The sequence below is a fragment of the Bacillus sp. P14.5 genome (assembly GCF_003316765.1).
Lineage (GTDB): Bacteria > Bacillota > Bacilli > Bacillales > Bacillaceae_B > Rossellomorea.
In genome coordinates this window covers 1-115,343 of record NZ_NIJF01000089.1, presented here as the reverse complement: position 1 = coordinate 115,343, position 115,343 = coordinate 1, and the positions used below count along the sequence as shown (strand labels likewise).

Below are 115,343 nucleotides of genomic sequence, written 5' to 3'. Positions count from 1 at the left end.
GTATGCCATTGTCTTTTGTTTAGTGATATCGGCTGTCTTGTCCTTGACCAGATCCAATTCCTTCCGCAGCTTTTCATCTGACACTGCCGTTAAATCTGGATGGCTCCATGAGTGGTTACCGACAATATGGCCCTCATCCACCATTCTTTTCACCAAATCCGGCGCGCTGTTCAAATAATGTCCCGTCACAAAAAAAGCTGCCGGCACCTTCTCTTGTTTCAGGACGTCCAGTATCTTTTCGGTGTACCCATTTTCATATCCATTGTCGAAAGTCAAGTATAAAACTTTTTCATCAGGAGCATCTTTATAAAAAGCGCCGTATTTCTTCAATAGTTCGTCATAAGCCTTTCCCGCTTCTGCCTGCTTGCCTTCACTGCCCTTTTTAAATCCCCAGCCGATACTTTTATTCGGGACGGCCGCTGCTTCGGCATTGCAGGTAATTATCCCAAGCGCCAGAAATGCAATAGTGATTACTGTTAAAACTTTTTTCATGATATTTGACCTTCTCTCTTTCCTAATTCAATTTCACCTCGTGTTCCTAAGCCCTGCAATGAAATTGATTATGTGCTGTACTATTTTTAGTGTTGCAAAGGAGAACGGTAACATGCGTTCTAATTGATGGAAATTGCATGAGCGCTGCATACTCAGTGTGCATGGACATAGATCATTTTTTGTCATTAAAATCAAAAAACCGCCACCTGAAAGGAAGCGGTCCAACAAGCTATATTCAGCTGAAGACCTTCTCTTCAAATTGAGAAAGTTTCTCTAGTGATGATTTATCGATATCTTTATGAAGGCTGTTTCCATGTGAATCCATTGTTACGACTGCCGTGAAGCCTTCCACTTCCAGATGCCACATGGCTTCTGGAATGCCGAATTCCATGAAGTCCACGCCTTCGACAGATTTGATGCAATCAGCATAGTACTGGGCTGCTCCGCCGATGGCATTTAAGTAAACACCGCCGTGCTCACCTAGAGCCTCGAGTGTTTTTGGTCCCATGCCGCCTTTTCCGATTACGGCACGGATGCCGAATTTCTTCATGATATCACCTTGGTAAGGTTCTTCACGAATGGAGGTGGTCGGCCCTGCTGCTTTGACATGCCAGCTTCCTCCTTCATCCTTCATCATGACCGGTCCACAGTGATAGATGACTTGGCCATCAAGGTCTACAGGTGAATCATTATCGGAGAGGTGTTTGTGGATTGCGTCACGGCCTGTGTACATTCTTCCGTCGATACGCACCACGTCACCGACCTTCAGGCTGCGGATTTTCTCTTCCGTAATAGGAGCTTTAAGTGTAATGATGTCGGACTCCCCTTGCGATGCTGCAGCTGTCTCCTGCTGAGCGGAGGTTTCGGACAAGTCGACAAGCTCACCTTCCTGATAAAGCCACTCCTGAACGGTTCCTGTTTCTGCATCAAGCTTGAAGCCCAATCTTCTGAAAGCCCAGCAGTTGTATGCAACAGATACAAAGAAGCTGGCCGGAATACGGTTCATGACACCAACCTTGCAGCCAAGCAAAGTCGTTTCACCGCCGAAGCCCATGGTGCCGATTCCAAGTTCATTGGCATTATCCATAACATAGTCTTCAAGCTTGCGAAGATCTTCATTGCTGTTAACATCTTCGACAGATCGGAAAAGCTGCTGTTTCGCAAGATCGTAGCCAGAAGAACGGTCGCCCCCGATTCCAACACCGATGAATCCTGCAGAACACCCCTGCCCTTGAGCTTGATAAACAGAATGCATGATGCACTTTCGGATGCCATCAAGGTCGCGTCCCGCGCGGCCAAGCCCATCCAGTTCGCATGGCAGGCTGTATTGGATATTCTTATTTTCACAGCCGCCTCCCTTAAGGATCAAACGGGCATCGATGTAATCTTTTTCCCACTGCTCGAATTTGATGACAGGTGTGCCCAGCCCAAGATTGTCTCCGCTGTTCGCTCCTGTCAGGGAATCCACAGAGTTCGGACGAAGCTTGCCATCCTTGGTTGCCTCTTTCATCGCGGCATAGATGGCTTCTTTGATCTGTAACTGGTTGACCCCGACAGGAGTTTTGATTTTAAATGTCGGCAATCCTGTATCCTGGCAGATCGGCGAAACTTTATCATCTGCCATTTTAATATTGTTCGAAATAGTCGCTAAACTCATTGCAGAACGCGTCCCGGCGCTCTCTCTTGCCTTCGCTGTCTTGATCGCTCTCCTAACATCTTTCGGTAAGTTCGTTGAAGTTTCAACAATCAACTGATACATGCTTTCTTGCAGCTTTTCCATGTTCATATAATTCCCCTTCTCCCATAGCTATTTCTATATATTTAATAAATAATTTAAAATTAAAATTTTCACAATTCATTATACCTCTATAATTAGCAGGAAAAAAGACCAGATTGTAACCGATTACAGTCAGGTCGAGGATTTTTTTTGAAAATGAATTCTTTCGGCTTCTCTTCTATATGGTTGATATCCATTTTTTCTGTAAAAAGAAATGGCGTCACTCCATTCTTTATTTGTCTCCAGCACTAGATGCCTGGCTCCTCGCTTATTTGCTTCCTCTTCTAAAAACATCAGCATCTTGCGCCCGAGCCCCAATCCTCTGTAGGGAGACAAAACTGACATTCTCACAATCCTTGCCTCTTCCGGTGCTTCGAAAATGATTCCGCCTGTCGCTGCAAGCTCTCCTTTATAGACTCCGACATAAAAGAATTTATCTGTTTTATAATATCCTGTTATGTCATCCAAATCAGGATTCAACCCGTCGATGATGACACCAAAACGCTCTTTAAAGCCTTGGAGGACAATATTCTTCGCAGCTTCTGTCTGTGCTTCAGTTATTAATGAAATCTTCATAACTCAACCATCTCTTTCTTCAAATAGTAACTCTAAGTGTCCCTCAGAGAGCTGATGGCGACGCCTGTTGGTATCTTTACCTCTTTTGGTATCCCACAAGATCAGCTGAAAGGCTTTTTTCTCTTTTAGTGGCACTCATGATTTACACGAAGGGTACCTGAAGGGCTTTTTCCTCTTTTAGTAGAACTCACAGCTTACACGAAGGGTACCTGAAGGGCTTTTTTCTCTTTTAGTGGCACTCACGGCTTACACGAAGGTCACCTGGAGAGCTTTTTCCTCTTTTAGTGGCACTCACGGCTTACACGAAGGGTACCTGAAGGGCCTTTTCCTCTTTTAGTGGCACTCATGATTTCCACGAAGGTCACCTGAAGGGCTTTTTCCTCTTTTACTGGCACTCACCACTTCCACGAAGGACACCTAACAGACTTTTTCCTCTCATAGTGGCACTCACAGCTTCCACGAAGGATACAAGGCTTACTCATAATAAGTGTAGTTTTTAGCACTCACTTTTGTAAAATTCTCACCAAGGACTTTTCTGATTGTCTTTTTCTGGTTAATAATCGCACACATAGTCTGAATCTTATTTGTTGTTAACTTTTCATTGGGAAACAAAAGCCTGAACTCCTCTATTGTCCGTAAAATAGCGTATGCTTTACATTCGCTTTCACCGCACATATTGCAAAACAGCGCTTTGCCCAAACCAGGTTTATAAAAGACCCCGCAATTGGGACAAAGAATCCCTTTTTGAAGATCATCAAAATGGTATTCAGAAAGTCTTGAGTAAGGGGATTCTTGAATATGAAGGAGTTGTAATTTCTCAGCTAATTTCAAGTCCCCCTTGTTCAGCTTTAGAGAACTACTTAGAAGTTTTGTTAGGAATCTATTCAGTTGCGGAGCAAAGATGATGGATGGTGTATCGGGAGGGTTATAAAGGTAAAATTCGGGGTTAATAAAAATCAAATAAGACATAACGTGACAGTTGAAACCAAGTTGTTGAGTGTATTAGCGGAGTAGAGATTCTGTTCTCTTCAATTGAAACATTGGATCTGGTTTTTCTTCACCGGCCGGGCTAATCCAAATACCATTTTTAATGCGGTAGTCTCCCTCAAAATTCTTCACCTCAAAATTGACGATTGTCTTGGAGGTTAATGCGCAGGAATCGATTTGGAATTTTGATCCTTGATGATTCAGCAGTAGATCATTGAGAAATACCATCTTATTCATCAAGGGCAGCGCCCATTCATCAAACATCAACTCTCCTTTGTATCCTTTTATTGCAGCTTTCAATTTTCTCTGTTCATTTTCAGCCAAGCTCTTTCTGGCATTCAGTGAACTCAACAGCCTTACCTCACCTGGCTCAACCCGTTTCTTTATTATCATCAGCATCTCTCCCTTCCTGTCCATTTTAAACCATATTCCTTTTTCTTCCTACCCTTTTATCTTAGAAATAAAAAAGAGCCCCAAAAGGCTCACGGTTCTATTTCTTGAACTGATCAACCTTCATTTCAAGGTCATCAATCATTCCTATTAAACGGTCGATATCTTCTAATTCAGTGTTTTCGGGATCGATTGAATCGAGCACTTCGAGGAACATGTTCAGTCTCTGTTTTAGATATAATACCTGATCGTCTTTGTTGCTTGCTGCTTTGCCCATATGTCCGCTCCTTTAAATGAATTTCCTTTCTCATCGTACCGAATTCCGCATTGAATGACAAGCAGTGATTGGTAACCCCGTGAAAATCCGTCCAATATGTAAAAAAGCTGACACTCTGGATTAAAGAGGTCAGCTTTTTTTGCACTCAGCGGGGTTTATCAGTTGCGATAAAGCCGAACGATACATGATCTTGAACAGGTATCCAGGCGCCGATTCCCTGGGAAGTAACGTTTTTAACAACTATGGAACGCTTTGATCCTTTCATGACCAGGTATACTTCTCCATAAGTCACTTTTCCTTTTTCGTTAACTGCAGGTGCATATCCATACAGGTACCCGAGCCGGCTTGGAGAAATATTATAGACATGGTCTTTCTTTGTTCCCGCTCCAACAATGGTCTGGAAGGAAAGTGGAAGTTTACTGTTTTCCATGGCCTTTAACAACATCATCTTTTGGACATCATCAGAATGCGGGACTTTGGCAGTCAATCCGCCTTTGATTGTTTTTTGGGCTTCTTGTACGTAATGGATCTGATAATTTTGATTACCGCCCCGATTATCATAGTAGTTTGTGTTGATTTTCTGAAATTCCCAGTTCGGTGCTGTCTCTGTTGATTCATAATTCAAGGGCCATTCTCCGAGGAAGATTGTTGCCCTCATCCCGATTGCGAACGGTGTTTTATTCATGCTTGACTCATTGAACATCCGAATCAGGTTAGGATTTTCAATTTTAACATCCGAGGTTTCAAGCAATTCAGCGGTCAGCTCGCTTGGCTGAAGATATGGCAGATCCTGAGTCGGATTTGGATAGGTATTTTCTTTGGCAATATTGAGTACTGATGAAGGGATTTGGGCTTTTGGCTCAGCCTGTTTCTCTTCAGTCTTCTCTTCGTCCTTTTTCTGGACTTTCTCTTGTTTTGGTTCTTGTTGTTTATCTTCCTGCTTTTCTGCAGAAGCTGCCGGCAGGATCAATGATGAGAAAAGGAACATCATAAGAACATTGCGTAAAAGTTTCATGGCGTTACTCCCTTCTTGCATTTGCTTTTTCTGTTGTTAGTTTTTCCTTTGTTTTCATTGTTATCCAAGCTATTTTAAAAAAGTTGGTCGTTATTTAAATTGAATATTTACAAAATTCAATTTTTATTGTATACTATTTTTATATCAGCCGGGACACCGGCAGCAATATTTCATTCCCTAAATTCCCTACAAAAAAAACAAGGCGTAAGCTGAAAAGCTCACGCCTTGTTTTTTTGTAAATAAGTTTTTAGCTCTGGGCTTTATATGCTTCATATGCTAAGACCATAGCCACTCCCCTGTTAATCAAATTAAAAGTCTGTTTAAAACCTCCTCCATTAACACAGATTAATATCGTACATTTAAAGGAGGTAAAAATATGTCCCTTACATTAAAAGAAAAGATTGTTGAGTTAATCTCCAACCACAAAGTAGGAACATTGGCTACTATCAGGAATAATAGACCTTATTCCCGCTTTATGATGTTCTACAACGAGGAACTCACATTATTCACTGCCACTAACCAGCATGCCCATAAGGCAGAAGACATCGCCCAGAATCCTCATGTCCATATTTTGCTTGGTTTTGACAGAGACAGCGATCATGCACACTATGTGGAAATCGAAGCAGAAGCGGAAATAGAGAAATCAGAGGAGCTCAAGGATAAATTCTGGAATGAATATCTCAAACCTTGGATCACCGCACCTGATGATCCGGAGTACATGCTTTTAAAGCTAACACCAAAGACCATCCTTTACTATGAAAGAACAGGAAAAGAGCCTCAAGAACTGAGCCTCTAACTCTGCAATACTTTAAAGCACGAAAAGGGACAGTCCCATTTCGTGCTTTAAAGCGTTAACACACAAAGAGGGACTTTCCCTCTTAGTGATGTGAAAAGGTGAAGGACAGTGGTATCAGGATTTTATTTCGAAGGTTTCTTCGACTTCTATGCTGCCAATGACCGACTGGACCATTGAGCAGTTCTTTCTTGTTAACTCCATCGCTTTTTGTATTTTCTCCTCCTTCAGGTTGTCACCTGTAATTGTAAAGTGCAGCGAAACCTTTTCAATCCTGTTAGCTTCTTCCTCATTCCTCTTTACGTCAGCTTTAATTGATATGTCTTCGAAACCTACCCTCTGTTTCTCGAGGATTTTCCTGAGCACTCCTCCGCTGCAAACCGCAATGGAAGACACCATCAATTGATAAGGACGGAACCCATATTCCTCATTGCCCGATACTTCTAATTGGCCAAATGGAAGGTCAGCAGCAAAGCCGCCTTCTTTCATGTTAAATTTCACTATACTCACTCCTTTAGATTTCTTACAAGGTTGCTGAAACTCCGTTCAAACTCAACGGGGCCTCTCAAAGGTAGAAGTCCAGTCCGCAGCAGCCGGAACATGATTTAAAGACGCCAAGAAAAAAATCCCCAGTCTGCCTAACGGAAACAACACAAACAACCCTTGCCCAAAAGTTTACTTCATAATGTTTTATCTTGCCAATATTGTGAAATGACGATACCATCGTAGAGGAAATACGTACGTCGGGAGATAGATATATGGATAAACAAATGAAATTCCGCTTCTGGGTGTTAATAAGTATAGTAGCCATTTCAGGATTCTCTCAAGGGATGCTTCTTCCTCTGATCGCCGTCATTTTTGAAGGAGACGGACTGTCCTCTTCACACAATGGGTTGAATGCTGCCGGGCTCTACATCGGGATCCTGCTCGTTTCCCCGTTTATGGAGGACCCTCTCAGGAAGTTCGGCTATAAGCCAATCATCATCGGAGGGGGACTGCTTGTCATTTTGGCCCTGGTCCTTTTTCCTCTCTGGAAATCCTTCTGGTTCTGGTTTGCCTTGAGGATGCTGGTCGGAATCGGCGACCATGCCCTCCATTTCGGAACACAGACATGGATCACTTCATTTTCTCCAGAGAGTAAGCGAGGACGGAATATATCGCTGTATGGATTATTTTTCGGTCTTGGATTTGCCGTGGGTCCGATGATGACTCCATTGGTAAAAGTAAATGAATCACTGCCTTTCATCGTCTCTTCCTTATTATGTCTGGCAGCATGGGTGTTTTTATTTATATTAAAAAATGAATACCCTGAACAGACTATGGAAGTCAGTTCATTCCGCAGCACTATGTCCAGGTTCAAAAAAGCAACAAAGTATGGCTGGGTTGCCTTTCTTCCTCCCTTGGGATATGGGTTTCTAGAGGCTTCTCTAAACGGAAGTTTTCCGGTATATGGACTAAGAAATGGCATAGATGTTACAAGCGTTTCCATTCTGCTTACTTCTTTCGCCATTGGCGGAATTGTATTTCAGCTGCCGCTTGGCATTTTAAGTGATAAATACGGAAGACGCAAAGTGCTGCTGATGATTCTTCTTCTTGGCTTCGTCAGTTTTACTGCCGCTGGTTTTCTTGAAGCCTATATTCCTGCATTGACAGCAGTTCTGTTCATAGCAGGAATGGTGGTAGGTTCAACCTTCTCACTCGGCATCAGCTATATGACCGATTTGATGCCCCGCAAGTATCTGCCGACAGGTAATCTGCTGTGCGGTGTCGCTTTCAGCATTGGAAGTCTTGCGGGTCCCTATACAGGCGGGATCTTTATCGAACTTTTTGAAAACATCAGCTTCTTCATGATTATCAGTTTTATTCTGTTATTCATTTTTCTGGTCATTCTGTTTTATGGAAAAGAAAAGGAAGCACTCAGTCCATACACTCTTAACCGCTTCACTTATTTCTTTCCAAAGCATAAGCTGTATGGTAAAATAAAAATCAATCAAATAGGAAAATTCTGTTTTCAAACGAGCACTACAGCTGTCATCTCCCAAGATGACAGCTTTCGTCGTTTTAATGGGGAAATGATGCTGATTATTGTTATCAATTAAGACCAAAAGCGCAAGCGCCTTGATCAGCCCTGACAGGCAAATGTTCTCAAGAGAAAAAAGGCGCTTTTTCCTTTTATTCTCGTGAGGTTATTTGACCCCGAGGGGCTAGGGGCTGGACGTGAATACCATAGTTAAAAGTTGTCCACAAGGATTAATTTTATAATTCCCCCTTGCTCATACAGCATTTATAAAAGAAAACGTTTAGAAGGAGAAGAGAATATGAGCTCACACGCAAAGTCGATGTCTGTAAATGCACACACTGAATCCCAGGCAATCTCTATCTTTGAAAAAATCAAGCCGCACGCTGAATTGATTGCGGCACTCGTCAGCGGAGTCTTTATCTTACTTGGCTGGCTGCTGGCAGATAACTCCTCTTCAGTATCAATCACCTTTTATCTTCTGGCCTTCGTAATCGGTGGTTTCGCCAAAGCAAAAGAAGGCATTGAAGAGACCATTGCCGAACGGGAATTAAATGTGGAGATGCTGATGATATTCGCCGCAATTGGTTCTGCGATCATCGGCTATTGGACAGAAGGTGCCATCCTGATCTTTATTTTCGCTGTAAGCGGTGCACTGGAAACTTATACACTTAATAAAAGTCAGCGGGAACTTTCCTCTCTAATGGATCTTCAGCCGGAAGAAGCTCTGCGTGTCAACGGGCAGTCTGAAGAAAGAGTGCACGTTTCGGAACTTTCCATCGGGGACAATATCCTGATTAAACCGGGTGAAAGGGTCCCTTCTGATGGATTGATCGTCAAAGGTTCCACTACCATTGATGAAGCTGCTATTTCAGGTGAATCAATGCCCGTGAGCAAATCGATTAACAGTGAGATCTTTGCTGGAACTGTAAACCTTAATGGAGCCATCACTGTTGAGATTACCAAGCCGAGCAATGAAACACTTTTCCAAAAAATCATCGACCTGGTCCATTCTGCTCAAAGTGAAAAATCTCCTTCTCAACTTTTTATTGAGAAGTTTGAAGGGACTTATGTGAAGATTGTTTTACTCGTCGTTCTGCTCATGATGTTCCTGCCTCACTTTGTCCTCGGCTGGAGTTGGACTGAAACCTTTTACAGAGCGATGGTCCTATTGGTTGTAGCCTCACCCTGCGCTCTCGTTGCTTCCATCATGCCGGCAACGCTTTCGGCCATTTCCAATGGAGCCAGAAAGGGAATCTTATTTAAAGGCGGCATGCACCTGGAAAATCTAAGTAACCTTCAAGCCATTGCATTTGATAAAACAGGCACCCTCACAAAAGGAAGGCCGCAAGTAACGGATATCATCATTAATCCAGACTTGTCCGAAAGAGAAGTTCTTGGCATAACAGCGAGTATAGAAAAACAGTCAAACCATCCGCTGGCTCAAGCAATAGTCAAACATACCGCCAGCTTATTCCCTGACCTGACATTAAGTGAAGCCCATTCACTGCAAGACGTGTCTGGCTGGGGGGTTAAGGCAATTGTGAATGGTGAGGAGTGGAAAGTCGGAAAAGCGGAGTTTGTCGGAAGCGAAGCTGCTTTGCCGTTTGCAGAAGGCAAGTCGGAACAATTGGCTGCTCAAGGAAAAACCATTGTATTTGCAGCGAATGACCACGGTATTGCAGCACTGATTGCGCTTAAAGATGTGATCCGGGAAGAGACCACGCAGGCTTTGAGATCTTTAAGAAAAGAAGGGATTTTCACCATCATGCTTACCGGAGACAGTGAAAGCACTGCGCAAGCAATCGCTCATGAAGCAGGAGTCGATGATTATATAGCCAAATGTCTCCCGGAAACCAAGGTGAACGAATTAAAGAAACTGATCAATCAATATGGTACCGTGGCCATGGTCGGAGATGGGATAAATGACGCGCCTGCCCTCGCCACAGCGAATGTTGGGATGGCTATGGGGGAAGGAACGGATGTAGCCTTGGAAACAGCGGACGTCGTACTCATGAAAAACGATTTGAAACGTATTGCCGATGCTGTGCGCCTATCGAGAAAAATGCAGCGGATCGTGAAGCAGAACATCATCTTCTCCCTGAGTGTCATCTTTGTACTGATTGCTTCCAATTTTCTGCAGGTTTTGGATCTGCCGCTCGGGGTCATCGGACATGAAGGAAGTACCATACTGGTTATTTTAAACGGTCTGCGCTTGCTGCGCTCTTAATAGTAAAAGTATTTTATTCAAAAAGGGTTTCCCGTTGAGGAAACCCTTTTTCTATATAGCTTCAAGCACTCTAGTGGTAACCGTTTTGACCGTTAGCAGATCCTGAAGTTTTGTTCTGCGGCTTCTGCTTGCTGTTTTGTTTCGTGCCGTCATCTTTTTTAGTCTTTTTTGTCAAGGTCTTTTCCTCCCTCAAGTGGTAGTGAGGCTCCTTGTAAGCCTCTTCTGCTTAGTCTGCTCCAACTGAAAAAAGAGTTTACCGGTAATAACCGGTAAACTCTTCTCAGCATTCTGATTTTTTCACATTCATGATGGCATTGATATGTCCGCCGATCATAATGATGATACCCGTCAAATAGAACCAGATCATCAGGACAATGATCCCCCCGATGCTTCCATATGTGGCAGAGTAATTTCCGAAATTGCTCACATAGTAAGAAAAAGCCAGCGAAGCACCTACCCAGCCAAGTGCTGCAAACACAGCTCCGGGAACAGCGCTTAAACATTTGATTTTCTTACTCGGGGCAATAAAGTAAAGACCGACAAATACGATGAACAAAATGATTGGGGAAATGGCCCACCTTATGGCTCCCCAAATCGTCAGGAACTGATCGGAAAATCCGAATTGAGAAAACAGGAACAGCCCGATCTGTCTGCCGAACACAGGAAGCAGCAACGCAATGACAAACACAAAAATCATCGCGATGGTCAGAACGATTGACATAAGCCTCGTCACAATAAACGACCTTGTCTCTTCGACTTCATATGCATCATTTAATGATTTTACGATAGCGTTCATACCATTGGATGCCGACCAAACCGTCGCGATAATACTGAAGGATAATAACCCTGTGTTGCGATTGGACATAACTTCATTTAATGTTGATTGAATCATGTCCATTGTTTCACCTGGTGCAAAATCCCTGATCACATTCAAAATATCTCCCTGCTCAACTGGCAGATACGGAATCAACGTCACCATGAATATCAATAATGGGAAAAGTGAAAGAAGAAAGAAGTAGGCAAGTTGTGCAGCCAGTCCTGTCACATCTCCATCTGTTATCTTCTGAAATAACTTCTTAAAAAATCCTTTTACTCCTCCAGCTTTGCTCCTCTTAGTCATCCTTTCACCTCTTATTATGCTTTATTTCTCCACACTGTTATTGGCGGAATGACCCTCCTCCTCAGTAAATACCTCTTTATAAGATTCTGAAGAAGAATGCAAGGTTTCTTTGGTGTCTTCTATCAATTCCTTTACCTGGGGAGACAGCTCTTTGATTTCCTCTACTTTAGAATTGATGAATTCCATATCTTCTCCTATTTGCTGAGCTGTTTCTCTGACCTTTTCATAAACTTCCCTAGTGGATTCCACCAGAAGCTGAGGATCACGGGCATAACGGCTGATGAATTCTCCGCCCTTCTTCGTGCTGTTCATCACATCTTCTCTGGTCTCTTTATTCAGTAATGTAATGAATCCCCCAGCCATTGCGCCAAAAACCAAACCTTTGAAAAATCTCTTTGTTCCCATAGTCATCCTCCGATACATTAATGTTGTTAGCTTGCACCTGTTTACTTTCTTTAATCATATAACGATGAAGCAAAGTGAACAAATCTTAAAGACACCAACCTCTTCTATCTTCTTCCCGCTTCTTATCAAAATCCCTTTTATCGAGACACTTTCTAAGTCTTGCAGTTGATAGAACAATAGTATTATTTATCCATTTACCCTGTCGTTCAAACATACCAACACGCTGTGGCTCCCATCCTTATTTATATTGACATCGCTCTCTAATAATGAAAAGATGTTACTAATGACCAAACCCTAAAAGGATGGATGAAAACATGGATCTTTCACAAAAATCTTCGGAAAATGTAGAATTTATGATTGAACAAATTAAGGAAAAGCTAAGAGTCGTTAATGTAGGCGCCATTAAGCCTTCCCACTTTGACGGCGAAATGTATGAAGAACTTCGCGATATTTACGAAATGGTTGAGCGTAAAAACAACTTCAGTCCCCGGGAAATGCAGGCAATCGTTGAAGAGCTTGGGAACTTAAGAAAGCAGTAAGTGTGCTGTAAAAGAACCGCTTTGAAAATTTAAGGGCACTAAAAAATCCTACAATAAGGAAAAAGGCAGAATCGCTCGCTTCAAAGAGCAATTCTGCCTTTTTTACTTCAAGTTTTACGAAAAAGTGTGGATTTCCGTTTCAGGTGCACGACTCCAATCAATCTTTAGATAAAAGGACACTACCCGCTATTAAAGCCTTACTTTATATTAGAACTATTAATAAAAGTTTGTGGTTTCCAGTGATTCAACAACAAAAAATGATGTTCAGTTTATATGAAGGGCTTTATGATATTGTCGTTCCTCAAGACTGTGTTACAGAGAATAATTGAATAATCATCTTTTCCTTGATTTTCGAGTAGCTAAAAGAAAAATTTTGTATTGATAATGGTCGGAATGCGATTGATCCAATCTTTATGTTCAAATATTTGTTTTTGAAAACCTTTCGAACTGGCTCTGGTCCAATTGGCATGTAATTACAAGATTCCATGACAATAATCATGGTGAACGATTCTATAATTTCTCGGGTACTAAAGAGCAATTATTCAAGATAAAAGATGTGTGCTAGAAATTCACAGATTTTCAGAGCCCTCGTTAATACACTGGAGAGAGTTTTGCATATAATGCTTCTTCTATAATAGATTCTATGTAGTTCTTCTCTCTCACTAAAACTCTTAGTGCATAAAGTAAGAGGGTGGGACAAAACCTTATAAAAAGCTCTTTTCAAAAGAATGTGTCTGAGTATAAAGAAAGGATTTCCGCTCCAGGTGCACGACTCCGCGGGGCGGGCGCTGAGCCTCCTCGGCTTTGCCTGCGGGGTCTCACCTGTCCCGCTAGTCCCGCAGGAGGTCGCACACCTTCCGCTCCAATCCGCCTACGATCAGGAACTGGCGGATAACCTAATCTAAAAAATAACATGTTTAAGGTAAGAGCCTAATAACAAAAATGAACCGCATGAGATCAAGTATATAACCTTGACCTCATGCGGTTTTATTTTCGATGATTTCTACTTGCATCAATTAGTTTTCTACTTTTGTCCCAGCCTCTTTTCAGTAGATCTCTATGATGCATTTTTTAATAATTTCAGTGATTCACGGACGAATGCCGGGATGTCATCTGGATTTCGGCTTGTAACAAGCTGGTCTTTGCAGACAACAACCTCTTCATCTTTGTATTCAACACCTGCATATTCCATGTCGACCTTGATGGATTTGAATCCTGTCGCTGTTCTTCCCTCGAGTGACTTGGCTGTGATAAGGAGCTGCGGGCCATGGCAGATAGCGAATACTGGCATGTCAGCATCCATAAAGCTTTTCGTGAATTGTACAAAACGATCATCTGCGCGTAATTGGTCTGGAGAAAATCCTCCCGGCAGGAATAGGGCGTCGAAGTCATCTGGGTTCACATTGTCGATGCCTTCATCAATTGAAACCTTCGCCTCTCCCTGCTTTCCTTCCACTGTCTTGCCCGATTGTTTCTCAATCGTCACGATTGTGTGTCCTTCTTCTTTAAATGCATCTGCTGGTTTGGTATACTCCACATCTTCAAACATATCTGTTACTAAACATGCGATCTTTGCCATTGTAACCTCTCCTTTTGCTTTGCATTTTTTCTACACTTCATTTATTCCCTGTGCAATTTCTTAAAAACATGCTTGGGGATATTATATTATGGAATTTTTTATTTTTTAAAAACAGCAATATACCAGCCGCCTTCTTTAATAATGGGATCAATGGAAACCATCTTAAGTCCGGATTCTTTTGCAAAACTCTTTAAATCCTTTTCTGTCGGAACTGGATACAGATTATCAAAGGTCATGAAAAAACTATTAAAGGCACTGGAAAATTCTTTTCCATGCTTGGGTTTCTGAATGGGGGTTATGATAGAAAGCACTCCATTCTTTTTAATCCATTGAGCAGCATTTTGGAAAAAACCGGTCCTGTCACCCGGCTCTATATAGTGAAGAAGGTTGTTGGCCATTACAAGCTTGTACTTACTCTCCGGCTGATACTCATTTATGTCCTTATTCAGGATTTCAATGTTCCCATGTTCTTTCACGGCGTTTCTTGCATTGTCGGCTACTTCCTCGTTCACTTCAACGCCTACCATTTTTTTATCGGGGAACTTCTTTGACAATTTCCGTAAATACCCCGCTTCTCCACAGCCGACATCAATAATGGAATCCACTTTGTACTTTTTCATTACCTTTTCAATTTTTGGATAAGCAAGCTGTTCCAATAGTGATGATGTTTTGGCAACCGTCGGTCCATGTACAGTGGAATCAAAATGCTGCTTACTTTGATTCCTGAGAAGTTCGGGATATGCCAGTAAAGAAGGTATATGAAGTTCCATCATTTCCTTTAGAATAATCCCTGAAGAAAATCGATTGGATTTTGATTTCGGCAGTTTCCATTTCTTAATGGTTTTTACTTTTTCCGCCGACATCCTTTTGAAATGCTTAAGGATGATCCCTACCTCAACCCACTGTTTTAGAAGATCATACTCAAGCTCTCTCTCCGCTGCCACTTTTTTAATTGAAGCAGGTTTATTAAATGACTTGAACAAATCCAGCTCGTATCCTACATAGGCATGCCAGCTTCTAAGAAACGGCATATTTTGTTTCATCCAGCCCCTCGCCCGCCAAACCCTTATATACTCTCTTATCATATTAGCTGCTCCTTCCGTTTCCATGGATAGTCTTGTCTATCCGTGAATAACTTTGCCTCTTTTTCTTTCTCTGTAAGGGGTGTGCTCCTTTTTGGAAGCAGGCCGCCTTGGATAAGCCGGTCTTTTATTGTGTCCTCCCACATGCCGAGCCCTGATATGTTCAGCATTTGTTTGAAGTGAAGGATGGGATCCTGCTCAATTCTCATCAAACTCCTCTTTCTCAGCTTTCCGACCGACCTGTAGGGATAAGAATAGGCCAGGGCAGAAAGATGACTCAGCTTCATTTGATTTTTAACTCTTTCCCTCCGTACATGAGGGTACCACTTAAGATTTTCTGAGTTTAATTTGTTTTGAGAATACATATCACACAGAAGCTCCCCGAGAACGTCTCCGTCCTGTATGGCCATGTTCATTCCTTCCCCAGCCATTGGGTGGACGGTATGGACAGCATCTCCAATAAGTACTTTATTCCCTTTTATATATTCTTTTGTATGATAAGCTACCGGTACCATCAGCTGAATGGTTTTCCAGTTAGGGATCTGGTTCACGTATCCCTCCATCTCAGGACATAATTCAATATATAAATCGTAAAGATGCTCTATTGGTTTTTTCCGCAACTCCTTATACTCGCCTGCCGGAATGAGGTAGACCGAACGTACTTCGTTATTAGGGAGCGGAAAAAGCCCAAGGAAACGGTCAAAGGTTGAAATGATTTTTCCCTTGGTAAAAGAGGGAGGCCTGGGAAAAGTGACAGTGAGAAAATGGTGGTTGTACTGGTTTTCCTCTTTATCAATTCCCATTTCATTCCTCGTAACCGAGGTGCGTCCTTCCGCACCTATGAAAAAGGAGCTTTCATACATCTCTTCTTTCTTGTCTTTTCTATCTTCCACTATGGCGTTGCCATTAGAGAATCCTTTGCAGCTGCTGTTTGACTTATAATGGAAAGCCTGATAGGAAAGTGCAGCATCCCTGATGATTTCTTTCAATTTTTCATGGTGAATCATCAGTGAAAAGGAATATTCACCAGGCACCACGTTGTATTTCATATTGGATTCATCCATGGAACCCGAATTTTTATCTATTTCCACAAGATTTAATTCTTCGATAACATGGCCGTTTGCTTTTATCTCCTCTAAAAGCCCTAATTCGTCAAAAATCTGAAGGCTTTTAGGCTGAAGAAGTTCGCCTTTATATACAGGTGTCGGACCAGGAAGCCTTTCGATCACTGTTACATCAACACCGCATTTTGCAAGCTTAAGTGCAAGTGTAAGTCCTCCAATGCCACCGCCTGATATAAACACATCCGTCTTCATCTTGATCACCGCCTTTTCCCGGTATTTATCCTTTTTTTCTAATTTCAAAACCAGTCGATGTGCGGATCGTTAAATGCAGAAATTGACGCAAGAAATAATTTCCTTTTAAAATATTTCCCGGAAAATAAGAGTAAGTGGCGAGCTATTGCCAATTGTGTAGAAAATAAGAATTCAGTATGCAGAAATTGCCGCTGCGTAGAACATTATGACTGTCGGGCCTGTACAGGGCGCTTCCACTTTATATATAAAAACTGGCTGATGCATCTTTACACCAGCCAGATCCTTAACCAGGTTATTTACTTCTCTCCAATATCCTTGAGGTAATATTTATCCGAAGTGAAAAACTCTTGAGTAAGCCTCTTCACTTCTTTGCTGAGAAGCAGTACCGCGATGATATTAGGTACCAGTATGGCCACAAGTGCAAGATCAAGGAATTGCCAGATTACCCTCGCAGCACCCATCGAACCCAGTATGATTGCAGCTATATAGACAAATTTGATAATTATGGCGGCTTTCAGTCCAAATAGAAACTCCGCTTGTTTCGATCCATAGAAAATAATAACTACAATAGTTGATAATACAAAGAAAATCATTGAAAATGTCACGAGGAAGCTTCCTGTGTTGCCGAGATAATTGGAAAATGCCTGAGTGGTTAATGCTGATGGATTTTCCAATGCACCCTCAGCTGTCCATACACCTGATGAAATCACTACAAAGCCGGTTGCCGTACAAACGATCAGTGTATCAATAACGATTCCTATAATAGACCATAATCCCTGTCTTACCGGATGGTCCGTCGTTGCTGCAGCATGGGCGATAGGTGCTGTTCCAAGTCCTGCTTCATTGGAGTACAGTCCTCTGGCAAATCCCCAGCGAATGGTTTCAGCCACCGCTGCACCTGCGAATCCTCCAATTGCCGACATTGGCTGAAAGGCATGTGTAAATACAAGATTCAATACATTGGGCAGCTCTTCCAAGTTCATGAACAAGATGGCCAAACACGCACCGACATAAAGGAATGCCATGAAAGGAACCAGAGTCTCAGTTACCTTTCCTATTCGCTTAATTCCTCCGAAAACGATCAGCGATACCACTGCTGCTATAGCCACACCTGTGATCCAGCCGCTCACTTCAAAGGATTCCTGCACAGTTGAAGCAACTGCGTTACCCTGAACCATGATGCTGGGGATCAATTCGATCATCAAAGCAAATGCAAACCAAACACCAAGCCACCTCATATTCAGACCATTCTTCATATAATACATCGGTCCGCCGACAAATTCGCCTTGTTCATTTTTCTCACGGTATCTTACCGCCAGTACACTTTCAGAAAATTTGAGTGCCATGCCCATTAAAGCGATGACCCACATCCAGAACAGCGCTCCAGGGCCGCCAAACATGATTGCAGCCGGAACTCCTACAATGTTCGCTGCCCCAATCGTCGCTGAAAGTGCGGAGGTCAAGGCCTGCAGTGGGGTGACCGTCCCCTCACCTTTCGGCTTCTTAAAAATACTTCCTAACGTTTGCTGAAATATGTAAATCGGATATCGAAATTGCACAAATTTCAATAATATTGTCAGGTAAATACCTGTACCTGCTAATATGATAATTACTGGCGGTCCCCACAACCATGCCGAGACTGATCCTACTGCTTCTAAAAACCCTTCCAATTTTCTAAACCCCCTGATAATTGACTAAGGATTAATTACCCCTTCGGCTGTTTGTAAAACTCACAAAAAATTCCTGCAGTAAATTACTATCTTACTTAAACAGCCTGACTTCAGCTATAAAAAATAAGAGGCTGGGACAAAACCTTATAAAAAGCTCTTTTCAAAAGAATGTGTCTGAGTATAAAGAAAGGATTTCCGCTCCAGGTGCACGACTCCGCGGGGCGGGCGCTGAGCCTCCTCGGCTTTGCCTGCGGGGTCTCACCTGTCCCGCTAGTCCCGCAGGAGGTCGCACACCTTCCGCTCCAATCCGCCTACGATCAGGAACTGGCGGAAAACCTAATCTAAAAAATAACATCTTTAAGGTAAGAGCCTAATAACAAAAATGAACCGCATGAGGTCAAGTATATAACCTTGATCTCATGCGGTTTTATTTTCGATGATTTCTACTTGCATCAATTAGTTTTCTACTTTTGTCCCAGCCTCTTTTTTTATCCAATATTTACTGAATCACTCTCGGCAGGATCAATACTTCCACTCTTCTGTTTTTGGCTCTGCCTTCTTTTGTGCTATTATCAGCCAAAGGCTTGAATTCACCAAAGCCTTTGGCACTGAACCAGCGGGGATCAAGGTTTTGGTTTCTTAAGACAATTTTCATGAAATTGACTGCCCTCATAACACTAAGCTCCCAATTGGAATCATAGTTGGCAGTGGAAATTGGGATATTGTCGGTATGCCCGCTGATGATGACACTCCGAGGTGTATCCATTTCAAGAAGACCTGATAACTCCCTTGCCACTCCCTCATCTTTTGCGGCTACGTTCGCCGACCCTGATTGAAAAAGCACATTATCCCTTATTGTCAGAAGCAGGCCTTCAGAAGTAAGTTCTGCAGCAAATTGTTTCTGCAGCTGATTAGCTGTTATATAACCGTTGACTTTCCTCTCAAGTTCTTCCAGTTCCTGTCTGTCCTTCTTTTTCGCTGCCTCAACTTCATCAACTGTCATCGGATTTTCTTCATCTGCCTTCTTGTTCTCCCCAAGATCACTCTCCGGCACAGGGGAAGGATAATCCATTACAGAGGCACCTCCAGTGAATATCTGATTAAAGGCTTGGGACATTGCATTAAACTTTTGCGCATCAACACTGCTGGAAGCAAAAAGAACAACGAATAGTGCCAGAAGCAGTGTCAAAAGATCAGCGTAAGGGATAAGCCAGGATTCATCCATATGATCATCATGCTGCTTTTTTTACGCCGCCTCATCATTACCCACTTCCTCTTCCATGATTCGTTTTCTTTCACTTGACGGCAGGTATGAGGCAAGTTTCTGTTCAATCACACGAGGAGCTTCCCCTTCGATAATAGATAGAATTCCTTCTATCATCATTGTCTTTTGTTTAACTTCCTGCTTGGACTTTCTCTTCAGCTTATTAGCAAATGGATGCCATAGTACATAACCAGTGAAAATCCCCATCAAGGTGGCAATAAAAGCAGCTGAGATGGCCTTTCCAAGGTGGTCGATGTCATTCATATCGGTGAGTGCCGCGATCAATCCGATTACTGCTCCCAGAACTCCGAGGGTCGGAGCATATGTACCTGCCTGGGAAAATATCGCAGCGCCAGCTTGGTGCCTCTCTTCCATTGCATCAATTTCCTCATTCAACACATCTCTGATGTAATCAGCACTTTGTCCATCAACAGCAAGTCCCATCCCATTTTTCAAAAATGGATCTTCAATCTCATTTGTCTTGGCTTCAAGAGCAAGCAGCCCTTCTCTTCTTGCCAGGTCAGCCCATTCCGAGAACATTCGGATGGTTTCTTGAGGCTCCTGCATCTTTGTTTCCTTAAAGATGACACCGAAAAGTTTCGGCACTTTCACTATTTCAGATGTCGGGAATGCAATCGTCACTGCAGCGATTGTACCCATAATGATAATCAAGATGGCTGCGGGGTTAAATATAGCATTAACCGGTACCCCTTTAAGAACCATTCCGACTCCAACTGCAGCAATACCTAAAATAACTCCAATAAATGATGTTTTATCCATAGAATTCACCCTATATAATTATTCTTTCTTTTTATATCGGATGGTCATGAAATTATTCAAGGACAAATTTTGCATTTCAATGTTTTACTAGTTTTCACCTCATAAATTTCCTATTGAAAACAGTCATATGTATAAAATTCATGGCTTCGGTCAGCGATTTTATAATTAAAGCATTCGAAGAAGCACATCATGCTCATTAAAAATTCCATTATATTATATAATTTTCCATTTTAACTATTGAAAAATTACGAAAATTTACGATAAAATAAGTAGAATGCATCACTAATCGACAGGAGAGACGTACCATGACCATTGATGGTTTAAAACTGCAGGATTTAAAAAAGAAGAATCTTTTGATGCTGCTTCTCTACTCAGCTTCATTGATTGCAGCAATCCTTTATACTGTTTTTAATAAAAATCCTTTGATAGAAACAATCCTTTACTCAACCCAGTTAGGAGCTATGATTGTTTTCTTTCTAATTTTCCATGTATCTATAAAGAAATATTCCTTATTCCCTCTCTTCACTTTACCTGTTGTCTACATAATAATCGGAGTCGACATCCTGGTGAATGGCGGTTCAGGAAACAATTTAATCATTTTGCTTTTTCTGGCAGTCATATCGGCACTTCACTTTAAGCTTTCTCTATTCGCAATTGGATATGGATCGGGTTTCATTCTATTTATACTCAATAAACAATTCTTTACGGGACCTGGAGAGATTGATTCTATCTTTATCCCTGGAATTCTCGTATACATAATGCTGGGGATTCTGCTGTACATTGTCGTCAAACTCAATACGAACCAATTTTCACAACTGCAGCAATTCATCATTGACGCTGAAGCTGAAAGTGTAAGAAAAGAGAATCAAAAGGCACTCTTGGAATCAGAACTGCACACCATTTTCAAGAGCATCAATAAAGTGAATGACCAGATTCAGCATCATTTGCTCTCCCATAATGAAATGAAAACTGCCCTGCAGGAAATTTCAGCCGGAAGCCAGACTCAAAGCGACCAAATCAACAGTATAGCTTCCATTTCTGAGACAACGATGAATCAAATGGAAGGCATGGCTTCCATGGCGGAAGTGCTGTTTCAACATTCGGAAGAAGCCAATACAACCGCTGTCAATGGAACAGAGAAAGCAGACGGACTTCAGCTGGATATGAATGAGTTGAACATACTCATTGACGAACTTAGTATCACGTTCGCTGAACTGACAAATAAATTCGAAGAAACAAACAGCTTCGTCGGAATCATCCAGGGGATAACAGAACAAACTAACCTGCTGGCCCTTAATGCTTCCATCGAAGCAGCAAGAGCGGGTGAGGCAGGAAGAGGCTTCTCAATAGTGGCAGATGAAATCAGAAAACTAGCTGTGATGACAAGTAACACGGCCGCTAGAATCAATGAAAACCTGACAGCTGTTAATCAGACTAATTCCACAGCTTTGCAGAAGATGAACCTGAGCAGCAGCAAGCTGTCCGAAAACATCCAGGCCGTTGGAGATGTTAGCAGTTCGTTCAAGGAACTGAGATCCAAGCTTCAGCTGCTTCAATCTGAATTCCATACAATGGCTGCTAATTCCGACTCTGTAAAAGAACAAACCGTCCATGCTGAGCTTTCTACGAAAGAACTCGCCGCCGTCATTCAAGAAGCTTCAGCCGGGCTGGAAGAGGTCAGTGCAACCATCGAGACATTGAATGAAGATACTGGCACCATTGCTTCATATATAAATGAAACAGTTAAAAGCGCAGAAAAAATCCAAGCCAACATCGATAATAAATAATTGGCCATCCTATTTACAAATATCCAGTCATGGTTCATTTAAGACATTGAAAAAGGAGTATCCCGATGCAGTTGGGATACTCCTTTTCTTTATAGCAGCTTCTTTTCTATTTTATGTTCATAGTTTTTAAAAACAGAACTATTCGTGTTGATTCTCTTCTTCGACATCAACCCGTTAAACTTCAGCATTTTTTCATTCAGGTCCCTTTTCAGGCTTTCTTTCTCGAGCTGGTCCTCGCAGTCCCTGATTAAATCCTCTATCCGAAGCATCTCTTTTCTCAAAGTGTTTTCTTCCGTTGTAAAACCTGCGTTTTTCATGATGCGGTGGGCCATACGAAGTTCTTGAGGTATATGTGAATCATCTTCCAGTTTTAAAGGCTTGCCGTAACCTGGCAGCCGGTCGAATTCTCCGTCTTCGTACGCTTTCTTGATATGCTGTTCAGAAAGGATAGTAAATAAGTCCATAAGCATCCCCCTTCAGTTTTAAACAATCTTTGAGCAAGGCTCTTTTTTCACTTTATTGCTATTGTGCAATGAGCCAACTCAAAATCCTTACTTTCATTATATCCTTTTATCGTTGCCACATGGTCTTCTATTCTGACCATTTTTTGACAATCACACCACCCAATGTGTTTGCTCTCATAAAATCTGTCTCAGTGGAAAAACTAACATCAGGAAAAAGGGAAAGAGGTGTTCATCATGAGCAGAGGAAAATCGTTTCAGCATAAAAAGAAGGGCCATCCAGGTAACAACCCTTCAGACTCACTGACAGAAAAACACACAAAAGAAAAAATTGAAGACGAAGAATATATTGTGACACAGGAAGCATTCAAAAACCGTGTGGATGGGGATTGAGTTTTTCGGGAAGAATCTGCTTTAAGCGGGTTCTTTTGTTTTGAAAGCTCAGAGACGTACTGTTAAATCTCAGTGACAGTCTCTCTTACAGTGTTCGGCCTAAAAGGCACACTATATGTTCCTCACTTCTGGCACCACTTTCACTCACTAGTCCTGTCTTGTAAACGAATCTTCGGATATAGATGTCTGTAGAAATTTTTTAGAAGGCTCTTTGTATGAAAACTCCTTTGGCCAGAAGGCAACACTAAGCTAAGCCCTCCACCTTCTCACTTTTTTGGGGGCCAAGGATCTGTTAGCTATATTACTTATTATTTAGGCAGACTTATCTTCTCTTAATTCTATGTTGTAGCCTTTCTTCTTTAGATATTGAATTATTTTAAGGTCTTTGTTTTGTTCTTTCTGCTGATAATAATCAGGGCCTAGTTCCTGATAGGGTTCTTTTGTTTTTAAAATGTTATAAGCAATTGTTAAAAGTAAATGAGCAGATGCGATACGAGATTTGGCTTTCCCTTGTCGTTTCATAATTCTTTTTCGATGTGCAGAAATGCGGTTAACCTGTCTGTCTGTAGCGAATGAACATTCTACGGCAACCGTTCGGAGAGCTTTGTTTCCATAGGTAGTTTTACTTTTTTTTAATCCCAGCACTCTCATAGTTTCCGGGACTTACACCCGCCCAAGATGCCAAACGCTTTGCTGATCCAAAGACCGACATGTCCACTCCCATTTCGGCTATGAAAATCGCGGCTGAGTCTTTATTCACGCCAGGTATCGTATCTAACAGTTCGCATTCCTCTCGATACGGAATGAGTACCTGATCAATCTGTTCGACTATTTTATCGATGGTCTGATCCAGGTAGGAGATATGTTCCCAATGAAAACGCAACATATCACAATGGTGTTTGCGGATACGTCCATTTAGCGCTTCATAAATTTCTGTTAGGGAGGCCTTTACTCTTGGGTCTACCATTTGTTGAAGGGAGTGGAGTTCAATCTTTTCTCCGTTAATGAGTGCTTCAAGAATACGACAGCCGGTAACACCAAATAAATCTGAAAACACAGAGGTTAGCTTAATATTGGCGTCTTGAAGTATTTTGTGTATTTGATTGCGCTCGGCAGTACGAGAATTAATCAGCTTTTTTCGATACCGAGTTAAATCACGCAAATCACGAATATCTACTGGTGGTACAAAACTGCTTTCGATTAATCCTGACCGCAGTAATTTTGCCAGCCATTCGGCATCTTTAACATCTGTTTTCCTTCCTGGAACATTTTTAACATGCCGGGCATTGGCAAGCACTAGCCGCACACTATGTTCAAGTACATTCCAGACTGGCTTCCAATACACACCGGTGCTTTCCATGACGGCATCTATTACGTCGTGTGAGGCTAACCAATCACTTAACGCCAGAAGACCTGATGTAGTGGTTGGAAAAGTTTGAATTTCTTTTTTAGGTCTCTTATCCAAAGGACCGAACAAAACACAAGCTACTACTGTTTCTTGATGTACATCTAGGCCTGCACACCGCTCAATCATTGCTTCCATTTCAACGTCACCTCATAATAAATTACTAACAATACAAGCGACAGGCGAATTAATGCAAAATTTTTGTATACGTACCACACACAGGCACAATAGATGGTTCTTCAAGTCTGTCACAACCAGTTTTTCGTACAGGGTATCTTCAATTAGAAGATCCACCAAAGAGTCTCCGGACTGGCAGTATTGTTAGGTTCATTATGGGCAGATAATTATAAAAGCAGACCTTATACAAGGCAACGGCTATTTTGATGATAGATGGTGGCGGCGGGAAGCGCCGTCATGGGAGTTTTTCGTAAACTTTGTTGCTATTTAATATAATTTTCGTAAGCTAATGTCATATCCCGCTGAAATTATCCCTGATAAGCTAGAAAGAAAAGAGCATCTCTCTCCGTTTAAAGAAAAAAGCCTTAGTATCCGGAGAAAAAGCCGGCTCTTGGGATTTTTCCGAAAGCAGCAATATACGCGAAAACAGCCTTTTAAAAATAAGGGAAGAAATTCCGCTTATTTAAGAAAAAACACTAAAAAGAAGTAAAATAAGCGGAATTATTCTCCTTATTTTCTTAAAATGCGCAAAAATGAGCCCTTTTTCTAGGCTTAAGCGGAAAAAATCCGCTTATATTCACCAACACCAAGCAGTTCTCACAACTTAACCGGAAAATCTCCGCTTATTTGAATTCTTACGTATAACTCAACAAAGGATTGCTGGGATACTTCACAGTCACACCAAGCTATAAGCTCTCTGGAACCAACGGCGTAGCCAAGAGTTTTCAAGTCTATAAAAGGCGCCGGGATCCATTCCCCGGGCGCCTTTCACTATTTAATCATGCTTCTTGAAATTCAAATTTCATGGCTGGTCCGAAGAACTCATAGCGGATGCGTTTTTCAGGAATTCCTACGCTCATTAAAGAAGAAATGACTGCCTTCATGAATGGAGCAGGACCGCAGACATAGCAAATGCTGTCTCTGTCCACAAGACTGTCCAATACCTCTCTATTGAGGTAACCCAGGTGATCGTAACCTGCTTCTGGATTAATAAGATTTTCATAAGCAAAGAACGCTTTTCCGTTATCCATTGTTTCAATCAGTTCTTTTACGTCTTCTTTAAATGCATGCACTTCTTCATTCCGGCTGGCATGAATGAAAACTGTCTGCCTTGATGAATTGTGCAGGGCAATGGTTTCCAGCATGCTCAGCATTGGAGTAATGCCAACTCCTCCACTGATGAGAGAGACAGGAGATTTTTCCTGTGGCTCAAGATAGAAGTCCCCTGCCGGTGCACTCACTTCAATGACGTCCCCGGCATTCAAATTATCATGAAGGTAGTTTGATACTTTTCCTTCAGGAGAATAGTCTGCTTCTCGTTTGACGGAAATGCGGAAGTACTCATTATTAGCTGCCGACGATAAGCTGTACTGTCGATTGAAAAGGTATTTTTCACCAGGAATCCCCAGCCTGACCGTAATGTATTGACCTGGCAAATATGAAGGCACCTTCTGGTCATCATTCGGTTTAAGATAAAATGAAGTAATCAAAGAACTTTCTGTTTCTTTCTTGATTACTGTGAAATTCTTAAAATCCCTCCACCCAGCATCTTTTGTTTCAGCTTCTTTATACATTTCTTCTTCCACATCGATGAATACCTGTGCTATGACTCCGTAGGCTTCTCCCCAGGCTTGCAGTATTTCATCCGTCGCTGCATCTCCCAGGACCTCCTTAATAGCAAGCAGGAGGTGCTCGCCTACGATTGGATATTGTTCCGGCTTGATTCCAAGGCTGCGGTGTTTGTGGGCGATTTGCTTTACTGCAGGCAAGAGCGTTTCAAGACGGTCAATATTTTGTGCTGCGGCATATACAGTATTGGCGAGCGCCGTTTGCTGACGCCCTTTCTTTTGGTTGACGTGATTAAAAACATTCAATAACTCGGGATGGTTCGTAAACATTTTATTATAAAATACAGTTGTAATTTCAGTACCCTTTACTTCTAACACTGGGGCAGTTGATTTAATGATATCGATGGTTTTTTGAGCTAACATTTGATCGCTCCTTAAAGATATATTTTGAATACATCTTTATGTTATCCCCTGGAAAACTTTAAAGCAATATTTTAAATACATCTTTAACTGAATAGACACATTTAGACAGCGGAAGAATCAAATTGTATAATGGAACTATCCTGGTTATCTCAAATTGAGCAGAATGACCAACTGAAGGTGAAATAATTGAAGCTTACTTTATATACAGATTATTCTTTGCGCGTACTGATCTATCTGGCAACCAAAGGAGATGGCGGGCTTGCTAATATCAAAGAGATTGCCGACTCCTACCAAATATCTAAGAATCATCTGATGAAAGTGACTCATGAGCTAGGAAAGATGGGAATTATTGAAACCATCAGGGGCAGAAATGGCGGAATCAAGCTTGCCAAGACCCCTATGGAGATCAATATCGGCGCTCTTGTCAGACAGACAGAGGAAGACTTTCACCTGGTGGAATGCTTTTCCCCCGAAAATAACACTTGCATTATAACTCCTGTCTGCGGGCTCAAACATGTACTTGCCAAAGCCTTGAATGCCTACCTCGATGTTCTTGATCAATATACGCTGCAAGATCTTGTCCAGAGGCCAGCGGAATACAGGCTGCTGTTCTCTTTAAATAATCCAAAAGACAGAGAATGATCAAAACCGGCTGTTGAAGCCGGTTTTTTTACTTTTTGATTCTCAAGAGTTCCTTTAAAGCACTTTGAAAGACTTAAACTGCTATGAAAATGAGATTAATCGGCCTAAAGAAACATATAACTAAAGTAGGAGGTGTTGAAATTAACTCAATTGAAATGAAAAAATTTGCAAAAGCCTTATTGATTGTTAAAATGAAGTTAGAAAGATTCTGAATTAAAGGAGAATACATATGGATAATTTCAAACAAAATCTTGAGAAATACGCAGATCTAGCAGTTAAAGTGGGTGTCAATGTTCAACAAGGACAAACTTTGGTTGTCAATGCTTCCCTTGATGCTGCTGAGTTTGTAAGACTTGTCGTAAAAAAAGCTTATGAAACTGGAGCAAAGCATGTCTATGTAAACTGGAACGATGACACAGTAAACCGCTACAAGTATGACTTGGCACCTGATGAGGCATTCACAGAATTCCCTGAGTGGAAGGCCAAAGAAATGGAAACGCTTGCTGAAAACGGGGCTGCTTTCATGTCCATCGTTTCTGCATCTCCTGATCTTTTAAAAGGAGTGAACCCTGAGCGAATCGCAAACTTCCAAAAAGCAGCCGGCCAGGCAATGGACAAATATCGTTCTTATATCCAATCAGATAAAGTAAGCTGGTCTGTTTTGGCAGCGCCTTCCGAAAAGTGGGCAGCTAAAGTATTTCCTGACGCCCCTGCCGAAGAGCAAGTAGACAGACTTTGGGATGCTATCTTCAAAGCAGTCCGCGCAGATCAAGCGGATCCTGTTCAAGCTTGGAAAGACCACGACAAGAACCTGCATGAAAAAGTGGATTACCTTAATAGCAAGAACTACAAGAAAATACATTACACAGCGCCTGGTACAGACCTTACAATCGAATTCCCTGAAGGCTACATGTGGGTCGGAGCAGGAAGTGTGTCTGAGCAAGATGTAAAATTCATGGCCAACATGCCGACTGAAGAAGTTTTCACTGTTCCATTGAAGACGGGTGTTAACGGTACCGTTTCAAGCACGAAGCCTCTAAGCTACGGCGGAAACGTGATCGACAACTTTAAATTAACTTTTAATGATGGACGCATTGTTGAAGTTCAAGCCGAGGAAGGCGAAGATATTCTGAAGCGCCTGGTAGAAACAGATGAAGGTTCACATTACCTTGGTGAAGTAGCATTGGTTCCACACCAGTCCCCTATCTCCCAATCCAATGTTCTTTTCTACAATACTTTGTTTGATGAAAATGCTTCAAATCACCTTGCCATCGGAAGCGCTTATGCATTCTGTGTGGAAGGCGGAAAGAAAATGTCCAAAGACGAGCTTGAAAAAGCCGGCTTGAATAACAGTATCACTCATGTTGACTTCATGATCGGATCTGCTGAAATGGATATCGACGGCATTACTGAAGACGGTACATCTGAACCTGTGTTCCGTAATGGAGATTGGGCGTTTTAATTAGAATATTGACTAAAAACCAATTCGCATTTTGCGGATTGGTTTTATTTTACTGTCAGCACTAGTGGCCGCCGGCTAAGCCAGTCTCTAATTATACCTTGGAGTTTAAATCTGCCCCTAATCATCTCTCCCCTTTTTCAGCTGTGGTGTAACTATAATTCATCTTTCTTCGCCCTTTAGGAAACCTTCTTGCCCGGCCCTTTAACTCCCGTAAATATTTACCTGTAGGCTCCCGATAGAAAAAGAAAGAGCCGCTTTCCATATTCATTTAAGAAAATAAAATATGTTTAACTGTACAACTGCAAAAAGCTTCCACAAGAATAGTGATTAGCCCGTAAACACCATATTAAACTCCAAAAAGCCTCTCCAAGTATAGTGATTAGCCCGTAAACACCATACTAAAATCCATTAAGCCTCTTCAAGTATAGTGATTAGCCGGTAAACACCATATTAAACTCCAAAAAGCCTCTCCAAGTATAGTGATTAGCCCGTAAACACCATACTAAAATCCATTAAAGCCTCTCCAAGTATAGTGATTAGCCCGTAAACACCATACTAAAATCCATTAAGCCTCTTCAAGTATAGTGATTAGCCGGTAAACACCATATTAAACTCCAAAAAGCCTCTCCAAGTATAGTGATTAGCCCGTAAACACCATACTAAATTCAAAAAATCCTCTTCAAGTATAGTGATTAGCCGGTAAACAGCATGAAAATTTCGTTCTTGATTTCCTAAAACAGTCTCTTGTAATTATCTGGATACCCCTATATGATATTAAAGGTTAAATAAGGGTGAACGAGGAGATTTATTATGAGAATCAGAGATTGGGATCGAAATTTGAAGGTGAGGCTTTTCGGGGAAGCGATGATGAACATTACGTTCTGGATGTTCTTTCCGTTTCTTACAATATATTTTGCAGAGGCATTCGGGAAGCATATGGCTGGTTTGCTGCTTATTGCCTCACAGGTTTTCGCGGTATTTGCTAACTTAATGGGCGGTTATTGTGCTGACAGATTTGGCAGGAAGACCATGATGGTGCTCTCCTCTTTCGGGCAAGGTTTGGCCTTTCTTGTTTTTGCTTTTGCCAGCTCTCCCTGGCTCGAGTCAGCAGCACTGGGGTTTGTCTGTTTCACTTTGGCCAGCGTTTTTGGATCCTTCTATTGGCCTGCCAGCCAGGCGATGGTAGCAGATGTAGTCCCTGAAAAGCATCGGAGCCATGTATTCGCTATTTTTTATACATCTATCAATATTGCGGTTGTAATAGGTCCCATCTTAGGAAGTATTTTTTATGTGCACTATCGCTTCCAACTGCTTTTAGTTTCTGCGATCATCTGCATGATCCTTGGTCTTATGCTTGCTAAAATGACAAGAGAAACGGCGCCTCTTAATCAAGAGGAAATTACTGCAGCGACCGGACAATCAAAAGCGTGGTATCACGCGTTAACAAAGCAATTTAAAGATTATAAAGTGATAATTAGGGACAGGACCTTCTTTCTGTTTATAGTAGCAGGTGTCCTGGTGGGCCAGACTTTTATGCAGCTCGACCTTCTAATTCCGGTTTATATAAAAGATTCAATGGAAACTGCTTCATTACTTTCCTTTTCATTGACAGGTGAACAGGTATTTGGACTGATCCTTTCAGAGAACGGACTTCTTGTAGCACTATTCACTGTTGTGGTCACGAAGTGGATGACCAAATTTAGAGAAAGAAATGTATTTGTTCTTTCTTCGTTGATCTATGCAGTATCCATCTTTATATTTGGTCAGACAGCCTCGATTTGGATGTTTATTCTTTCAATGGCTATTTTCACTTTTGCAGAACTTATGACAGTCGGTATTCAACAGAGCTTTATTTCCAATCTTGCCCCTGAGAATATGCGGGGCCAGTATTTTGCTGCAGCAAGCATGCGGTTCACATTAGCACGGACCATCGCACCGGTGTCCATTACGTTTTCACTGTGGGCGGGGTACCAATTGACGTTTTTCATTATTGCCCTTTTGGCAGCGCTGAGTGCCGTTTTATACTACGTGATGTTCACTCAGATTGAAAAACAAAACAGCGTTAAACAAGCAGCCTTACCACCTAAAGAAGCTTGAGGTGAAATGAATTTTATAAATTCGGCTATACCCCTTTCGTCATGAAATTATAGATGTTACAATGGGACCCGTTGAAATTTTATATTTCATTTAAGCTTTTTTCGTACACATTGCTGCTATCTTAAAGAGCAGTTATTTACAGAAAAAGCCGCTTGATTCCATTCAATAAATCGCAAAGAAAGGGTGTATTTCAATGCATATCGGAAGCAAAGGCTGGTACGTGGAAAAATTAAAGGAAAAAGGTGTTCGCCGTTATGAGGAACGCAAATTGGAATCCTACAAAAAGCACATTTTAGCTAACTTATTAGAGAAATATGAATAGTATTTTCAGCCGGGGAGGTCATCTCTCCGGCTTTTTTTATTGAGCTGTTTTTCAATATTGAAACAAGACCAGCTGCATTTAACCTAGGCCCGCACCAAATGAATATTTATTAATAAGAATATTCAAGCATGTTTGTTATATCTGATTTAGTGAATTATAGTAGAAGAACCAATATTGGAAAGGTGATTATGATGAAAGAATCCAAAAGAGTGAAAGATACGAGAACAATCAAAACAAGCCATGTGCTTCCTCCCGATACGAACCACCATGGAACATTGTTCGGCGGAAAACTTATGTCTTATATCGATGATGTCGCTTCTATCGCGGCATATAAAATGGCAAGAAACCCCGTTGTTACAGCATCTACTGATTCGGTGGATTTCCTGAAACCAATCAAGGTCGGAGATGCCGTCACACTTGAGGCTATGGTGACCTATACCGGCAGCAGCTCTATGGAGGTTTGTGTAAAAGTGACTTCAGAGAACTTGCTGACTGGGGAAACGGCAGTGGCCGCCATTTCCTTCCTCACTTTCGTAGCCTTGGATAATGAAGGTAATCCATGCCCTGTTCCAAAGATCATCCCTGAAACGGAAGAGGAAAAGTGGTTGAACGAAACAGCTGATAACCGTGCAGCACACCGGAAAGCCCGCAGGAAACACAGCCAGGAACTTGCTGAATTCTTTGCGAATAATTAAGCAATGCAACTGCCGTCCTCAACTTAATTGTGGACGGTAATTTTTGTCTGACCTTCTGATATTACCCGTACCAAATCAAGGAGATTTCAACTTGAACTTGTACCTTTTAGGGCATACTGGTCTATTTTCCCCCGCAAGTAATATAAATTAGATGAAAGGGATCAGGGAAGGAGATCAGCCTGATGGTAAAAACATATTGGGGTGTGGACTCAGCATCAAGCGTTACAAGTGATGTATATAATAGTGTGTTGAAGAGATTTGGAAAACCGCTCTTCTGGGGAAGATGCTTAACGACTGTTCAAGGTGCTTCAGAGGGCCTGTCCAGAGTGGAAATTGAATTTTTGAGAAGCCGGGGCACAAAGCTTCTTCCAATATATAATAATTTCAGTTCCGCAACAGGCTTCCGCAGCGGCATGACCTCTGCGGTGGATGCTGTATCGAGCGCAAGGAGAATGGGTATCCCAACCGGGGTCCCGATTTTTGCTAACCTGGAGCAGGCATTGGACGTCGATGCTGCATGGCTGAGGGGCTGGTATGAAGGGATTCAGTCGAAAGGCTATACAGCAGGCTTCTATCACGATCTTTCAGAAGAGACCTTTAAAAATTCTTATAGTGCCGCAGCAAAAGAGAATGACAAACTTCATTCGGATACTATCCTATGGAGTGCCGAAGCAAGATCACGACCATCTGGAGAAAGAAATGCGCCTGCCTACAACCCAAGAACACCCTCTCATTCGGCAAACGTATGGAGCTGGAAATACGGAGGCGATTCCGAAACGGGTGCGATTGATACGAATCTTGCGACAAAACCCTTGTTTGATAAACTTTGGTAGCAAATTTATTTTTACCCCATGATATGAAAGTCTTCATGAAGGTCATACTTCCATCAGCAAAAGAAAAAAGGTCAGCGGCTCAAGCCTCTGGCCAATTTTTCATTGGGGTCCCCTCTGACAGCTGATGATATTATATACTCTAACGCCCAGCTAAAGAAAAGACCTATTGCCATCAAAATATCACCACAGAGTATCCAGCCCCTCTCAAGCCAACCTCTAATAAAGACAATGCCTGCCTCCTTGTTTAGTTTTTGCACACTATAAAAAGCCGGGTCCAGCTCTTGAATACATAATTCTTTAACGCATACTTATATACACTAGTTAACTTGTTTTCCGACTTCCTCTTCATACTTCTCAACCTGCTCATTATTATCAGATGTATCATATTTTTTTCGAGATGGGGTTTCAGTTTTAACCATATAACATTCTTTTCATAAAGGTCCCTGTCGAAGTCGTGGTTAAGTTCCTCCAGGCTCAGCCCTAGTGCTTCTGCATAAGCTTGCTGCTGCGGCAGGTCACTTTTATCAGGTCCCTCTTTGATAAATTGATCGACTTCTTCATCAGTTACAGTGATTCCATATTCTTCTTCAGCAATGGATTTCCACACTTTATCTTCCACCATCGCTTGTTCTGCTAGTTCCAACACTTCATCATCTGATAGATCTTTTTCATAAAGAAGTTTTTCTTGTCCTAATGTCCGTATGATCCACTTGTTTAGCTTTTTATCATCTTCGAGCTTACCCGCTTCAGACACCACTTCATCAAAAATCTTCCTATAATCATCATAGGTATAAGTCTCGAAAATTCTCTGCTGTTCTTCTTCACTTTTCATTTCTATGTCCAGTTCCGTATCAGCCTGTGATTGGCATCCTGTCATTAAGATAATGGCCGACATCCAAAATGAAAGGTGTTTCATTCTTTTCACTGTTTACCCCTCCCCGCTTATTCGCCTGTGCTTCATTCCAATTATTAGACGGAAGACAAACAAGTTAAGTTTCTGAATTCTTTATTAGTCTGTAGAATTTTGATGGCGTTCTGTTAAATCCGCTCATCTGTAAATTTTTTTATTTGCTCAGCATTCTTCTTCCTGAATTCTTTTATTACTTCATCTTTGTATTCGTTCCACTTTGTTGTTTGTTCGTGGGGTGTTTTCATTTCAGCTGTTATATTGTCATTCAGTTTATTCTCCAATAACTTTCCCTTTATCGATTCATACGCATATTCTCTATAGTATTCTTCTATGGACATATCCATTTCATCCAGCATGCTAGTGAATTTTTCGTTATCTATTTCTTTTGCTGTCTCTATATAAAATTCTATTACCTCTTGAATTTCTTCATAGGAGACAGAGAAGCCTTGGGACTTAGCTTCATACATAAGAATATATTCATTAATCAATTGTTCCATCGCTTTGGCTCTTATCATCTCTTTATCTGTTTCTTCTAAAGGAGCAAAGTTCTCTAGTGAATAAACTCTCCTATCCATTTTTTCTTCTGTAGTAGCCTCGTCCATAGCTTCTGCCACTTCCATTCCATTTTGCCCGCCACCTGTACCGCACCCAGCCAAAAGTAAAAAGACAAACAGCATTACCATAATATTTTCTCGTATCAATAGCAGCCTCTCCTAATCGTATTAAACCTCAACTTAACTTTACCATATTCAGACAAATGTTTTTTCCTATTTTCATCCACACCAACTTGAATAAAGTAAAAGAGTTTAACAGGCAGTTTGACTCCCTTCTCCTTTTATTTTTATTTCTACCAGAAGAATCACTCTTAACAAATAGTAAAAGGATGCCGATATTACAGGTACGGACATCTTCTTATTGTCCTACAACCGATTAGGGGGAACATCAGTGAGAAAAACATTACTTACTTCTCTGATCATCGCTGTCTTATTGCTGGCGGGATGTTCAGGCGCTGCTACTTCAGAAACAGAAAAAGAATATAAGATCGGGGTGCTTCTGTCTGATACCGGTCTTGGGGATGAATCTTTTAACGATTCGGCGTTCAGAGGGCTGGAGAAGGCCCGAGACGAACTGGGAATCCTTTTTGATTACCGTGAAGCCCCGGATGGTGATTTTGAAACACCTCTTGAAGAACTTGCGAAACAAGGTAATGACCTGGTCATCGGCCTTGGCTTTTCTGTACAGGAAGCCATTGAGAAAACCGCGGCAAAACATCCTGATCAGCAATTTCTTCTCATTGATGGAGTTTCAGAACTCAACAACGTAACCTCCATCACCTTTAAGGAACATGAAGGAAGCTTCCTTGTAGGAATGGTTGCCGCGATGTCCAGCAAGAATCAGAAACTTGGAATCATCGGAGGGGCCGATGTGCCTGTCATCCATCGTTTTGAAAAAGGGTTCAGGCAAGGAGCACAATACATAAATCCGGAAATCAGCATCATCAACGAATATGCGAATAACTTTGGGGATGCACAATTAGGCAGAAAAATTGCGGAGAAACAAATTAAAGAAGGCGCAGACTTTCTTTATCCTGCAGCCGGCTTTACTGGTGTAGGTGCTATCCAAGCTTCTCAAGACAACAAAGTCTTTACAGCTGGAGTCGACTCTGACCAATATTTTGTGGCGGAAAAAGCCGTTGTTACATCCATGATGAAAAATATTGATGTGGCTGTCTTCGATGTGGCTGAAAGCCTTGTTAAAGAAGGTAAGATCGAACAGGAAATCTATGAGCTCGGCCTGGCGGAAAATGGAGTTGGATTAGCGCCAATCCGTAATCTCGTATTGTCAGATGAACAATTGGATGCAATTGAGACCGCCAAAGAGAAAATCATCTCAGGCAGCATTTCCATTAATTTAAATTAACAAGGGAGCAGGATATATGAAACTACGAAGCAGATTGATCATCTTGGGTGTACTCCCTCTCGTATTTTCAATCAGTATCATCGCCTTTATGATATTTCAGATTGTCAATATACAAAGTTCCGCAAAAGATGACGTACATGTATTAACAGGAGCAGAGTCACTCAACGGAACTCTGATTGTCACAAAACAATCACTGGGGAATTTCGCCTTCAACTCTTCAGATTCAAACAAAGCTGAAGCCCTCTCACTGTTGAAAGGTGCGAAAGAAGAAATTACCCAGTTGGACAAGCTATTGAAAAACAAAAGTGAGAAAGAAACTCTCAGTAAAATTGACACCAAGTTCGAACAGCTAAAAACGGCTTCAGAACAAGCACTTGAAAGCCAGGATACAGCTGAGGTAAAAAGGCAGTCTTTACGAATTGCCGGCGTTCTAAATGACATGCACCTATTGAATAAACAAACAGATGAGTGGTACGAAGGAATCTTGAAACAAACAGAACAAAAGATTGCTTTCATCACCCTTTCCTCCATTATCGCTTCAGCTTTGCTGATTCTAATGTCGGTCGGACTATCGTTATACTTGTCGAAAAGGATTGTGCAGCCAATAAACAGGATTGTGCAAGACGCAGAACGGGTAGCGGATGGAGATTTAACAGTACAATCACAAGCCGGACGGAAAGACAGCCGTTATGAAATTGACAAGCTGCAATCTTCCTTTTCTGATATGGTCCAAAACCTGAAACAGACGGTCCTTTCTGTTGAATCCATTGGCGGCAGGGTCAAAACGTTCACAGACGAAGTAAACGTGCATATGCAGAGCCTTACAGAAAGCAGCAGCCAGGTAGCTGTCTCTACTGAAGAACTTTCACGGGGAAGCCAATCCATCTCTGAAGATATCAGTGCTGCTGCCGAGTTGATGAATAATATGGGCGAAGAGTTTGGAAAGAATGTACATGAAAGCAATCTTTCCGTACAAACCAGCAGAGAAGCCTTGGAGATGGTCACAATAGGAAAGTCTACATTGGCTAAACAGAAAGCATTTTCTGAACAGCAATCCCACTCCTCTATGAACATTATGCAGGCGGCCGAACAGTTCGCCAAGTACACAGATGAAATTGAGCAGGCTTCCGCTTCAGTAAAAAGTATTGCGGATCAAACCAACCTGCTGGCTTTGAATGCTGCAATTGAAGCTGCCAGGGCAGGAGAGGCAGGAAAAGGCTTTGCGGTCGTGGCAGAAGAAGTCAGAAAGCTTGCTGAAGATTCATCTAAAGCTACTGGACTGATTGGAAAGATGGTTCTCAACATCAAAGAAGGGATTGGCTCCATCATAGAATTGTCGAATGACGGCAACGACCTGTCACAGGAACAGCTGTCATCCATGAACGAAACCGAAGAAACATTTGAAAACATTTCAACTAAAATCACCCTGGTATATAAGCAGCTGAGTTCCCTTGTAGAAGGAATGAACCAATCGAATGAAATGACGAGCAGAGTGATTTCAGCAGTTGAAAACATTTCCGCTGTTACAGAAGAAACAGCAGCAGGTACGGAAGAGATATCAGCTTCCACCGAGGAGCAGCTGAATTTCTTTACCCAGATGAATACTAAAATCGGTCAACTTCACGAAATGACTGAAGAAATGAACGAAGAACTAGGCAAGTTTAAACTATGAGTAAAAGCCGGTCCCTTTTATTAACTGGGACCGGCTCTTTATTAATGGCTGTTTTCGCATTAATTGTTGCTTTCGGAAAAATCCCAAGAGCCGGATTTTCCCCCGGATACGAAGGATTTCTTCTATAAACGGAGGGTGTAGCTCTTTTCTTTCTTACTTACCAGGATATTTGTGGGGAATTACGGCGTTTTCTTGCGAATTACATATTAAATAGCAACAAAGTTTACGAAAAGAGCCTTTTTAATTTATAGCGCCTCTAATCAGAGGTTATATCCATAATCGGAAATCTATATATTTAGGGGTTAAGGTTATCTGAAACCAGAACTATAGTGGATAACCACATGCATATAATGAAATCTACGATAAGCATATTCCAGAACAGCCCCCCATTCCTCCTAGATAATCTCCAAATTTTATCATTACAAGTTTACAGGAAGTTTAAGTTTTATTAACACGGCAATATAAAAACAATCTTTTATATACCTGTCATTATCCATTGATGATTGAGAAGACAGGAATATGGACGATTTTCAAAGGAAAACCCTATTGTAACAGGCTGTAACAATCATTATTTGGTAAATTTATCCGTGACAATAACCGTCAAAAATCTCCTATAATTTATGAAGGATATAAAGATAGACTTAGAAACAGTTAGTTTACTAAATTACGAAAATAAGAAGAATGTCTAAAAGTTGGAGGAATAATTATGCTTTCAAATTCAGAAATCGGGATTGATTTAGGTACTGCCAATATTCTGGTATACAGTAAAAATAAAGGAATTATATTCAATGAACCTTCCGTTGTTGCCATTGATACGGAAACAAAAACTGTGCTCGCGGTGGGTACTGAAGCAAAGAGCATGATTGGAAAAACACCAGGCAAGATTGTCGCAGTCAGACCATTGAAGGACGGGGTCATTGCTGATTTTGATGTGACAACTGAAATGCTGAAACAAATCATGAAAAAAGCAGGAAAGCAGCTTGGACTATCCATCAGAAAACCAAGTGTAGTCGTCTGTACTCCTTCAGGTGCAACGTCTGTCGAAAAAAGAGCCATCCAGGATGCGGTTAAAGGAAGCGGCGCCAAGTCCGTGACTTTGATTGAAGAACCGGTAGCAGCTGCAATCGGCGCTGACCTTCCAGTCGATGAGCCTGTAGCGAACGTAATTGTCGATATCGGCGGTGGAACAACCGAAGTCGGCATCATCTCCTATGGAGGAGTTGTATCCTGTAATACGATTCGAATCGGCGGCGACCAGATGGATGATGACATTATCCAGCATGTCCGCAAGAGATACAATCTGTTAATTGGGGAACGTACTGCCGAACAAGTCAAGATGGAAATCGGCCACGCACTGATTCCTCATGAGAGAATGACCATGGATATCCGCGGACGCGATCTTGTGACAGGACTTCCTAAAACGATCACGCTTGACTCTAATGAAATTCAGGAAGCACTGAAAGAATCTCTTCTTCATGTTCTGGAAACCATCCGGGCTACTTTGGAAAACTGCCCTCCTGAACTGAGCGGAGATATTGTGGATCGCGGTGTCATCCTGACAGGAGGAGGAGCTCTTCTTGGCGGAATGCAGGAATGGCTGTCTGAAGAAATAGTGGTACCTGTTCACCTTGCTCCAAATCCGCTGGAATCTGTAGCTATCGGAACAGGCCGTTCACTATCAGTCATCCATAAACTTCAAAAGATGGCGAAATAATGAGCAAAAAGCCTTGAAAATCGAAGTTGATTTTCAGGGCTTTTTTATATCAGAATTCTATATATAGTTGCTGCCAAATGAAAACCCGGCTGCGCAGCGTTCAGCAGCCGGGGTATGAAGATGAAAGGAGGTTCTTCATAGTACATAGTATGAAAATATTCCTTCCGTGCTTGTACTTCCACCCATTTTTTATTTTTAACAGGAATCGGGCCCCTTCCTGATGTTCATACTAGTACCAATATACGGAAAGGGTGATTGTCATGACTGAATCCCAAATGGAAGATCTATTTGATTTTTATGGATACAGCAATCTTTACAAACGCTTCAGATACCCGCTTTTCGTCACAGGGCTAATGGATGAATCAAGCACCGAAGATCTGGAAGATTTCTTTGAAAACTTCTCTTTCCATGACCACCAGCCGCTTTTTGATGAGTTCAGGTACTGGTTTCGTTACTTTCTGATTACCAGAAAAAGCTTTCATCAAGAATACCGTACTCAACTGTAAGGTTTTTCTTGATAAAAATAATTCGGTGATTTCCATTCATTATTATAGCTTTTATGGAAGATATGAGTCGCTGCCGGTGAGATGGGCGGAATCAGCCAGGTCCAGTCTCCAGTCAATTCCCTTCCGCATTGCTCCTCTTTATTTTCAAACAGCTTGAATTGCTGGGCTGCGGTATGATGGTCGACAATGCTGACTCCCGCTTTTTTAAAAGAATGAAAGACGGCAGCATTCAATTCGATCAATGCTTTATCCTTCCAAAAAGTCGAGGCTCTTGAAGTGTCGAGGCCCATACAGCTGCCTACTTTGGGCAGCATATCATAGCGGTTCTCATCGGCAAGATTTCTTGCCCCGATCTCCGTCTCCATATACCACCCATTAAAAGGAGCCGCTTTATAAGAAATTCCGCCGATTTCCAGTTTCATATCCGATATGATTGGCACTCCATACCACTTCAGCCCGAGATCTTCAAACCAGCTGTATTCAGGATGGATTACGGTTACTTCCAGAAGATGATCCTGATTCACTTGTTTCCATCGGGGTGTATTTCCCCCGATTCCAACAACCCATGGCAGTACATCAAAATGCGATCCGCTCCCCCTCCAGCCAAGTTCCTCACACTTTGCGGTAAACTCCAGAGAGTCAGGATCTCCGGCAATCCCAAATTCAGTTTTGTATCCCGCATAACGGATCAGCTGATGATTCCAAATCCTGATATCCGGTTTTCCTGGCAGCGAAGGACGAAAAATAGTGATGGTTGGCCTGATTCTCCCGCCGTTAGAGGCAAATTTAAGATGCTCTTCCAATTCTGCAAAAATCTCTTCTTCAGTAGATGCATCTCGTGCATCCCTAACATGCATAGTGTCCCAAAAAAGTCTGCCGATACAACGGTTGCTGTTTCTCCAAGCCATCTTAGCACCGTGCTCGATTTCTTCGTAAGAGTGGGTATAGGTCCCAGTGGTTTCTATTTCAGTTTGAACTTGGCCGATCCGCTGATTAATCGATTCCTCGGATTTACCCAATTCTCTATAACATATTTGTATAAATTCGATAGCTTCTTCAATTAAATTAGCCAACTTAAACTTCCTTTCGCAGCTGGTTGCTACCGTGATTATACCATGTATGAATTTATTCCCGAAAAACGAAACTCGTCCGATCATGACAACTCTATGAACTTCGATATATCAGGTGATTGAAAACTGCAGAAAAGAAGGGGGTTTGAGCATGGCGTCTGCTTATGAATCATTTCCAAAGCTCTTTTCGAAAGGCTCTTTTCTAGGAGATTGTTGCTTTTAAATGCTATTTTAACCTCCTCTTCCTTTTTCGTTGAAAGATTGGAGCGGAAGGCGCGCGACCTCCTGCGGGATTAGCGGGACAGGTGAGACCCCGCAGGCAAAGCCGAGGAGGCTCAACGCCCGCCCCGCGGAGTCGCGTGACTGGAGCGGAAATCGATTCCTGTTATACAGCCAGAATCTTTGCGAAAACAGACTTTCGAAAACCTAGTATCCGGCTCTTGGAATTTTTCTAAAAGTAACAACACATGTTATCTTTAAAAAAGATTAAATAAAAAAGAACGGCCTTTTGTCGGCCGTTCTTCCGTCCAATTAATCATGTCGTTTATGCTTATTGAGCAGTTCTTTCAGCATATTGATGATTGTCGCTCTTTCTTCCTGATTGAACGTCGCTGTCCATTCAGTGACAAGCTTGTTTTCATCGGGATGAAGCTCCCTTTGTAACCCGTCTACTAAGGTTTCATGTATCTCATCCAGGCTTTCTTCCCTGTTTCCTCCGCGGATTTCTTCCATGATGGCAAACCTCCCGTTCTTTTTATTGGTTATTCCCTCAAGGAAGAAATCTAAAACTTGCAGGAAGATCTCAGAGCACATTCATTCATTTTTGTATTGATTGGGTCTTCAGGGGCATATGATGACATAAGCTGAACGGAGTAGTCTATGAATGCCGCCATGAGACACCTTTTTCCTATTCAAGAAATTATATGGGCTTTAAAAGCTCCCTTGGTGACCTTTTCGCTCGGATACCTTTCAGTTAGGTCAGCTAGAAAGCCCATCCTTTACAGCAGCTGTTCAAGCAGGGAGTATTTATCGTCCCGTTCTTTTTCTTTTAGCTCCTTTTCAGCATAAAGCACTTGGAGAATTTCAAGGTCCGTTTCTTTCGAGAGCTGCTGGTCGATAGTTGTAATCTCAGCCTCGATGACTAGCAGTTCTTCTTCCAGGGCATCCAGTGAAACAGAAGGCTTTTCTTTTTCCTTTTTAACTTGTTTCTCCCTGCCGGTTACTTCTTTTGATATAGAAACAGGTTCTTCCTCGACAGTGATTTCACTCAGCTTTTCCTTGGCATAAGAGTAGCTTCCCGGAAAGAAATGCAGTTTATGGTTGTGAATCCAATATGTTTTTTCGAACAACTTATTTAGAAAATACCTGTCATGAGATACCGCCAGGATGGTTCCATTAAAGCTTTCCAGCGCATCTTCCAGAACTTCACGGGAATCGATATCGAGATGGTTTGTCGGTTCATCCAATACAAGAAAGTTGATATCCTGATGCATCAACTGTGCCAGACGAAGTCGCATCTTTTCACCGCCGCTCAGCTGGCCGACCTTTCTGAAGACAGCTCCCCCATAAAACAGGAACCCTGCCAGGATATGCCGTGCTTCTCCCTCTGTAACCGTCACTTCGTCCCTAAAGGCATCAATCAACCTCATATTGGGATCAGCTACCGTGAAGTGCTGCGAAAGATAGCCTGTTCGGACATTGCTTCCCAGCTTTACTTCCCCTTCATCCTGTTTCAATTCCCCCAGCAGCATCTTTATAATGGTGGATTTACCAGTTCCATTTTTCCCGACGATACTGGTGCGGTCTTTAAAATGGACATCGAGAGAAGCATTTTTAAAGAGAGGCTTGCCGCTGAACGACTTTCCAGCTTCTTTCATAGTGAAAACCACTTTTCCGCTGCGGTCACCGTTTTCAAATTCCAACCCCATTTTCTTTCTATCTAATACCGGACGTTTCAATTTTTCCATTCTTTCAAGAGCACGTTCCATATTCCTTGCTCTTCTATGAAGATCGGCATTGGGAGGGCTCGCCTGATTGGCCCATTCCCTCAGCCTCTTGATCGCTTCTCTCATTTTCTTGATTTTCTTCTGTTGCTCTTGGTATTGCTGAAATTCAAGCAGCAGTCTTTCCTCTTTTTCCTTAACAAATTGGGAATAGTTTGCGTGATAAAGGCGGACTTCTCCATCCTCAAGGTCTATTACTTTATTAATGGTTTCATCAAGGAAATATCGATCATGCGATATCACAATCACAGATCCACTGTATTCTTTCAAAAAACCCTCCAGCCATTCTACCGCTCCGATATCCAGATGGTTTGTTGGTTCATCCAGCAGCAGCAAATCAGGCTTTTTCAAAAGGATGAGCCCAAGACATACTTTGGTTTGTTCTCCGCCGCTGAGGGCATTGAATGGTTTCTGAAGCAGGCCTGTGATTTCAAGGCCATTTGCGACTTTCGCTATTTCCGATTCTATTTCATAACCGCCTCCCAGGGTGAATGCGTCCTGTAGTGGTCCATACTCTTCAAGCAGTCGTTGTAGTTTCTCAGAATCCTGCTCTGTTCCCATCTTCCCTTCCAATTCCTTCAACCGGACTTCTATTTTCAGTAGTTCACTAAACGCTGATTTCAGTACATCTTTACCGGTAACGGTGTCCTCATAATGCGGAATCTGTGATAAATAACCGATTCTTGCCCCTTTTTTAAAATGAATTTCACCTGTATCAGGCTGTTCGACACCTGCTATCAATTTGAAGACAGTCGTCTTACCGGTGCCATTTCGGCCGACAAAGCCGATTCTATCTCCTTCGTGCACTTCAAAAGATAAATTTTCAAAAACCAGATTTCCTCCGAACATTTTACTGATCTGTTGAATACTGCACATTATCATTTTCATCTATCCTTTCTTCCTCATATTTTTTAATGAGTAAGAGGATTTTGGCTATAGAGCTAAAGCGTGCGGCTCAGTCCCGACTGGCTCCGAAAGAGAAAAAGTTTTTCTTTTATTCTTTACCTTAAGGGGCTGAACATGGTTGTCTATAGTCAAAAGTTACCCACAGTGGTGGATTTTATATTTTCAATAAATATAAAAAAGCCATGTATAAGAAAGACCTTATACCATGGCTTTTGAAATTCGGGCATAAAAAAGGAAAGCGTGACGCGCTCTCCCCCCGTTTTCTATAAAAGTGTGGGTATTGAGACCTCTTACCGTTCTGTTTCATATGGAGTTGCTAAAAATGGGCATACGTATCCCGTTGAAAGCAAAACCATGAAAAATCGCACGACAAATGTAGATATATTCTAAAAATTGACCGTGCAACCCGACAGAACTTTTCATCTCAATACACACCTCCTTAAATTCCTAGTTATATTAATAGTATACAATTTTTCAAAAACTTTATTCAAGGGTTTTCTCAAATTATTTGGCTGTTTTAAAGTAATGGATTTCCACTCCAAGCGCCCGACTCCGCGGGGCGGGCGGTGAATTAAAAAGCGGAGGCGGCCGTTAAGCGACGTACAGATTTTAGGGCTCTCGTATGAGATAAAGGAATCACGAAGAGCGGAAGCGATTCGATGATGACTTATCTATATAAAGTGGAAAGGCCCCGCTCAGCGGCGTACGGACTGGACTGACTCCGCATGAGATAAAGGAAACACAACGAACACAGTGAGTTGATGTTGACTTATCTTATAAAGTGGAGAGGTCCCGCTTAGCGGCGTACAGATTGTAGGGCTCTCGTATGAGATAAAGGAATCACAACGAACAAAGTGAGTTGATGATGACTTATCGCAAGGAGAGAGACCGAAATCTGCTAGTCGCTGGCCGCTGGAGCTAGATTGGCCTCCTCGGCTGCGCCTGCGGGGTCTTACCTGTCCCGCTAGTCCCGCAGGAGGTCGCACGCCTTCCGCTTCAATCCCTCTATGTAAAAGACGAAGGAAGATAAAATAGCATTCAAAAGCAACAATCTTTTAGAAAAGAGCTAATTACTTCAAACATTTTATTAAGCAAAGAGTGAGTTCATCATCAAGCCTTACCATTTCCCCTGGTTCAACCATCCGGTAATCATAAACTACTCCCCTTCCATCAGGGATGTATCCTCTTTGCAAATACAGCCGCTGCGCTGGACCGTAATCACTGTATAACCCTACACATAAACCGATACTCTGGAAGCCCTGCTCTTTAGCATACTCCTCCTGTGCGGCCAGCAGCTTTGCACCTATCCCTCTGCCTCGTTGGTCCGGCCCCACAATCAAATCATTGATTTCCGGTATATTTTCACTCCTGAGTTCAGGATGCCTTGATGTTAATAATAAATGACTCATGCCCACAGTCTTTTCTTCCGTCTTTGCGAGAAATATGACTCGCTTTCCTTCCTCCACCTCGCGAATACAGTCCTCCAAATACTCAGCATTTCTATAAATACCATGGGATTCCAAATCCATCGATACCACTTCGATTTCGTTCTCATGCAGAAACCCTATTTTCACCTCTGACATTCAACCCGCTCCTTTTACTAGATATAATAAAAGCAATTATTGTATACATTGTTGCTTTCGGAATAATTCCAAAAGCCGGATTTCCCCCCGGGTACTATGTATTTATCCTCTAACCGGAGTGATCAGCTCTTTTCTTTTCATGTTAACTGGGTTTTTTTGGGGAATTAAGGTTTTTTTCGGGAATTAGTATTAAATAGCCAAAAAGTCTACGAAAAGAGCCTAAAAAAAGATTCGCCCTTTTAGAGCGAATCCCTTGTTTACACCAGCCGTTTAAAGTTCTGGCCGAGTATTTCATTCATATTATGCACCGTAATGAATGCTGTATTGTCCACTTCCGTAATAAAGCCTTTCAGTTTGGAGAAGTCCTTTCGACCAAGGATGGTGGTGATGACTTCTTTGCTGTCCGATGTAAAAGCTCCCTTGGCTGTATGGATTGTAGCACCCTTTCCAAGTTCTTTTACAATATAGGTGCGGATTTCATCACTTTCCTTGCTGATGATAACTACTTCTTTGTTCGTATTGAATTGCTGAAGAGTATAATCGATGACCAGGCCATTCAGGATGACTCCAAAGAATGCGTACATTCCAACCTGCGTACCAAACAGGAAAGTAGACGACAGCGCGATGGCCAAATCAGAGAAAAGGACAGCACGGCCAATTTCTATATTGAAATATTTGTTCAGGATCATGGCAATGATATCCGTTCCGCCGGTTGAGGCTTTCTGATTAAATACAAGAGCCATACCGGTTGCAGCGATGCATTGGCCGATAATCAACTGTATAAGAATGTCTTCGCTCATAGGCCCTTGCAAAGGTACAGCCGCTTCTAACAGCCAAACATAACCTGACAGAGCAAAACTGGCATAGACCGTTTTAGCTCCAAAACTGAAACCAAGGAATATTATACCGACGATGAATAGAACAATGTTAACCAGAATCATGAACATACCAATGGACATGCCCGGCATCACTGAATTTAGCAAAATAGATAAACCGCTGACTCCTCCTGTTGCCAAATTATTTGGTGAAAGAAAGAAGTGGACATTCACCGCAACAAAAAAAGCGCCAAGATTCATCAGGAAAAACGATATCAGCTTTTTTCGCATCACTGCAACCTCCTTTTATATAAAATAGTTATTTAATATTTTCATTAACAACGGGATTATATAGGTCATAAATACCTTTGTAAAGGGGTTTGAATAAGGTTTAATTATTGAAAAAATTGCAAAGGTTTACACTGGAAATTCACTGTTGTGCAGAACATTCTTTCGAACTTTGCAGGTAGGGTTAAATCGCTCGTATATATGTATATTGCGCTCACAAACCTCCACTAGGAACGCCTGGCACGTTTTATAGTTTCTTGGTCTCGATCACAATTTCCATTAAAGACATAGAATCCCCTTTTTCACCCGAATTGTCCTCATAAATCCTCATCCAAAAAATTCATCCCTTTCTTCCTAATAAAGTATCTTCCCAAATGAAATCCACACAAAAAAACCACCCAATCAGGATGGTTTCCAAGAGATTATCCAGCCAATCCGACTCCACTGTCCTTTTCCTTGCGGGCGAACCTTACAAGAAGGTAAACCAGCGGGGTATCGACTACAGCAACAACCAGCTTGAATAAATATTGTGTACCTATCAAGGCAAGAAGCGCTGTCAGCGGCATCGTGCCGAAGAATGCGATTGTAATAAAGAGAGTGGTATCCGCGAGCTGGCTCAACAAAGTTGATGAATTATTGCGCAGCCACAGTTTTTCAGTTCCATGCATGGCTTTCAGCTTGTGAAAAACCGAGACATCCAGGTTTTGACTGACAAAATATGAAATCAAGCTTGCCAGTGTGATGCGGAAACTTCCATTCAAAATGGATTCAAATTCTGTCTGCATTTCAAAGAATGGCGCCGACGGCAGATGGATGGCCGCCGCTATGAAGACAAGTGCAAAGACCTGTGTCAGCAGTCCGGCTCTTACCGTCGCACGTGCAGCGTCTTTTCCGTATACTTCACCAATAACATCCGTAATTGGATAGGTGAATACATAAACGATCACCGCTGCGGGAAGGACAGCCCAGTCACCAAGGCTGAAGAGTTTAACCGCTAATATATTGGAAAGAATCAGAAGCCCGACAAAAAGAGAGTTGAGATAGATCAGCATGGCTTAACCTAACCCCCTTAACGGTTATCGATGGTTTCCGGATACAGATCATGATTCATCATGCGGTAATCGGCCATCTTTTCAAATTTGGTACCGGGTTTTCCATAGTTGCAATATGGATCGATGGAGATGCCGCCTCTAGGGGTGAACTTGCCCCACACTTCGATATAGCGGGGATCCATCAATTCTATCAAGTCGTTCATGATAATATTCATGCAGTCTTCATGGAAGTCACCATGGTTGCGGAAGCTGAATAAGTACAGCTTTAACGATTTACTCTCCACCATTTTAATATCAGGGATATAGCTGATGTAAATGGTGGCGAAATCAGGCTGCCTTGTTTTCGGACAGAGACTTGTGAATTCAGGGCAGTTGAACTTTACAAAATAATCTCTATTTGGATGCTGATTATCAAAAGTTTCCAGAACTTGGGGTGCGTACTCAAATAAATAATCCGTTCCTTGATTTCCTAATAATGTCACATCTTGAAGTTGTTCATCTTTTCTTCCAGACATATTATAATCCTCCCTTAAATTACCTATTTTGAGGATCCACAGCCAAAAATTTATGATGAGAAGCATAAAAAAACCATATCCGGCATGGATATGGTTACAAAAGTAAGTCTCATCCATAGTTTTTTATAGAGGGTTTGGGCTATGAACCTCTCCTGCGATAGGAAACTATTTAATTAACATCTTTCTATAGTATGGCAGCATGCCCAGAATGTCAACAAACAAAACAGAAAGCGATTACAATTACAACATAATTATTTTTATTTTCAGACATCTTATCTTAGCAGGTTTCAACTTCTTATAATATGGATATATATTATTCTACGATATTATCAAATTGGAGGTAGACGCTCATGTTTAGTGGGTTAACATTCACCATTATCTCTTGTTTGTTCTTCATGGGGCTTGTTGCATGGATTTCATACATAAAGACTAAAGGTTCTGTAAATGATTCTGATGGTTATTTTCTAGCCGGACGAGGACTGACTGGTACGTTCATTGCCGGTTCTCTCCTGCTGACAAACTTGTCTGCTGAACAGCTGGTAGGGTTAAACGGACAGGCGTTCCGTACTAATCTTACCAATATGGCTTGGGAGGTAACAGCAGCTTTTGCAATTATAATAATGGCGATTTATCTTTTGCCGAAATATCTTGGAAGAAGCTTTACAACGCTGCCGGAGTTCCTGAGCCAGCGATATGATGAAGGGGTAAGGAAGTATACGGTCATCCTCTTCATGCTTGGATATGTATTTGTCACAATTCCTTCCATGCTTTACTCAGGCGCGCTTGCGGTATTAAAACTATTTGATGTTCCTGAACTTCTTGGCATCAGCTATTCACAATCCGTGTGGCTTGTTATCTGGGTGATTGGGATTATCGGAGCTGTCTATGCTATTTTTGGAGGATTAAAGGCTGTAGCCGTTTCCGATACGATAAATGGAATTGGACTGCTTATCATTGGCGTACTCGTGCCGGTCCTTGGTTTCTTTGCACTTGGTGAAGGAAACTTAATCGGCGGAATGAAGGAGATTGCCACAACCAATCCGGAAAAATTGAATTCGATTGGTTCTAGCGAGGATTCTGTTCCCTTTTCAACAATTTTTACAGGCATGATCTTTGCCAATCTGTTCTATTGGGCAACGAATCAATATGTCATCCAGCGGACATTGGGGGCAAAGAATTTGGCCGAGGGTCAGAAAGGTGTGATTTTCTCTGGATTCTATAAGCTTCTCGTTCCATTTATGATGATGATTCCAGGTGTCATAGCTTTCCATCTCTATGGTGATTCATTAAGATCCGTTGACTTGGCTTATCCTACATTGATAGCCAATATTCTTCCAAGCTACTTGACCGGGTTCTTCCTGGCAGTTCTTTTGGGAGCCGTTCTCAGTTCTTTCAACTCTCTTCTTAACAGTGCTGCAACACTGTTCGCTCTTGATATCTATAAGCCTCACTTTAATAAAGAGGCGAATGACCAGCAGTTGATTTCAGTGAGTAAGAAGTTCGGTATATTGCTGGCAATCATTTCGATGTCGATTTCACCGATGCTGATGAATGCCACAGAAGGACTATGGGACCTTATCAGACGATTCACCGGATTCTTTAATATTCCAATCGTCGTCATCCTGCTTGTAGGGGTTCTTTCAAAACGCATTCCTTCACTTGCAGCCAAAACGGTCATCATTTTCCATGTGATTACTTATTATATGCTCGTATGGGGAACCAACCAGTTATTTGGATTTGAACTTGGCATAAACTTTATTCATATCTATGGCATACTCTTTACGATTGAAGTATTGATGATGATTGTAATTGGAAGGTTGAAGCCGCTTGAAAAGGCTTATCACTACCAGGCAGACTCCAAAGTCGCTATGACTCCATGGAAATATGCCTTACCGATGTCGATCTCCCTTCTCGCTTCTGTAGCAGTTGTTTATGTGATCTTCTCGCCCATTGGCCTGGCTTACAGTGATGGAATTGTCTCAGCCGGTTTCTGGCCGATCATTATCGGCATAGTGACTGCTGCTGTACTTCTGATTGTCTACGCATTGAAACATTGGAACAAAAAATATGCAGGCTATCTGGAACGAGGGTATTCTAACAAAAAAACCAATCCTATCAAGAAAACTATCAACAAATTAAAGCCAGCACTTTCCAGTGAGAATGAAAACTAATAGAATATCAATTTAAAGAGGCTGGGACAAAAGTAGAAAACTAATTGATGCAAGTAGAAATCATCGAAAATAAAACCGCATGAGATCAAGGTTATATACTTGATCTCATGCGGTTCATTTTTGTTATTAGGCTCTTACCTTAAAGATGTTATTTTTTAGATTAGGTTATCCGCCAGTTCCTGATCGTAGGCGGATTGGAGCGGAAGGTGTGCGACCTCCTGCGGGACTAGCGGTCGTCTAGTTCCAGAGCCTAGCCCCTCGGGGTCAAACAACCCTCAGAGAATAAAAGGAAAGACCGCCTTTTTTTCTCTGAGGAACATTTGCCTGTCGGGGCTGACCAAGGCGCTTCCACTTTTGATGACAGGTGAGACCAAGGTTACGTACCCACTGGAACGTAACCCCGCAGGCAAATCTAGCTCCAGCGGCCAGCACCTAGCGGATTTCGGTCTCCTTCCTTGCGATAAGTCATCTAGTTCATTTCCTCACTAGCTTTAAAGTGGTTATAAGAAAAAGTCGGGTCCTGGACTTTTTCGGTGATTAATCTATTTTAGTTTAGAGTTTATTCTTACTCACAAGGAAATGAACATCGAATCGCTTTCGCTCTTCGTGATTCCTTTATCTCATGCAGGAGCCCTACAATCCGTACGGTGCTGAACGGCCGTTTCCGCTTTTTATGAAGCCGAGGAGGCTCAGCGCCCGCCCCACGGAGTCGTGCACCTGGAGCGGAAATCCTTTCTTTATACTCAGACACATTCTTTTGAAAAGAGCTTTTTATAAGGTTTTGTCCCAGCCTCTTTTTTATGAATTAACCATCTTCAATTTCACTACTAGTAATGTACACCAGTTATGGTCTCTTGCTTTTCTTTTACAGCATTAAGTACTAGAATAAGAGTAATAGGCAAATTCATCTAAAATATTTATGTCAAATAATAATGGAGTGTCCCCTCTTTGCAAAAACAAGTAAGAATGCTAACAGAAATGGCGATTGCCGGCGACCTCCCTGAAATCCATAAGTGGCACCAGGAAAACCGGGGATTGTCCCTTTCAACAATAGAATTTTATGAAAAGCTCTTGAAGCCTGTCATGGAAAGCGTGGGCAGTCTTTGGGAAAAAATAAAATCACCGTAGCGGAAGAACATCTCGCAACAGCAAGCATTGACTACCTCATGACACAGTTAAGATATCAGATTGTCCATCCAGGGCAGTTAAAGAAATCTCCTTCCATTCTTTTGTTCTGCCTTGAAGGCGAACAGCATTCCCTGGGTTTAAAGATGGTTTCTGACGTGTTCAGAGAAAGTAAATGGAATGTCAAATTCCTGGGTTCAAGCGTCCCAACTGAAGAAGTCATCAAAACCATCGATAAGTGGGAACCCGATGCTATCGGAATCTCTATTGCACTTTCTCCTCTTCTGCCTAAATTGAAAGATTGTTTAACTCAGATTTCAGAACTGGGAAAAAATATAGATATCCTGGTTGGAGGACGTGTTGTATCCCTTTATAATCTTAAGGATTTCGGAATAAGCAATGTTCATTTATGCCGCGATCTTAGAGATATTGAATCATTCGCCTTAAAAGGCATGAGCAAATCCCAGCCTGTCTTGTCTGAAGGTGATGCATGATGGAAGAATTATATTATATCCCTATCCCGTTTTTCATCTTGGATGCACACTTAAATATTGTGGAAGCCTCTTCCAAAGGATCAAAGCTGATGCAGGGATCAAGTTTTCTTGATATGATTGAAGAGGAAAGCGCCACAAAATTCTCTAAGTTCTTTCACCGTCATTCCGAAGGGTTGATTGAGATCAATCTTAAATCCAAGGAAAAACCAGGTATGCCAGAATTATATGATGTACATTTTCAATTCGCTGAAATGCAGCAGAAGTACTTTGTGGCCGTCATCAGCAAAGCCGCTAACTATTCTGACATTTCAAAAAAACTCGACACAATCCAAAAACAGCTGTGGAACCCCAACCAAGAACAAGCACTTCAAAAGCAGCTGCATCCGAGTTCCTTTCACCTTGATTCTGCAGCGGGCCAGATCCGCAAACAGGAAAATGATATCGAGGCGGCCATTCAACAGCTTCATCTGCTGCAAGCTCAGTTAAAAGACCTGGGTCCGGATAAAAAGCACTTGGTGAAACATTGCATGAGAATAGAAGAAACGCTTAAGAATAATAAAAAATCACATTGATTTATAGCGGAGGTAACCTATGTCTCTTTTAAACGACATTCTTTCATTCAATACCAAATTTGTTTCTGAGAAAAAGTATGAGTCTTACATCACGACAAAGTTTCCAGACAAAAGACTTGTCATCCTGACATGCATGGATACCAGACTGGTTGAACTTGTTACCAAATCAATCAATATGAAAAACGGCGATGTAAAAATCGTACGCAATGCAGGTGCGGTTGTTTCTCATCCATTCGGAAGTATCATGAGAAGTTTATTGCTGGCCGTTTACGAACTTCAAGCTGATGAAGTGCTGGTCATCGGACACCACGACTGTGGAATGGCTGGCCTAAATGCCGACAAGGTCAAATCAAGCATGCGGGAAAGAGGCATAGGTGAAGAGACCTTTGATACACTGGAATATGCCGGAATTAACCTGGATGAATGGCTTACCGGTTTTTCAAGTGTGGAAGAAAGCGTAGCACACAGCGTAAAAATGATCCGAAACCATCCTTTAATGCATGAAGAGGTTCCCGTGCATGGATTAGTCATCGATCCTTCCACAGGAAAATTGGATTTGGTCACTTCAGGATATGAACTCTCTGAATAATAAAGTGCACTTTAAAAGCATCCAATCCTGGATGCTTTTATTTATGAATTTGGAAAGATAACGCCACAATTCACCTAAGGAATCCTGGTAAGCAAACAAAGCGCTGCTCACCCCGAAAAGACAAAAAACCTGGGATCTTCCCGGAAGCAACAATCGCCTCGCCGCAACCCATTTACCCACATACTTCAACGAATTCAGGGTATATATAATGAGAAAATCAATTAATAAAGGAGTATGATTTATGGATGAAATGACGTTACGTGTAAAAGAAGCGACTGACCGTGCGACTATACAGGAATTAGAAAACTCCTTATTAAGCCTGGAGGGGATTGAAAGGGCCCTGATAGATACGGAAGACGGCGAAGTGAAAATCACTTATAATAGTGAACAAATCTCCCGTAGAGAAGTTGAGGAGATCATCCAGCAGAATGGTCTTCAAGTACAGTAAACAAATCTTTGTCCAATTAACATTAGGTATCTCTTAGCGATCAGCAGCAAAAGTATCATAAACAAGCCTAAAAAAGAATCCCGCGGGATTCTTTTTTAGGCTTCAACTGGTATATGGATGAGGAGATTCGGTTCGTCTTCATAGGGATGGTAATCAGCAGGGTATTCTTCAAGATGCTGCAGGATTTGCTGATTCAAACTATACCCCTGCTCTTCTATCCACTGATAAAGCACACCGTAGGAATTCATGACTTCAGCTCCCTTATGTTCCAGGACGGCATACGTATAAGCAGGCACTTCAATAATTTCAAGGCCATACCGGATTTCTCCGATGTCGTTTACTTCCTGGCACAAATAATAGGTGAAGCCTCCAGTGAGGTTGTGATAAGACAGCCCCTTAACAATCCCTGGCTCTGCCTTATTTTCAATTCCATCGGTTACTTCTCTCAGCTCAAGGAACAGCTTTTGGATGCCTCCTTGAGAAGCCTCTTCAAATTTGCCTTGCCATTTCAAACCAAGTGCCTTGAATCCTTCTTTCTTCATAATTCTTGGTTTCATTTTTCCGCTCCTATCTCGGGGCACTATTGAGCAAACTTGCTCTTCATCTGCCGGCTAGAGTTCATATTAAGGCTGGGTACTCTTCTTATTTACCCAGAAAAATACCTTTCATTGCACACCGATATCATTTCTTTCAAAAATTGGTTGGTCTTAATGGACCTGCGCATTCTCGACGTTCCACTTTTCCCCATTCTTAGATTTACTGCTTCATGAAAAAGCGGACTCCAGCGCGTGCTGACTAACTCACCGGCACTGAGCAGCCCTTCACTCTTTGACACAATATCTTCCCGCTCGAGGGTAACCAAAATTCGGGCGACCGTGCACACCGCAAATTCCACCCATTCATCGGTTAAAAACAGATATTGCTTGTTAAGCTTGCTCTTCCAATAGCCGTTGATGTTATATTCCATTTCTTTACGAACCTCATCCCACCCAATTTGATACTGTAAAACAGCATGTTCCCCAACAAGTGGGATTCCTTTGCATTTCAAGATAAACCAAGTGACGGCATTGATATCCCAATGCCCCCTTTTGATTTCACCTTCCTGACAGAACAGATAGGGGGCGATTTCGCTGTTTCGCTTTCCAAGATCAGATTCTGTAATATACATTCCGTCCATCTTCTTCCCCAAAGGATGATTACGAAGATCATCGTGAATTGATTGGATGGTTTTCGATTCCCCCTCCGTTACGTCCCTGGAAAGTACAGTCAGGAAATCGATATCACTTCGTCCTTCTTCATAGGCACCAAGCGCAAGGGAGCCATACAGAAAACTTCCAGCAATTAGTTCCGGTGGGAGCCATGCCTTCAGGGAATCAGTATATTGATCCAATAAGTCACTTACCTCTTTATTCATTTTCGATACACCTCTTTCCTGCTTCCGGCATATTGTAGTGTGAAGGAGGTGGTTGATTTGCTTTCGCGTATTAAATGGCTGTCTTTCTCTATAGAAGCCCTTCTTGCTCTTCCGATTTTCGGGAGTGTCGCTTCTGAACTGATGCCTTTTTATCTTTGCTTCATCGCTGTTTGGCATGCTTGTGTCTTAATGGTTTCAAAATCGGAAAATCAACCTGTTCTCGGCAGTGCTTTTGGGGTTATTGCTTCCTTTACAAATTTCTTTCCTTACGTACGGATTGCCGCACATGCTGTCACTGCATTCATTCTCTATCTGGAAATTAAAAAAGCTCCTGGAATGGAGTAAATCAAGCCGGCTCACCTGTTGACCCGGCTTTTACTTGTTCTTTTTTACCACGCAGTCCTCTATCTTGACTGTCTCATCCATAACCGCGTATAAAGATCTTCCTAAATATAACGGAATGGACAACCTCCTGAAGTCCGGCAGCCCCTTTTCGTCAAAAAGCTCATCATCACGGTAAAACGTGGTAATATCCGCTGCAAACCAGTCATGATCTCCATAAGAATTAACATCAATGGTATTGCACTCATACGCTGCATAAGCATCTTTCAAAATAGGTGCCTTTGTGGACCTTCCTCTTTCAAATTCCATTTTCCCTATATCAAACTTATTTACATCACTGCCTGAATAAACGCCAGATTGTTGAATGAACTCGGCATATTCAGCCGGAAGGAAATTGATGGCAAACTCACCTGCTGCCTTAATTAATCCATATGTATGTCTTTCTCTCCCTATAGCCACTCCGTAAATCGGCGGCTCATAGGAAATATAAGAATGCCAGCCTGCTGCCATAATATTATCTTCTCCATTATGTGACACTGTCACCATTGCTACCATTCCCGGATAACTGTGCATTACTGTCTTCTTCTGTACTGTTCTCATGTTTCCACCTCCATTATTATTATCACACACTTCGGAAATATCTGTCACTTGTTCATTAACTTTCAACCCACTGTTTTAGGTTTGTATTCGTTCAATACAGCTGCGCCCCAGTCCATTACCGGATGAATTTTCCTTATATATAAACTATCTCTTACGTGCATCCTAGGGGATGAGGATTTGTTCGAGTAATGTGGAGGAGGATATTTATGAGCAGTGCTGGATGCGGAACTGGAACTGGTACCGGAGGACAAAGCAATAGCGGCGGTTCCGGCAAAGGGGATTTAAAATGGTGGCAGCTGTCCCTGATGGGAGTGGGCTGCACAATCGGGACCGGATATTTTCTGGGGTCGAGTATCGGGATCAAGCATACAGGCCCATCAATCGTGTTTGCATTTATCTTAGCTGCCGTTGGAACTTATATCGTTTTTAACCTGCTGGCCAAAATGACAGCTGAAGACCCCCAGGAAGGATCATTCTGTTATTACGCCAATAAAGCTTATGGAAAATGGGCGGGATTCAGCTGCGGGTGGAATTATTGGTCATCCAATATCTTGATTATGGGAAGCCAGTTGATGGCCCTTTCGCTTCTCTCACAATTCTGGTTCGAGAAGGTCCCTTTATGGGTGTTTGCTGCAGGGTATGCCATCTTGTCTATTTTTGTCGTTCTTCTCGGTACGAAAGGTTTTGATAAAGTCGAAGATATACTGGCCGTCATAAAAACCGCAGCAATTATCATGTTCATCATTCTGGCAGCTGCTGTACTGTTTGGCTGGATTAATGGAGGAGGCGGCAGGCCAGCCTTCCCTTCCTCCGCTGGGAAATTGTTTCCGGAGGGATTCAAGGGATTTTGGTCTTCCCTCATCTATGCCTTCTACGCTTATGGAGGAATTGAAGTCATTGGTTTAATGGCGATGCAGCTGAAAAACAAGGAGGATGCCCCAAAAGCTGGGAAAATCATGCTTCTTCTCCTGCTTGTCATCTATGTGATTTCTCTTGGGCTTGCCGTATTATTGGTATCCTATGATAAATTCACCCCTGATGAAAGCCCGTTCGTGACGGCCTTGAATGGATCCAATCTGAAGTTCTTTCCTCATGTCTTCAACGGTGCCATCATCATTGCCGGGTTTTCGACCATGACGGCTGCTCTATTTGGGGTAACCAACCTGCTTGTTACCATGGCAAAGGACGGAGATGCCCCGAAGCTTTTCTCAAAGAAGCTGGAAAAATTCAAGAAACTCCCGCTTCCTTCTCTTGGTTTAGCTGCAGCAGGACTATTGCTTTCTGTCATCACCGCCTTGCTTGTACCAGGAAAGATCTATGAATACATCACCACAGCGGCAGGGATACTGATTCTATATAACTGGGCTTTCATCATTCTCTCAGGGCTGAAAATTCTAGAAAATAAAATGTGGAGTAAAGTTTTGGGCATCTTTGGAATGGTCCTGCTTCTGGCTGCCGTCAGCGGCACGGTCATGGAAAAAGAATACGCCTCGGCTTCTTCATCTCCCTTCTTCTCGTCGCACTGATTGCGATTGCTGCTTTCATCATGAAGAAGAAAAAATGGAACAAAGAAGAACAGAAGAGCGGGTAGACACAAAAGTGGAAGCGCCCTGGTCAACCCCGACAGGTAAAGAAATGCTTGAATCGCACCCAAAAACAATGTCTATTGGTTTCCACTCCAAGTGCGTGACTCCGCGGGGCGTGCGGTGAGCCTCCTCGGCTTCATAAAAAGCGGAAGCGGCCGTTCAGCGACGTACAGATTTTAGGGCTCTCGTATGAGATAAAGGAATCACGAAGAGCGACAGCGATTCGATGATGACTTATCTATATAAAGTGGAAAGGCCCTGCTCAGCGGCGTACGAACTGGACTGACTCCGCATGAGATAAAGGAAACACAACGAACACAGTGAGTTGATGTTGACTTATCGCAAGGAGGAGGCAGGGAAGTACGCTAGCCGTTGGGGCCTTGCAGCTAGATTAGCAAGGAGAGAGACCGAAATCTGCTAGTCGCTGGCCGCTGAAGCTAGATTCGCCTGCGGGGTCTCACCTGTCACGCTAGTCCCGCAGGAAGTCACGCACCTTCCATTCCAATCAAATTATTGCTAGATTTTTATAATCAACTACTCACCTTTAGATTTATATTGAGATTGAAAGTTTTTAGGAAATTGTTTCACAAAGGGTACATTTCGTTTAACAAACTTGACGGTTTCACCAGCAAGAATACCGTTAAATCAAGAAAAAGGAGGATCAAAATCAATGCGATTTGACAATCCTTTTGATGTGTAATTTTTAATTTTACACTCAAAAACAGAACCAGTTAATCTTTCCTTTTATTCCGGCAACCGAAAAAGGCTGACTCATCAGAATCCCTTAATTGAGTCAGCCTTCTTCTAATTTTATTCAACTAACGCATGCTTGAATGCATAAATGACCGCCTGAGTCCGATCAGCAACATTCAGTTTCCCGAGAATGTTGCTCACGTGGGTTTTGACCGTTTTTAAGGCAATAAACAACTCATCGGCAATTTCCTGATTCGTTTTTCCTTCGGCAATCAGCAGCAGGATTTCCATTTCACGGTTGGTTAACTCTTCATGGGGCTGCGAAGTGTTCCGGCCTCTCATTTTCAGCATCATTTTCCCCGTCACTTCCGGCTCAAGGACTGTCTGGCCTTGGTAGGTCGCCCGGACAGCATCCGCTATTTCACTTGCCTTGGAGGTTTTCAGCATGTAACTTGTTGCGCCTGCTTCCAATGCGGGGTACACCTTATCATCATCCAGGAAGCTGGTGACAATGATGATTTTCGCCTCCGGCCATTTGTCTATGATTTGGCGGGTTGCCTCGATGCCGTCCATTTCCTTCATCACGAGATCCATCAAGATGATATCCGGTTTGTGCTTCAGTGCAAGATCAATGGCTGTACTGCCGTCGTCCGCTTCTGCCACAACCTCGATGTCCGGTTGGGCGGTCAGATAGGACGACACCCCGATCCTTACCATTTCATGATCATCTACAAACAATACTCTAATCATTCTTCATCACCCTCTGTTTCCACCATTGGAACTTTTACTTCGAGCCTTGTTCCCTTGCTTGGCACACTGACGATCTTAAATGAACCGCCGATTTCCAAAGCGCGTTCCTGCATATTTTGCAATCCATAAGAACCTGTCTTCTCTTTCTCACTGTCAAATCCGATCCCATCATCCATTACCCTCAAGATCACGAGGGAATCTCTTTTAATCAGGAGGACTTCCAAGGAGGATGCTTTGGAATGCCGCAGAGTATTTGAAACGGATTCCTGCAGTATCCTGAAAAGGTGGTCTTCAATCCCTTTGTCCAAAGCGATTTCCTCTACCTTCCATTCCACTTCCATCGGTACCTTATTAGATAGTTCCACCAACAGTTCATGAATTCCTTCTTTCAGTGTCTTGCCTTTTAAGGCGACCGGTCGAAGGTGCAGCAATAAGGCTCTCATCTCCAGCTGCGATTGGTGAATCATTTCTTCCACAATTTTCAGCTGTTTTGTCTCTATGGGGCTCTCTTCTCCGGTTTTGGATTCATTGATGGCCGACATCATCATGGAAGCTGCGAACAACTGCTGGCTCACCGAATCGTGAAGTTCCCTGGCAAGCCGGTTTCTTTCTTGAGAAACAATTTCCTGGATGCGCTTTTCCTGTTCCTCCGCTTTTTCATTAACAAGCTTCTGCGATTGCTTTGTCCTGCGGTTGATTTGCTCCTGAACGTTTACCATGCCGCTCCATACCCCGGTCAGTTCCGTTATGTTGAACATTTTATGAGAATCCAGAAGACGGCCATGTTCAATATCCATCACCCCGGACTGGATCTCATTTAGTTTCCTTCTTAAAGGCAGGGCTGCCCAGGCACCGCCCGACATGCCGATTAGAATGGTGAGGAATGGTATATATACAATCAATGGAATATCCATGATTTCTTTTCTGATAAAAAACTGCCAATCGGGAAGAGGAAAAATAAATGTAAATATGACTATAAATACAATCAGCAGGACGAATGAAAGGATTAGGCTGTGGAGAACCTGGCGTTTAAGAATACTCATATCCTTTTCACCTCTAGATCGCCGACAGCCAGAGCAGTAATGATTTTGACTTTCTGAGGAGCTGTGTCATAATCGCTGGACTGGTAGTAAATGGACTGGTTGAATGATTTCGGTTCAACACTATCAAAAATGCTGACAGCACCCGCAAGCCCATTATGATGCACGCTGACTTCTATATCATATGGCACCATGATCACAATATTCCCAAGAATATGGCGCACCGAAATGACAGAGGTTCCTTTAGGCAATACAGTATTTCCAAGATCAATGACAGTATCGCCGATTCCACCCTGGATATTGATATCGTTCCATTCATAGACGTGTCCGGGCGTCTGCTGGCGGCCGAACCACACGTTCTGCATAGTCGACTTCTTAATATAAACAGGTGCTTCTCCATCATTAAATGTCTGTTTGATCTCCGGCTCAACCCTGTCCGGTTTTTTCTTGGACTCTGCAAATTTAAGGATCACCATCACTAAGAGTGCCAGTAAAAAGAAACGGAACGCCATGGTATTAAGGATCGTAAGCGAAAGCCCGATGATTCCAAACCAAAACAGAGCTTTTCCTGATGAACTCGGAAGTCTTTTTCTCCCTGCGTATATGCAGCCAAAAGTGATAATCAGAAAGAATACAACTCCCCCATCATAAAAGGACATTTCAAACAGGAGCATGATGATTCCTATAAGCAATATCCAGCTAAACCTGTCAGTCCTGAATTTATCCAGCATGGGGGAACCCTCCTCTCTATCGTTTCATTGTAATACGTTCTTTTCGCAATGCTGTTTTCTCATAAATTGTGGTTGTTTAAAAGTAATGGATTTCCGCTGCGGGCGGACGTCTTCCGCTCCAAAGCCTCTAAGATAAATTAAATTTAAAAGTACAGTTTTTTTGAAGAAATGCTATTATTATCGTGCTGACCATTCTTTTTAATCAGGGATTCTAATAGACTTCCAAAAAGACGCAGAATCCTGCGCCTTTTTAGAATACCATGTTTTTACTGTGAAATAGAATGAGTTTCTTCTTTTTTCATCTCTTTTTCAAGCTGAGCGATTCTTCCATCAATACTGCTGCGGTAATAGGAAGTGTTCACCCCATGCTCGAGACGTTCAAGATAGGCTTCCATTTCTTCAAATCTTGAGAATGATGCATCTGAATATCCTTCAGATGATTGAAGCACCTTGTTCATCCGGTGGTTCGCTCTGGCGATATTTTCACGCCCCATTAACTCCATTCGTTTAATGTACATGTCCTTCAGCTTATGCTTCATTTCTTCATACTTTCTCTCAAGCTCACCCAATCCATTTTCTGTTTCTTTTAAGGAGGTTTGAAGCCTCTCAGACCTGTCTGCAAAGTGCTCATGCTCACTCATTGCAAACTGGTAAAGTTCCATTTCACCGGCGTTGGAAGCGATCTCTGCCTGATGCTTCCTTTTATCCGCCAGCTGCCTTGTTTCTTCAAATTTTTTCGTGAATTCCTGCTTTAACAAATACTGGCGCTCAACCAGCTTTCTTACCTTCTCCACTTCCGTTTCACATTGGCGCAGATACTGGTTCAGCATTGAGATCGGATTTTTCTTCTCCTTTTCATCCAGCATTTCGTGAACATCAGAAGTAATTGAATTTTTTAGTCTGTTAAATAACTTTGCCATTGTAAAATCTCTCCTTGTTTTTTAAAGTAGGTTCTTCTCTTCAACTTAATTGTTTTTCAGATTTGCCCATTCTTTTTCAAAATTTGTGAAGGGGTCATCGCTTTCATTTACTTCCGGCTTTTCTTCATTCCACTTCTTGATCACGACGTATAGCAGATAAATCGCCGCCAAGCCGATGATGGCCGGGAAGTTTGAAGCTGAAGCACTAAGTGCCGCAAGCCCGATGATGGCCCAGATCACTTTGGCAAAAGTTGAATCTGTCTTCATGAACTGTTTGAATGAGTAGTAAAGAATCAAGAGGCTGATGGCAAGGCCGATCATCGGACCCATATTTGCCAGGAGCACAATAGCTCCGATTCCTCCTAACACCAATAAACCAAATTTCCTCATGTTGCTTCCTCCTTATGGCTGAGAGTTCAGCCTGATTTCGAATATTGCTTTGTTCTTCCGTTTTCTTGTTTCTATCGTACCTTTTTCCAGGGTTCTTCATAACGAGCCTGAGCTTTATTTTCCACTAAGACCTGAGGCTTAGTGAGGATAGGTCCGTGTTAGCCTTTTGAACATTTAACAATGATTCAAAAGTCAGCAAAAAGACCCGTCAATTGACGAGTCTTATCTCTAGTGAATAAATGTTCTGTATGATGGTTCAAGTGCCAGTAAGAAAAGTTGGGTTATAATAGATTCTCAGTTTCTCCCCATATGATGACTGGAGTGGAAGGTGTACGACCTCCTGCGGGAGCAGCGGGCATCTAGTTGCAGCACACCCAATTCCTGAGTTTCCACTTACCAAAGCACATCTGTATACTGGTTATCAAAAAGGTTTGTATCGATATTACATTCTTGTGCGTCCAATCCATATTGCCAGCCGATTACGACTGCTCCTTCTGGTGCCTCAGGCTGGTATTCAGGAGCATCTGCTTCTGTTGTAATTCCGGCATTTGGGGCTGCGGTCCAGAGGTAGGTGTCTTCTTTTATACCGGAATTCCCGCTGACTGCCTGGTTATAGGAGGCAGCAAGATCGGTGTCCCCTGAGAAAATACCGTAAATTCCAGGGACATACGCTGATGAAGACAATGCATCATACCACCCTCTGATGAAGTCACTGTTCACTGGATAGGTTGGCTCAATATCAGCAAAAATCGCTGTGCCTTCCGGTGCTCCCAATTCCTCGGCAAGAGATATGGCTTCTTCTCCTTCTTGAACTCCATTTTCAAACCCGGTCGCATCTGAGAAGCGGTTATGAATCAATAAAATTTCATCATTGTTGGATTTTATTAACTCAACTTCTTCCTGAGTCAACCCGGCAGAAACCCCTTCCTTATCTCCTAAATATCTTCCGACCACTTCTGGATCTCCAAAGTTATCCCGTACACACATGTTAAACTCTTCGTTAGTAGCACTGGCGGTATCAATCCCCCAGGCTAAACCCGACTCACCATCGCCATTGTTATTTCCGTCACCACCGCCATTGCCGTTGCCGCCATCGTTTCCATTTCCATTACCGTTTCCCGATCCGTTTGTCACACCGTTAGTGATAGAATTCGTGACAGAATTGACTACATCGCCGTCACCTTCCACTGTCACTTCAACATTGTTGGTGATATTGTTCGTTATATTGTTCTGAACCTCTTCGCCGCCCTGATTATCAATCGTATTTTCAACATTATTTTCTGCAGACTCCGCGCCATTGTTATCAATGTTGTTTTGAATATTATTGGTTCCATTCATCGGTGGTGAAGCATTGGTGGATTCTTTTCCTTCAAGAAAACCTGTTTTATAGATATACAGTCCCGAAAAAAGTGATAGAAGTAACAGCCCGGCAGCCAAAAGAACTCCGACATACTTACCCTGGTTCATGCTTGATTCACACCCTTCATAGCTATTCCTTACAGCTTATGAGGGGTGGATGTGGGTGTGTGGGCTTTGACGAATGGATTATTATGGAAGTAATTACAAGGGTAAATTTATTTAGGAATTTAAACTAGTGTTTTTGCTTTCATGAAAATTGGGGTTCTCCTATTTTATTCTCAGTGACACCTCAACAGCTTTTTGCCTCTCAGAACATTTCTCAAAAGCACAAAAAAGAGTCAAAGGCATCGCAGGCTGCAATTCCTCTGACTCTTCTTATGCTATGTGTCCAAGTCCTCAAACTCTCAACGATCCCCTGAATCCCCTGGCTGCATAGTAGGAATCTGCTCCATTGTGATACAGGAAGACATGGCCAAAGCGGAAGTCGCAGAAAAGGGCGCCTCCGAGCTCTCTGATATCACCAGGAGTCTGCACCCAGCTCGATGTTTTGGTATCGAATTTCCCGAGTTTTTGCAAAGCGCGATATTGCCCTTCATCCAATATTTCTATACCCATGTCAGCTGCCATATCCATCGCATTATTTTCAGGCTTAAACTTCTTTCTCGACTCTAATGCTTTCCGGTCGTAACACACACTTCTGCGGCCCTTGGGACTTTCTGCAGAGCAATCGACAAAGACATACTCGCCGCTTTCTTCATTAAAACCCACCACATCCGGTTCGCCACCAGTCTTTTCCATTTCATTGAGCGACCATAGTTTTTCAGGAACAGAATACAGCTTCTCTTGCACCTCATCCCACTGAATTCCCTCATGACGGTTCATGTTTTTCTCAAAACGGGTCTGTAATCCTTTTAGTAATTCTTCAGTTTGTTCTTTTGATAATTTTTCTTGTGAGTTTGTTCTTGCCAAAATTTCTCCCTCCTTAATATCAATTTAATTTGTCATTGTTAATTGTACAGGATGTCAGGTCTGAACTAAAGGAGGACTGGAATTTGATTTTTAACAACACACTAATCCGATTCGGCTGCCAATAATTCACCTTTAGTGAAAAATTATTGAATAATATCTAAGAAGCATCCTCGCCTGCAAAAATAGCTTTTAATGTTTTCAAATGATTTGTACTGCTGATGATCTTATAGTCATTAAGGGCATTTTCATCTAGTTTTATATCAATCACTCTAGTGAGAAAACGATCCTCGTCTGCTTGATTCTTCACTATAATTTCCACATGATATTTATAAGAATCCCGGGACATACCCTCTTCTTTTTTAAGGTCTATTTTTGAAAGATCATCGATAATGCTTTCAATCGTATCCTGATCTTCAATGGATTTACTCGCCTTTGGTTCTAAGAAGTCGTTTGAGGGGTCATACACGCGAATATTAATTGCTTCAATGACGCTTTCTTCCTTAAGGGTTTTATCATAGAGTTCTAAAAAAGTTGTATATTTAGATTGTTGAACGGTAAGAGAAGCTCCCAAAACCAATAAAGCAATCGCCATGATCAGAATTCGTTTCCTTTTTATGAATATACTCAACACAAGTGTTGTAAGTACAATCAAAACAGCAATAAGAAAAACATCAAAATATTGTAATGTGAAATCCATAAACCCTTCCACCATACAACTCTCCTTACTATAAAATCCGGTTTATTTTTAAGGCTCTTTTCGTAAACTTTGTTGCTATTATTTTATATGAACTTTGTAAGATAACGCCATTTTCAAAAGAAAATATTCTGGTAAAGTAAGTTTAAATAAATGAGCTGCTTTCCCTTTTTGAGATAAAAATCATAGTATCCAGAAAAATAATCTTTAATCAACCTTTACGTAGGAGGATTGGAGCGGAAGGCCTACGATCTCCTGCGGGACTAGCGGGACAGGTGAGACCCGGGTTCCGTACCCACTGGAACGGAACCTTCCTCTCGAGGAGGCTCACCGCCCGCCCCGCGGAGTCGTCCGCCTGGAGCGGAAATCCATTCTTCTCAATAGCAACAATCTTAGCGAAAAGAGCCATTTTGAAATTAAAATGACTTCATTTATGATTAGTCCTCCTTTTAACAAACAAGTAATAAAAAATAGCAGAACCAAACATTTTACGTTTTGGCCTGCTATTCTTTATATTATTTGAAGTGATAAAAAGGACTCTATTTGTTGGTTTTTTAAATACCAGGCTCTATGGAATGATTTATTCCGTCAAGCTTAAAAACTCTTCAACGTCATTGATGCAAAGAGAGATGCCCTTTTCCCAGAAAGCTTCTTTCGTAATGTCTTCTCCAAGATGTTTCATCGCCAGTTCCTCTACTGACATTACAGCAGTATCCCTGAGCAGCGCCATGTATTTCTCTTCATAGTTCCCATCGGACTCCAGCGCTTTTGCATAGATGCTCAATGAAAATAGATAGCCAAAGGTGTACGGGAAGTTGTAGAACGGCACACCGGAAATATAGAAATGCAGCTTCGATGCCCAGAAATGAGGGTGTGTCTCCTCAAGACCGCCTGCAAAAGCTTCTTGCTGAGCCTCTGTCATAAGCTCATTCAAGCGGTCGGCTGATACTAATCCGTTCTTGCGCTCTTCATAGAACCGTGTTTCAAACAGGAAGCGGGCATGGATGTTCATGAAAAACGCCACACTTCTTTGGAGCTTATCTTCCACCAAGGCAATTTTCTCTTCCTTGGTCTGCGCTTCCTTCACCGCGGCATCCGCCACGATCATTTCTGCAAAAGTAGAAGCTGTTTCCGCTACATTCATTGCATAGTTCCTGTTCAATGTGTGCATCGGTCTTAAGGCATAGGAATGGAAGGCGTGCCCTAGTTCGTGTGCTAGTGTTGCCACATTGGACATGCTCCCCGAATATGTCATGAAAATGCGTGACTGTTCACTTAGCGGGAAAGATGTACAGAACCCACCAGGTCTTTTTCCGGCACGGTCTTCCGCTTCAATCCATCTGTCTTCGAACGCTTTTTGGGAGAACGCCGCCATTTCATTTCCGAAGCGTCCAAAATGTTTCAGGATAAACTCTGCTCCCTCGTTGTAGGTCATCGTTGAATTGGATTCGGCAACAGGAGCGTCCATGTTATGCCAGTCAAGTTTCTCTTTGCCAAGCATTTTCGCTTTTCGATCCAAATATTTTACAAAAGGTGCTTTATGCTTCGTGATGGCTCCCCACATGGCATCAAGAGTGTCTTGCTGCATACGGTTATACTCAAGAGGTTCTTTGAGCACTTCATCCCAGCCCCGCTTTTTGTAAACATTCAAACGGAAACCTGCTAGATGATTCAAGGTCTTGGCAAATAACTCTTCCTTTTCCGTCCACGCTTCTTCAAGGCTTTCGAAGATTTCTTTTCTGACTTTCTCATCCTGATGGGAGCTGAGGTTATTCGCCTGGCCGATGGAAAGCATTTCACCATTATAAGGAATCTCCATGCTTCCCACTATCGTGTCATACATCTGGCCCCATCCATGATAACCATCAATTGAAAGAGCCTGGATAAGCGCCTCTTCCTCGCTCGATAATTTATCCTTGGCTTTTTCCCGCCATTCGTTCAGTACGAAAGTCAGCTCCGCAAGAGTGTCGGTTTCAAGAAGCTCACTCCATACATTTTCCGGCGTATCGGAAAGCTTCTGCTGAAAACTGTTGAAGGAAACCTGAAAATCAGCGCTGGCCGTTGTCAGTTCACCGCGGAGCGAATTTGCTTTCCTGTCCTTCATATCCTGTGCTTCAAGACATCCAATAAATGCACCTGCCTGGCGAAGGTAAAGCATGATTTCTTTAGCCTCTTCAATCAGGTTCGCTACGTGAAGGCTGTCTTCTTTTGATTGAGGTGCTTTAAATTCTTTTTCATTTTGAGCAAACACCGCTTTTTTCTTTTCCAAAGTATCCAGGTGTTCTCTCAACTGAGGCGAGCCGCTTCCTCCCTCAAAAAATACATCTAAGTCCCACACATCAGAGTATGCCATTAGAATTTCTCCCCTTTTAAATATGTAATCTACTTATGTATATGTACAGTTTATCATTTTCCGACTTTTCTTGCTTTTATTTTTTACCAGAAAACAACTTTTCCACACAGCCATTTAAAAACATTTCCGTGTTTCTAAAAAGGCGGGCGTGGAATAGTAGAAGTATAAAAGAAATATTGGAGGTCTAATTATGGGCAGACTTTTACTTAATATTGCTGCATACATTCTTGTCATTGTGGTGAATGCTTTAGCTGTGACACTTCCCTTGAACGGACAGACTACGGGTGAAATATCGAATAAGCTGAATGTCTTTTTCACCCCAGCCGGTTATGTTTTTTCTATTTGGAGTGTGATTTACCTGCTGCTTGGGGTCTGGGTTATCAGGCAGATACCCAAAAAGAACCGGGAATCTGAGTATTATCGGACGCTCAGTCCTTACTTCGTCGCTACCTGCCTCTTGAATTCGACCTGGATCTTCATGTGGCATTACAATTACTTCGGATTGTCGGTTATTGTAATGCTCGGACTGTTGAGTACACTGATTCTTCTTTATCGGAGGGCAGAAGCCTTATCCAGAGGTTTTTTCGATATGCTTCCGTTCTCTGTATATATAGGATGGATTTCAGTGGCGACGGTCGCAAACATCAGCTACTACCTTACCTATATTGAGTGGGGCGCATTCGGATTTGGAGAAGCCTTTTGGGCGATCTTTCTTCTGGCCTTCTCTCTTGCACTCGCCGTGTATTTCAGGATAAGTAAGCGTGATTGGATTTATCCGTTGGTATTCGTTTGGGCGACCATTGGAATCGGCGTCAATAACCAATCCGAACACCCCGTCCTCTCTTCCTTGAGCTATGCAGTTGCCGTGCTGATCTTTCTAGCTGTCATTTTCTTCAGAGGCGATAAACATAAATAATATTCAAAAGCGGAAGCGCCTTGATCAGCCCCGACAGGCAAATGTTCCATAGAGAAAAAAAGGCTGTCTTTCTTTTTTACTCTTTGGGTTATTTGACCCCGAGGTGTTAAGTCCGTTCCAGTGGGTACGGACCCTCAGGCGCTGAGCCTCAGCATGGTTATCACGTGTGAAATCTCCAAATCAGCTGTATTATTTTCTCCTGGGTGAGTACAAAATATAGAGACGGAGGTGAAGTTATGAAAAGACAAGATGGGAAAAAGTATACATCATCAGGAACGGACGTTGATGAGGTGAAGAGGCTCAATGCCCAATCCGGCTTATCCTATAACCAGGTGAAACAGCTGCTGGCTGATAGAGCACAGGAAAAAAATCAGTAATTCACGTAACTAAAACCTTTTACAGAATAAAAATGAGGTTTTTAAAAAAGGCTGTTTTCGCCTATATTGTTGCTTTCGGAAAAATCCCAAGAACCGGATTTTTCCCCGGATACTAAGAGTTTTATCTTTTATCGGGGGATAGTAGCTCTTTTCTTTTCGGTGTTCCCAGATTTACCCCTCTTAATATGGTTACTTTTTCGGAATTAGAAACAAATAGCAACAAAGTATACGAAAAGAACCTTAAAAAATCAAATTATCAACCAATTTAACACCCCTTTTAGCAGTAATGAATAAATTTATTCACTGCTGCTAAAAGGGGTGTTAATTAGTATGTCCGCTTCAATCAATAGCAGTTTAGGAAAAAAATCAGATGCTTCGTTGGTACTCCATTAAAGATAATTATATTTGGCTACTTTGATGGCAGATTATCTCGATTCTTATATTTCTTTAACATACTTGTGTTAACGAACCGGATTGAAACTACCTCCCCACAATCCAAACAGACAGTTAGTTCTTTTTCAAACTCTGGTACTTTTACAAATGAATTCCCACCACAACTTGTGCATTTTTGCATCTCATATCCCCCGCATTTTTTTAAAGTTAAATGCCTTTCATTATTTAATAAATTCCACATAAATGGGCATTTAACCTTCTTAAGACGTACTGACCATTACTTTGATACCAATCCTTCATAATTAGCCAAGTTTATAAAAGGCTCTTTTCTAAAAGAATGTTGCTTACGAATGCTAAATTTTCCTCCTCCCCATTTTTACGTAGGAGGATTGGAGCGGAAATCCACCACTATTAATAGCCACAATCTTTGCGAAAACAGCCTTATAAAAACACTTCATAAAAAGAAAAAACTTATCCTCTCCTGGATAAGTTTCAGTCAATAAAGCGGGTATGTTTTCAAATGTTTGTAACTTATCAGATCACCATTTGTGTTAATGACAACCTCATCTACTCCGTAACTCATATGTGCATCATAATAGGGGTACACTTTAAGAGTTATCTCATATACCCCCCAACCCCATACAGCTGATTAACCTTTAGGATTTCAGCATCATAAGAAGCCCACACGAGGTTTTCTGGAGCTTCTTTATCATCCTTATAAATTTCAGCTACCGCTTCATCTACTGGTTCTCTAAGACTGCTTATAAGAGCGTATTTAAATGTATCGCATAATTTAGTGTCAGCCTCATTTATTACTGCATTTGCATAATGATTAGTGTCTAAATTTGTTAATGACAGCATTAATATGAAGATGAAGTTGATTCTTCTCATAAATATCACCTCACTTTAGTTTTCCATTTACTAAAGTGAGGTATTCCGTTAATGGAACATAAACCACTCATTGATCTTGCTTACAAAAAAAAGAATAGCAGCCCCATATTTCACCATGTGGTCTGCTACTCTTTATGTTATCTGAAGAGTTAAAGGATACTTTTTCCCCCTCATCAAAACGGGTTAGGAATCTTCTGTTGTGGGCTTGCTGTTCTAATTATCTTTTTCTTTTCTTTTCTCATTCTTCTTAGCCGGTTTTTCACGCTGTTCCACCAGCTTTTCCTGAATCTTGTTGAATTCCTTGCAAGGCTGGGTCAAACTGACGACCACGTCCCCTGCTTCTGCTTTTGCTGATCCATCCGGCGTGAAGAACTCAATTTTCCCGGAAGGCTTCAAAACAAATAGAAGGATTGTAAGCTCTTCCCTTTCAGACAGGTATTCTTCAAATGGATATTTCTCCGTTATGTTGGTTTTTCTAATGATGTCCCCGCGTTCGATACGTTTGTTCAATTCATCCCATGTGGCATTTTCCTGGAAAAGTATCCTTCCCCCAATCGTATGAACGAGATCCTCAATATCATCACTTCTTTTTCCTTTCAAACTGAGCTGGAACAAATTATTGCGGCCGATGGAAGGAACAAAAGTGGTACAGACAAGAGCATTGTAAGAATCAATCTCTGTTGCCGCTACCAGGTACTCATATGGTGTTAAATCCATGTGATAATCAGTTTGTTCCGATAGAATCTCCCCTTTGTAAAAAGGGACTCCGGCTTTTCGGGCTGGGAAAAGCCTTTTCCACGATGAATCAGCAATCAAAACTGGAGTATTCAGGTCCCTGAATGTCTTCGCCAGCTCTGTATTGAAGCTGCTGCCTCCGATCAGGAGAACTCCCGGCCTGTCATTGATGGCGAGATCAAGCTTCTTCGCAAGCCACCCGATGGAAAATCCATGGACGGTTACTGTTCCAAATACAAGCGCAAACGTAACCGACGTCAGGACCGCCGCATCTTCAAACCCAGTTTCTAGGAGGATTGAAGCAAAGTAACTGGAAACAGTCAGAGCGACAATTCCCCTTGGCGCAATCCAGCCGACAAGTGTTTTTTCCTGCCAGGAAAGATCCGTTCCAATGGTTGAAAGAAAAATGGATAATGGACGGACAATGAAAAGCATCAACAGAACAAATCCAATGATCTTCCAATTGAATATTTCGATTAAAGTTTCCAGCGAGAGTGACGCAGTCAGCATCACAAAAATCGTAGAAATCAACAGTACTGATATATTTTCCTTAAAGTGGCGCATATCATCTATGGATGAAATGTGCATATTGGCAAGAGTCATCCCCATTGCCGTTACAGCAAGAAGCCCAGTCTCATGGGTGATTTCATCAGAAATTGTAAAGCAGGCGATAACCACCACAAAAACGACGGGTGATTTCAAGAATTCAGGGACATGCCCTTTTTCAAACATCCAACCGATTCCCTTGCCGCACAGCCAGCCGAATACGACCGCAAAGAAGGAAGCCAGGAAGAACATTACCAGGGCATTCCCTCCTCCTTCTGAGGTGAAAAAGAGAATGAATTCAAAAGCGAAAAGCGCCAAAAGGGCTCCAAATGGATCTACAACTATCCCTTCCCATTTTAAAATGGCTGCCGGACGCGGCTTTAATTTTGCCTGCCTTAACAACGGCAGGATGACAGTGGGTCCTGTTACGATGAACAGCCCCCCAATGACGAATGCAACCGCCCATGAAAGCCCTGCAACATAATGGGCAGCCAGGGATCCCAGAATCCAGGCAAGGAAGGCGCCTATTGTGACAATCCGGAAAACCGGTCTCCCAAGACCCTTCACTTCACGAAAATCCAAGTTTAAGCTTCCCTCAAATAAGATAATTGCAACAGCTATTGAAATGATAGGTTTAAATAAGTCCCCGAAATCCTCTTCAGGGTGGATGATTCCGAGTAACGGACCTGCCAGGAGCCCCACGATGGACATAATGACAATCGCAGGCATCCTGAACCGCCACGCGGCCCATTGTGATAATATGCCCAGCAGGCCAATAAGCATCAAGTTGAATAGAATCGAATCAAACATTTAGCCTCTCCTTATAGGATAAAAATTTAGGTTTATTTTATCTTGCCGATTATAGTATGTAAAACCATGTGTTTCCCTGATGTTCTATTTCCAGGCAGGCAGCATGAAACATAAGGGGAAATATCCTTAAACCCTAATGGAACTTTTAAACCATAGAGTAAGACCAAGACGGCTGCAAACGGTATGGTAATGAAGCAGGGTTAGCAGGACAGCACCTGCATTCATGCCGATCAGGACCCCCGCCATTCCGAACTGCGGCAGCGAACCAAGAAAGTAAATGATCGAAAACGAAACCATGGTTGCCCATATAGTATGATACAAAGCGTCCTTTATCAATCCAAACCCAATCATAAATGCCTGCAGAGGCATCACAAAAAAATGGAAGAAAAAATATGGCCACAATAATTTCAAATAATATGCGGCCGAGGTAGAATGAAAAAATAGTGCAGTCAGCTCATCTCCCCAGAAATAAAAGATCATGACAGCCGGCGCTCCGTAACTTAACGTAATCAAGACAACTTGCCTGAGTATTGAATGTATACCTTTAATATCATTCTTTGAAACCTTTTCCGAAACAATCGGAATAAGAGCAATCAGCAAGGAATGGGCGATAAACGCAGGAAAAAATCCAATCGTTAAGGCAACACCCGCCATCACCCCAAAATGTTCTGTAGCCATGACATCCGTCATCCCGGCATGAAGAAGGGCAGCCTTGATTAAAAAAGGCTGAATGGCATGAGAAACAGCGTGAAAAATCCTTAGCACAGTTGTAGGAAAGGAGACTGACAACAATGCCTTTCCGACTTCCGCTTTGTCAGCATATTTGTTTGCAGAACTTTTTACCTTCCTGAACGAAAGCACATAGGCTTGCATGAAGTAGACAAACACCACCCCTTCACTGCCTATGAACGTACAAAGGGCAATAATGATGGCCGTATTGGTGTCAAAGGAAAACAATTGATAAACTACGACCAAAAGAAGCAGCTGGGCAATCTTCCTCAAGAAATTGGCTGCTGCGATTTTCCCCATCTGATGAACTCCCATAAAATACCCTCTTGCTATTGAAGAAAAAGAAATGATCGGAATCAATAGCAGAGTCAACCACCGCACACTTGGATGATACTCGGCGAGAAACGGAAAAACAGAATATAAGATTGTAGCTGCCAGCAAAAAAACACAAGTAAAGATTATTGTCAGTCTCCACACTTGCGATAGGATATTCCGATGATAGACCACATCTTTTTCAGCAATGAATTTTGACAGTGACACCGGAAGCTCGAGACTTGCAATGATGGCGATCAGGAAGATAGAAGGAAGAATGGACATATAGATTCCCATTCCCCTTTCCCCCAGTTCCCTTGCAAGTATCATATTTACGACAAACTCCAAACACTCTCCCAGAAAGGCGGTGATTATTAAAAAGGATATTCCCCTAATGAATAATTTCATCTTTTCTACCTCCGAAATTAGTACATGCCCTATCATATGATGGAGGTAAGGGGTTTAGGATTTTTTTCATTCGTTATTCTGTTCGCCGTTTCTTATCGGCAGCCATATATATTTTAACTTCAGTATTAAATTTGCAGCTTTTATAAAGGTTCACACCAGAAACCGCTCACTCTGTCACCTGCATTTTCCATGCCAAATTCTTGCCCCGTAAGCCTCAAATCTGCTAGTAGTAAATCAAAATCACCAGTGAGAACTGGTGGTTTGCTCTGCGACTTGAAGCCTCTCTTACCAGCCTCTGCCTAAAAGGCCCACTGATTGATTTCATCAGCAATTTTTCCCTAATGAAAAAAGTTCATGAAATAAGGGAAGAAATTCCGCTTATTTTAAAAAGAGCATTAGAAACAGCTAAATTAAGCGGAGAAGTTCCGCTTATTTGCTAAAAAGATGCCAAATTGGTCAATTCAGCTTTAGCTTAAGCGGAAAAATTCCGCTTATTTACCCCATATCGAATGCAATTTCGCAGCTTAGCCGGAAAAATTCCGCTTATTTTAGGTTATTCATGTCCTTCACTAATAACCGCCGGCTTGCATGGTAAGAAGTGTTAGAGAAACCTGCTAATGAACGGAGATTTTCCATTCCTGCTATAAACTCGCTGGATCCCCCATCACAACCAGGGGTTTTCGGACCTAGAAAATAAAAACGGGTCCCCGCCTGGAGACCCGGATACCCGAAAAATCATTCACAATTCGGGCAATATCTTATTGAAATTCACCTCACTTCTGTACTAATTCTTCATTCAGAAGAGCGATGCCTTCCTTGCACACCCCGTATTCCAGCCAGGAACAGCCCGCGCAAATTTGGTCCAGATCATCCGGCTCCACCTTTTGGGCTGTTAACTCTACAAGGTAAGACTTCTTATAAACTCTTCCTGACTCCAAACCAAGGTGATCAATCGTCCTTCTGTCCAATCCCATCACCTTATTATTCGACTTCACACTTCCGCTGCACAATGTTTCCCCTCTATGAGGGCACGCGGAACAGGCGTCATCAAATCCGGCGATGACCCTTATATCAAAATCTTTCTCTGGATCTCTCATATCCCCCACAATCTCCTTCATCTTTTCTACAAAGGATGGGCTGTATCCCATACCTTTAAATCCATGGACACACAGGAGATGATGGCCCCTTAAAAGTTTACTCACAAGGATGCCTCCTTTAAATGTACTCTTTTTATACCTATTCTAGGGCGGATGGGAAAATCCTGTTTTTAAGAGGACGGGAACCATCAAGAGGGCTGTCCGTTTTGGAGGAGCACCATATTGCTGGATTACAGCCCCTGGTTGGATCAGTTTTATTCAGTGAAGCATTATACTCCCGTGCTGTCCTCCAAAACGATCATACATCAAGTCAGCCCGTTTAATAATTTTACTATTCCATCTATTTCGATTACCATTTATATATATAACTGAAAAGGCGGGATCTTAATGGATTTCAGTATAAGAGAAGAACATGCTATTGAATTGGACAAAAAAGACGGCTTGTCTCATTTTAAAGAAGAATTTTACATAAAAGATGATTGGTACTATATGGACGGAAACTCACTTGGCCTTCTTTCCAAGAGAGCTGAAAAATCGCTGCTGACTTCATTGGAAGATTGGAAACAGCACGGAATAGACGGGTGGATGGATGGCAATCAGCCATGGTTCTATTACTCTGAAAAACTGGGAAAGATGACTGCTCCCCTTATCGGAAGCAAAGAAGAGGAGACTATAGTGACAGGATCGATCACCACCAATCTCCATCAATTAATCTCGACTTTTTATCAGCCGGCAGGTTCCAGAACCAAGATACTTGCAGATGAGCTGACCTTTCCCTCGGATATCTATGCGATTAAAAGCCAGCTTGAGCTAAAAGGCTACGACCCTGATCAAGAATTGATTCAAGTTAAAAGCAGGGACGGGCTGACTATTAAAGAAGAAGATATCATAGAGGCGATGACTGATGAAATTGCTCTTATCCTCCTTCCTTCCGTAATGTATCGTTCAGGCCAGCTTCTGGATATGAAGCTTTTGACAGAAGAGGCGCACAAGAGAGGCATCCTCATTGGCTTCGATTTAGCGCACAGTATCGGAGCCATTCCTCATGAACTGCATGACTGGAATATCGATTTTGCAGTATGGTGCAATTATAAATATTTGAACAGCGGACCAGGAGGAGTCGGCGGGCTGTTTGTCCATGAAAATCATTTAGGCAAGAAGCCGGGGCTGGCAGGCTGGTTCGGTTCGAAAAAAGAAAAACAATTTGATATGGAACACACTTTAGCACACGCCGAGACAGCGGGGGCATTCCAAATTGGGACTCCCCATATTTTCAGCCTTGCCCCTCTTCTTGGTTCACTGGAAATCTTTGAAGAAGCCGGCATTGAAAATGTGAGGAACAAATCACTGAAACTGACAGCTTATCTAATGAGACTCATTAAAGAAAGATTGTCCGATTACGGCTTCACAATTTCAAATCCTAAGGAAGACCAGGCACGCGGCGGCCATGTTTGCTTGCAGCATAATGAAGCTGCCCGGATCTGTAAAGCTTTGAAACAAAACGGAGTCGTCCCTGATTTCAGGGCTCCCAACGTAATCAGGCTTGCTCCTGTCGCTCTATACAGCTCCTTTCAGGACGTCTGGAAAACCATAGATATTTTAGAGACCATCATGAATGAAGAACAGTACAAACAATTTGAGAAGGGCCGCAATGTTGTGGCATAGGAGGAATAAAATTGAAACTTATTGATATATCACAAAGGCTAAACAGCTCTACTCCCGTATGGCCAGGAGACACTCCTTTCTCCTTTTCCTTGAACTGGTCAAAGGAAGAAACCGGCTCTGTCAACGTAGGGAAAATATCGTTCAGTGCGCACACTGGAACACACATTGACGCTCCCTTTCATTTTGATGATAATGGCAGGAGAGTTGCCGAACTTCCTCTGGACAACTATTTCGGAAAAGCTCTGGTGGTTGATCTCACTGGGAAGGAATCTATTGGCGCAGAAGATTTAGAAAGCCTGAATTTGGAAGGGATCACGAAATTATTGATCCGTACCGGCAGCTGGGAAGATAGAAACGCCTTTCCTGATAAGATTACCTACCTTCGGGAAAGCGCCGGTCCAATCCTTAAAGCAAAAGGAATCGACTTGATCGGAGTGGATGTCCCTTCCGTTGATCCATTAAACAGTAAAGACCTCCCGGCACACCGCTCGCTGCAGTCAAACGGCATCGGGATTCTAGAGGGAATCATTCTGGATGGGGTTGAGCCAAAAACTTATGAACTTTCAGCATTTCCCCTGTCCGTGGAAGAGGGGGACGGCTGTCCGGTAAGGGCGGTTCTCATTGACCGTTAACCCAGGGAAATTATTGCTATTTCATCTCGCAAGTTCCTTTACTTCATGATGAGATATTGGGTATAATTATAACTATAAGAATAATGGAAGACATGAGAGTTCCGGCTGCCACCAGAACCCTCATGCAAGCATACACTGCAGGAAACAGCAGCTCATATTTTTAGATACGGAAGTAACCTACCCAGGTTGGAAGCCATGCGGGTGGGTTACTTCTTTTTTGGTTGACTGCGACTATTGCTACTGTCAGGGTTCCAAACGCAATCATGATTTGAAGAACGTCAGCTACTTCTACCATTACAGTGACTCACCTCCCCTCAAGAAAGGGAGCGGCCGCTGCCCGCCTGGCATGTATACTATAGCATTATTTTAACACAACAAGGAACATATGTTCTATTTTTTGTTTGTTTTTTCTAAAAATGGTCCGATTCTACCGAATTCTTCTTAAGGTCTATATGGATATTCTCCTTCATAGATTAGCTATAGGACATTGTAAGAAGGAGGAGAACCTATTGGATTTATTTGTATTGATCGGCCTTTCCGTAGTCCTGCTCTTGATTGGCGGATTTTTTGTATACTTTCTTAAAAGCACTTTAAATGTTTCAGACAGTTCCACGATTGACCCTATACCGGAGGAAGAAAATCCCTCAGAATCTCAGGATAAATAGAAAAGGCTCTTTCGTAACTTTTTTGTTATTAATATGATTTTCGTTAGGAAAATCGGGCTCTTGGGATTTTTCCGAAAACATCAATGTATGTGAAAAAGACATAGGAAAAGACAGCGTCCAGCTTTGACGCTGTCTTTTTGTTACGCTGCAATTACTTTCTTCTTATTAAATTTCCGATCATAATAAATAGAAAACCCAATGATGGCAGGTGTAAGGATAATGGTCGGCAGGAACCAAAGGAGGATACTGACCGATTCGATATTCATTAATCTTGGTGCACCAAACACGGTGAAAGCAGTTATGGTGGCGATCGAACAGCCCAGCATGCCCCCAAGATGTTCAAACCACCAATGCAGTTTCCGATCAGGTTTTCTGAGCCAATACTTTAACTGTGTGCCGCTGAGGAAAATCCCCAAGAACGGAAACCATGCCAGAAGCTGAAAGTTCTGCAGAAATCCATATACACTCACAGCTCCTGAAAAAATAAGCAGCAGCAGAGGAAAGCCCAGATCCACCACCTGTTTATGTACAGCTTTTCTTCCTTTAAATCTTAATACCCTGATTCCATAATAAGCTGTAGACCCGCTTAGAATGGAGATATAAATTAAAAATATGGAGAAGGAAATGACTTCACTGCTACTTGCAGGATCAAAGAGCCGGTAAAGTCCCATGTAAAGTGCCGATATCGCCACAATAATCATTCCCCAAACATAAACCCAACCGGATATTTTATGAATTCTGCCGCCTTTCCTTGTGACAACAGGAACCCAAAAGGTCAATAGGGCTGTAAAACCGCCAATAATATGAAGCATTCTAATGATAGAAAATAAATCCATTCCTTCACCTCCTTTTTTTTACATAGAGAGTATATAAAAGAATTCCCTACTTGATACCAAAAACCCTTTTCAAGACTAAAAGCATGAGCGCCTTGCTTAACACCGGCAAGCAAATGTTCTCAAGAAGAGACGGTTTTTACCATAATTCTCTTAGGGGTATTTGACCCCGGCGGGCTAGCGGAAAAAATAAGGGGAGATTTTCCCGTTAATTGCAGATTGAAACTCATTTTGCAGGTGAATAGAGGGAATTTTTCCCCTTATATAAAGAAAAAGCACCTGCTTTCTAGTGATTTGAGTCAAATAAGGGGAATTTCTCCCTCTATATTAAGCTATTTTTAGTGATATTTATTAAATAAGGGGAATTCTTCCCTCTATTTAGGGGCTCGTACGCCTGCAGCGAAGATCCCCTAAATAGAGGGAAAAGGGTAAATTAGTATAGAAACAATCTTTTAGAAAGAGCATGAAAAAAACACCCAGCTCCCTCTCACTGAGTGTCGATCCATTTATCCGCTTACCTTTTTTTCACCTTTAATCATTCTCGTCTCGCAAAGCGGACACACTTTTCTTTTTATATTTTGTTCGGCCTCTGTCTTGATCCTGGACCAGGCAATACAGTTGTCATTGCTGCAAATCCAGGCAGCAACCTTTATCATTAGGAGCTCCCTTTTAGGCTTGTTTATTTCTTTTTCCTGCTTTTCCACTGAAAATACATCAGTGAGGAACCTTGAAATTTCTCGCTTTTCACCCTGATAGTAGGCGGGGGAACTAATGAACAGCTCATTTTTGGCTCGTGTGATGGCGACATACATAAGCCTTCTCTCTTCTTCGAGTGCAAGCAGGTCCTTCTTTTTCCCATTCTGCTGAATTTTATCTTCCAGTTTATCCGCATTGAGGGCAGAGGAATGAGGAAGATTTCCTTCACTTGCACCGATAACAAAGACAGCTGGAAACTCCAAGCCTTTTGCACGGTGGATTGTCATCAGCGAAACGGCATCCGAATTCATTTTCTGATCCTCTTTCTGCATCTTTTCATGTTTCTCCGTCATGCTGTCTATAAACGAGATAAAAGCAGTAATAGTTTGAAACCGGGCAGCCGATGCTTCAAGCTCTGATAATGTTTCTTTGATTGCCTCTTTATGTTCAGTGACTGAAAAGCGTTCGTTGGTATCCATGAAGGTATCATAAAAAACTTTCCTCAAACGTTTGATGGCTGCTGCCGGCGGCTCTGCGGAAAGATCCTTGATGAGCTTTATTCTTTCTTTCACTTTATCTTTCTGGAACTCTTTTAACTGTTCCATTTTAGTCAAATGGATGAGCGGATACTTCTTTCTGGCTGTTTCCTCCTGACTGGCGATCATTTTCATTCCGGCCTCTCTGTTGATATAGAGGGTGGAAAGGATGCCTTCTATTGCCGGTAAATTCCGGGGAACAAGAGAAAGTCTCAAATGATCGACTAAAGGTTTTACGATCCATTGATCATAGAAATGCTGATCGCCGAGATTATATGAAAAGAACGGAATTTCCTCGATGACTAACCGTTCAAAGATGGCACGGCTGCTGCTGATTGTCCTATGTAAGATGGCAATGTCCTTGTAGGCAGTATCTCCTTGCTCAATCATTCTTTTGATTTGGGAGATGGTCCATTCAGCTTCTTCATCGGAATTAGAGGGACGGCTGTATTTTGGTTTCATTTGTTCTTCATTGACAGCTTGAAGAGCCTTCTCTCTCCTGAAGCGGTTCATCCTGATCACTTCATTTCCGAGTCCGACTATGTAGCTGTTCGACCGGTAATTGACATCCAATGTAATCACCGCCGCATCCGGATATTCTTTATCAAAATCAAGGATAAATGAATGATCAGCACCGTTAAATGAATAAATCGTCTGGTCATCATCCCCAACGACAAAAAGATTTTGCGACCTGCCTGCAATCATTTTGATCAGCTCATATTGCAGCCAGTTTGTATCTTGAAATTCGTCCACCATGATATATTGAAATCTGTTTTGCAAGGCTTCGAGAAGAACTGAATCACCATGAAGCAATTCATACGCTTTAACGAGAATATCATCGAAATCCATTTTGTGATTGCTATTCTTCCATTCCTCATAACTGGATAGAATCTTTTTAATCTCTTTTTCCCCAGCCGTTTTCTCTGGCATTCCCTGCACAGACTTCATCCCTATCTTAAGGCTCGAAAGTGTGGATAACAGTGTCTCCGGCTGATAAGGGTCCTGAATACCTAATTTTCTCTGAATCTGTTTTAATATGATGTGCTTGAATCTATCATTACCGAGAATTTCCTGTGTGACCCCCCTGCTCCTCAAGAGAAATAAGAAAAAAGAGTGAAAGGTGCCGGCTTGTATTCTATTCGCTTCATGCCGGCTAATCCCAGGCAGCCCCGAAACCCTTTGCTTCATTTCCATTGACGCTTTCTTTGAGAAAGTCAAAAGCAGTATTTTCTCAGGAGAAACCCCTTCTACCTGCAAAAGATACCCGGTCCTGGCCACGAGGACCGAAGTTTTTCCGGAACCTGCCCCAGCAAGCGTCAGGCATGGACCTTTCAGATGTCTGACGGCTTTCATTTGAGATTCATTCAGGTGTATTCCATCCTGCTCAATCACCTGAAAATAAAAGGCGTCTTCTTTGCTATCGGGTTGTTGAGACTGATTATGATAGATGTCTGCATTTGGCATAATTTCATTCGATGAACCAAATGGCCTGTTGGAAAAGTAGTTCATTTTTTAGTCACCCAGCTTGATTTTATTGATTTGCAATTTAAGTATATATGCACCTGGTTAAGAAGAAATTTAATAAAAGATAAAAAGAGTGCAAAGACAGACTGAGTCTTTACACTCTTAGAAACAGTATTATTTTTGTTGATAAAAGTCAATTAACGCATGGTAGATTTCAATCGCTTGATAAGATAGAAGTGTAAGCGCGGTAAACGAAAAGACTCCCATCATGATAAATCTGATCCACATATTTCTCCCTCCTTGAATATCAATTTGCTAATTGATGATTCAATGAGAAAGGCTTTACGTAATTAGCCCCGTAGAAAACAGGTATCAGCAGCAGGCGGATTCTATAGCCGGCAGTGGTGCGGAAATTCCCGTGGGACAGCAGGCATAGCACTGTCAAAATTCCTGCTATGAAACTGGCAAAAGGATAAAAGGCACTTTTTCCAAGATCAGGATTTTCTCCAGGAAGCAATTTTTCATAAGCTAACTGTTCTATAATGGAGGCTTCATGAACTGCTTTTACCGGGACATGGGGCACTCCTACACTGTTAGTCAGGAACGCAAAAGATAATAGAACCGCCAAGATCAGTTTTCTATTCATCGTTCACACTCCCTAAAGATCGATAACATCATTATATTCCAAATGAATGAATTAAGCACCTTAAACATTTGGAAAATGCCATAAACCCGTGCTTTAATGGAATTGGTAATTATTTTTCCCTTGCTGCTTAGCTGCATACATCGCCATATCGGCTGCCTGAAGAAGTTCGTTCGCATTCCTGCTGTCATCCGGAAAGAATGATGCACCAAGACTGAAGGTGATGTTTACCTTTTCCCCATAAATCGAATAGCCTTTTTGGTTGGCCTCAAAAAACTTCTGGATGAGAATTTCAATCTCTTCCTTCGACTTGGTCCCTTCCAAAATGACCACAAACTCATCACCTGACTGCCTTGCAATAAAGGCCTCCGGAGGAAATTCCCTTTTCACTCTCCGGGTAAATTCAATCAGCAGTTCGTCACCGTATGAGTGGCCAAGCCTGTCATTGATTTCTTTAAATCTATCGATATCAATGAAGATCACAGCAAATTCAACCTTCTCCTCCTCCTCGAGAGACTGTTCGAACAAAGTCTTCAGCCTCCCCTCCAATGCCCGCCGGTTCCATATATCCGTGAGCTGATCATGGAGAGCCATATACTTCAGTTTGGAGGACGACTTTTCAAGTTCAGCATTCTTCCTGCTTAACTCCTCCGTCCGTTTATCTACTTGAGTCTCAAGGTCCCTGGCCAGATTTTGATAGGATATAGTCAATTGATTCAACTGGGAGCTTGCCAGAAGCTGTCTGGAATAGACAAGGAATATGATGATCAGCAGCCCTGCACCCGCTGTCAGATCCTGACTCATGCTGAATATCAGGAACAGGGTGAGTATGCTTCCGATATTGACAACGCTTCTTGCCAAAGGGTACGAGCCTGCATTATAGTTGAAGGTGTTTTCTCCCCTGCGGAAGGTTGATTTTTTCAATAGCAATTCGAACGCCGCTATCCCCTGCAGAATGATCGCCGAACTCCACAATACTTCCAGGAGGCTGCCCGGCTCAAATCTTCCATAATATAAAGCAAATAAATGTATACTGTCACTTATCAAGAACAAGGCTATGGAAATGGTGAGTAAAAGCATGGCCTTCATTGGGAAAAAGTACTTTTTCAGAAACATGGTCGCTGACAAGGCAAATAGCAAAAGCAGTTCGAGAGCGGGGTAAATAAACGATGTGATCCCAAGCCCATACGTGACACCAGCTTCTTCATATAAAGGGTGAAACCAATAAACCCATAGAATAGCAGTGATAGAAAAATAGATGATCAAAATATCTATGGCAAAATAGACAACCTGATATCGATTTTTTATGGCAAACGTCAATAAGGAAAAAGCCCCGATGATCAACAGGAGGTTCAATATGTATAGGACGTTGCTCCAAATCGGCACAGAATCGAGACCGCCTGACACCGTTTCTTCATAAAGCCAGACTACTTCAGCAGCTGCATAGATAATGGTTGCCAGGAAGAGCAGCCCGATGAACCTTCGCTGAAGCCCTTCAGTTCCCCTGAGTGCCAGAATCTGCATTAACAATGTGAACACAATGGCTGACGCTGCCATTGCACTTACTCCCAGGGTCCGTATCTCCCCTTGTATAGTGAGTATCCACCCGCCAAACAATAAAACAAAAACCCCCAGTCCAAATAGTGCATTTCTTATGTAAATAGTTTCCTTCATGTCCATCGCCCTATTCTACTTTATTCAAGCATTGTTTATTTTGTATCATCAGCCCAAATACGTTGACTGCTTTTCAAGCGGCCTGCTTTCCCTGAAGAAATCAAGACATTACCTTTGCGGCAGTACCAGCATACCTGAAATTGAGGTCTCAAATCTTATCCGGTTACTTTCTGAAAATGAGAAAGGCCCCCCATCCACATATACTTACCATGGGTAAGGCAAAAAACCTGTCGGCCGGCTCTTATGACCATAATATAAGCTTCAGAGTGATTATCTGCGGATCTAAGAACTATTCATTATTTTTAACCTGCTATCAATACTCCCTTTACCCTGATAAAGTATCCGCCAAACCATATTCGTTACTATAAGACTAGTAGATAATAACCAGAAATCAAGCTGTGAGACCCCTGACAATGTCACTTAGAGCGATAATGGCCAGATATAGGCTGTGAGGCTGGGTGAATAGCATTGGTGAACTATTGTCTCCTCTTCCTTTGGCTGCGGCCATAAAGACTGTTCCTCAATTATAGATTGTGCTTCATACAGTTCCCAAGGTTTATGATGGATAGCACCTTTATACACTTCGTTATCCTTTATAGTCCACAGGCAATATCTTTCAGTCAGCCACTCTGTCAATGAACCTTTAACTGGCTGGATTCTTTCTCCGTGAGTATACTCTATTTTCAAACTCTCGCCGTTCGTTCCTGTATGAATTCTTCTTGTACTGTACTTGACTGTTCCATTACTGACTTCCATCTTCATATCAGCGTTAAAATACGGAAGTGAAAAGAAGCGCCGTGCTCCGGCAACTGCAGGGGCATGATTGGCATCCAGACTAAAAAAATACACACCCGGTTCTCCTTTATAAGTAACGTAGGTCCTGACATTGCACTCAAGAAAGGTTCTCGCAAAAGGGATCTCCGGGAGACCGCGGCCCCTGATGTGGTTCATGGCGAATGGAATAATCCCGATCCACGCGTTTCCTTCATAAGTATCAAGTTCAAGCTGTGCTGGCAGCTTTTCTTTCAATTCCTCCACCGGCACTTGCCAATGAAGGAACAACACGTGTTCCCAAGTTTGCGTCATTATCCAGCCGGCCATTTCTTTATCCATCCCTTCTTCCTCCTCTGGTTCTTTAGAGTGACTCTTATTAGTTACTTTACTCCAAGTTATTGCTTTTCAAACTAACTGAGAACTGCATACTGAAACGTTTGCCCCTTTATCTTTACCGGGAATATACACTATACCAATTTGAAGGGGAGGGGCACAGCTTGAAACTAACGAGGTGGAGTTATTCCAGAAGATTCAACATCAAGGCAAGCTTTGACAGCTTTCCCCATTCGACAGTCCTTTTCCGTAAAATCAAGGGATACTACTTTGTTTATAACGTCTATTGGTCCCGGGAAGACCCGGTGGTCACCCGCACAGAACTCATTGAAATGGAGCTGCTCCTTAACAGGGAGCTTGGTTCAGAGGAAGAATACTCCAACCGCCGGAGCTTGAATTGACATCTTGTTATGCCGGGCTTTACGGCAGCATAATCTGTGCTGCTCCGGTTTTGCTGCGATTAATTTTTTCCATGGACTATCCTTCTGCTTTTAACACCTTTATAATGAAGTGAGATAATAACATTTCAATAGAAAAGGTGCTTTCAAATGAGTATATTAACAGTAAATAATTTAAGCCATGGCTTCGGTGACAGAGCCATTTTCAATGACGTATCCTTCCGTCTGCTAAAAGGTGAACACATTGGTCTTATCGGCGCCAATGGAGAAGGAAAATCCACCTTCATGAATATCATCACCCGCAAACTCGAGCCGGATGAAGGAAAAGTACAATGGGCAAAACGGGTCCGAGTCGGGTATCTCGATCAGCATACCTCCCTTGAAAAAGGCATGACGATCAGAGATGTGCTGAAGACCGCTTTTCAATATCTATTCGATATGGAAACAGAAATGAATGAACTATTTGCCAAAATGGGAGAGGTCTCCCCGGAAGAACTTGAAAAGCTGCTCGAAGAAACCGGTACACTTCAAGACGCACTTACAAACAATGATTTTTACATTATAGATGCAAAAGTCGAAGAGATTGCCCGCGGCCTTGGCCTTGATGAAATCGGCCTTGAGCGGGAAGTACAGGATTTGAGCGGAGGACAAAGAACTAAGGTACTCCTTGCAAAACTACTGTTGGAAAAGCCTGATATCCTGCTGCTTGATGAGCCTACCAACTACCTTGATGAACAGCACATTGTCTGGCTGAAGAGATATCTGCAGGAATATGAGAATGCATTCATCCTCATTTCCCATGATATTCCGTTTCTGAACAGTGTCATCAATCTCATCTATCACATGGAAAACCAGGAGCTTAACCGTTATGCAGGTGATTACGATGATTTTCAAAAGGTTTATGAAATGAAACGCCAGCAGCTGCAGTCTGCTTATAAAAAACAGCAGCAGGAAATATCTGAACTGAAGGACTTTGTTGCCCGGAACAAAGCCAGAGTGTCAACACGGAACATGGCCATGTCCCGCCAAAAGAAACTGGATAAGATGGACATCATCGAACTTGCAGGCGAAAGGCCTAAACCCGAATTTCACTTCAAGCCTGCCAGAACTTCAGGCAAATTGATATTTGAAACAAAGAATCTTGTAATTGGATACGATGAACCACTGTCCAAGCCTCTGAACCTCCGAATGGAGAGAGGACAGAAGATTGCTCTTTACGGAGCCAACGGAATCGGGAAAACCACATTGCTCAGGAGCATCCTTGGTGAAATCAAACCTGTATCCGGCGAAGTAGAGTTAGGAGAACACCTTCACATTGGCTACTTCGAACAGGAAATCAAAAAAGCCAACTACAACACCTGCATCGAAGAAGTCTGGAGCGAGTTCCCATCCTTCACTCAATACGAAGTCAGGGCTGCCCTGGCTAAATGCGGCTTGATGACGAAGCACATCGAAAGCAAAGTCGAAGTGCTGAGCGGCGGCGAAAAAGCGAAAGTCAGACTGTGCAAGCTGATCAACAGAGAAACCAATATCCTCGTCTTTGATGAGCCGACAAACCATCTCGATGTCGAGGCCAAAGCCGAACTCAAAAGAGCCCTGCAGGAATACAAAGGCAGCATCCTCCTCATCTCTCATGAACCTGAATTTTATCAGGACATTGCGACTGATATGTGGAATTGCGAATCATGGACGACAAAGGTATTTTAATTTATCGGAACCGAAAATATCTACACAGAAAAAGCAGCGCTAGAATTACAGTCAGCGCTGCTTTTTTATTAGCTTACACTTTTCCGGCTCACCTTGAACCTTTAGGTTATTGGGTAGTTTGTTGAGCCCCTGGAGAGCTTATGACTCTTTCCTGATTTTCAAACATTGATGCTCATTGCTAGAGATATCCTTGTCACTGTTTTGAGCTGATTGGTAGTCTCTAAAGCCATTCATCAACTAACAATTCCCAAACCAATCAGAAAAATTAGAGACTATAGGTATAATGAAACTCGGAATGCTTCACGAATCCAAACTTTTCATAAAGTTTTTGTGCGTTGTAATTGTCATGTGCGGTTTCCAAAGTTACTCCCTTGGCACCTGTGGATTGGGCAAGCAGTTTAGCATGATGGAGCAGTTCTTCGCCAATTCCTCTCCGCCTTGCTTTTTCAGCGACAAACAAGTCATTCAACAGCCAATGGGTTTTCAAGGATACTGATGAAAAAATCGGATATATCTGGGTAAATCCCAGCGGCTCCATCCTCTCCCCCTGTTCTTCAACTGCTAGAAAAATGACAGACTCATCCCTTTCCATACGGTCTCTTAAAAATTCCCTGCAGCTCTCTATATCATTTTGCTGATTATAGAAAACCCGATACTGATTAAACACTTCTGTAACTAAGTCCAGATGCTCGATTTCCGCTTTTATCACTTCCATTCCATATCCCCCTTTAGAACATTTCCTCTAATAGTATTGTAATCTTATCTCCGCTATTCAATCTTCTGCTTCTTTTAACGATACCATCATTCACCAGGATGGATCCTTCCCTGATCAATTCTGCTGACCGGGTGCGGCTCAACAACGAAATCCGGTCGCTGAGAAGTTTATCAAGCCTGAACACACCATGGACGTCTTCAATGTCGATCAGCACCCTGGAATGTCCTTTTGATATGAACTTATCTATGTCAACTTGCTTTACTTCATCTTGTCTATCAGGCAATTCCTTATACAGCCTCACATGACTGCTGAAGCTTTTATATGTCTCCAGCTTCCGGTTCCATGTGTGGTTTTTCTCACATTTATATATGGCAAAACGAAATATATTTTTCCCATTGGCATTATGCCTTCTTACCAGTGTGTCTTGAAACCGGACGGTACGCCCGCAATTGGAACAATGTCTTTCTATGAATAATTCACTTTCTGCATCTATAAGCTGCCACTTCAAGCAGACTGTTTTCATATTCCTTCACCTCGAAGTAAAGGAACGAAGCACTATTTGAATTTCTGGCATGTCAGCGGGTCCGGTGAAACAAAAAAAGCTTCCCCACCAGGAGAACCTCACTAAACATACTGAAGGCTGTTCCGTTCCTTTGTAATGGGATAAATGGACAGACTGGTATTAGGTGAAAAAACAGGTTCATTTTTTTCCTCAACCTTCTATCCGCTTAAAGTTTTCCATTACAAAGTTGTTATTGGCATAAAACAGAATTCCTTTCTATTCAAATAGTATCGAGTTTATAGTAACATGGTTCGTAAGTGTTTTCCATAATTTTCTCACTATTCAACTATAAGGAGAAATGTATTTTGAATAAACAATGGGCAGATATCATTATTAAAAGTGATTCGATATTCACGGCAGACAGAGATGGACTGATCGATGGAGCCGTCGCGATTAAGGACGACAGAATCCTGGGAATTGGAACTGAAGAGGAAATGCAGCAATATAGAGGTTCTCATACAAAAAAATCCAGGCAAACGGCAAACTTGTCTCTCCCGGTTTTCATGACTTCCATGTACATTTGTGGCTCGGAGCGATGTTTCAGGAGTACGCATCACTCACCTTCTGCGGAAGTGAAGAAGAAGCTGCCGACAGAATGGCAAAGTATGCCGAAGAACATCCAGGCGACCCCTGGGTGCTTGGCTTCGGCTGGCATCATGTCAGATGGGCAGGGCAAAAGCTCCCTTCCCGCCATTCACTCGATCAGCGAATAAAGGACCGCCCTGTCTTTCTTTTGAATGAAGAAGCTCATAGCGCCTGGCTGAACACTAAGGCACTGGAAATCCTCGGAATCGATGAAACGACCCCCGAACCTCCCTTTGGAGTGATTGAAAAGGACCTTAATGGCAAACCAACCGGGTTTCTATATGAAACAGCTGTCGGTTTAGCGTTGGGAGCATTCGAAATTCCTTCTGATAAGAAGACAAGACTGATGGAATCGTTTTTAGAAAAAGCAGGAAAACTCGGGATTACATCGATTGCGGACATGCTTCCGCTGCCGGGATTCACATTAGGAGATCTTGAAGAGTACCGAAGATTTGAAGAAGAAGGAAAGCTTACGGTACGCATTCACTTCCTCGCCCCTCTTGATGGAGAGTTCAAGGGCCTTTCCTATTATGAAAAATTCGACTCAGATAAGCTTCAATTCTCCGGGCTCAAACAATTTATTGATGGAGTCCCCTTAACCTATACAGGCTATCTATTGGAACCTTACTCTGACCGCCCCTCAGTAAACGGCGGGACGATTTATTCAAAAGAAACCTATTTTAAATGGATTGAAGAAGCGGATAAAAAAGGGTACCGAGTCAGACTTCACGCATGCGGGGATGCAGCGGTCAGACTGGGGCTGGATGCTTTTCAGAATGCAATAGAAATCAATGGGCCGCGGGACTCCAGGCATACAATTGAACATATCGAAGTCATCCATCCTGATGATATACCAAGGTTTTCCGAACTCGGCGTACTTCCTTCCATGCAGCCTGAGCACTTATCTTCAAGCTCCATGGAGTCACATGAATATATAGATCGGCTCGGGCCAGAGAGACTGCCCTACACCTGGCCGATCGGCGAGTTGGAAAAAAGCGGTGCCCAGCTTGTTTTCGGCAGTGATTACCCGATTGTTGAGCTGAACCCGATGCTGGGAATATATAGGGCTGTCACAAGGAAACACGAAGACGGCACACCTTCCGATGGATGGAACCCGCAGCATAAAATCAGTCTCGCCAAAGCACTTACCCATTTTACCAGTTCACCCGCTTACGGCAATTTCCGGGAAAAAGACCTGGGAACTCTCCAAGCAGGAAAAAAGGCAGACATCATAATACTGGACCGGAACCTTTTTGAGTGTGATCCTGAGGAAATCAAAGAGTGTAAGGTTCTGATGACTATGATGGACGGCAGGGTGGTGTATGAACAGAGTAAGCCTGATTTCTCTTTTTGAGCCTGGCTCAGATCTCCCTTTTTGAGCCTGGCTCAGATCTCCCTTTTTAGCCAGGCTCAGATTACTCCTTTTGTACCTGGCTCAGATTTCCCTTTTTGAGCCTGGCTCAGATCTCCCTTTTTAGCCAGGCTCAGATTACCCCTTTTGAGCCTGGCTCAGATCTCCCTTTTTGTAGCCTGGCTCAGATTACCCCTTTTGAGCCTGGCTCAGATTACTCCTTTTGAGCCTGGCTCAAATATTCCTTTTTGAGCCTGGCTCAGATCTCCCTTTTTGAGCCTGGCTCAGATCTAGCCTTCTTGCACAGATGCTGTAAACACAAAAAAAGCAGGCTCAAATTCTCAATTTTGAGCCTGCCTCTCTTATTCCATCACATTACAAAACCCCTGAGAACAACCGCGCAAATGATTCCTTGGCACGATCTACTACGCCTCTTTTATAGTATTCCACCGGCCTGATTCTTACGCTGTCTTCCATGTCTTCTTCATAGTGAACGGACAAGTCACGGATCGAACTGTTCCCCAGCAGGAATACATTGACTTCGAAATTTAAGTGAAAGCTTCTCATATCCATGTTGGCTGTTCCGACCGATGCCAGGTTGCCATCCACGATGATGATCTTTTGATGCATGAAGCCTTTTTTGTAAGAGTATATCTCCACTCCGCAGCGGATCAGTTCAGAAAAGTAAGATCTGGTGGCATACTGGGTAAGAAATCCGTCGTTGGTTTCGGGAACCATGATTCTGACTTCGATGCCTTTGGATGCAGCGACACGAAGAGCAGTCCGGATTGATTCAGTCGGCACAAAGTAAGGTGTGGCAATCCATATTGATTTTGTTGCCGAGGAGATCAGTGAGTAGTACAGATCGCTCATGATGCCAAGCTGGGTATCCGGTCCGCTCGCGACAACTTGAACCGCTCCGTCCAGTTCTTCTGAAGGTATCTCCGGATGACTCTGGTATTTTTCAAGCACCATCTCTCCTGAAACGTATTCCCAGTCGAGCAGGAATACGGTGTGAAGGGTATATACCGCTCCGCCTTCAAGCATCATATGGGTATCCCGCCAGAAACCGAATTTTTCACTCTCGCCAAGGTACTCTATGCCGACATTCAAGCCTCCCACAAAACCGACTTCCCCATCGATCACTATAATTTTACGGTGATTTCTAAAGTTGAATTTCTGATTGAAGAAGCCGTATTTCAACGGCAGGAATGGCTGCACCTTAACCCCTGCTTGATTCATTGCCCTGATATCCTTTGAGGAAAGGTGCATGCTTCCGACTGCATCAAAGATGAAAAGAACCTCTAAACCCTCTTGAGCCTTTTCGATCAGGATGTTAATGATTTCTTTTCCCAGCCTGTCAGAACGGAAAATGTAATATTCCATGTGAATATACTTTTTCGCGTTTTTTAATTTCTCCTTGATTTCAGTGAATGTTTCATCTCCATTTTTCAAGATCTTTGTGGTTGAAGAAGTGCTGATTGGCGACCATGCGACTTTGTTGGCAAAGCTTGCGAAGTTCCGTTGGTTATCCTGCAAGAATGCCAAGTCAGGGGAATTTTCTTTCTTCAGCAGCTTCTGCCATTCCTCACGGTCATTTTTTCTCTTGCTTTTAAAAAGGTATCCTTTTAGATACAACTGCCCGGAGTACAGGTAAAAGAAGTACCCGAAAACCGGGAAACAGACAAGTACATAGATCCATAACAAAGTATGTTGAGCTGATCGGTTTTCCAGGATGAGTGAGAGGACACTGATCAAGATGATAATAATGTAAACGGCTGCCGCCGACCATTTTATGTAAGCAGGAACTCCGCTGTAAAAAAATATATACATGCACGCAATCAGAATGATGACAAATAAAAATTCAAGTCTTCTCTTTTTCATATGACCAATCCCTCAAGTTAAGAATACTTCCCTGCCGGATAAAAAATTCTATCCTTATTGTTACACGCAATCCAATAAATAAGCTGAGTATTTAGGCTGAAAGTTAAAAAAGTTCTTTTATGTATTCCCCTTATTCTGTAAAAGCTAACCTGATTTTTTTATGTTTAACCATGGCCCGCAATGGAAAAAGAATAATAAAACACAGAAAGGATGATTCTTAATATGAGTAATGATAACGGAATGAAAGACAAACTTAAAGGTGCAGCTAAAAAGGCTGAAGGAGAAGTAAAAGAAAAAACAGGCAGAGCAGCAGATAATCCTGAAATGCAGCATGAAGGAAACGTAGATAAGGCAAAAGGAAAGGTACATGAGACGGTAGGAAAAGCAAAGGATGACCGTGCAGATAAATTTTAATTCTCTTTAAAACCGGTTAAGCACTCTGCAGCAGAGTGCTTTTCTGCTCTCTTAGTTTAAATTTTCATAAATGAGGGAAGTTAAACTTATCTTAACAAAGGAGGTTCTAACATGCTCTGGACGATCATTGGTATTTTAATTGCTTTATGGCTGCTTGGTCTGCTGTTTGAAATTGCCGGAGGTATCATTCATATTCTCCTTGTCATTGCAGTCATTGTCCTTGTTTACAAATTAGTTGTAAACAGAGGAAAGCGGTAAATGAAGGCCCGGATTGAATCATTCAATCCGGGCCTTATCTGTCTTAATCAGCGCTGACAGTATGGTTTACCAGGCTGCTGCTGGTGGCTTCAGTCTTCCACGTGGTTTATCGATCGTCTGAAATTTCCCCGCCATGAATACGCTTCTTCGCCACTTTCAAATCCAATTCGCGTGCCAGCTTTTCCAAGAAGCTTTCCTCTCTTTTGGTGACTATGGAAATGACTACACCAGATGCACCCATCCTTCCGGTTCTGCCTGAGCGGTGGATATATTGCTTTGTATCTGATGGAAATTCGAAGTGGATGACATGAGTGACCCCGCTGATATCCAAGCCCCTTGCTGCAACGTCCGTTGTGAGGAGCATAGGGACTTTCCCAGCCCTGAATTTATCCAGTGAATGCTTACGTTCCATCTTTTTCGACTCGCCTGCAAGAACCTCCAGAGAAGATTTTTGGTATTTCAGCTTTTCTTCCACTTCCGATAACTTCTCGAGGCTGTTGAAGAACACCAATGCTTTGATATCTTTCACGTTTGAAAGCTTTCGGAGCACTTCTATTTTATCCCTCTGCTCGGACAATAGATATCCATGTTCCACCTTGGATGAGGAAATGACACCCTGATTGATCCGGATCACATCATAATCGTCCATGAGTTCTGAAGCGACTTCATCTGTGACATCTGAAAGTGTTGCTGAAAAGAATAGAAGCTGCCTTTCAGCCATTGTGGATTTAATGAGCTGTCTGATGTTGTTAATGTGCTCCTTTCCAATCATCAAATCAAACTCATCAACGACTATGGTTTTGATTTCATGCACTTTCAGTTTCTTCATCTTAATCAATTCCATGATCCTTCCGGTGGTTCCTACAATAATTTTAGGTTTCTTTTTAAGTTTTTCTATTTGATTTTTCACATTGGCTCCGCCAATAAGAGCGATGCTGTTGATGCCGGAATCTTTCGTCCATTTTTGCACTTCCTGATGAATCTGCATGACAAGTTCATGGGATGGCGCAACTATAAGTGCCTGTGCCTGCATTCTTTTTTCATCAATGCTATTGAGGATCGGCAAAAGGTAAGCAAGTGTTTTGCCTGTTCCTGTTGGAGATTCGCAGACAAGATTCTTCCCTTCAAGAATTTCAGGGATTGCTTTTTCCTGCACTTCCGTAAGCTCAGTGAATTCGGATTTTTTCCATGCGTCCTGTAAAAAGGGCTTTAAGTTTGTAATATGTTCCATTTAATGATTCCTCTCTCTGTTGAAGATGCTGTAGTCCATTCTACACGAAGTATGTTCGAAAAGCTGTATTCAAATAGTATTTTCTCATCAGGACAGGGGAAGGGATATCGTTACGGTTGTTCCTTTTCCTTTTTTACTCTCGTAGCTTATATCTCCCTGGTGCCGTTCAATGATTTTCTTGCAGACAGCGAGCCCAAGGCCTGTTCCCTTTTCTTTTGTTGAATAGAAAGGTTCTCCAAGGCGGTCAATCCGCTCCTGGTCCATTCCCGCTCCGCTATCCTGGATTTTTATTAAAGCATGCGTGGCATCTTTGGCTGTTACTACTCTCACCATTCCGTGTTCGCCAATCGCTTCCACACCATTTTTTATTATATTGATCAAAACTTGCTTCAATTGGTTTTGATCTGCATTTACATACATCGGGCCATCTTGGAAGGGTACAAATTCAATCTCGACGTTATCCAGGTTGGCTTGCGCTTCCATCAATACAATGACCTGTTTGATTGTATCGTTGACCTCTTCTTTGCCGAATAATATGTCCTGCTGTTTCCCCAGGATGAGCATTTCACCTGATATGAGATTGATTCTTTCTATCTCAGACAGCATTATGTTGAGGTGCTTCTCGTCAGCTTTCTTGGTTACCTGCATTAATTGGACAAACCCTTTTAATGAAGTTAAGGGATTTCTGATTTCATGGGCAACGGCAGCAGCTAACTGTCCAATGACAGACAGTTTCTCAGATGCGATCATCATTTCCTCATTTTCACGGTAGTGAGTGATATCTCTTGCCATACCGAAGACCCCTATGATTTTTTCATCCACGATAATAGGAAGCAGCGTACAGCGCAGGAGCCGTTTATTTCCTGCTTTACCGAAGATATTCATTTCGAATTTTTCAGGCTTTCCACTAAGAGTTTTCTTAAAAAGGCGCTCTACGTATCCTCTATCATCCGGGTGTACTAGGAAATCCAGCGTTTTGCCTTTTAAATCCCCCGCCGGGCAGCCGATGATTTCTTCTCCCTCGGGATTCAGCGCAACTAATTTCCCATCTCTTGTAATCTCAAATACTGCATCAGGATTGTGGCGGAACAGCGATTGATAGTGCTGGTTGCTCTTTTGAAGCTGTCTCTCTTTACTCCTCAATTCTTCAGCTGATTCCACCAGCCTGGATGCTCGCTGATAGATTAAAAAATAGATAAGGAATCCGGTTATCAGAATGAACAACCACCCTTTATATCTCTGAAAAAAGACGTACGCGCGCATTTCATTTTGGGCCAAAACCAAAGAGAACATGTCGGAAAATATAATCCACAATGCACCGATGACTATATATACTAACGCAATTTTCACTGCAATTTTCCTTGATTCTTTCATAAGCGGTCTTCTCCTGCCATCAGTTGTTATATACACCTATAATACCTCAATTGGGGCAATTTATGTCGGCAATATCTTGTTTAGCAGCTTTGCTTAACGTTTTATTCCCATTCACAATGGATATTTATTAGTAAGAGGTGAAAAAGCTGATGTGGCATAAATACAAGTGCAAGGATTTCAGCAAAACCGGCAACGTAACATTACCTAATCAATGGAGGCAGCAATTTGGACTTGTCCCCGGGAGGCAGGCGGAAATCTGCTATGACGAGGAGTCTATAGTGATTAAAAAACCGGAGCAGCACAGCACAAATAATAAGCGGTATATTTCTGAAAAAGGCGCCATCCACATCCCAAAAGAAATCAGGGACATCAGCGGCATTAAACCACAGCAAGAATTCTGCCTGTTTGTAGATGAACAGGACAAATGTTTCATCTTAAAAGTCATTTAACAACAATTGTTGGGAAAACAAAAAAAGCGAAGCGGTTTTTTCCCACTTCACTATTTTAATTAGTACTGCATTTATTTATTTTTAGGCACCTTTATCACCTTGACCCCATGCGATTCGAGTTCGTCGACTTGAGCTGAAGTGGTAGCCTCATCAGTTAAAATGATATCCAGTTTTTTTAAAGGATACATACTGGTGAATAAGTCAGCCCCCACTTTTGTATGTTCAGCCAATGTGATGATCCGGCGGGAGTTTCCATATACTTTTTCATGAAACAGAGCCACTTCAGGAGTAGAAGTGCTCAAGCCCCTCGCTGTGAGCCCTCCTCCTGTAGCAAAACACAAATCATAATGGAACCGCTCCGCGAACTGCGAGGCAAGAGGATCGGTTATATTACCGGAAACCTTCATTTTCCCGCCGATCACATAGGTATGGATATTTTCAAATTTTCTCAGCTGATATGCAATTTCAATAGAATTCGTTACCACTGTAAAGGAAAAATCCTTCGGCAGATAAGGAATCATCGCATAATGGATGGAGGCTCCGCCAATAAAGACCGTTTGCTCCGGATTGATATAGGCAGCTGCCCTTTCAGCAATCTCTTTTTGGTAAGACGTACTTTCACCAAATCTTTCCTCATTGTTTCTTGGCATCGACCTTACTGCCGGAAGAGGGATAGCGCCGCCATGGGTCCTTTTCAATTGCTGCTCGTCTTCCATGATGGATAAGTCCCGGCGAATTGAATCAATCGAAACGTCAAATTGTTCCGCGAGCTCTTTTACAAGTACTCTTCCTTCTCTTTCAAGGGTTTCAAGGATTTTCTTTCTTCTTTCCTCAGAAAACATGTAGATTCCGCCTTCCCCTTCTAATATTAATCCTATTATTGCTGTTTTGTTCTTGTTTTGTCAATTGTTATTGCTGTTTTATGCTTCTTAATTTTCGGGATTAAATTTTTTCTGGAAAAGAATTTACATTCAAGCAGCAAACACTTTTGCGAAAAATACATAACAAAAAACCAGTAAAGTTACTGGTTTTAAAATGGTCATATCTCAATTCTATAAAAACTGCCAACATGTTTGACTACCCTTGAATCATTCAACTTCACAATGATATCTTGAAAGCTTTTTCTAGAGGCTTTATGAGTTACCAGGACTATTTCCGAAATGCTGCCCCTTTTTGGGTTTTGCCAAATCTTTTCCACGCTTATGCCTTCATTTGAAAATAGTGACGTAACTTCTGCAAGTGTGCCCACTTCGTCTTCAACAATCAGCCTGATAAAATACTTTTTGAACACCTCGTCCGCTTCCATCATCTTTTTTGGAAATTGTGGAAAAACTGCACTATGGCCGTTGACCCCGAGTCTCATATTCCGCATAACTCCCACAAGGTCGGAAACAACAGCAGTTGCTGTAGGAAGACTCCCTGCTCCCGGCCCGTAAAACATCGTTTCTCCAACCGCTTCACCATACACATACACGGCATTGTTTTCATTTTTCACAGCTGCAAGAGGATGCGAATCAGTGACCATGGCAGGCTGAACAGTAACGTCGATCTTCTCTCCATCTCTTTCAGCGACCCCAATCAACTTCATTGTATATCCAAGTCTTTTTCCATACTCGATATCCTGCTGTGAAACATTGGTAATCCCCTTGAACCGTACATCGTCAAGTCCAACATTCATCGAAAATCCAAGCGTCGATAGTATGGCCATTTTCCTTGCCGCGTCAGTCCCCTCGACATCAGCCTCAGGGTCTGATTCTGCAAATCCCAGGTCCTGCGCTCCTTTCAATGCTTCCTCATAAGTCTTTCCTTCATCGCTCATTTTGGTAAGGATATAATTCGTTGTCCCATTGACGATGCCGATGATTTTATGGATGCGGTCGGATGCAAATCCATCTGCGACACTGCGTAAAATTGGTATTCCTCCTGCCACACTAGCTTCATAGAACAAATCGCATCCGTTCTTAGATGCAGTTTCTAACAGTTCCGGTCCATGTAGTGCCATTAAATCCTTATTGGCAGTTACAACATGCTTCTTTTTTTCAAGGGCTTTCAGAAGAAGCTTTCGCGTGTCTTCTATCCCTCCCATCACTTCCACAATGATATCAATGTCCGGGTCCTCAACTATTTCATTGGCATCTAATGTCACCTGCTCCGGAACCACTTCTACTTCCCTGATTTTTTCAATATCCTGAACCAATATTTTTTTTATCTCCACTGAACATCCTACCCCATGTACCAGTTTATCCTGATGATTGCGTATTACCTTCACAACGCCAGAACCTACTGTGCCCAAACCCAACAGCCCTATCGAAATCTTTTCCAATCCTCCGCCTCCTGTCACTATCTCTTTTTAAATTGTTTCCTATAAATTGTCGCTTTTAGTAAAATTCACAGATCACGATTTTCACCAACGACACAAGGAATTTTCTTTTTAAACGCTCTTTTCGCAAAGGTTTTTTCTGTTTAAAAAAGTAATGGATTTCCACTCCATGCGCGTGACTCCTCGTGGGTCTTGAGCCTTCACTTTATGATCTGAAGTCAAAGTCACCTGAGGATGTATTGACTTTGATAGTATATCTGCCATCTCCCATAGTCCCTTTGATGCGGTGGTCCTTCTTTTTTCATAATGGATGCCATCCAATTCCAGATGTGCTTCTCCTGAGCTTCCTGAGAAATCCAGAGTAAAAGATTGGGGTTTGTTATCAAAGTAAAGCATCACATCTCCGCTCGAAGCTTCGGCGTCTATATTGCCTGTCAGTTCTGCTGAATGAAGATCAATTCCGCCTGAATTCGATTCCGCGGTGATATTCCCCGTCCATTTCTTCCCGATCACTTTTCCGGAAGAAGCTCTGGCCTGGATGTCATCAGCTGTCAAGTTTTGCAGTAAAATCGTTCCGCTGTTCGCCTTTGTATTTATTGAAGGCGCGTCAATCCCTTTCAATTGAATGCCGCCGCTGTTCGTTTTACATTTAAATTCGGTGTGTGCCTTTATGCGTGCAGCATCCACCTCTCCTGAACTTGCTTTGAACTTCACTTTCTTTCCTTCCAAGTCTGCTGCTTCAATGCCTCCTGAGGAAGTTTCAACAGTGATTTCCTCATACAGCCTTCCAGGAACTCCAACCCTCAGCGCCAGCTTGATGACTTCAATTCCAAAGCTAAAAGCGTTGTCCCGGTCGATCTTCACTTGTACATTCAGGGCATTTCCTTGCTGAGTCACATCCATCCTGAGATTATCTATTAATTTAGGGCTGATTTCACCTTTCAACTCGATTGTGATATCTTCCAATTCATGTGTGAACAAAATGACTTCAGCTGAAGTTGTTTCGATATTCAACACATTCAGTCCGCTGCCATTTATAGTTTTATCTCTATAGATTTCTTCTGTTTTTTTAAATCCTAACATTTTGTCACTCCTTTAAGTTTTGCTTTCTTTATGTACTTATCATACCCCTCTGAAAAAGCTCTCTAAAGTCTTCTTTAACTCTATTCAATGAATAGTTCAATATCCCTTTAAATTAGGCTCTTTTCGAAAACTTTTCTGCTATTTGGTATTCATTCCACAAGATAACCCTATAATTCACTTAAAATATCCTGTTAAGAAAGAAAAGAGCTGCTCACTCTGATTAGCGTTAAAAACCGTAGTATTCGGGGGGAAATCCGGTTCTTTGCATTTTTCCGAAATCAACAACATAAGCGAAAACAGTATTAAATTAACAGAAAAGGGGACACGATTTATTATCATGTCCCTTTCATTGATTATTCCATCCATGTATACATATAATTTTCGTCTTCGATATCGTGAGCTTTTTTGACGATTTTTAATGGTCTGAAGGTATCGATCATGACGGCGAGCTCCAGAGTTTCCTTCTTTCCGATACTCTTTTCGGTTGTGCCAGGATGTGGTCCATGAGGAATGCCGCTTGGGTGAAGGGTGATCGATCCTTCGCTGATTCCCTTTCGGCTCATGAAGTTTCCTTCTACATAGTAGAGGAGTTCATCGCTGTTCACATTACTGTGGTAGTATGGTGCCGGAATCGATTCAGGATGGTAATCATACAGGCGCGGCACAAAGGAACAAACGACAAAATTATGGCCTTCGAATGTCTGGTGTACCGGCGGCGGCTGGTGAACGCGCCCTGTGATAGGCTCGAAGTCTTCAATATTGAAGACCCATGGGTACAGGTAACCATCCCAGCCCACTACATCTAGCGGATGGTGATTCAGTACATGAGAATTCAACAAGCCCCGGGATTTGGTAATGACTTCGAACTTGCCCTTTTTACTAAAAGTTTCCAGCCTTTCAGGACCTCGGATATCCCGTTCACAAAATGGGCTGTGCTCAAGCAGCTGTCCATATTCGTTTCTGTATCTTCTTGGAGTTGTGATCTGGCTGAAGGATTCAATAAAGAGAATCTTCGTGTCTTCTTCAGGCAGGACTCTATATATGGTGCCAATCGGGATGATGACGTAATCTCCTGGACGGTAGGTCAATGTTCCGAACATCGTTTCCACAGTCCCTTTTCCACGATGGATATAAAGCATTTCATCTCCATCTCCATTGCGATAGTAGCTTTCCATATTTTCAGTCACCATGACCGTGCCAATGAGCAGGTCCTCATTGCCCAGCAGGTATTCTCTCCCTTTTAAAGCATCTCCAGCTTTTGCAACCTTATCAGTCAGCAAATGACGATGCTTTAATTCTTGATTTTCTTCATATTGGGGCAGATAAGAACCAAGCAGCCGGGCTTCAGCCACCTCCGTAGGCATATGGTGATGATACAGGATCGACTGAGTACCAGAAAATCCTTTCGTCCCCATCACTTGTTCCCTGAACAGCGTTCCATCCTCTTTTTTGAACATCGTATGACGCTTATGAGGAATTTTCCCCAATGTACGGTAATACATTATAATCCTCCTTCCTTAATCTCAGTTCTCAATTTCCCCAGACCAGTGATTTCAAGTTCCACAGCATCTCCAGGTTCAAGCCAGCGGTGGACCTCTGTGCCAAGTTCCAGAATGCATCCAGTACCGACTGTCCCAGAACCGATTATCTCTCCTGGAAATAGGGTCACATCCGCGGAAGCTCTCTCAATCATCTCAGCGAATGAATAGTAAATACTCTTGAAGTTCCCGGATGAAAGTTCACGCCCATTCACTTTGGCTGTCATCTTCAAATCGTAGCGGTCTCCATTGCGGTAAGGTTCCAGCTCATCCTTCGTCACGATATAGGGACCGATGGATGTGGCAAAATCCTTCCCTTTGGCCGGCCCCAATCCAACTTTCATTTCTTCCCTCTGAAGATCCCGGGCACTCCAGTCGTTCATGATACAGTAGCCGAATATGTATTCATCAGCGTTTTCTTTGCTGATATTCCGGCCTTCTTTGCCAATCACACAGGCGATCTCGAGCTCATAATCCAGCCAGCTGCAGGCTGCAGGACGTTGTATTGCTTCGCCGTCGCCTTTTACAGCGAGATGATTCGAAAAATAAAACACGGGCATTTCATACCACTCGGGAACTACATCCAGTCCACGGTTTTTCCTGGCGGTTCTCACATGTTCTTCAAAGGCATAGAAGTCCCGGATGCTGACCGGACGGGGAATCGGAGCTTTGACCATTACCTCTTCTATGGAGTATATGCCTTTATCAGCAGGGATAAATTCCTGCAACATCTTTAAGTTTTCACCGCTGTTCTCCAGGAAGGATAGGATATTGTCAGGCAGATTCCCTCCGCTTGCTTCATGGACATCCACCACAGTATGTTCATCCAGCAGGACGCCGAGTCTGGCGGCACCTTCCTGCTTCTGATAACTTAATAATTTCATAGCCTCACCTTTTCCTGACCATTTCAAATGTTTCTGCCATTGGCTTTGTATACATTTGCCCGGCCATCCTGCCGACAGGCTTCAATTGCTCAGTATCGATTTTGCCGTCATAATAAAGCTCATCGGCCACTCGGACATACTCCACCTTGCCGATGACCAGGCTTCCTGATCCTGCTCCCTCACCGAAATGCAGAACCTGATGAAGTGAACATTCAAGCTGGACTTTGCTTTCCTTGACACCAGGAGGACTCACCATAACGGACTCCAGCTTGGTCAAGCCGGTCTCCTCAAATTCATCGATACCTGCTTCAAACTCAATTGCGGTATTATTCATCTGCTCAGTAAACTCTTCGCTTACGATGTTGATGACGAACTCCTTAGTGCTTTCAATATTGTTAAGAGTATCTTTTTTGCCGCCATCCGTTCCCCTTCTCATAGGTGAAAAACAGACCAGCATCGGATCTGCACTGATAGCTGTAAAAAAGCTGAAAGGAGCAAGATTGGCTTTTCCATCTTCATCGAGAGTGGAAACAAAGGCGATCGGACGGGGAACAATCGATCCGACAAGCAGCTTATAAGCATCTTTCCACTCGAGCGTGTCCGGTTTAATTTCCATGATAGCCCTCCTTTTCTTCTTCCATGACTTGTTTCAGTCCTTGGATAAATGCTTGATTGTCTGTTTCAGTTCCAATAGTCACCCTGACTGTAGTCGGATATCCCAGCAATGTACCTGCCCGGACGATAATGCCGTGCTTCAACAGCCCTGCTGCCGCAATGTCTCCTCCCATGCCGCAGTCCACCATGATGAAATTTGATTGAGAAGGAAAGTAGGTTAACCCCATTTTCCTGAATTCAGCCTGCAGATAATTTCTTCCTTGTTCGTTCATCCGCGCACACTGTTCAATAAATTCCTGATCCTCGATCGCGGCTATGGCAGCTCCTTGGGCAAGTCGGCTGACATTAAAAACATCTTTGACTTTCCTTAATTGGGTGGCAATCTCTTCATTCATCACCCCAAAACCGACCCGCAGGCCAGCTAATCCATAGATTTTTGAGAAAGTCCTCAAAACAATCAAATTATCAAACTGCCGAAGAAGCGGAATGCAATGCAGATAGTCATCTGTCGACACATATTCCACATAGGCTTCATCCACAATGACAAGAACATCCTGCGGGACCTCTTCCAAGAATTTTAAAAGTTCCAGCTTTCCATTAATAGTTCCAGTAGGATTATTAGGATTGCAGACGAATACCATCCTGGTCCGGTCTGTAATCTTACCCAGCATCCCCTGCAAATCGTGGACACCCTCGATCAGAGGAACAATTACCGGGGTTCCTCCTTCTAAAAATACGTTGGTCTGATACCTGGGGAATGTGACATCCGCCATCACAGCTTCGTCACCTTCATTTATATACGCTCTCGTCAGCAGACGGATCACTTCATCCGAGCCGTTGCCGAATACCAGCTGTTCCCGTTCCACTTTCAGGAATTCACTTGTCTTTTCAGTCAGCTCCTGAGCCATTCCGTCCGGATAAAGATAGATATCCGAGCCTCCTGTACCCAGGTACGCCTTTACACTGGGTGAGCATCCATAGATATTTTCATTTTCCGAGAGCTTGCGAATTTCTGAGAGACCCAGCTCAAGCTTGATTTCAGCAATACTCTTTCCAAGGACATAAGGTGCAATCTCTTCGACTCTCTTTCTCGTTTTAAATTTCACGGCCACCTTCGACCCCCGCTTTCTAGAAAACTATTTTTGGATTGACATTAGATGCAGAAAGTCCAGCAATAAGAATCCCCTTGCTTAATTAATGCCTTCCATAATGAAAGGGAGCCCCTCCAAGGTTTCAAGTTTCAATCTCCGCCTGATGTAAAAGGCCGATTGATTTGATTTCCCGTTTCCTTGTAGGGGACATCCCTTTATGATGAGAGACCGTTTCCGGTCTTCTCAGCTGCTATTTTATAAGTTGCCCCGGCGTTCCTGTTCACGCTCGATGGATTCGAAAAGTGCTTTGAAGTTTCCTTCACCAAAGCCTCTTGCCCCTTTACGCTGGATCACTTCGATGAATAAAGTCGGTCTGTCTACAATCGGTTTTGTGAAAATTTGCAGCAGGTACCCTTCATCATCCCTGTCAACCAGGATCTTCAATTCTTTAATTTTGGAAATCTCTTCATCGATTTCTCCTACACGCTCAGACAGCATGTCATAGTATGTGTCAGGGGTATCAAGGAACTCAACACCGTTTTCCTTCAGGATGGAAATCGTCTCGACAATGTCTTCTGTCAAGATGGCGATATGCTGTACTCCTGGTCCGTTATAAAATTCAAGGTATTCTTGGATTTGGGATTTTCTTTTTCCATCAGCCGGTTCATTGATTGGGAATTTGATCCGGCCTCCATTATGCATAACCTTCGACATCAGAGCTGAATACTCAGTGTTAATGTCATCATTAGTGAAGTGCCTCATTTCTTTGAAGCCCATGACTTTTTCATAGTAGGAGACCCACTCTTCCATTCTTTCAACATTTCCAACTACATGATCGACAGCAATGATTCCTGCATCTTTAAATGGAAGGTTCATTTCCATCGCTTCGAAACCTGGCATGAACACGCCTTTATAGTCTTTGCGCTCTACAAGAGTATGGATGGTATCGCCATATGTACCGATAATGGCTTTTTTCACTGTTCCGTTATCATCGGATAGTGTCATCGGCGGTGTGATTTCGATTGCTCCCCGGGATACAGCTTCACTGTAAGCCTTTTCAACATCCTCCACAGCTAAAGCGATATCCTTGATTCCGTCTCCATGCTTTTTTACAAATGAAGCGACACGTGTGCTTTCAGTAAGTGAACCGGTAATCAGCAGCCGTACCTTGTTCTGCTGCAGGACATACGATACGGTTTCCCGGTTCCCTGTTTCAAGACCTGAATAGGCAACCATTTTGAATCCGAATGCTGTACAGAAGTAATGGGCAGCCTGTTTTGCGTTTCCTGTATAGTACTCAAGATAGTCTACATCTCTTACCGGAAAGAAGTCTTCTACCTTTTGATTTGTTTCAGCCATTTTACCTTGCATTATAACAACCTCCATTTTGTTTTGTATTATTCTAAATATTATGATAGTTTTTGTTTCATCTTTTCTCAAGAGCGGGGATTAAAGCAGAAACGCATCACCGTGGTAAAGCATTCAGCAAGAGGACTTGTCAGTTGGCTATTTTCGCAAAGATTGTGGCTGTTTTAAAAGTATGGGATTTCCACTCCAGGCGCGCGACTCCGCGGGGCGTGCGGTGAGCCTCCTCGGCTTTGCCTGCGGGGTCTCACCTGCCCGCTAATCCCGCAGGAGGTCGCACACCTTCCGTTCCAATCCTTCTACGAATAATAGGGAGGAGGGGTGAAATCGCATTCAAAAGCAACTATCTTTTAGAAAAGAGCCTATTAGATTAAAGAGTCTCTGGGCAGCTCAACTGGTATTTGTAAGATATAATTCCGCTTAAACTGAATATTCCTTTTGCTTCACTGGAGGAAGGTGTACCGCCTTGCCCTTCAATGCTTCCATAGCTTCCTGCAGGCTCTCGCTTGTGTTTGGATGCGGATAATAGGGATAAGAAAAATCTTCATCTCTACCGGCCATTTCCATCCCCACAGCTGACCCTGAAATCATTTCCACTGCTCCGCTGCCGATCATGTGAATTCCCAGAATCAAATCACTGGAAGAATCGGAGACAACCTTGATCAACCCTTCTTTTTCTCCAATAAGCTGGGCGAAACCGTTGCCTCCCATTGGATAGGTGCTCACAGAAATATCATGTTCCGCGGCCGCTTCCTTCTCAGTCATTCCGATTGAGGCGACAGGCGGAATCGTTTGGGCTACATCTGGCAGCAGCATCCCATCATACTCTGCTGCTAAGCCTGCAGCATTTTCCGCCGCCACTTTTCCCTGCCTGATCGCCTTGACAGCAAGCGGGGAGCCGTTCACAGCATCACCCACAGCATAAATGCCTGGTATTGAAGTTCTGCACGTTTCATCGATTTCTATGAAATGATCTTCAGTGAGGTCCATCTTCAATCGATCAACTCCTAAGCCTTCCACATTGCCCGTGATCTTCCTTGCTGTAAAGAAGTATGGGGTTTCCAATGTCACGGAGTCACTGCCTTCTTTTTCAAGTGTAATCGAAACTCCTCCTTGGAATTCTGTAACTTCTCCAGGAGTAAAGCCTGACAACATCTTCACCTTCATTTTCTTTAAAACCCTCGTCAGTTCTTTGTTAATCGAATCATCAAATGGAAGTTCCCCATCCATAACAAGAGTCACCTTGGTTCCTAACGCAGCAAAACTGGATGCCGCCTCGAGTTCAATATAACTGCTCCCATAAATAGCCAGTTCTTCAGGAAGGCTGCTTAATTCATATATAGAAAACTCGTCTACTATTCTTTCGCTGTACCCTGGGATAAAAGAAGGCTTTTCTCTTTTACCACCAGTGGCGATGATCGCGGACTGAAAAGAATAGACCGTGAAGCTGTGCCCGTTTTCAACACCTATTTTATTGGCGGAAAGAAATGACGCCGTTCCTTTTGCGATTTCCACTTTGTTTGCTCCGCAAAGCGAATTGACGCCTTTTTTCAGTTGATCTATTAAACTGTTTTTATAATCTTGAAGTTTGGAAAGGTTAACAGAAACATCGCCTGAGTCCAGCCCCATCTTTTGATAGTGACCCATCTCTTTATGCTTCCTGGCTAACTGTGTAAAGACCTTGGATGGTATACAGCCCTTATTCAGGCAAACGCCGCCCAAGTTTTCTTTTTCAATGAGCAGAACGGACAACCCCAGCTGCGCTGCTCTTATGGCAGCGTGATACCCGCCTGGACCTCCGCCTATAATGACCAGCTCACGTTCTTCCGCCAATTCACCAACTACCATTTACATCAACTCCACAATCATGAGATTAGGATTTTCGATCAGTTGTGCAAACCGGTTTGTGAATGCTACCGCTGTCGCTCCATCCGCTGCCCGATGATCGAATGACATGGAAATATTCATCATGGAACGGATTACGATTTCATCATTTTCATTGACCATCGGCCTTTTCTTTGTTTTATGAAAAGAGACCAAAGCCACTTCCGGATGATTGATAATCGGAGTTGCACCGATAGATCCTCCCATCGGCCCTACATTGGAAATCGTGAAGGTTCCTCCTGTTACATCCTTTGCGACAAGTTTATTTTCCCTGGCCTTCAGGGTGTATTCCTTCATTTCAGTATGGATGGTCTTTAACGACTTGCTTTCCACGTTCTTGACAACCGGTACAATTAGGCCTTCTTCTGTATCTGTCGCTGCCCCGATATTATGCTCTTTGATGAAGGTGATCTGCTCTCTTTCTTCATCTACTCGAGCATTGAAGATCGGAAACTCCTTCAACGCAATCGAAAGGGCTTTTACAAAAAAGGCAGAGGCAGAAATATTAGTATCTGACTGCTTCAATTGATTTCTTAGTTGCATCAGGTTCGTCACATCTATTTCCTCGAAATGTGTACAGTGAGGAATCGTCATCAGGGAAGACTTCATTTTCATGCCAATCTGCTTACGTCTGCCCCTGAATGGAATACTTTCACTATTAGCAGGGACTGCCGGCTTGCTTTCCGGCTGGATAACTTCTGCTGCTGGTTGGGCCGTGTCCATTTCAGGCTGGGATATTTCCCCTCCTTCTATGAATCTCAAAACATCTTCATCCGTTATCCTGCCGGCAGCACCTGTCCCTTCTACTTCGGTTATATCAATCCCTTTTTCTCTTGCAATCTTTCGGGTATAGGGAGCTGCCAAGATACGTTTTCTGCTCCTTGGATGTGCGGAAGTGTCCGCACCAGATTCCTCGGTAACAATTACTTCTTTATTCTCTCGTATTTCCTCCGGCTTCTTCCTTTGGCTTCCGGCAGCTTCCAGCACTAAGACGACCGTCCCCACTTCTATTGTGGTTCCTTCCGAGACGAGTATCTCTTTGATTGTACCGGCAGAAGGAGAAGGGATTTCCGCGGTCATTTTATCTGTCTGCACCTCTACCAATGGCTGATCCGCCTTTACTGAATCACCGGCTTTTACAAAGAAATGACTGACATGCGCCTCCGTCATTCCCTCGCCGATATCATGCAGTTTAACTTCCATCCTCTCCACCCCCTAGAATTTAGCTGCTTTCTCAACTGCCTTCAGGACTCTTTCTGCAGTCGGCAGATAATAATCTTCAAAACCGAAGTACGGCACCGGTGTATCAAAGCCGGTCACTCTCTCAACAGGTGCTTTCTGATAGAGAAATGAAGTGTCATTGATAATGGCGAGTACATCATTACCCACCCCGCCTGTAGCATGCGCTTCGTGGACAACAACCGTTCTGCCTGTCTTTTGCACGGACTCTGCAATGATGTCTTTGTCGATGGGATAAAGTGTTCGAAGGTCGATTACCTCACAGCTGATTCCTTTGCTCTCAGCTTCCTTAGCGGCTTGTGAAGCGACCGGAACCATGGCTCCCCAGGCGATGATTGTCACATCCTCCCCTTCCTTGACCAGATTTCCTTTCCCAAGCTCGATTGAATATTTCTCTTCCGGCACTTCCTGTTTGGCTGCCCGGTAAATCCGCATCGGCTCGAGGAAAAGGACAGGATCCGGATCCTCGATGGCTGCAATCAGCAGACCTTTTGCATCGTGGGGATTCGACGGGCAGACGACCTTCAGTCCAGGCATATGTGTAAAAATAGCTTCCGTGCTGTCTGAGTGAATTTCTGGTGCGCGGACACCCGCTCCATAAGGCGCACGGACCACAAGCGGGCAGGTGAAATGCCCTAGTGTTCTCGCCCGCAGCCTCGAAGCATGCGTCATCAGCTGTTCATACGCAGGGTAAATGAAACCCAGGAATTGAATTTCCGCTACCGGGATGAAACCATTCGCCGCCATGCCGATGGCTGCCCCGATAAACCCAGCTTCACTTAATGGCGTATCCATGACCCTGTCTTCACCGAATTCTTCCTGCAGTCCATCCGTTGCCCGGAAGACCCCGCCATTTTTTCCGATATCTTCTCCAAGAAGCAGGACGTTCTCTTTCTCCTTAAGCATGATCCGCATTGCATCCGTGATCGCACCGACCATTGTCAATTGATTCGTTTTCACCGCAGTCTTCATCATCCTTCACCTCTCAGCTGTCCAAGCAGCAGATCTTTCTGCTCTGAAATAGTCCATGTCGGCTTTTCAAACACATAATCAAAGATAACAGCGGGATCTGCTTCCGGATAACTCTCTAACTCTTCGACTGCTTGATCAACTTCCGCCGCACTTTCCTTTTGTACAGACTCAGCCCACTCCTGGTCCCACCAGCCCTGTTTATCCATGAATCTCTGAAGCCTGTCAAGCGGATCGCCAAGCTTTCTGCGTTCATCGCTTTCCTCTTGGTTTCTGTACTTTGTGGGATCATCTGCCGTGGTATGCGCTCCGTACCTCCAAGTCACCGCCTCAATCAGTGTCGGACCTTCTCCGTTCCTTGCCCGCTCCAACGCTTTTAAGGTTTGGAAGTAAACCGCAAAGATATCATTTCCATCAATACGGACGCCAGGGATGTCATAGGCAAGAGCTTTTTGAGCGATTGTTTTGGTTTTCATCTGCTTTGTCACGGGTACAGAAATAGCATAACCGTTATTTTGATTAAAAAAGACAACTGGTGCATTTAAGACGCTGGCGACATTAAGGCCTTCATGAAAATCACCTTCGGATGTGGCACCGTCTCCAAAGTAAACAATCGCAGCATTTTTAGTACCTTTCCGCATTTCAGCGTAAGCTGCTCCTGCAGCATGAGGAAGCTGGGTGGCAATCGGGATACCCGGCGGAAATATCTTCTTTCCTTCCGGAGGGACGCACCCTTCATTCCTTCCTTTCCAGAATAAAAGGATATTTCTCAAGGAATGGCCAAAAGTCATGGCTGCCCCGTGATCACGGTATGAAGGAAACATCCAATCATCATTCCCAAGGGCCACAGAACTTCCAACCTGAGAAGCTTCCTGTCCCTCAAAAGGAGCATATGTGCCAATACGACCCTGCCTCTGCAAGCTGATGGATTTCTTGTCGAATGTTCTGATTCTCAGCATTTGCCTGTAAAAATTCCTGGCTAGCTCTTCTGTAATTCGCTCGTCTCTTTCTCCCACAAACTTACCGTCGTTATCTATCAATCTATATATCGGGAACTGTTCCTCCATCTCTTCACCTCTAATCATGTAATGGAATTCCTTTACGTACGCACCGACCACTTCGGTCTCTTCATATGAGAGAAAAAGCTGTTTCGGCGTGAGCGGGTATGGATGAGATTTTCACAATATCGGTCAGCGGCCTCAACAGATGTAATGCCTTCTCTTTCTGCCTGTGCATAGATTCTCTGCAGGGAGTTGTAAATGGTTCTCGTCTTTTGCAGTACCCGTTCTTTATTTGGCTCATATAATTCATCTGCTACCTGAATCAGCCCTCCTGCGTTTACGATATAGTCAGGAGCGTAAAGGATGCCTCTTTCATGCAGCCTCTTTCCGTGTTTCATATGGAGCAGCTGGTTGTTCGCCGAGCCCACGACTGCTTTCCCTTTTAGCATTTCTACGGTCTCGTCATTGATGATGCCGCCGATGGCGCAAGGCACGAAAACGTCAGCATCAACCGAATAAATCTCATCACCCGAAACAACTTTGATACCCACACCTTTTTCTTTTGCACGTGAAACCAGGTCATCGATCGCATGCTGATTGATGTCGGCAATGAATAGTTCTGCACCTTCATCCATAAGGCGTTCAGCTACCTTAATGCCGACCTTCCCAAGCCCTTGGATGGCGTAGCTCCTTGCTCCCAGGTCCTCTTCTCCCCAAATGGTTTTGTTCGTAATTTGCAGGCCATAGATGACCCCCATAGCGGTCGGGATTGAAGAATCACCGCTTCCGCCATATTCCTCATTGACTCCGACAATACAGTTCGTCTCTTTCAACGCATAGATAAAATCTTCAGGTGTGGTTCCCATATCGGTACCTGTATAGAATCTGCCATTCAATGATTCTACGAATTGGCCGAATGCACGGAACAATTCCGGATTCTTGTCTTTTTGCGGATCTCCGATTATAACTGCTTTCCCTCCGCCGAAATCGACATCGGCTGCAGCACATTTATAGGTCATGCCCCTTGATAATCTCAAAACATCTTCCAATGCTTCTTCCACTGATTTATATGGTCTCATCCGGCAGCCGCCTAATGCGGGCCCGAGTGTCGTATTATGTATGGCAATGATCGCCTTCAAACCGGTCTCTTCATCATTGCAGAAAACCACTTGTTCATGCTCACGAATCTTTTCAAACATATCCATGAAATCATCTCCTATACCCTTTTGTTTGAAACCGCTTTCAAATTCCGACAAAATGTATCGGAATCATTCTCCCTTGTTCCCCATCATCTCTATCTTTTGTTTTGGAAGTATAACCTGCTTCACTTCACCAATTCCAATCAAACCATTCTCATTCCTTGCCTCTACTTTGGTCATTACAACATTTGATCGAAGCTCGGTCAAAGTTGCCGTTACGGTCACTGTTGTTCCTTCTTTACTGGGAGCAACATGCTTCATGGACACTGCTCCTCCCATTCCCTCTTCATCGTTTTCAAGAAAAGGCAGAATGATCTTCCTTGAAGCCCACTCCATGTGATAGACCATTGATACAGTCGAGTACACCGGATGAACAACTTCCCCTTCGAATTGGGCAAACATATCAGGAGTCACTACAGCGGTAACGGAAGCCGTCTGTCCCACCATCAAGCCGTTCTTCATATTGTCCCTCCTATAACCCCTTGTCTCAACACAAAACATATAACGTTTATTCAACGATATAATAACATTTTGTATAATAAATAGTCAATAAATTGTAAAGATTTAAATTAGTTTGATAAAAGGAGACCATAGATAGTTACATGAAAGGTCATGGCATATTGCTTAGGAGAGCGGGCCGGGGGCAGAAACTTATACTTCCGGAAGATTCATAATGTTATTCAAATACCTTTCAGGGTTCTTGAGGAATTTTTAAAATACATTTCGTCTTTTTTCAAAGGCTGTTTTCGCAAAGATTGTGGCTGTTTTAACAGTATGGATTTCCGCTCCAGGCGCGCGACTCCGCGGGGCGGGCGTTGAGCCTCCTCGGCTTCGCCTGTATAAAAAGTGGAAGCGCCCTGATCAGCCCGACAGGCAAATGTTCCGCATCGAAAAAAAGGCGGTCTTTCCTTTTATTCGATGCGGGTTATTTGACCCCGAGGGGCTGGGCGCTGCAACTGGATTGGGGGTTACGTTCCAGTGGGTACGTAACCTTGGTCTCACCTGTCCCGCTAGTCCCGCAGGAGGTCGCACGCCTTCCGCTCCAATCCTTCTAAGTAAGAGAGGAGAAGGATAAATTAGCATATAAAAGCAACAATTATTTATAATGGCTGTTTTGACATGTAATGTCGCGTTTAGAAAAATCCCCTAGAGCTGAAACTCCCCGAATATTAGTTTTCTCTATTTAACATGCAGGGAACAGCTCTTTTATTTCTTGCTTCCAGGGATATTTCCAAAGAATAATGACATCCTCTTAACAAATTAATATCAAATAGCAACAAAGTTTACGAAAAGAGCCTTATCAAAAGTGGAAGCCCCCTTGGGAGCCGCGACAGGCAAATGTAAAGAGAAAAAAGGGTCTCCCCTTTATTCTTTATTTGCCCCAAGAGGGCTAGCGGAAAAAATAAGGGGAATCTTTCCCGTTATTTGCAGATTGGAACTCATTTTGCTGGTGAATAGAGGGAATTTTTCCCCTTATATAAAGAAAAAGCTCTATATTCTATTGGTTTGAGTCAAATAAGGGGAATTTCTCCCTCTATTTAAGCGATTTTTATTGGTAATTATTAAATAAAGGGAATTTTTCCTTCTATTTGTTCCCTCTTAGGACCCGCAGGCAAATAACCTTAAGAGAAAGAATCTTTTGTCCTTGAGGTTATTTGCCCCCGGGATGCATAGCGCTGGAACTATACATCACCAAGTCCCTCAGTAGCTCGTCCGTCTTCCGCTCAAAACAAAAAGGATGGGGCCTCCATCCTTTTTTCTGTCAGGCAAGTATCGCTTTGTCGCTCGCCATTTGTGTTCCTCTGATTCTTTGAAACTCTTGTAACAATCCTTGTACAGTCAATTCCTTCTTCTGCTCTTCACTGACTTCAAGGATGATTTCCCCTTTATCCATCATGATCAGCCTGTTTCCAAGGTCAATCGCCTGCTGCATATTATGTGTCACCATCAAGGTCGTCAATTGATATTTATCAACGATTTCCTTAGTTAAGTTGGTGATCAGCTCAGCCCTGGATGGATCCAATGCGGCTGTATGCTCGTCAAGTAGAAGAATCGACGGCTCGGTGAATGTTGCCATCAACAGGGACAGCGCCTGACGCTCACCGCCTGAAAGCAGGCCGACTTTCGCGTTCAAGCGGTTTTCCAAATTAAGGTGAAGAGATTCCAGTACCTCCTTGAAGTACTCTCTTCTTTTTTGGTGACTCCACTTCTAAGTGTCCTGCGTTTGTTCCTGGCATAGGCCATGGCGAGATTTTCTTCAATCGTCATGGTTGGTGCAGTGCCAGCCATAGGATCCTGGAACACCCGTCCAATCAGTTTGGAACGTTTGTATTCCGATACTTTCGTTACATCATTGTCATCAATGATGACTTCTCCTGTATCCGGTGTCAGCACTCCTGAGATCATGTTCATCAAGGTCGATTTTCCCGCCCCATTGCTTCCGATGACCGTTACGAAATCACCGGGATTCATTGTCAGGCTGACATCTCCCAGTGCCACTTTTTCATCAGGTGTACCTTCGTTGAATATTTTATGGATTCTATTTAATTGTAACACTGCTCTCATCCTTCCCCTCTGGAGTTAAAGCGAGCTCCTGAAGCCGCTGGGCATGTTTCGCAGCCTTACGTTTTCTTTCCTTGTAGCGGTCCATGAACCTTGGCATCACCAGGGCCAGAATGACAATGGTCGCAGTAATCAGTTTCATATCACTTGTTTCAAGGAATTCAACCCGCAGTGCCATACTGACAACAATACGATAAATGATCGCCCCGCCGATAACTGCAAGTGTCGTTCTGACAATCGTCTTCGTACCGAAAAGAGCTTCACCAATGATTACGGATGCCAAACCGATAATAATCATCCCGATTCCCATACCTGCATCGGCAAAACCGCTGTACTGAGCGATCAAAGCTCCTGAAAGCGCTACCATAGAATTGGATAATCCAAGCCCTAAAATGATAAGTATATTGGTATTCGCTGAAAGGCTCCTGATCATTCTCTGATTATCTCCGGTCGCCCGGAGTGCAAGTCCGATCTCGGTTCTCAAGAATCTATCAGCCAGGAACTTTATCAGGAAAGTGACCAGGATCATGAAGAATAAAATACCCCAGGTTCTTGGAGAGTATCCTCCAAGGCCAATGGCGGACATCATGTTTTCCATAGCTGCATCAATTCCCAGCTTGGACCAGAAACTTTCTACATGTGTAAAAGATGTTTCCTCACTCAGAAGCGGCACATTTGATTTGCCCATGATCCTCAAATTTATTGAGTATAAGGCAATCATCATCAATATACCGGATAACAGTGCATTGATTTTTCCAAAAGTATGAAGTATTCCAGTTATACAGCCGGCAATGAACCCTGCCGCCACAGATACAAGTGTAGCCACAAATGGGTTTACCCCGCTTACAACAAGGGTGGCAGCAACTGCCGCCCCTGTCACAAAACTTCCATCAACAGTCAGGTCTGGAAAGTCCAGTATCCGGAAAGATAGGTATACTCCAAGTGCCATTATGGCGTATATGATTCCTGATTCCACGGAACCAAAAATTGCGGTAAACATGATGTATCACCCTTCCTTATTCTAAAAACTCTACCAGGTCTGCCCACTCATCCTTCACTTCTACCCCTTGTTCCTCTGCAGCTTTTTTGTTAAGTGTAAGGACTGCATCTTCAGGATATTCCACATCGATTTCGGATGGCTCGCTGTCGCCGTTCAAGATTTTAACCGCCATCAGTCCTGTTTGATAGCCAAGGTCTTTATAGTCAAAACCGCTTGCTACAATCCCCCCGCGCTTCAGAGAATCCAATTCGCCTACGAACAATGGGATGTCCTTATCATTGGCAACTGAAATGACTGATTCAAGCGCTGAAACAACCGTGTTGTCCTTAGGAATATAAATGGCATCGACGCGCCCGACAAGCGACTCGGCGGCCTGTTTCACTTCCGCGGAAGTGGAAATGGATGCTTCCACAACTTCCACACCTTTTTCTTTGGCAATTTCATTGACTTGTTCTACCTGAACCTCTGAATTCTGCTCACCAGAGTTATAAATGACCCCGATTGTTTTAGCTCCAACTTCATCAGTCATGAAACTGACAGTTTGCGGGATGGCATCAGGATTAGTGTCCGTCGTACCTGTGATGTTATCGCCAGGCTTATCAAAAGCTTCTACCAGCCCCGCTCCCACAGGATCCGTTACAGACGTAAAGACAATAGGTATTTCTTTTGTTTCATTCAGGACATGCAGCGCACTCGGTGTCGAGTTAGCAAAAATCAAGTCCACTTTATCACCAACCAATTTTTTTGCAATACTTTGCGAGTTGCTTTGATCATTCTGTGCGTTCTGAACGTCAAATTCTACATTTTCCCCTTCTTTGTATCCGTTCTCTTCAAGAGCTTTCTTGAATCCTTCATAAGCTGCATCCAATGATGGATGTTCTACAATCTGAGTAACACCGATTGTAAATTTTTTGTCACCTGATGCAGCATCCTTATCATTGCCGCATCCAGCGAGCATCAATGACCCTGCCAAAACAGAACTCAATAACAGCAAACTCTTTCTCAACTGAAATCCCCCTTTGTTCTATCAAGAATATTTATATACAGGGGCATGTACCCCTCCATACCAAAAAAAGTTGTTAAAGACGATTAGTTGATAGTCGTTTCTGCTTTCTTCTATCGCCGGGATCCTTCACTTCAACGCTTTAGTGTGATGAAAGTTACCATCTTCGTAATTACAACGTTATAGTATCACCGAAGTCACGAGAAAGTCAACAATATTCCGAAAATTAAAAAATTAGTATTATTATATAATGATTCGTTCTTGAAAGCCATGTCTTTTATTAATTTAATGCTTTCCCATCAAAAATAATTACGGTCAGAGAAGGTTTATAGACTCATGAAAATATACTGATTCAGTTTTTAGTGAACATCACCTCCTAATTTTAGGTGCGTTCACCTACTGGACTCGCGTCTTGGGGACATCATCTCCTGTTGGCCGACACTTTCATGTACCCAAGTTAGCCTCTTGGGAACATCATCTCCTGTTGGCAGACATAATCATGTACCCAAGTTAGCCTCTTGGGGACATCATCTCTTAGTGGCCGACGCTTTCATGTACCCAAACCAGCCTCTTGGAGACATCATCTCTTAGTGGTCGACGCTTTCATGTACCCGAGCTAGCTTCTTGGGGACATCATCTTCTGTTGGCCGACGCTTTCATGTACCCGAGCTAGCTTCTTGGGGACATCATCTCCTGTTGGCAGGCATTAATCACTGTACCCAAACCAGTCTCTTGGGGACATCATCTCCTGATGGCCAACGTCTT

107 protein-coding genes, 4 pseudogenes and 1 riboswitch (1 of these 112 running past the window's edge) are annotated in these 115,343 nt (G+C 42.7%); of the genes and pseudogenes, 36 read left to right on the top strand and 75 right to left on the bottom strand.

The genetic code is table 11. The features are described 5' to 3' along the window. The 7 genes from pdaA to B9Z54_RS17330 all read right to left on the bottom strand — a co-directional run. Window positions 1-492: the 5' portion of a delta-lactam-biosynthetic de-N-acetylase gene (gene pdaA / locus B9Z54_RS17355; protein WP_113929668.1), read on the bottom strand. 315 nt of this gene lie to the left of the window's left edge; 492 of the gene's 807 nt are visible here — the first part of the coding sequence; it begins with the start codon at window positions 490-492; the stop codon falls past the left edge of the window. A gap of 235 nt (window positions 493-727) precedes the next feature. Next, window positions 728-2,278, bottom strand: coding sequence for a fumarate hydratase (locus B9Z54_RS17350; protein ID WP_113929667.1), 1,551 nt, complete (start codon window positions 2,276-2,278; stop codon window positions 728-730). Between the two features lie 123 nt (window positions 2,279-2,401). Continuing rightward, window positions 2,402-2,845, bottom strand: coding sequence for a GNAT family N-acetyltransferase (locus tag B9Z54_RS17345; RefSeq protein ID WP_113929666.1), 444 nt, complete (start codon window positions 2,843-2,845; stop codon window positions 2,402-2,404). A 474-nt stretch (window positions 2,846-3,319) separates the two neighbouring features. After that, window positions 3,320-3,676: a hypothetical protein gene (locus tag B9Z54_RS17340; protein WP_113929665.1), complete on the bottom strand. Its 357-nt coding sequence runs from the start codon at window positions 3,674-3,676 to the stop codon at window positions 3,320-3,322. 171 nt (window positions 3,677-3,847) lie between these two features. Beyond that, a complete protein-coding gene (locus tag B9Z54_RS17335) occupies window positions 3,848-4,249 on the bottom strand; it encodes a nuclease-related domain-containing protein (protein WP_113929664.1) in 402 nt (133 codons plus the stop codon). Between the two features lie 73 nt (window positions 4,250-4,322). Then, on the bottom strand, window positions 4,323-4,499 hold the full coding sequence (locus B9Z54_RS25325; RefSeq protein ID WP_187444521.1) for an SE1561 family protein: 177 nt from the start codon (window positions 4,497-4,499) through the stop codon (window positions 4,323-4,325). A 145-nt stretch (window positions 4,500-4,644) separates the two neighbouring features. Next, window positions 4,645-5,514 carry a YfkD famly protein gene (locus B9Z54_RS17330; protein ID WP_113929663.1) on the bottom strand — a complete coding sequence of 290 codons (870 nt, stop codon included), beginning with the start codon at window positions 5,512-5,514 and terminating at the stop codon, window positions 4,645-4,647. A 376-nt stretch (window positions 5,515-5,890) separates the two neighbouring features. Between B9Z54_RS17330 and B9Z54_RS17325 the strand changes: the two genes are divergently transcribed. Next, a complete protein-coding gene (locus tag B9Z54_RS17325; protein ID WP_113929662.1) occupies window positions 5,891-6,310 on the top strand; it encodes a pyridoxamine 5'-phosphate oxidase family protein in 420 nt (139 codons plus the stop codon). A gap of 114 nt (window positions 6,311-6,424) precedes the next feature. On the opposite strand, the gene B9Z54_RS17320 is transcribed toward B9Z54_RS17325, so the two are convergent. Next, complete coding sequence (locus tag B9Z54_RS17320) at window positions 6,425-6,808, bottom strand: OsmC family protein (protein WP_113929661.1); 384 nt, start codon at window positions 6,806-6,808, stop codon at window positions 6,425-6,427. Between the two features lie 257 nt (window positions 6,809-7,065). On the opposite strand from B9Z54_RS17320, the gene B9Z54_RS17315 reads away from it, so the two are divergent. Continuing rightward, a complete protein-coding gene (locus tag B9Z54_RS17315; RefSeq protein ID WP_113929660.1) occupies window positions 7,066-8,406 on the top strand; it encodes an MFS transporter in 1,341 nt (446 codons plus the stop codon). 219 nt (window positions 8,407-8,625) lie between these two features. After that, window positions 8,626-10,554, top strand: a complete 1,929-nt coding sequence (locus B9Z54_RS17310; RefSeq protein WP_113929659.1) for a heavy metal translocating P-type ATPase — start codon at window positions 8,626-8,628, stop codon at window positions 10,552-10,554. A 280-nt stretch (window positions 10,555-10,834) separates the two neighbouring features. Here B9Z54_RS17310 and B9Z54_RS17305 read toward each other — a convergent pair whose 3' ends face one another. Together B9Z54_RS17305 and B9Z54_RS17300 are read right to left on the bottom strand one after the other, a co-directional pair. Further along, complete coding sequence (locus tag B9Z54_RS17305; protein WP_113929658.1) at window positions 10,835-11,674, bottom strand: YihY/virulence factor BrkB family protein; 840 nt, start codon at window positions 11,672-11,674, stop codon at window positions 10,835-10,837. Between the two features lie 21 nt (window positions 11,675-11,695). Then, a complete protein-coding gene (locus B9Z54_RS17300; protein ID WP_113929657.1) occupies window positions 11,696-12,079 on the bottom strand; it encodes a YtxH domain-containing protein in 384 nt (127 codons plus the stop codon). Window positions 12,080-12,393: 314 nt separating this feature from the next. Between B9Z54_RS17300 and B9Z54_RS17295 the strand changes: the two genes are divergently transcribed. Together B9Z54_RS17295 and B9Z54_RS26725 are read left to right on the top strand one after the other, a co-directional pair. After that, window positions 12,394-12,618 (top strand): DUF1128 domain-containing protein, encoded by a 225-nt coding sequence (locus tag B9Z54_RS17295; protein ID WP_113929656.1) that lies wholly within the window; start codon window positions 12,394-12,396, stop codon window positions 12,616-12,618. A 257-nt stretch (window positions 12,619-12,875) separates the two neighbouring features. Next, a pseudogene (locus B9Z54_RS26725) lies at window positions 12,876-13,058 on the top strand (transposase); the annotation flags it as partial. A 617-nt stretch (window positions 13,059-13,675) separates the two neighbouring features. Here the strand turns inward: B9Z54_RS26725 and B9Z54_RS17290 are convergent. From B9Z54_RS17290 to motA, 6 genes are all read right to left on the bottom strand, one after another. After that, entirely contained in the window at window positions 13,676-14,197 is a 522-nt protein-coding gene (locus B9Z54_RS17290) for a type 1 glutamine amidotransferase domain-containing protein (protein WP_113929655.1), read from the bottom strand. 98 nt (window positions 14,198-14,295) lie between these two features. Further along, window positions 14,296-15,282 (bottom strand): class I SAM-dependent methyltransferase, encoded by a 987-nt coding sequence (locus B9Z54_RS17285; RefSeq protein WP_113929654.1) that lies wholly within the window; start codon window positions 15,280-15,282, stop codon window positions 14,296-14,298. Continuing rightward, on the bottom strand, window positions 15,279-16,595 hold the full coding sequence (locus tag B9Z54_RS17280) for an FAD-dependent oxidoreductase (RefSeq protein ID WP_113929653.1): 1,317 nt from the start codon (window positions 16,593-16,595) through the stop codon (window positions 15,279-15,281). The genes B9Z54_RS17285 and B9Z54_RS17280 overlap by 4 nt, the downstream gene beginning before the upstream one ends. Window positions 16,596-16,891: 296 nt before the next feature. Then, window positions 16,892-18,265, bottom strand: coding sequence for an alanine/glycine:cation symporter family protein (locus B9Z54_RS17275; protein WP_113929652.1), 1,374 nt, complete (start codon window positions 18,263-18,265; stop codon window positions 16,892-16,894). A 499-nt stretch (window positions 18,266-18,764) separates the two neighbouring features. Then, window positions 18,765-19,490 (bottom strand): flagellar motor protein MotB, encoded by a 726-nt coding sequence (gene motB / locus B9Z54_RS17270; RefSeq protein ID WP_113929651.1) that lies wholly within the window; start codon window positions 19,488-19,490, stop codon window positions 18,765-18,767. Between the two features lie 21 nt (window positions 19,491-19,511). Then, window positions 19,512-20,309 carry a flagellar motor stator protein MotA gene (gene motA / locus B9Z54_RS17265; protein ID WP_113929650.1) on the bottom strand — a complete coding sequence of 266 codons (798 nt, stop codon included), beginning with the start codon at window positions 20,307-20,309 and terminating at the stop codon, window positions 19,512-19,514. A 305-nt stretch (window positions 20,310-20,614) separates the two neighbouring features. Here motA and B9Z54_RS17260 point away from each other — a divergent pair, with 305 nt between their 5' ends. Further along, window positions 20,615-22,096 carry a methyl-accepting chemotaxis protein gene (locus B9Z54_RS17260; protein ID WP_113929649.1) on the top strand — a complete coding sequence of 494 codons (1,482 nt, stop codon included), beginning with the start codon at window positions 20,615-20,617 and terminating at the stop codon, window positions 22,094-22,096. Window positions 22,097-22,185: 89 nt separating this feature from the next. Here B9Z54_RS17260 and B9Z54_RS17255 read toward each other — a convergent pair whose 3' ends face one another. After that, window positions 22,186-22,560, bottom strand: a complete 375-nt coding sequence (locus tag B9Z54_RS17255) for a DnaJ family domain-containing protein (protein WP_113929648.1) — start codon at window positions 22,558-22,560, stop codon at window positions 22,186-22,188. A gap of 234 nt (window positions 22,561-22,794) precedes the next feature. Here B9Z54_RS17255 and B9Z54_RS25320 point away from each other — a divergent pair, with 234 nt between their 5' ends. Then, window positions 22,795-22,950, top strand: a complete 156-nt coding sequence (locus B9Z54_RS25320) for a hypothetical protein (RefSeq protein ID WP_187444522.1) — start codon at window positions 22,795-22,797, stop codon at window positions 22,948-22,950. Window positions 22,951-23,262: 312 nt separating this feature from the next. Here B9Z54_RS25320 and B9Z54_RS25855 read toward each other — a convergent pair whose 3' ends face one another. The 3 genes from B9Z54_RS25855 to hmpA form a co-directional block, all read right to left on the bottom strand. Beyond that, complete coding sequence (locus B9Z54_RS25855; RefSeq protein ID WP_240189992.1) at window positions 23,263-23,595, bottom strand: hypothetical protein; 333 nt, start codon at window positions 23,593-23,595, stop codon at window positions 23,263-23,265. Then, complete coding sequence (locus B9Z54_RS17250) at window positions 23,573-24,493, bottom strand: IS110 family RNA-guided transposase (protein ID WP_240189991.1); 921 nt, start codon at window positions 24,491-24,493, stop codon at window positions 23,573-23,575. The genes B9Z54_RS25855 and B9Z54_RS17250 overlap by 23 nt, the downstream gene beginning before the upstream one ends. 818 nt (window positions 24,494-25,311) lie before the next feature. Continuing rightward, on the bottom strand, window positions 25,312-26,523 hold the full coding sequence (gene hmpA, locus B9Z54_RS17245) for an NO-inducible flavohemoprotein (protein WP_113929647.1): 1,212 nt from the start codon (window positions 26,521-26,523) through the stop codon (window positions 25,312-25,314). Window positions 26,524-26,709: 186 nt separating this feature from the next. Here hmpA and B9Z54_RS17240 point away from each other — a divergent pair, with 186 nt between their 5' ends. The 6 genes from B9Z54_RS17240 to B9Z54_RS17215 all read left to right on the top strand — a co-directional run bounded on the left by B9Z54_RS17240 (window position 26,710) and on the right by B9Z54_RS17215 (window position 32,574). Beyond that, entirely contained in the window at window positions 26,710-27,165 is a 456-nt protein-coding gene (locus B9Z54_RS17240) for an RrF2 family transcriptional regulator (protein WP_113929646.1), read from the top strand. Between the two features lie 229 nt (window positions 27,166-27,394). Continuing rightward, window positions 27,395-28,627, top strand: coding sequence for an aminopeptidase (locus B9Z54_RS17235; protein ID WP_113929645.1), 1,233 nt, complete (start codon window positions 27,395-27,397; stop codon window positions 28,625-28,627). An 810-nt stretch (window positions 28,628-29,437) separates the two neighbouring features. Continuing rightward, a complete protein-coding gene (locus B9Z54_RS17230) occupies window positions 29,438-30,724 on the top strand; it encodes an MDR family MFS transporter (RefSeq protein ID WP_113929644.1) in 1,287 nt (428 codons plus the stop codon). A gap of 193 nt (window positions 30,725-30,917) precedes the next feature. After that, on the top strand, window positions 30,918-31,046 hold the full coding sequence (locus B9Z54_RS17225) for a DUF2639 domain-containing protein (RefSeq protein ID WP_006838944.1): 129 nt from the start codon (window positions 30,918-30,920) through the stop codon (window positions 31,044-31,046). Between the two features lie 191 nt (window positions 31,047-31,237). Continuing rightward, window positions 31,238-31,741: an acyl-CoA thioesterase gene (locus B9Z54_RS17220; protein ID WP_113929643.1), complete on the top strand. Its 504-nt coding sequence runs from the start codon at window positions 31,238-31,240 to the stop codon at window positions 31,739-31,741. Window positions 31,742-31,923: 182 nt separating this feature from the next. Next, the gene (locus B9Z54_RS17215) at window positions 31,924-32,574 is read left to right on the top strand and encodes a glycoside hydrolase domain-containing protein (RefSeq protein WP_113929642.1); all 651 of its coding nucleotides are present in this window, start codon (window positions 31,924-31,926) and stop codon (window positions 32,572-32,574) included. A 244-nt stretch (window positions 32,575-32,818) separates the two neighbouring features. Here the strand turns inward: B9Z54_RS17215 and B9Z54_RS17210 are convergent, their stop codons facing one another. Beyond that, window positions 32,819-33,499 carry a hypothetical protein gene (locus B9Z54_RS17210; RefSeq protein WP_113929641.1) on the bottom strand — a complete coding sequence of 227 codons (681 nt, stop codon included), beginning with the start codon at window positions 33,497-33,499 and terminating at the stop codon, window positions 32,819-32,821. Window positions 33,500-33,612: 113 nt separating this feature from the next. Further along, a complete protein-coding gene (locus tag B9Z54_RS17205) occupies window positions 33,613-34,185 on the bottom strand; it encodes a SurA N-terminal domain-containing protein (protein ID WP_113929640.1) in 573 nt (190 codons plus the stop codon). Window positions 34,186-34,429: 244 nt separating this feature from the next. Between B9Z54_RS17205 and B9Z54_RS17200 the strand changes: the two genes are divergently transcribed. The 4 genes from B9Z54_RS17200 (at window position 34,430) to B9Z54_RS17185 (ending at window position 39,296) form a co-directional block, all read left to right on the top strand. Beyond that, the gene (locus B9Z54_RS17200) at window positions 34,430-35,404 is read left to right on the top strand and encodes a BMP family lipoprotein (protein WP_113929639.1); all 975 of its coding nucleotides are present in this window, start codon (window positions 34,430-34,432) and stop codon (window positions 35,402-35,404) included. A gap of 16 nt (window positions 35,405-35,420) precedes the next feature. Next, window positions 35,421-37,076 carry a methyl-accepting chemotaxis protein gene (locus tag B9Z54_RS17195; RefSeq protein ID WP_113929638.1) on the top strand — a complete coding sequence of 552 codons (1,656 nt, stop codon included), beginning with the start codon at window positions 35,421-35,423 and terminating at the stop codon, window positions 37,074-37,076. Window positions 37,077-37,782: 706 nt separating this feature from the next. Next, window positions 37,783-38,790, top strand: a complete 1,008-nt coding sequence (gene mreBH / locus B9Z54_RS17190; RefSeq protein WP_113929637.1) for a rod-share determining protein MreBH — start codon at window positions 37,783-37,785, stop codon at window positions 38,788-38,790. A gap of 260 nt (window positions 38,791-39,050) precedes the next feature. Next, window positions 39,051-39,296: a hypothetical protein gene (locus B9Z54_RS17185; protein ID WP_113929636.1), complete on the top strand. Its 246-nt coding sequence runs from the start codon at window positions 39,051-39,053 to the stop codon at window positions 39,294-39,296. Here the strand turns inward: B9Z54_RS17185 and B9Z54_RS17180 are convergent. The 8 genes from B9Z54_RS17180 to queF form a co-directional block, all read right to left on the bottom strand. Further along, window positions 39,287-40,369, bottom strand: a complete 1,083-nt coding sequence (locus B9Z54_RS17180; RefSeq protein WP_240189990.1) for a nitric oxide synthase oxygenase — start codon at window positions 40,367-40,369, stop codon at window positions 39,287-39,289. The two genes, B9Z54_RS17185 and B9Z54_RS17180, sit on opposite strands and share 10 nt — an antisense overlap. 528 nt (window positions 40,370-40,897) lie before the next feature. Next, window positions 40,898-41,098, bottom strand: a complete 201-nt coding sequence (locus B9Z54_RS17175; protein ID WP_113929634.1) for a hypothetical protein — start codon at window positions 41,096-41,098, stop codon at window positions 40,898-40,900. A 266-nt stretch (window positions 41,099-41,364) separates the two neighbouring features. Beyond that, the gene (gene abc-f, locus B9Z54_RS17170; RefSeq protein ID WP_113929702.1) at window positions 41,365-43,251 is read right to left on the bottom strand and encodes a ribosomal protection-like ABC-F family protein; all 1,887 of its coding nucleotides are present in this window, start codon (window positions 43,249-43,251) and stop codon (window positions 41,365-41,367) included. 327 nt (window positions 43,252-43,578) lie between these two features. Further along, window positions 43,579-43,698 (bottom strand): RAxF-45 family protein, encoded by a 120-nt coding sequence (locus B9Z54_RS26535; RefSeq protein ID WP_316247229.1) that lies wholly within the window; start codon window positions 43,696-43,698, stop codon window positions 43,579-43,581. Between the two features lie 647 nt (window positions 43,699-44,345). Beyond that, window positions 44,346-44,858, bottom strand: coding sequence for a GNAT family N-acetyltransferase (locus tag B9Z54_RS17165; protein ID WP_113929633.1), 513 nt, complete (start codon window positions 44,856-44,858; stop codon window positions 44,346-44,348). Between the two features lie 257 nt (window positions 44,859-45,115). Beyond that, a complete protein-coding gene (locus tag B9Z54_RS17160) occupies window positions 45,116-45,964 on the bottom strand; it encodes a YitT family protein (RefSeq protein ID WP_113929632.1) in 849 nt (282 codons plus the stop codon). 419 nt (window positions 45,965-46,383) lie between these two features. Continuing rightward, window positions 46,384-47,013 (bottom strand): queuosine precursor transporter, encoded by a 630-nt coding sequence (locus tag B9Z54_RS17155; RefSeq protein ID WP_113929631.1) that lies wholly within the window; start codon window positions 47,011-47,013, stop codon window positions 46,384-46,386. A 17-nt stretch (window positions 47,014-47,030) separates the two neighbouring features. Continuing rightward, the gene (gene queF, locus B9Z54_RS17150; RefSeq protein WP_113929701.1) at window positions 47,031-47,528 is read right to left on the bottom strand and encodes a preQ(1) synthase; all 498 of its coding nucleotides are present in this window, start codon (window positions 47,526-47,528) and stop codon (window positions 47,031-47,033) included. 109 nt (window positions 47,529-47,637) lie between these two features. Then, window positions 47,638-47,684: riboswitch (PreQ1 riboswitch) on the bottom strand. A 194-nt stretch (window positions 47,685-47,878) separates the two neighbouring features. Between queF and B9Z54_RS17145 the strand changes: the two genes are divergently transcribed. From B9Z54_RS17145 to B9Z54_RS17115, 6 genes are all read left to right on the top strand, one after another. After that, on the top strand, window positions 47,879-49,699 hold the full coding sequence (locus B9Z54_RS17145; protein ID WP_113929630.1) for a solute:sodium symporter family transporter: 1,821 nt from the start codon (window positions 47,879-47,881) through the stop codon (window positions 49,697-49,699). A 948-nt stretch (window positions 49,700-50,647) separates the two neighbouring features. Continuing rightward, window positions 50,648-50,827, top strand: coding sequence for a B12-binding domain-containing protein (locus tag B9Z54_RS17135; RefSeq protein ID WP_113929629.1), 180 nt, complete (start codon window positions 50,648-50,650; stop codon window positions 50,825-50,827). A gap of 38 nt (window positions 50,828-50,865) precedes the next feature. Further along, window positions 50,866-51,318: a cobalamin B12-binding domain-containing protein gene (locus tag B9Z54_RS17130; RefSeq protein ID WP_162785276.1), complete on the top strand. Its 453-nt coding sequence runs from the start codon at window positions 50,866-50,868 to the stop codon at window positions 51,316-51,318. Further along, the gene (locus B9Z54_RS17125) at window positions 51,318-51,890 is read left to right on the top strand and encodes a hypothetical protein (RefSeq protein ID WP_113929627.1); all 573 of its coding nucleotides are present in this window, start codon (window positions 51,318-51,320) and stop codon (window positions 51,888-51,890) included. The genes B9Z54_RS17130 and B9Z54_RS17125 overlap by 1 nt, the downstream gene beginning before the upstream one ends. Before the next feature lie 19 nt (window positions 51,891-51,909). Continuing rightward, on the top strand, window positions 51,910-52,479 hold the full coding sequence (locus B9Z54_RS17120; RefSeq protein WP_113929626.1) for a beta-class carbonic anhydrase: 570 nt from the start codon (window positions 51,910-51,912) through the stop codon (window positions 52,477-52,479). Between the two features lie 241 nt (window positions 52,480-52,720). Continuing rightward, window positions 52,721-52,927 carry a heavy-metal-associated domain-containing protein gene (locus B9Z54_RS17115; RefSeq protein WP_113929625.1) on the top strand — a complete coding sequence of 69 codons (207 nt, stop codon included), beginning with the start codon at window positions 52,721-52,723 and terminating at the stop codon, window positions 52,925-52,927. A gap of 95 nt (window positions 52,928-53,022) precedes the next feature. Here the strand turns inward: B9Z54_RS17115 and B9Z54_RS17110 are convergent, their stop codons facing one another. Beyond that, window positions 53,023-53,484, bottom strand: coding sequence for a GyrI-like domain-containing protein (locus B9Z54_RS17110; protein ID WP_113929624.1), 462 nt, complete (start codon window positions 53,482-53,484; stop codon window positions 53,023-53,025). A gap of 89 nt (window positions 53,485-53,573) precedes the next feature. After that, window positions 53,574-54,341 (bottom strand): nucleotidyltransferase domain-containing protein, encoded by a 768-nt coding sequence (locus tag B9Z54_RS17105; RefSeq protein WP_162785275.1) that lies wholly within the window; start codon window positions 54,339-54,341, stop codon window positions 53,574-53,576. A 57-nt stretch (window positions 54,342-54,398) separates the two neighbouring features. Between B9Z54_RS17105 and B9Z54_RS24975 the strand changes: the two genes are divergently transcribed. Further along, on the top strand, window positions 54,399-54,686 hold the full coding sequence (locus B9Z54_RS24975) for a hypothetical protein (protein ID WP_162785274.1): 288 nt from the start codon (window positions 54,399-54,401) through the stop codon (window positions 54,684-54,686). A gap of 30 nt (window positions 54,687-54,716) precedes the next feature. On the opposite strand, the gene B9Z54_RS17100 is transcribed toward B9Z54_RS24975, so the two are convergent. Then, window positions 54,717-55,283: a flavin reductase family protein gene (locus B9Z54_RS17100; RefSeq protein WP_113929622.1), complete on the bottom strand. Its 567-nt coding sequence runs from the start codon at window positions 55,281-55,283 to the stop codon at window positions 54,717-54,719. 206 nt (window positions 55,284-55,489) lie between these two features. On the opposite strand from B9Z54_RS17100, the pseudogene B9Z54_RS17095 reads away from it, so the two are divergent. Beyond that, window positions 55,490-56,874: pseudogene (locus B9Z54_RS17095) on the top strand (amino acid permease). Between the two features lie 805 nt (window positions 56,875-57,679). Here B9Z54_RS17095 and B9Z54_RS17090 read toward each other — a convergent pair. From B9Z54_RS17090 to B9Z54_RS17045, 9 genes are all read right to left on the bottom strand, one after another. Beyond that, a complete protein-coding gene (locus B9Z54_RS17090; RefSeq protein ID WP_113929620.1) occupies window positions 57,680-58,312 on the bottom strand; it encodes a response regulator transcription factor in 633 nt (210 codons plus the stop codon). Continuing rightward, entirely contained in the window at window positions 58,309-59,355 is a 1,047-nt protein-coding gene (locus B9Z54_RS17085) for a sensor histidine kinase (protein ID WP_113929619.1), read from the bottom strand. Before B9Z54_RS17085 ends, B9Z54_RS17090 begins: the two co-directional genes overlap by 4 nt. Beyond that, entirely contained in the window at window positions 59,352-60,083 is a 732-nt protein-coding gene (liaF, locus tag B9Z54_RS17080; RefSeq protein WP_113929618.1) for a cell wall-active antibiotics response protein LiaF, read from the bottom strand. The genes B9Z54_RS17085 and liaF overlap by 4 nt, the downstream gene beginning before the upstream one ends. Before the next feature lie 266 nt (window positions 60,084-60,349). After that, window positions 60,350-61,003: a PspA/IM30 family protein gene (locus B9Z54_RS17075; RefSeq protein ID WP_113929617.1), complete on the bottom strand. Its 654-nt coding sequence runs from the start codon at window positions 61,001-61,003 to the stop codon at window positions 60,350-60,352. A gap of 45 nt (window positions 61,004-61,048) precedes the next feature. After that, window positions 61,049-61,393, bottom strand: coding sequence for a lmo0954 family membrane protein (locus B9Z54_RS17070; RefSeq protein ID WP_113929616.1), 345 nt, complete (start codon window positions 61,391-61,393; stop codon window positions 61,049-61,051). A 393-nt stretch (window positions 61,394-61,786) separates the two neighbouring features. Then, complete coding sequence (locus B9Z54_RS25850) at window positions 61,787-62,860, bottom strand: glycoside hydrolase domain-containing protein (protein WP_240189989.1); 1,074 nt, start codon at window positions 62,858-62,860, stop codon at window positions 61,787-61,789. 288 nt (window positions 62,861-63,148) lie between these two features. Next, on the bottom strand, window positions 63,149-63,721 hold the full coding sequence (locus B9Z54_RS17060) for a DUF4256 domain-containing protein (protein WP_240189988.1): 573 nt from the start codon (window positions 63,719-63,721) through the stop codon (window positions 63,149-63,151). A gap of 157 nt (window positions 63,722-63,878) precedes the next feature. After that, on the bottom strand, window positions 63,879-64,430 hold the full coding sequence (locus tag B9Z54_RS17055) for a hypothetical protein (protein WP_162785273.1): 552 nt from the start codon (window positions 64,428-64,430) through the stop codon (window positions 63,879-63,881). Between the two features lie 565 nt (window positions 64,431-64,995). Further along, entirely contained in the window at window positions 64,996-66,768 is a 1,773-nt protein-coding gene (locus tag B9Z54_RS17045) for a M3 family oligoendopeptidase (RefSeq protein ID WP_113929614.1), read from the bottom strand. Window positions 66,769-66,958: 190 nt separating this feature from the next. Between B9Z54_RS17045 and B9Z54_RS17040 the strand changes: the two genes are divergently transcribed. Both B9Z54_RS17040 and B9Z54_RS25315 read left to right on the top strand, forming a co-directional pair. Continuing rightward, window positions 66,959-67,684: a tryptophan-rich sensory protein gene (locus B9Z54_RS17040; RefSeq protein ID WP_113929613.1), complete on the top strand. Its 726-nt coding sequence runs from the start codon at window positions 66,959-66,961 to the stop codon at window positions 67,682-67,684. 236 nt (window positions 67,685-67,920) lie between these two features. Then, window positions 67,921-68,061 carry a hypothetical protein gene (locus tag B9Z54_RS25315; protein WP_187444348.1) on the top strand — a complete coding sequence of 47 codons (141 nt, stop codon included), beginning with the start codon at window positions 67,921-67,923 and terminating at the stop codon, window positions 68,059-68,061. A gap of 889 nt (window positions 68,062-68,950) precedes the next feature. On the opposite strand, the pseudogene B9Z54_RS17035 reads toward B9Z54_RS25315, so the two are convergent. The 4 genes and pseudogenes from B9Z54_RS17035 to B9Z54_RS17020 all read right to left on the bottom strand — a co-directional run bounded on the left by B9Z54_RS17035 (window position 68,951) and on the right by B9Z54_RS17020 (window position 74,033). After that, window positions 68,951-69,315 (bottom strand): annotated as a pseudogene (locus tag B9Z54_RS17035) (DUF3888 domain-containing protein). Between the two features lie 243 nt (window positions 69,316-69,558). Beyond that, the gene (locus tag B9Z54_RS17030) at window positions 69,559-71,436 is read right to left on the bottom strand and encodes a cation:proton antiporter (protein WP_113929612.1); all 1,878 of its coding nucleotides are present in this window, start codon (window positions 71,434-71,436) and stop codon (window positions 69,559-69,561) included. 126 nt (window positions 71,437-71,562) lie between these two features. Next, complete coding sequence (locus B9Z54_RS17025) at window positions 71,563-72,885, bottom strand: oligosaccharide flippase family protein (protein ID WP_113929611.1); 1,323 nt, start codon at window positions 72,883-72,885, stop codon at window positions 71,563-71,565. Window positions 72,886-73,658: 773 nt separating this feature from the next. After that, window positions 73,659-74,033, bottom strand: a complete 375-nt coding sequence (locus B9Z54_RS17020; RefSeq protein ID WP_113929698.1) for a DUF1284 domain-containing protein — start codon at window positions 74,031-74,033, stop codon at window positions 73,659-73,661. Between the two features lie 336 nt (window positions 74,034-74,369). Between B9Z54_RS17020 and kynU the strand changes: the two genes are divergently transcribed. Beyond that, complete coding sequence (kynU, locus tag B9Z54_RS17010; protein WP_113929609.1) at window positions 74,370-75,647, top strand: kynureninase; 1,278 nt, start codon at window positions 74,370-74,372, stop codon at window positions 75,645-75,647. An 11-nt stretch (window positions 75,648-75,658) separates the two neighbouring features. Continuing rightward, window positions 75,659-76,279 carry an arylformamidase gene (gene kynB / locus B9Z54_RS17005; protein ID WP_113929608.1) on the top strand — a complete coding sequence of 207 codons (621 nt, stop codon included), beginning with the start codon at window positions 75,659-75,661 and terminating at the stop codon, window positions 76,277-76,279. A gap of 160 nt (window positions 76,280-76,439) precedes the next feature. Here the strand turns inward: kynB and B9Z54_RS26720 are convergent, their stop codons facing one another. Further along, window positions 76,440-76,574, bottom strand: a complete 135-nt coding sequence (locus B9Z54_RS26720) for a putative holin-like toxin (protein WP_481747802.1) — start codon at window positions 76,572-76,574, stop codon at window positions 76,440-76,442. Window positions 76,575-76,788: 214 nt separating this feature from the next. Here B9Z54_RS26720 and B9Z54_RS25310 point away from each other — a divergent pair, with 214 nt between their 5' ends. Next, a complete protein-coding gene (locus B9Z54_RS25310; RefSeq protein ID WP_187444347.1) occupies window positions 76,789-76,944 on the top strand; it encodes a hypothetical protein in 156 nt (51 codons plus the stop codon). 140 nt (window positions 76,945-77,084) lie between these two features. On the opposite strand, the gene B9Z54_RS17000 is transcribed toward B9Z54_RS25310, so the two are convergent. The 5 genes from B9Z54_RS17000 to B9Z54_RS16980 form a co-directional block, all read right to left on the bottom strand. Further along, window positions 77,085-77,780 (bottom strand): DUF2306 domain-containing protein, encoded by a 696-nt coding sequence (locus B9Z54_RS17000; RefSeq protein WP_113929607.1) that lies wholly within the window; start codon window positions 77,778-77,780, stop codon window positions 77,085-77,087. Between the two features lie 503 nt (window positions 77,781-78,283). Continuing rightward, window positions 78,284-80,518, bottom strand: coding sequence for a UvrD-helicase domain-containing protein (locus tag B9Z54_RS16995; protein WP_113929605.1), 2,235 nt, complete (start codon window positions 80,516-80,518; stop codon window positions 78,284-78,286). Window positions 80,519-80,780: 262 nt separating this feature from the next. After that, complete coding sequence (locus B9Z54_RS16990; RefSeq protein ID WP_113929603.1) at window positions 80,781-81,119, bottom strand: hypothetical protein; 339 nt, start codon at window positions 81,117-81,119, stop codon at window positions 80,781-80,783. A gap of 93 nt (window positions 81,120-81,212) precedes the next feature. Then, window positions 81,213-82,790: a GGDEF domain-containing protein gene (locus B9Z54_RS16985; protein WP_162785272.1), complete on the bottom strand. Its 1,578-nt coding sequence runs from the start codon at window positions 82,788-82,790 to the stop codon at window positions 81,213-81,215. A 420-nt stretch (window positions 82,791-83,210) separates the two neighbouring features. Next, on the bottom strand, window positions 83,211-83,903 hold the full coding sequence (locus tag B9Z54_RS16980; RefSeq protein ID WP_113929599.1) for a YqjF family protein: 693 nt from the start codon (window positions 83,901-83,903) through the stop codon (window positions 83,211-83,213). A gap of 158 nt (window positions 83,904-84,061) precedes the next feature. Here B9Z54_RS16980 and B9Z54_RS16975 point away from each other — a divergent pair, with 158 nt between their 5' ends. Beyond that, window positions 84,062-84,298, top strand: coding sequence for a hypothetical protein (locus tag B9Z54_RS16975; protein WP_113929597.1), 237 nt, complete (start codon window positions 84,062-84,064; stop codon window positions 84,296-84,298). A gap of 147 nt (window positions 84,299-84,445) precedes the next feature. Continuing rightward, the gene (locus tag B9Z54_RS16970; RefSeq protein WP_113929595.1) at window positions 84,446-86,002 is read left to right on the top strand and encodes an ABC-F family ATP-binding cassette domain-containing protein; all 1,557 of its coding nucleotides are present in this window, start codon (window positions 84,446-84,448) and stop codon (window positions 86,000-86,002) included. A gap of 265 nt (window positions 86,003-86,267) precedes the next feature. On the opposite strand, the gene B9Z54_RS16965 is transcribed toward B9Z54_RS16970, so the two are convergent. The 3 genes from B9Z54_RS16965 to B9Z54_RS25845 form a co-directional block, all read right to left on the bottom strand. Beyond that, the gene (locus tag B9Z54_RS16965) at window positions 86,268-86,717 is read right to left on the bottom strand and encodes a GNAT family N-acetyltransferase (protein WP_113929593.1); all 450 of its coding nucleotides are present in this window, start codon (window positions 86,715-86,717) and stop codon (window positions 86,268-86,270) included. A gap of 13 nt (window positions 86,718-86,730) precedes the next feature. Continuing rightward, window positions 86,731-87,240: a S4 domain-containing protein gene (locus B9Z54_RS16960; RefSeq protein ID WP_113929591.1), complete on the bottom strand. Its 510-nt coding sequence runs from the start codon at window positions 87,238-87,240 to the stop codon at window positions 86,731-86,733. 317 nt (window positions 87,241-87,557) lie between these two features. Then, a complete protein-coding gene (locus tag B9Z54_RS25845; protein WP_240189987.1) occupies window positions 87,558-87,737 on the bottom strand; it encodes a hypothetical protein in 180 nt (59 codons plus the stop codon). A 62-nt stretch (window positions 87,738-87,799) separates the two neighbouring features. On the opposite strand from B9Z54_RS25845, the gene B9Z54_RS16955 reads away from it, so the two are divergent. After that, window positions 87,800-89,218 carry an amidohydrolase gene (locus tag B9Z54_RS16955; RefSeq protein ID WP_240189986.1) on the top strand — a complete coding sequence of 473 codons (1,419 nt, stop codon included), beginning with the start codon at window positions 87,800-87,802 and terminating at the stop codon, window positions 89,216-89,218. Window positions 89,219-89,590: 372 nt separating this feature from the next. Here the strand turns inward: B9Z54_RS16955 and cls are convergent, their stop codons facing one another. Beyond that, the gene (gene cls, locus B9Z54_RS16950) at window positions 89,591-91,099 is read right to left on the bottom strand and encodes a cardiolipin synthase (protein WP_113929589.1); all 1,509 of its coding nucleotides are present in this window, start codon (window positions 91,097-91,099) and stop codon (window positions 89,591-89,593) included. Window positions 91,100-91,321: 222 nt separating this feature from the next. Between cls and B9Z54_RS16945 the strand changes: the two genes are divergently transcribed. Both B9Z54_RS16945 and B9Z54_RS16940 read left to right on the top strand, forming a co-directional pair. Further along, complete coding sequence (locus B9Z54_RS16945) at window positions 91,322-91,513, top strand: CsbD family protein (RefSeq protein WP_113929587.1); 192 nt, start codon at window positions 91,322-91,324, stop codon at window positions 91,511-91,513. 111 nt (window positions 91,514-91,624) lie between these two features. Then, the gene (locus B9Z54_RS16940) at window positions 91,625-91,771 is read left to right on the top strand and encodes a lmo0937 family membrane protein (RefSeq protein ID WP_113929585.1); all 147 of its coding nucleotides are present in this window, start codon (window positions 91,625-91,627) and stop codon (window positions 91,769-91,771) included. Between the two features lie 106 nt (window positions 91,772-91,877). On the opposite strand, the gene B9Z54_RS16935 is transcribed toward B9Z54_RS16940, so the two are convergent. Together B9Z54_RS16935 and B9Z54_RS16930 are read right to left on the bottom strand one after the other, a co-directional pair. Then, window positions 91,878-93,002, bottom strand: coding sequence for a DEAD/DEAH box helicase (locus B9Z54_RS16935; RefSeq protein WP_113929583.1), 1,125 nt, complete (start codon window positions 93,000-93,002; stop codon window positions 91,878-91,880). Window positions 93,003-93,089: 87 nt separating this feature from the next. Then, entirely contained in the window at window positions 93,090-94,376 is a 1,287-nt protein-coding gene (locus tag B9Z54_RS16930; RefSeq protein WP_113929582.1) for an ATP-binding protein, read from the bottom strand. 149 nt (window positions 94,377-94,525) lie between these two features. Between B9Z54_RS16930 and B9Z54_RS16925 the strand changes: the two genes are divergently transcribed. After that, window positions 94,526-94,825 carry a hypothetical protein gene (locus B9Z54_RS16925; protein ID WP_113929580.1) on the top strand — a complete coding sequence of 100 codons (300 nt, stop codon included), beginning with the start codon at window positions 94,526-94,528 and terminating at the stop codon, window positions 94,823-94,825. Between the two features lie 71 nt (window positions 94,826-94,896). Here B9Z54_RS16925 and B9Z54_RS16920 read toward each other — a convergent pair whose 3' ends face one another. The 17 genes and pseudogenes from B9Z54_RS16920 to B9Z54_RS16830 all read right to left on the bottom strand — a co-directional run bounded on the left by B9Z54_RS16920 (window position 94,897) and on the right by B9Z54_RS16830 (window position 114,581). Continuing rightward, window positions 94,897-95,667 (bottom strand): DeoR/GlpR family DNA-binding transcription regulator, encoded by a 771-nt coding sequence (locus B9Z54_RS16920; protein ID WP_113929578.1) that lies wholly within the window; start codon window positions 95,665-95,667, stop codon window positions 94,897-94,899. Between the two features lie 197 nt (window positions 95,668-95,864). Continuing rightward, entirely contained in the window at window positions 95,865-97,148 is a 1,284-nt protein-coding gene (locus tag B9Z54_RS16915; protein ID WP_113929576.1) for a homoserine dehydrogenase, read from the bottom strand. 108 nt (window positions 97,149-97,256) lie between these two features. After that, window positions 97,257-98,228 (bottom strand): DUF4097 family beta strand repeat-containing protein, encoded by a 972-nt coding sequence (locus B9Z54_RS16910; RefSeq protein WP_113929574.1) that lies wholly within the window; start codon window positions 98,226-98,228, stop codon window positions 97,257-97,259. Between the two features lie 353 nt (window positions 98,229-98,581). Continuing rightward, the gene (locus B9Z54_RS16905; RefSeq protein WP_205207733.1) at window positions 98,582-99,736 is read right to left on the bottom strand and encodes a homogentisate 1,2-dioxygenase; all 1,155 of its coding nucleotides are present in this window, start codon (window positions 99,734-99,736) and stop codon (window positions 98,582-98,584) included. Beyond that, on the bottom strand, window positions 99,730-100,650 hold the full coding sequence (locus B9Z54_RS16900) for a fumarylacetoacetate hydrolase family protein (protein WP_113929570.1): 921 nt from the start codon (window positions 100,648-100,650) through the stop codon (window positions 99,730-99,732). The genes B9Z54_RS16905 and B9Z54_RS16900 overlap by 7 nt, the downstream gene beginning before the upstream one ends. A gap of 4 nt (window positions 100,651-100,654) precedes the next feature. Then, window positions 100,655-101,266 carry a flavin reductase family protein gene (locus B9Z54_RS16895; protein WP_113929568.1) on the bottom strand — a complete coding sequence of 204 codons (612 nt, stop codon included), beginning with the start codon at window positions 101,264-101,266 and terminating at the stop codon, window positions 100,655-100,657. Continuing rightward, window positions 101,256-102,371 (bottom strand): histidinol-phosphate transaminase, encoded by a 1,116-nt coding sequence (gene hisC, locus B9Z54_RS16890; RefSeq protein WP_345840748.1) that lies wholly within the window; start codon window positions 102,369-102,371, stop codon window positions 101,256-101,258. Before hisC ends, B9Z54_RS16895 begins: the two co-directional genes overlap by 11 nt. Before the next feature lie 240 nt (window positions 102,372-102,611). Continuing rightward, window positions 102,612-103,727, bottom strand: a complete 1,116-nt coding sequence (gene hppD, locus B9Z54_RS16885; RefSeq protein ID WP_113929564.1) for a 4-hydroxyphenylpyruvate dioxygenase — start codon at window positions 103,725-103,727, stop codon at window positions 102,612-102,614. Between the two features lie 414 nt (window positions 103,728-104,141). Further along, the gene (locus B9Z54_RS16880; RefSeq protein ID WP_113929562.1) at window positions 104,142-105,569 is read right to left on the bottom strand and encodes a dihydrolipoyl dehydrogenase family protein; all 1,428 of its coding nucleotides are present in this window, start codon (window positions 105,567-105,569) and stop codon (window positions 104,142-104,144) included. Then, window positions 105,570-106,808 (bottom strand): dihydrolipoamide acetyltransferase family protein, encoded by a 1,239-nt coding sequence (locus tag B9Z54_RS16875; RefSeq protein WP_113929560.1) that lies wholly within the window; start codon window positions 106,806-106,808, stop codon window positions 105,570-105,572. Between the two features lie 12 nt (window positions 106,809-106,820). Beyond that, the gene (locus B9Z54_RS16870; RefSeq protein WP_113929558.1) at window positions 106,821-107,816 is read right to left on the bottom strand and encodes an alpha-ketoacid dehydrogenase subunit beta; all 996 of its coding nucleotides are present in this window, start codon (window positions 107,814-107,816) and stop codon (window positions 106,821-106,823) included. Beyond that, on the bottom strand, window positions 107,816-108,880 hold the full coding sequence (gene pdhA / locus B9Z54_RS16865; RefSeq protein ID WP_113929697.1) for a pyruvate dehydrogenase (acetyl-transferring) E1 component subunit alpha: 1,065 nt from the start codon (window positions 108,878-108,880) through the stop codon (window positions 107,816-107,818). Before pdhA ends, B9Z54_RS16870 begins: the two co-directional genes overlap by 1 nt. 32 nt (window positions 108,881-108,912) lie before the next feature. Then, window positions 108,913-110,019 (bottom strand): Leu/Phe/Val dehydrogenase, encoded by a 1,107-nt coding sequence (locus tag B9Z54_RS16860; RefSeq protein WP_113929556.1) that lies wholly within the window; start codon window positions 110,017-110,019, stop codon window positions 108,913-108,915. A 63-nt stretch (window positions 110,020-110,082) separates the two neighbouring features. Beyond that, window positions 110,083-110,475: a thioesterase family protein gene (locus B9Z54_RS16855; protein WP_113929554.1), complete on the bottom strand. Its 393-nt coding sequence runs from the start codon at window positions 110,473-110,475 to the stop codon at window positions 110,083-110,085. A gap of 1,300 nt (window positions 110,476-111,775) precedes the next feature. Next, a pseudogene (locus B9Z54_RS16840) lies at window positions 111,776-112,569 on the bottom strand (ABC transporter ATP-binding protein). Then, a complete protein-coding gene (locus tag B9Z54_RS16835) occupies window positions 112,553-113,575 on the bottom strand; it encodes an ABC transporter permease (protein ID WP_113929510.1) in 1,023 nt (340 codons plus the stop codon). The pseudogene B9Z54_RS16840 and the gene B9Z54_RS16835 overlap by 17 nt, the downstream one beginning before the upstream one ends. Before the next feature lie 16 nt (window positions 113,576-113,591). Then, window positions 113,592-114,581, bottom strand: coding sequence for an ABC transporter substrate-binding protein (locus B9Z54_RS16830; protein WP_113929508.1), 990 nt, complete (start codon window positions 114,579-114,581; stop codon window positions 113,592-113,594). Between the last annotated feature and the right edge of the window lie 762 nt (window positions 114,582-115,343).

Coding starts and splice junctions, on each gene's coding strand:
- B9Z54_RS17350 (WP_113929667.1), bottom strand. CDS start 2,278: ATGAACATGGAAAAGCTGCAAGAAAGCATGTATCAGTTGATTGTTGAA.
- B9Z54_RS17345 (WP_113929666.1), bottom strand. CDS start 2,845: ATGAAGATTTCATTAATAACTGAAGCACAGACAGAAGCTGCGAAGAAT.
- B9Z54_RS17335 (WP_113929664.1), bottom strand. CDS start 4,249: ATGGACAGGAAGGGAGAGATGCTGATGATAATAAAGAAACGGGTTGAG.
- B9Z54_RS25325 (WP_187444521.1), bottom strand. CDS start 4,499: ATGGGCAAAGCAGCAAGCAACAAAGACGATCAGGTATTATATCTAAAA.
- B9Z54_RS17330 (WP_113929663.1), bottom strand. CDS start 5,514: ATGAAACTTTTACGCAATGTTCTTATGATGTTCCTTTTCTCATCATTG.
- B9Z54_RS17325 (WP_113929662.1), top strand. CDS start 5,891: ATGTCCCTTACATTAAAAGAAAAGATTGTTGAGTTAATCTCCAACCAC.
- B9Z54_RS17315 (WP_113929660.1), top strand. CDS start 7,066: ATGGATAAACAAATGAAATTCCGCTTCTGGGTGTTAATAAGTATAGTA.
- B9Z54_RS17310 (WP_113929659.1), top strand. CDS start 8,626: ATGAGCTCACACGCAAAGTCGATGTCTGTAAATGCACACACTGAATCC.
- B9Z54_RS17305 (WP_113929658.1), bottom strand. CDS start 11,674: ATGACTAAGAGGAGCAAAGCTGGAGGAGTAAAAGGATTTTTTAAGAAG.
- B9Z54_RS17300 (WP_113929657.1), bottom strand. CDS start 12,079: ATGGGAACAAAGAGATTTTTCAAAGGTTTGGTTTTTGGCGCAATGGCT.
- B9Z54_RS17295 (WP_113929656.1), top strand. CDS start 12,394: ATGGATCTTTCACAAAAATCTTCGGAAAATGTAGAATTTATGATTGAA.
- B9Z54_RS17290 (WP_113929655.1), bottom strand. CDS start 14,197: ATGGCAAAGATCGCATGTTTAGTAACAGATATGTTTGAAGATGTGGAG.
- B9Z54_RS17285 (WP_113929654.1), bottom strand. CDS start 15,282: ATGATAAGAGAGTATATAAGGGTTTGGCGGGCGAGGGGCTGGATGAAA.
- B9Z54_RS17280 (WP_113929653.1), bottom strand. CDS start 16,595: ATGAAGACGGATGTGTTTATATCAGGCGGTGGCATTGGAGGACTTACA.
- motB (WP_113929651.1), bottom strand. CDS start 19,490: ATGGATGAATCCTGGCTTATCCCTTACGCTGATCTTTTGACACTGCTT.
- motA (WP_113929650.1), bottom strand. CDS start 20,309: ATGGATAAAACATCATTTATTGGAGTTATTTTAGGTATTGCTGCAGTT.
- B9Z54_RS17260 (WP_113929649.1), top strand. CDS start 20,615: ATGACCATTGATGGTTTAAAACTGCAGGATTTAAAAAAGAAGAATCTT.
- B9Z54_RS17255 (WP_113929648.1), bottom strand. CDS start 22,560: ATGGACTTATTTACTATCCTTTCTGAACAGCATATCAAGAAAGCGTAC.
- B9Z54_RS25320 (WP_187444522.1), top strand. CDS start 22,795: ATGAGCAGAGGAAAATCGTTTCAGCATAAAAAGAAGGGCCATCCAGGT.
- B9Z54_RS17250 (WP_240189991.1), bottom strand. CDS start 24,493: ATGGAAGCAATGATTGAGCGGTGTGCAGGCCTAGATGTACATCAAGAA.
- hmpA (WP_113929647.1), bottom strand. CDS start 26,523: ATGTTAGCTCAAAAAACCATCGATATCATTAAATCAACTGCCCCAGTG.
- B9Z54_RS17235 (WP_113929645.1), top strand. CDS start 27,395: ATGGATAATTTCAAACAAAATCTTGAGAAATACGCAGATCTAGCAGTT.
- B9Z54_RS17230 (WP_113929644.1), top strand. CDS start 29,438: ATGAGAATCAGAGATTGGGATCGAAATTTGAAGGTGAGGCTTTTCGGG.
- B9Z54_RS17225 (WP_006838944.1), top strand. CDS start 30,918: ATGCATATCGGAAGCAAAGGCTGGTACGTGGAAAAATTAAAGGAAAAA.
- B9Z54_RS17220 (WP_113929643.1), top strand. CDS start 31,238: ATGAAAGAATCCAAAAGAGTGAAAGATACGAGAACAATCAAAACAAGC.
- B9Z54_RS17215 (WP_113929642.1), top strand. CDS start 31,924: ATGGTAAAAACATATTGGGGTGTGGACTCAGCATCAAGCGTTACAAGT.
- B9Z54_RS17195 (WP_113929638.1), top strand. CDS start 35,421: ATGAAACTACGAAGCAGATTGATCATCTTGGGTGTACTCCCTCTCGTA.
- mreBH (WP_113929637.1), top strand. CDS start 37,783: ATGCTTTCAAATTCAGAAATCGGGATTGATTTAGGTACTGCCAATATT.
- B9Z54_RS17185 (WP_113929636.1), top strand. CDS start 39,051: ATGACTGAATCCCAAATGGAAGATCTATTTGATTTTTATGGATACAGC.
- B9Z54_RS17175 (WP_113929634.1), bottom strand. CDS start 41,098: ATGGAAGAAATCCGCGGAGGAAACAGGGAAGAAAGCCTGGATGAGATA.
- abc-f (WP_113929702.1), bottom strand. CDS start 43,251: ATGATAATGTGCAGTATTCAACAGATCAGTAAAATGTTCGGAGGAAAT.
- B9Z54_RS26535 (WP_316247229.1), bottom strand. CDS start 43,698: ATGAAAAGTTCTGTCGGGTTGCACGGTCAATTTTTAGAATATATCTAC.
- B9Z54_RS17165 (WP_113929633.1), bottom strand. CDS start 44,858: ATGTCAGAGGTGAAAATAGGGTTTCTGCATGAGAACGAAATCGAAGTG.
- B9Z54_RS17160 (WP_113929632.1), bottom strand. CDS start 45,964: ATGCGAAAAAAGCTGATATCGTTTTTCCTGATGAATCTTGGCGCTTTT.
- B9Z54_RS17155 (WP_113929631.1), bottom strand. CDS start 47,013: ATGCTGATCTATCTCAACTCTCTTTTTGTCGGGCTTCTGATTCTTTCC.
- queF (WP_113929701.1), bottom strand. CDS start 47,528: ATGTCTGGAAGAAAAGATGAACAACTTCAAGATGTGACATTATTAGGA.
- B9Z54_RS17145 (WP_113929630.1), top strand. CDS start 47,879: ATGTTTAGTGGGTTAACATTCACCATTATCTCTTGTTTGTTCTTCATG.
- B9Z54_RS17130 (WP_162785276.1), top strand. CDS start 50,866: ATGACACAGTTAAGATATCAGATTGTCCATCCAGGGCAGTTAAAGAAA.
- B9Z54_RS17125 (WP_113929627.1), top strand. CDS start 51,318: ATGGAAGAATTATATTATATCCCTATCCCGTTTTTCATCTTGGATGCA.
- B9Z54_RS17120 (WP_113929626.1), top strand. CDS start 51,910: ATGTCTCTTTTAAACGACATTCTTTCATTCAATACCAAATTTGTTTCT.
- B9Z54_RS17115 (WP_113929625.1), top strand. CDS start 52,721: ATGGATGAAATGACGTTACGTGTAAAAGAAGCGACTGACCGTGCGACT.
- B9Z54_RS17110 (WP_113929624.1), bottom strand. CDS start 53,484: ATGAAACCAAGAATTATGAAGAAAGAAGGATTCAAGGCACTTGGTTTG.
- B9Z54_RS17105 (WP_162785275.1), bottom strand. CDS start 54,341: ATGAATAAAGAGGTAAGTGACTTATTGGATCAATATACTGATTCCCTG.
- B9Z54_RS17100 (WP_113929622.1), bottom strand. CDS start 55,283: ATGAGAACAGTACAGAAGAAGACAGTAATGCACAGTTATCCGGGAATG.
- B9Z54_RS17090 (WP_113929620.1), bottom strand. CDS start 58,312: ATGATTAGAGTATTGTTTGTAGATGATCATGAAATGGTAAGGATCGGG.
- B9Z54_RS17085 (WP_113929619.1), bottom strand. CDS start 59,355: ATGAGTATTCTTAAACGCCAGGTTCTCCACAGCCTAATCCTTTCATTC.
- liaF (WP_113929618.1), bottom strand. CDS start 60,083: ATGCTGGATAAATTCAGGACTGACAGGTTTAGCTGGATATTGCTTATA.
- B9Z54_RS17075 (WP_113929617.1), bottom strand. CDS start 61,003: ATGGCAAAGTTATTTAACAGACTAAAAAATTCAATTACTTCTGATGTT.
- B9Z54_RS17070 (WP_113929616.1), bottom strand. CDS start 61,393: ATGAGGAAATTTGGTTTATTGGTGTTAGGAGGAATCGGAGCTATTGTG.
- B9Z54_RS25850 (WP_240189989.1), bottom strand. CDS start 62,860: ATGAACCAGGGTAAGTATGTCGGAGTTCTTTTGGCTGCCGGGCTGTTA.
- B9Z54_RS17045 (WP_113929614.1), bottom strand. CDS start 66,768: ATGGCATACTCTGATGTGTGGGACTTAGATGTATTTTTTGAGGGAGGA.
- B9Z54_RS17040 (WP_113929613.1), top strand. CDS start 66,959: ATGGGCAGACTTTTACTTAATATTGCTGCATACATTCTTGTCATTGTG.
- B9Z54_RS25315 (WP_187444348.1), top strand. CDS start 67,921: ATGAAAAGACAAGATGGGAAAAAGTATACATCATCAGGAACGGACGTT.
- B9Z54_RS17030 (WP_113929612.1), bottom strand. CDS start 71,436: ATGTTTGATTCGATTCTATTCAACTTGATGCTTATTGGCCTGCTGGGC.
- B9Z54_RS17025 (WP_113929611.1), bottom strand. CDS start 72,885: ATGAAATTATTCATTAGGGGAATATCCTTTTTAATAATCACCGCCTTT.
- B9Z54_RS17020 (WP_113929698.1), bottom strand. CDS start 74,033: ATGGGATACAGCCCATCCTTTGTAGAAAAGATGAAGGAGATTGTGGGG.
- kynU (WP_113929609.1), top strand. CDS start 74,370: ATGGATTTCAGTATAAGAGAAGAACATGCTATTGAATTGGACAAAAAA.
- B9Z54_RS26720 (WP_481747802.1), bottom strand. CDS start 76,574: ATGGTAGAAGTAGCTGACGTTCTTCAAATCATGATTGCGTTTGGAACC.
- B9Z54_RS17000 (WP_113929607.1), bottom strand. CDS start 77,780: ATGGATTTATTTTCTATCATTAGAATGCTTCATATTATTGGCGGTTTT.
- B9Z54_RS16995 (WP_113929605.1), bottom strand. CDS start 80,518: ATGAACTACTTTTCCAACAGGCCATTTGGTTCATCGAATGAAATTATG.
- B9Z54_RS16990 (WP_113929603.1), bottom strand. CDS start 81,119: ATGAATAGAAAACTGATCTTGGCGGTTCTATTATCTTTTGCGTTCCTG.
- B9Z54_RS16985 (WP_162785272.1), bottom strand. CDS start 82,790: ATGAAGGAAACTATTTACATAAGAAATGCACTATTTGGACTGGGGGTT.
- B9Z54_RS16980 (WP_113929599.1), bottom strand. CDS start 83,903: ATGGATAAAGAAATGGCCGGCTGGATAATGACGCAAACTTGGGAACAC.
- B9Z54_RS16970 (WP_113929595.1), top strand. CDS start 84,446: ATGAGTATATTAACAGTAAATAATTTAAGCCATGGCTTCGGTGACAGA.
- B9Z54_RS16965 (WP_113929593.1), bottom strand. CDS start 86,717: ATGGAAGTGATAAAAGCGGAAATCGAGCATCTGGACTTAGTTACAGAA.
- B9Z54_RS16960 (WP_113929591.1), bottom strand. CDS start 87,240: ATGAAAACAGTCTGCTTGAAGTGGCAGCTTATAGATGCAGAAAGTGAA.
- B9Z54_RS25845 (WP_240189987.1), bottom strand. CDS start 87,737: ATGAGAACCTCTATATTGCTGCATTTCCTCTTCAGTTCCAATTCCCAG.
- cls (WP_113929589.1), bottom strand. CDS start 91,099: ATGAAAAAGAGAAGACTTGAATTTTTATTTGTCATCATTCTGATTGCG.
- B9Z54_RS16945 (WP_113929587.1), top strand. CDS start 91,322: ATGAGTAATGATAACGGAATGAAAGACAAACTTAAAGGTGCAGCTAAA.
- B9Z54_RS16940 (WP_113929585.1), top strand. CDS start 91,625: ATGCTCTGGACGATCATTGGTATTTTAATTGCTTTATGGCTGCTTGGT.
- B9Z54_RS16935 (WP_113929583.1), bottom strand. CDS start 93,002: ATGGAACATATTACAAACTTAAAGCCCTTTTTACAGGACGCATGGAAA.
- B9Z54_RS16930 (WP_113929582.1), bottom strand. CDS start 94,376: ATGAAAGAATCAAGGAAAATTGCAGTGAAAATTGCGTTAGTATATATA.
- B9Z54_RS16925 (WP_113929580.1), top strand. CDS start 94,526: ATGTGGCATAAATACAAGTGCAAGGATTTCAGCAAAACCGGCAACGTA.
- B9Z54_RS16920 (WP_113929578.1), bottom strand. CDS start 95,667: ATGTTTTCTGAGGAAAGAAGAAAGAAAATCCTTGAAACCCTTGAAAGA.
- B9Z54_RS16910 (WP_113929574.1), bottom strand. CDS start 98,228: ATGTTAGGATTTAAAAAAACAGAAGAAATCTATAGAGATAAAACTATA.
- B9Z54_RS16900 (WP_113929570.1), bottom strand. CDS start 100,650: ATGAAATTATTAAGTTATCAGAAGCAGGAAGGTGCCGCCAGACTCGGC.
- B9Z54_RS16895 (WP_113929568.1), bottom strand. CDS start 101,266: ATGGAAATTAAACCGGACACGCTCGAGTGGAAAGATGCTTATAAGCTG.
- hppD (WP_113929564.1), bottom strand. CDS start 103,727: ATGCAAGGTAAAATGGCTGAAACAAATCAAAAGGTAGAAGACTTCTTT.
- B9Z54_RS16880 (WP_113929562.1), bottom strand. CDS start 105,569: ATGGTAGTTGGTGAATTGGCGGAAGAACGTGAGCTGGTCATTATAGGC.
- B9Z54_RS16875 (WP_113929560.1), bottom strand. CDS start 106,808: ATGGAAGTTAAACTGCATGATATCGGCGAGGGAATGACGGAGGCGCAT.
- B9Z54_RS16870 (WP_113929558.1), bottom strand. CDS start 107,816: ATGAAGACTGCGGTGAAAACGAATCAATTGACAATGGTCGGTGCGATC.
- pdhA (WP_113929697.1), bottom strand. CDS start 108,880: ATGGAGGAACAGTTCCCGATATATAGATTGATAGATAACGACGGTAAG.
- B9Z54_RS16860 (WP_113929556.1), bottom strand. CDS start 110,019: ATGGATATGTTTGAAAAGATTCGTGAGCATGAACAAGTGGTTTTCTGC.
- B9Z54_RS16855 (WP_113929554.1), bottom strand. CDS start 110,475: ATGAAGAACGGCTTGATGGTGGGACAGACGGCTTCCGTTACCGCTGTA.
- B9Z54_RS16835 (WP_113929510.1), bottom strand. CDS start 113,575: ATGTTTACCGCAATTTTTGGTTCCGTGGAATCAGGAATCATATACGCC.